Raw genomic sequence first — 115,343 nt, 5'->3', positions numbered from 1 at the left:
GGCATCCCAGTTGGCGGGCCGACGGCAGCCACGGCGACACCGGCCTACTCGCGCTCGACGACCTGGTCTCGCTTGTCCTTGACCACAACCGGCCAGTCAAGCTCTTCATCGAGACCAAGCACCCGGTGCGCTACGGCGCGCTGGTGGAGAGCAAGGTGCTCGCGTTGCTGCATCGCTACGGCATCGCGTCCCCGGCGTCGGCGGATCTTTCCCGCGCGGTGGTGATGTCCTTCTCCGCCGCGGCGGTTTGGCGGATCCGGCGCGCTGCCCCGATGCTGCCGACGGTGCTGCTGGGCGAGACCTCCCGCTATCTGGGCGGCGGCGCGGCCACCACCGTCGGCGCGACCGCGGTTGGCCCCTCGATCGCGACGCTGCGCGAGCACCCCGAGTTGGTCGACCGCGCCGCGGCTCAGGGCCGCGCGTTGTACTGCTGGACTGTCGACCACTACGAGGACGTCCGCTACTGCCGCGACGTCGGGGTGGCGTGGGTCGCGACGAATCACCCCGGCCGCACCAAAGGGTGGCTGCAGGACGGGCTGACCGGCGCGGGTCGCGACTAGCCAGGTTTGGCGGCGTCCAGAACGTCCTGCGGGACAGGCGAATCCGACGTCAACGCGGCGAACAAGCGGCCCGCGGCGTCGCTGTTCCAGACCACGACGGAGCCGGAGTCGCTGCCGGTGAACTCGCCGATCGGCACGGTCGTGGTGGTGATGTCCCCGTGCAACGACCATGCCAGTCGGGCCAGATCCCAGATGTGGGCACCTTGATCGACGGTGAGTGCGCCGTTGACCGCGTGCGCCATGGGATACCAGCGCAGCGGATTGAGCAGCACCGCAGGGCTGGCGGCGCGATGCATCAACGCCTCCATGAACTGTCGCTGGTTGACCATCCGATCCAGGTCGGCCCGCGGGGTGGCGCGGGTGCGGACAAAGCCGAGCGCATTGCGGCCGTTGAGCTTCTGACAACCCGCCGGCAGGTCGATGCCTGCGAGCGGGTCGTTGATCGGTTCGGCCGGGCACATGGTCACGCCGCCGACCGCGTCGACGAGGACGGCGAAACCGGCGAATCCGATCTCGGCGTAGTGATCGAGTCGGATTCCCGTGGCCTGCTCGACGGTCTGCGCCAACAGCGGGGCCCCACCCTCGGAGAACGCGGCGTTGATCTTGTCCTCGCCGTAGCCGGGAATCGGCACGTAGGAATCGCGAGGGATCGACACCATCGTGGTCGGCGCGCTTGACCCGAAGGCCGGCACATGCACGAGCAGGATGGTGTCGGTGCGGCCGTTGCCCAAGTCGTCGCCGGTGGTCAGCTCGGCCTGCTGTTCGGGGGTCAGGCCCTGGCGGCTGTCCGAGCCGACCAGCAGCCAGGTCGTGCCCTTGCCGGTGGCAGGCCGCTCAGGGTAGTCGGCGAGTGCGGGGATGCGATGCAGCGAGGTGTCCATCCACCATCCGCCAGCCACCACCGCGACGACGAATACCAACAGGAATGCGAACAGCATGCGGCCCCAATATCGTTTGCGCCGTGGCCTTTTCGGCTTCGGCGGGGGAGGTGGCTGCTGCGTAACCGGCGGCGGCCGCCGTGGCGGAGGTGGCGGCGGTGGACGACGCGGTGGCGGGTTGGGCCAGGGCTGGGCCGGCGGTGGCGGTGGCGGCCGATAGTTCGGATCTCGACGAATCACTTGTGACGGCTCCCGGCGGGGCGGCCTTGGGTCGCGAGCCGGTGGCGGTGGCCGGTTGTCGTTCACAGCATGAACTTACGACAGCCAGCTCAGGTGGCCCGCCGCCAACGCGTAGCCGACATAGGCGACCGAGTCGATGATTCCGTGCGCGATGATCAGCGGCCACAGCCTGCCGGTGCGTTGCCATACGTAGCCGAAGATCAGGCCCATCACGACGTTGCCGAGCCCCGCGCTGAAGCCCTGGTACAGGTGGTAGGCACCGCGCAGCAGGCTGGATGCCAACAGCGCGGCGACGGGATTGACCCGCATCTGGCGCAGCCGGGTCAGCAGGAACGCGACCACGACGACTTCCTCGGCCCAGCCGTTGGCGAACGCCGTCAGCAGCAACACGGGTATCCGCCACCACGTGTCGTAAAGCTCCGCGGGTTCGACGTGTGCGCTGAGGCCCAGCGCCCGCGCGGCCATGTACAAGCCGAGCCCCGGCAGGCCGATCAACGCCGCCAGGCCGAGGCCGCCGAGCACGTCGGGCCACCAGCAAATCTTGCCCAGTCCAATGGACGCGGGCCCAAAACCGCTGCGCCACAACAGATATACCGCCAGGGCGCCCCATGCGACGAGCTGGAAGGTGACGGCGAGGTTGAGGCCGAGGTCGATGAGGTCAAACGGTGATCGACGCGGGTTGAGTGCCACGCGCCGGCCGGCAAGGCCGAGCAGCACCGCCTCGATCAGCTGCAGAAACGCGGTGTAGGCCGACATCCCGAACGTCACGGCCAACACGACCGCGACCTCGATACGCAGGCCGCGCCGCTGCGGAACGATCAGCTCGTCGGCCGGCTCTATCACCGGAGCTACGGTAGCCGCAGCCGGGCCCTACAGCCGCCGGGCGCGCAGCCCGTTGAGGAACGGGCAGCCCATCAGGATGCGGATCGCTTGGCTGAGGCCGGTGACGTCGTCGACTGGTTTGGCGAAGGGCAGTCGTACGTCGTGATCGCCGTCGTCGCCCTCAACGCGCAGTTGCACGCCGTAGCGGTCGAGCCCGAGCGGGCGCACGCGGCCGCGGCGCAGCGGGGACGGCAGCCTGCTGGCAAGCCGGTCGACGACCTCGCGGTGCGCGGACTCCATGTGCTGCAGCCAGCAGGACTCCATCGCGCAGAACGGGTCGGGCCTGGCGCCAAGCAGTGCGCCGACGCCGATCGCTTCCGCGCCGGTGGAGTCCGCGACCACCACCGACTCGATCTCCAGCCGCATCAGCATGTAGCGGGTGTCCCCGGCGGCATCCGAATTCACTTGAAGCAGAGCAGGATTGGGGTCTTCGGTGGCGATCAAGTCGAGCAGGGCAGCGACTTCGCTGTCGGGGACACCGTGCAGGCGGCCGCGGATCCACACCAGCGAGCGCACCGGTTCGCGCAGCGGCAGCGGGGCGTAGTCGGTCACCTCCAGTACCGCCTGCACACCGGCGCTGCGCGCGGCGACCACCTTCCCGGCGAGAATGCCGTCACCGGGGAGCGTGATCGCGAACGATCCGTCGCCGAGCAGGTGGTGGACCGGCGTGCAGGTGGGATCGAGACCCTCGACGGCCAGCGTCGCGCCGCCGGCGCGCGCGCATGCGCTGCGGACTCGCTCGGCTGTCGTCGGTGCCGCACCTCTCATCGCGTCGCCTTCCATCTAATGAGGTAAGCCTTACTTAACTCGAATGGCCTGCCGGGCGCAAGACCTACCGCCACGGCATCCGGGACGGCCGTGCGACAACGGATAGTGTTGAAATGTGCCGCGCATCGCCTACCTCGGACCCGAAGGAACCTTCACCGAAGCGGCATTGCTCAAGATCTCGGCCAACGGTCTGGTACCCGGACAGGGCTCGCCGGAGGGCATCACACCGGTTCCCACAGACAGCACGCCCGCAGCGCTGGCTGCGGTCCGCTCGGGCGACGCCGATTTCGCCTGCGTGCCGATCGAGAATTCGATCGAGGGCTCGGTGCTGCCGACAATGGACCACCTCGCGACCGGGACGCCGCTGCAGATCTTTGCCGAGCTGACCCTTGATGTGTCGTTCACTATCGTGGTGCGAAAAGACACGCCCGCCACCGAGGTTGTGACCGTTGCGGCGTTTCCGGTGGCCGCCGCGCAGGTGCGAAATTGGCTGTCCGCACATCTGCCGAAAGCCCAAGTGGTGCCTGCCAATTCGAATGCGGCGGCTGCGCAGGATGTCGCCAACGGGCGCGCGGACGCCGGTGTGAGTACGGCGCTGGCCGCCGAACGCCACGGGCTGACGGCGCTGGCCACCGATGTCGTCGACGAACCCAACGCGCGTACCCGGTTCGTGTTGGTGGGCCAACCGGGCAAACCGCCCGCCCGCACCGGATCCGACCGCACCTCGGTGGTGCTGTTTCTAGAGAATGTGCCCGGCGCGCTGGTGTCGGCGCTCACCGAGTTCGCGATCCGCGACATCGACCTCACCCGCATCGAATCCCGGCCGACCCGTAAGGAGTTGGGCACCTACTTCTTCTTCCTCGACTGTGTCGGACACCTCGATGATGAGGCGGTCGCTGAGGCACTCAAGGCGTTGCATCGACGTTGTGCAGACGTGAGATTCCTTGGTTCATGGCCGACGGGCTCGGCCGCTGGTGCGGCCCCGCCGAAACTCGATGAGGCGTCGCGCTGGCTGACGCAGCTGCGGGACGGCAAGCCGTGACCGGTCGGCTCGTCTTGGTCCGACATGGCCAGTCGCTGGGCAACGTCGAGCGTCGCCTCGACACCCGGCCACCGGGTGCCGAGCTGACCGACCTCGGCCGCAATCAGGCCCGAACGTTCGCGCGCGAGCTGCCGCACCCCGCCGCGATGATCGCGCACTCGGTGGCCGTACGGGCCGCGCAGACAGCCGCGGAGATCAGTGCCGAGCTCGGGCTGCCGCCCCACGAATTCGAGGGCATCCACGAGGTACAGGTGGGTCAGCTCGAGGATCGCAAAGACGACGATGCCATCGCCGAGTTCGAGACCGTCTACCAGCGCTGGCACGAGGGCGATCTGGATGTGCCGATGCCCGGCGGTGAGACCGGCAACGAGGTGCTCGACCGCTATGTGCCGGTGCTGACACAGCTGCGGATGCGCTACCTCGACGACGACGCGTGGCACGGTGACATCGTCGTCGTCAGCCACGGCGCGGCCATCCGGCTGGTGTCGGCCGTGCTGGCCGGGGTCGACGGCACCTTCGCCCTCGACCATCACCTGGCGAACGCTGAATCCGTTGTGCTGGCGCCGATTACCGACGGGCGATGGAGCTGTGTGCAGTGGTCGACGCTGACGCCGCCGTTCTATCCCGAGCCGGATGTGCATCCGGTGGAGGATGCGCTGTCCTCAGCCGACCCGATGGGCTGACGCCCGGACGCTGCATGTGCATCCGAGCGCGTCACAGTCGACGCTGAACGCATGCATAACCACGGGGGTGACGCAGCAATCTTCTGTGCATTCCGACCGATACCAGGCGTGATGAATGACGGTGCCATGGCAATGCTCGAGCCCCGCCAGACACTCGCGGCACTCCGTACTCATGGCCCAAGGATGGCACCGAGGGCGGACAAAGCGTGGGTGCCGCGCCTACGCAAGGGCGGGTCTTCTCGCCTAGCCCCAGCCGAGTTCGTGCAGACGCTCGTCGTCGATGCCGAAATGGTGCGCGATCTCGTGGATGACCGTGATCGCGACCTCGTCGACCACCTGGGCTTCGTCGTCGCAGCCCGCGAGCAACGCATCGCGGTAGATGGTGATCGTGTCGGGCAGTGAGCCTGCGTACCACGAATCGCGTTCGGTCAGCGCCACGCCCTGATACAGGCCGAGCAGGTCGGGTTCCTCCGGGTTGCGGTCTTCGACGAGGACAACGACGTTGTCGATCGCCGCGGCGAGTTCTTGGGGAATCAAGTCGAGTGCGTCGGAAACCAGCTCGTCAAACCGTTGCGGGCTCATCCGCACGGCCACGCGACTACTGCCCTGGCGGCGGCAGTAGTACCGGCTGGCCCGGCGGCGGCCCTGGTGGTGCACCCTGCGCAGGCGGGGCGCCCTCGGATGGCGGCGGGGCAGCACCTTCTGGCGGTGGCGGACCGTCCAGTGGTGCGCCGGGAGGCGGTGGTGGCCCATTGAGGAACGTGTTGCCCGGCGGCGGGGCAGGCGCCGGCGTGGACGTTTGAGTCGACGTCGAGGTCGAGCCCGTCGACTGCTGCCCCGGCATGTGCTGGGTCTGCTGACTGGGATCGCTCTGGCTGCCGCTGGACTGCGACGACGAGGACGACGACGAGGAATCGCTCTCGGGCATCTGCGGCTCGATGGCCGGGATCGGCGGAAGGTTGAGCCGGTCAACTGGAATGTCCGGCGGTGCGACCGGTGGCTGACCGTTGATCATCAGCGGGCCCTTGGCGCTGTTCAGCAGTGTCGACCAGCCGCCGTTGCCGAGCGTCGCGCCGATGCTGCACGACACCTGATGGCTGCCCGCCGACCAGCTCGGCAGCGAGATCGTGCTGTAGATCAGGGTCAGCGTGGTGCTGCGCAGCTGAATCGGCGCCAGATAGGCATCGGTCATCCGGGTGCAGGCGTCTCTGATGAAGCCGTCCTGCTCGGGCTCCGGCGGCAGGTCCTGCGGGAACTTCTCGGCGAGGTTGACAGCGCCCGTGACCTCCATGGCATGCGGCGCCGCGCAGTCGACGGGAATGTCGGTCGGCTGGTTGGTGCTCGGGTCGATGCCGAGGCAGGTGCCGGCCGGCCACACCTTCGATTGATCGACGTCGGCGACCTTGCCCTTGAACGCCAACTGCTGATTGTTGGGACCCGGCAGCTGCAGACCGCACAACATGCGTCGCTCACCCGCTTGCCGCCAGGCCTTGTCGCCCGACCACAGCATGCTGACCGTGAAGCGGCTGTTCGGGTCGAAGCGGCTGCCGAGATAGTTCTTGACGGCCGCCGAGCACTGCTCCTGGCTGATCTGCTGGATGCGCGCAGGCGACGGCGGCGCCGCGTCCGGGCCGTACTCACTGCCAGGGAAGGTGCGCATGTCTACCGACTCGGCGACCTCAAAGCGGTGGTCGCCCGTGCAGTCGACGATCTGGGCCGCATCGGGTGTGCGGTCCGGCCAGCTCAGACAGTCGCCCGCCTTCGCGTGGTTGAACGTGTCGTTGCCCTTGGGACCCAGCGAGATCGAGTTGGCGGTAAGGCCGTCGGCGCCGTCCTTGCTGGGCAGCGCGGTGATCAGGCCGGCGATCAGCAGGCCGCCGAGCGCGGTCAACAGCAGCGCCCGGCGCGTTGACGTAGCGTGCAGACTCTGCCACCACGCCACCTGGTCCGGCGACTGTGCGTCCTCGCGTTCGGCGAGTAAAGCGCTGCTTTCCAAGCGCTCGGGTGCCTCCAACATCCGCTCCATTGTGACAGGCGTGTCGGGCGCTGTGACAAGAGTTACAGTTGTAACGTTATGAGGTTGTGCCCCGGCGGGGCCGACGGCTCCGCCGTGCGCCGTCAAAAGTAGGGTTGCGGCCGTGATCGACCTCAAGCTGCTACGCGAAAATCCGGATCTGGTGCGCGCGTCTCAGCGGGCCCGTGGCGAAGACCCGACGCTCGTCGATGCGCTGCGCGAAGCCGACTCCGCTCGCCGCTCGGCGGTGTCGACCGCCGACAACATGCGCGCCGAGCAGAAGTCCCTCAGCAAGCGGGTGGGCAAGGCGTCGCCGGACGAGCGGCCGGCGCTGCTGGAGCAGGCCAAGACTTTCGCCGAGAAGGTCAAGGTAGCCGAGGCCGAGCAGGCTGCGGCCGAAAACGCTTTCACCGCAGCGCATATGGCGATCCCGAACGTGATCATCAACGGTGTACCGGCTGGCGGTGAGGACGACTTCGCGGTGCTCGACACCGTCGGGAAACCACCGGCCATCGAAGCCCCGAAGGACCACCTCGAACTCGGCGAGTCCCTCGGCCTGATCGACATGGAGCGCGGCGCGAAGGTGTCGGGCTCGCGGTTCTACTTTCTGACCGGTGCGGGTGCCTTGTTGCAGCTTGGCCTGTTGCAGCTCGCGGTCCGACTGGCGACGGCCAACGGCTTCACGCTCGTCATCCCACCGGTGCTGGTGCGTCCCGAGGTGATGGCGGGTACCGGCTTCCTGGGAGCGCACGCCGACGAGGTGTACCGCGTCGAAGCCGACGACCTCTATCTGGTCGGCACGTCCGAGGTGCCACTGGCCGGCTATCACGCCAACGAGATTCTCGACCTGTCCGACGGCCCGCTGCGCTACGCCGGCTGGTCGTCGTGCTTTCGCCGTGAGGCGGGCAGCTACGGCAAGGACACCCGGGGCATCATCCGCGTGCACCAGTTCGACAAGGTCGAGGGCTTCGTCTACTGCAAACCGGAGGATGCCGAGGCCGAACACGACCGGCTGCTCGGCTGGCAGCGGCAGATGCTCGCGCAGATCGAGGTGCCATATCGTGTGATCGACGTTGCCGCAGGCGATTTGGGTTCTTCGGCGGCACGCAAATTCGATTGTGAGGCCTGGGTTCCGACGCAGGGCACCTACCGCGAGCTGACTTCGACGTCGAACTGCACCACCTTCCAGGCGCGACGGCTGTCAGTGCGCTACCGCGACGAGAACGGCAAGCCGCAGACCGCCGCGACGCTCAACGGAACCCTCGGCACCACGCGATGGTTGGTGGCGATCCTGGAGAATCATCAACAGCCCGACGGCAGCGTCCGCATCCCCGAGGCGCTGGTGCCGTATGTCGGCGCCGAGGTACTCGAGCCGAAGGGCTAGGTCTTCAGCAGCTCGCCGAGCCGCGCCAGAAACTCCTGTGGGCGTTGCGGAGTGAACGCCGGACTTGGCCGCACTCCCGGCACGTCGAGCGTCACCAGCGTCGACTTGATGGGTCGCCACACATCCAGCGGCATCCAGCGCCGCGGATCTGTGCTGCCCCAGATCCGGAACCGCTCGGTGAACAGTCCGAGGGACTCGGCCTTGTATCCGCGGATCGAGCGCAGCGGGATGATCTTCGATGTGCCCGAGGGAAAGTGATAGCGCCGCAACGTGATTGCTTCCCGATCCAGTTGGATCAGGCCGTCGTCATAGTACTGATGCGGACCGGTCACTTGCGTTCGCTCCGGAGCTCATGACCCTTGCTCGTCAGACAGCGGCCCGTCTCCAGATTCCACTCCCAGCCGTGCAGGTTGCATGTCAGCTTGGCGCCCTCCACCACACCGAACTTAGAAAGGTCGGCCTTCAGATGGGGGCAACGGCGCTGAATCTCCCAGCCGTCCAAGATGATTGACGCGGTGTCATCGTGCGCCTCGGCGAACCAGCCGTCGGCATAGGCGATCCGCTCATCGGTGAGGCACTTGAAGAACGTGTACAGGTACTCGTTATAACCACCAACCCGCCACGCCGAGAACCGCGTGGACAAGAAGATGGTGTTCACCCAGTCCGGCTCGTTGTCCCGCAGCACCGTGCGCACCAACTCAGGGGCGATCGCGAAGCCGTAACGGAACTTCTCGTCCGGAATCGGCTCACGCACCACGCGTTTCGGGAAGTCCAGTACCACGGTCTCGGCCCCGAGCCGCAGCTCGACCGGATAGCCGATGCCGTCGCAGATCTGATCGCTCTGAAGCATGATCGGCTCTAGCACCACCCGCAGCGGCTCCAGCAGGGGTTCACCAGCAGCCGGCGCCCAGCTCGCCTTCTCCGCGGCCAGCACCGGTGCCATCCGCTCCGCGTAGTCCGCGATGTAGGCGGCTTTACCGGTGGTGAAGATGGCTTGCACGTCCTCCTCGGGCAGCGGATGGGTCAACGAATTGAGCTGTGACCCAGTGAAATCCGCTGCCGATCCGGGCATCATCAGTAGGCCGCCGTCGTGGCCGTGCGTGCGCATCTGGTCGAGGAACACCGCCTGGTCGGGGAAGATGTTCGCAGGATCGCCGTGGTCGTCGTTCAGGTCGCGCAGCGCGGGGTCGAGGAAGCACGGCGGACCCGCCGACGGCACCACCCACGTCGCACCGACCTGAGCGATGTACTGACGGCAGCGGTCCATCTGCCGCTGGCGCTTCTGGGTGCCGAACGCTTCCTTCGCACGCGCAGGCATGTTGTAGACCATCGGGTACCAGATCGCGCCGGAGTACTGCAGCATGTGCACGTCGACCTGGCCGAAATCGGCGTGCAGTACGTCGAGGTCGACGGGACGTGCGTCATTCATGTTGAAGCACACCGTTTCTCCGTCGTCGACCACGAGACCGGAGTCACCAATCGGGCCGTCGGCCGGGGCGCGCAGTGCGATGACCATCACGTCTAGATCGCCCTTGGGACCGCTGACGCGGTGCTTGACCGAGTCCGTCGTCTCGAAGAACCGGTGAAAGCCGACCTTTTCGAGTTCGCGTTGCAGGTCGGGCACCGGGAAGTCGGGCAACAACACGACCGCGTCCTTGTTGACGTGCTCGCGCAGATTGCGCGGGTCGAAATGGTCGCGGTGAAGGTGTGAGACGTACAGGTAGTCGACGTCACCGAGGGTGTCCCAGTCCAGCCCACTGTTGTCGGGGAACGGGAACCACGATGCGAAATACGCCGGGTTGACCCAGGGGTCGCACAGGATGCTTCCGGCCTTGGTGTCGATCCGGAAACCGGCATGCCCGACGCTCGTGACCTGCACTAACACCCTTTCTGCTCGATGGGGATACCGCTATGAGCTTAATGGGAGGCGATATCGCCTTCGTCCCACAGCCGCCGGTAGTAGTCGATGCGATCGATGTCCGCTGCGACGCTGTACGCGTCCAGCAGCACCTCTTGGAAGCCGCCGGGGCCCTCGGTCGGGAAGTTCCAATCCAGCGACAGCGTGGCGATGGCCAGGTCGGCCCACCGGTCGGCAACGCCGAGATCGCCTAGGTCGACGTGTCCGCTGAAGGTGCCGTCGTCGGTCATCAGCGTGTTAGGGGAGCAGGCGTCGCCATGACACACCACCAGGCGGTCGGGCGGTGGAGCGTCGTCGGGGACCCAGGATGGCCTGCCGAAGGGGCAGTCCTCGACCGGCAGCGCGTCGTGCAGCCGCCGCAGACCGACACCGATCGCCCGCGCCGCGGTGTGCGGCTCGCCGGCCCAGCGACGGTCCACTGCCGAACGACCCGCGAGCCCCGCGGTGTGCAGCCATCCTGGCCCCGCCGCAAGCACCTCGGGCACCGGCGTATAGCGACTGGCCCAGCGCAGCCGGGGCACTTCCGCGGCGAGCAGATGCGCCTCGGCATCCGGATACACCTTGACGAACTCTCGGCCGCCGTCGATGTCGAAGGTGACGCCGCCCAGTTCGTTCTCCCACACCGCGACGACGGCCCGGCCTGCTGCGATGCGCTCAACAAGTTCCGGAACGGCCATGGGTTCGCTGGGAACAGTCACCCGACTGAGCCTATGGCCGAACTTGCCCCCAACGCTTCGCGTGGGAGGTACCCCCTGACGGCGGGCTTCGCCGCTCGATCGTCGCCCGACTACGCTGCCTGATGTGGAACCGGTATACGGAACAGTGATTCAGCTCGCCCGCCTGGTGTGGCGCGTGCAGGGGCTGAAGTTCACCGTCACCGGCGTCGAGAACCTGCCGCGCACTGGCGGGGCGGTGATCGCCATCAACCACACCAGCTACTTCGACTTCACCTTCGCCGGGCTGCCCGCCTACAAGCAGCACCTCGGCCGCAAGGTTCGGTTCATGGCGAAGAAGGAAGTCTTCGACAGCAAGGTCACTGGCCCGATCATGCGCAGCCTGCGGCACATCGAGGTGGACCGCACCGACGGCGCCGCGTCGTTCGAGCATGCCTGCCGCGCGCTCAAGGACGGCGAACTGGTCGGCGTCTACCCCGAGGCGACGATCAGCCGCAGCTTCGAGATCAAGGAATTCAAGTCCGGAGCCGCCCGCATGGCCGTCGCCTGCGGCGTGCCGATCGTGCCGCATATCGTCTGGGGCGCCCAGCGCATCTGGACCAAGGGACATCCGAAGAAGATGTGGCGCCCGAAGGTGCCGATCACGGTGGCGGTGGGTGAGCCGATCATGCCGACCCTGCCGCCAACGGAACTGACCGCGCTGTTGCATTCGCGGATGCAGCATCTGCTCGAGCGGGTGCAGGACGAATACGGTCCGCATCCCCCCGGCGAGTTCTGGGTGCCGCACCGGCTCGGCGGGGGAGCGCCGACGCTGGCCGAGGCCAACCGGATGGATGCCGAGGAGGCCGCCGAGAAGGCGGCCCGACGCGCGCAGCGGGCCGACCCCACCGGGGCGCCGGGGTAGCGCGTATGGAACCGGTTTTCCGTGCGCTCGAGATTGCCGTCAGCACAGCGACGAAAGTCACCGGGACAAAGATCACCTACCAGGGTCTGGAAAACATCCCGGAACGCGGCGGCGCCGTCATGGCGATCAACCACACGAGCTACCTCGACTGGGCTCCGGCAGCGCTGGCCGCGTATCAGCGGCACCGCCGGATGCGGTTCATGATCAAGGCTGAGATGCAGGACGTGAAGGTCGTCAACTTCCTGATCAAGCACTCCGGCACCATCCCGGTGGACCGCGGCGCGGGCGCAGGCGCGTACTCGGTTGCGGTTGAGCGACTTCGGGCAGGCGAGATCGTCGGGGTGTATCCGGAAGCCACCATCAGCCGCAGCTTCGAATTGAAGGAGTTCAAGACGGGCGCGGCGAGAATGGCCCGCGACGCCGACGTGCCGATCGTTCCGCTGATCGTGTGGGGCGCGCACCGACGGTGGACCAAGGATCACCGAAAAGACTTGAAGCGCAAGAGCAAAATCCCGGTGACCGTCGCAGTTGGTGCGCCCGTGGTTGCCGCCGACACCCTCGACCAGACGAGTGCAGCGATGCGTGAGGCGATGACGGCGCTGCTGCACAAGGTGCAGCTGGACTATCCGCATCCCGAGGGTGCGTATTGGGTGCCCCGCCGGATGGGCGGCACCGCACCGACGCTCGAAGAGGCCAAGGCGCTTGACGAGGCGGAGTTGGCCGAGCGCGCGCGCAAGCGGGCCGAGCGTGCGGCGAAGAGCCACCGGTGACTCCTGACCTGATTGCCTCCGATGTGGACGGCACGCTGCTCGACGACGACGAGAAGGTCACGGCCCGCACCCGAGAGGCCGTATCGGCGGCCGTGGGTGCCGGCGCGACGTTCGTGCTTGCCACCGGCCGCCCTCCGCGATGGGTGCAGCCGGTCGTTGACGCGCTGGGGTTCGCGCCAATGGCAGTGTGTGCCAACGGCGCAGTGATCTACGACCCCTCGGCGGACCGAATCGTTTCGGCCCGAACGCTTTCCGCCGATGTACTTGGCGAGCTGGCCGAGGTCGCCACTCGTGTCATCCCCGGCGCGGGCCTGGCCGTCGAGCGCGTCGGCACCAGTGCCCACGACGCGGCCACCCCGCAATTCGTCAGCTCACCTGGCTACGAGCATGCCTGGCTGAACCCGGACAACACCGAGGTGTCCATCGAGGATCTGCTCAGCGCGCCCGCGGTCAAGCTGCTGATCCGCAAGGCCGGTGCCCGCAGCTCGGATATGGCTGAGGCGCTGGCCAAACATGTTGGGCTGGAAGGTGATTTGACGTACTCCACCAACAACGGCCTGATTGAGGTCGTGCCACTCGGCATCAGCAAGGCCACCGGCGTCGAGGAGCTTGCGCGCCCGCTTGGCATCAGCGCCGAGGGCGTGGTCGCGTTCGGTGACATGCCCAATGACGTGCCGATGCTGTCGTGGGCCGGCCTCGGCGTGGCGATGGGCAATGCTCATCCTGATGCGGTGGCCGCGGCCAACGAGGTCACCGCGCCCAACACCGAAGATGGTGTCGCGCGCGTTCTCGAACGCTGGTGGCACTGAGGCGCGTTAGCGCGATCAGACGCGGTTGCGCGCCGGTGAGAACCGCTCAAGCTGCACGGGCGGCCCTTCCTGCGGTGGTGGCGGTAGTTCGAGCGGAACGCCGTCAATGACCCGGGTTACGGTGCCCTTCTCGCGATCGAGGTTCAGCGTGCCGTGCTGGAAATTCTGCACCACCCACAGTGCCTCCTGAATTTCCCCGCTGGTCGGCAGGCCGAGCGCGCCACGCTCGAAGCCGAGCATGGCCCATGCGTTGTAGATCGACCCCATCAGCGGCTGTGCTCCGCACTGCGGTGACCAGTAAATCGCTCCCTTGTCGAAGGTGACGTAGCGCGCCGAACCGGCACCCGATGCTTCAGGGGCTGTGGGAGCACCGAGCGGGCTGTTCATTCCGCCCATCGACTGCCACCGTGTGTGAATTGCGCTGCCCCGCATGGAATCCGCCAAATCCTGTGCGTTGGCCGGCTTGTCGAACCGGGCGGCGATTTCGCGGATCCGATCCAGAGATCCATAGCCGAGGTTGCCAGGACACTCGGTACTGCCGACGTCGCGATGAGCGAAAATGTTCGGAAAGGTTGAGACAGCGCCCTGCGGGAATCGGGTGTAGGGCCCGCCTGCCGAGGCCAGCGCGACGCTGCCCATGGGGTCGACGCCATCCATGGCCAGTCGCCATCCGAACAGCCGGCCAACCGCTCGCAACTGGATCGGCGTCGGTTCCATCAAATCAAAGTTGCCGATCATGGCGACAGCCCAGGTGTTCTTGTTGAAACCGCCAGTGTGCGAACCCTGGACCGGCCTCGTTATGCCGCCGAATCTGCCCTCGAAGACCTGACCGTACTTGTCGACCAGCGCGTTGTAGGCGATGTCGGACCAGCCCAGTGAGCGGGTGTGATAGGCGTAAATCGACCTGACGATGCCCGGCCCGTCTTCGGGTGCGTATTCGTTGGGCGTTGCTGTGTGGTGCACAATCCCCGCCAGTACCCGGTCGTCGTACACCGGCGCTCCGGACCGCATCGACTCGTCAGCTCCCCAATCGGCGCGGCTGATGATGTTGGGTGTCTGACCGGGCGCATTGAGTGCCGTCAACCACGGCGGTTCGGCCGCCGCTTGCGGCGGCTTGATCAGCGTCGCAGCGCCTGCGCCCAAACCCAGAATGACGGGCGCAGCCGCGACGTACTTCAGCACGTCCCGCCTGGACACGGACCGAGGCGGTCCGCACCCGCTTTGGGATCGGCGGCGGCACGACACGGCCCGATGTTACGTATGTGTCAGTTGTTACCAGTGTTTCGACACGGTAGTTGACTTGACTAAATGCCCGGCATTCCCGGGCTGCGTCCTGCAACGGCACCGCAGAGCCGGTAGGCGTTTCTGCGGTGCCGTCTGGTTGCAGGTCTTACAGGCCGGGAGTGAGGCCCGCTCCCGGGATCTCCGGTGCTGCCGCAGGCACGGCAGCGGCCGCCGCCGGGATAGCCGAGGTGGCCGCCGCGGCCGCATCGGCCGCCGGGGCTCCCGCAGGCTTGACCGCTGACATGATCGCCGGCATCAAAACACCCTTGAGCAGATCGATCGCTTGGCCCGCGCCGAGCTGACTGGCGGCGCTGGACAGGTCGCCGAGCAGCCCGCCGCTACCGCCGGTGGCAGCAGGAGCAGCCGCCAGCGACGGATCTCCGAGCAGTGGGCTGCCCGCAGCGGGATCCAGTCCGATCGGGGCCGAGATCGGCACCTCGCCCGGCGCAGGCAGGGCCCCGGCGTTGGAGATCGGCGAGGCGAGCCCCGGAGCTGCGGCGCCGGCAGCCGGAGTGGTAAGACCCGGCGTCGCCAGCCCGGGAACTTGACCCGTCGGGCTGGTCAGCGCCGGGTTCGTCAGCGCGGGATTGCTCAGCGCGGGATCCGTAAGGGCGGGACCCGTCGCGGTGGCTCCCGGCAGGGTGGCGCTGGGGGCGGTCAGGCTGGGCGTCGTCAGGCCCGGCGTGGTCAGGCCCGGCGTGGTCAGTCCCGGAGTCGTCAGGGCCGGCGAGGTCAGCCCCGGCGTGGTCAGCCCCGGCGTGGTCAAGCCCGGAGTCGTCAGGGCCGGCGAGGTCAGCCCCGGGGTGGTGAGGCCAGGTGTGGTCAACGCCGCAGGTGTGCTCGAGCCCGAGCCGGTCAGCAGACTTGTCGGCATCGGGGGCAGGTTGACCCCGAACTGCGACAGGCCCTGCGACAGCGCCGACATCAGCTCGCTTGGCAGGTCGGTGATCATGGCGGCCTGGACGAACTGGCGGTGCTGCGTGGGCGGCTTGGCGCTGTCGGATAAGTCGGATACGGCGACAACTGCTGCTGGACTCGCGACTGCCAGGGCGGCGACCGCGCTCATGGCTGTTGAAAGCCTGCGTCGACGTCGGTTCGGCACGGAAGTCTCCTCAATATATGGACTACGTCTGGTACGTGCGCTTGGCAACTGCGCCAAGAACTAACGAGATCGACGGTACTGGCGTGACTACTGGGACTAAAGTGGCGATACGGAATTGTGAGCTGATCGCAACCTTCGGACTTCTGTGGATTCGGGGCGCGCCCCCGCCGTCGGATACCCTTGCTGCCGATGACCGCTCATTTTGATCTGTTCGTCGTCGGTTCCGGGTTCTTCGGTCTGACGATTGCCGAGCGCGTGGCGACGCAACTGGACAAGCGTGTGCTAGTCGTGGAGCGCCGCCAGCACATCGGCGGTAATGCGTACTCCGAACCCGAGCCGCAGACCGGTATCGAGGTGCACAAGTACGGCGCACACCTGTTCCACACCTCCAATCAACGGGTGTGGGACTACGTGCGCCAGTTCACCGACTTCACCGGATATCAGCACCGGGTGTTCGCGATGCACAACGGGCAGGCCTACCAGTTCCCGATGGGGCTTGGCCTGGTGTCGCAATTCTTCGGCAAGTACTTCACCCCGGATGAAGCGCGCCAGCTGATCAAGGAGCAGGCCGCGGAGATCCAGACCGCAGACGCTCAGAACCTGGAAGAAAAGGCCATCTCGTTGATCGGCCGCCCGCTGTACGAGGCGTTCGTCAAGGGCTACACCGCCAAGCAGTGGCAGACCGACCCCAAGGAACTGCCCGCGGCCAACATCGCCCGGTTGCCTGTGCGCTACACCTTCGACAACCGCTACTTCAGCGACACCTACGAGGGTCTGCCCGCCGAGGGCTACACCGTATGGCTGAAGAACATGGCCGCCGACGAGCGCATCGAGGTGCGGCTGGACACCGACTGGTTCGATGTCCGCAACCAGCTGCGCGCGGAAAGCCCCGACGCGCCCGTCATCTACACCGGGCCATTGGATCGCTACTTCGACTACGCCGAGGGCCGGTTGGGTTGGCGCACACTCGATTTCGAGGTCGAGGTACTCGACACCGGGGACTTCCAGGGCACCCCGGTGATGAATTACAACGACGCCGACGTGCCCTACACGCGGATCCACGAGTTCCGCCACTTCCACCCCGAGCGGGCCTACCCGACAGACAAGACGGTGATCATGCGGGAGTACTCCCGCTTCGCCGATGACGACGACGAGCCCTATTACCCGATCAACACCGAAGCCGACCGGGCCGTGCTCGGCGCGTACCGTGCGCGTGCCAAGGCCGAGACGGCATCATCGAAGGTGTTGTTCGGCGGCCGACTGGGCACCTACCAGTACCTCGATATGCACATGGCCATCGCCAGTGCGCTGAATATGTACGACAACGTACTGGCGCCGCACCTGCGTGACGGCGCGCCCCTACACGACGATGAAAGCAACAGCGCATGAGTGACATCCCGTCCGGCGCGCTCGACGCCGCGGAATCCAAGGCGGTCAGCCTGATCGCCCGCGTCATCCTGCCGCGCCCGGGTGAGCCACTGGACGTCCGAAAGCTCTACATAGAGGAATCGGAAACCAACGCCAGGCGCGCGCATGCGCCGACGCGCACGACGCTGGAGATCGGGGCGGAGTCCGAGGTTTCGTTCGCGACCTACTTCAACGCCTTGCCTGCGAGCTACTGGCGGCGCTGGTCCGTGCTCGAGTCGGTAGTGCTGCGCGTCGAGTTGACCGGCAGCGCCCGCGTTGACGTCTACCGATCGAAGGCCACCGGAGCCCGCATCACGGTCGGCGGTGCGCCGGTCACCAGTGGCGACTCCGACGGGCCCGCGGTCGTGGAATTCGAGATCGGCCTCGACCCGTTCGAAGACGGCGGCTGGATCTGGTTCGACATCACCACCAATTCCACGGTGACAGTGCACAGCGCGGGTTGGTACGCGCCGGTCCCTGCGCCGGGCCGGGCCAACGTCGCGGTCGGCATCCCGACCTTCAACCGACCGTCCGACTGTGTCAACGCGCTGGCCGCGCTGACCTCGGATCCCTTGGTGGACGAGGTGATTGGCGCCGTGATCGTGTCCGACCAGGGCACAAACAAGGCGGTCGACCATCCTGGCTTCGCGGAGGCCGCCGCACCGCTGGGTAACCGCCTCACCATCCACAACCAGCCCAACCTCGGCGGCTCGGGTGGCTACAGCCGGGTCATGTACGAGGCGCTGAAAAACACTGACTGCGAACAGATCCTGTTCATGGACGACGACATCCGCATCGAGCCCGACTCGATCCTGCGGGCATTGGCGATGAACCGGTTCGCGAAGATCCCGACGTTGGTCGGCGGCCAGATGCTCAACCTGCAGGAGCCGTCGCATCTGCACGTAATGGGCGAGATGGTCGACGCAGAGAACTTCATGTGGACCAACGCGATCAACACCGAATACGACCACAACTTCGCCAAGTATCGACTCAACGATGAAGAGGAATACCGCAGCAGGCTTCTGCATCGCCGCATCGATGTCGACTACAACGGCTGGTGGATGTGCATGATCCCCCGGCAGGTCGCCGAGGAACTCGGCCAGCCGCTGCCGCTCTTCATCAAGTGGGACGACGCCGATTACGGGTTGCGCGCGGGTGAGCACGGCTATCCGACCGTCACGCTTCCCGGTGCGGCGATCTGGCACATGGCGTGGAGCGACAAGGACGACGCAATCGACTGGCAGGCGTACTTCCACTTGCGCAATCGGTTGGTGGTCGCGGCCATGCACTGGGACGGCAATGTCAGTGGTCTGCTGGCAAGCCACCTCAAGGCGACGTTCAAACACCTGCTCTGCCTTGAGTATTCGACTGTCGCGATCCAGAACAAGGCGATGGACGACTTCCTGGCCGGGCCGGAACACATCTTCTCGATCCTGGAATCGGCACTGCCGGATATCCGCAAGATGCGCCAGGACTATCCCGACGCGGTGGTGCTGCCGGGTGCCACAGCTCTGCCGCCCCCGTCGGATAAGCGCTGGCGTAAGAAGGTCACCATCCCGACGAATGCGCTGTCCATCTCGTACCGGCTCGGTCGCGGCGTCATCCATCAGCTCAAGGCGCACGACCCCGAGCACCATCGCCGCCCGCAGGTCAACGTCGCGACACAGGACGCCCGGTGGTTCTCGTTGTGCAGGGTCGACGGCGTCACCGTCACCACCGCCGATGGCCGCGGAGTGGTCTATCGCCAGCGTGACCGCGCGAAAATGTTTGCGCTGCTTCGTGAGTCGCTGCGGCGTCAGTTCCTCCTCGCCCGCAAGTTCAACAAGATGCGCCGGGTCTACCGCGAGGCGCTGCCGGTGCTGTCGAGCAAGCAGAAGTGGGAAACGGTCTTGCTAGAGGCCTCCCCACATGGCTGAACCGGTTCGCGGCGAAGACGCCGCGACGAGCCCGCGGGGCGAGGAAGCCGCGCTGGTGGCCGTGCAGGCGGCGCTGGCCGACCGGCCTGGTGTGCTGGCGGGCGCACGTGCCCTCTCGCATTTCGGCGAACACAGCATCGGCTGGGTGGTGGTGTCCGTGTTGGGCGCGCTGCTGCAGCCGCGACGCCGCAAGGCGTGGCTTGCCGTGGGCGCAGGGGCCTTCATCGCGCATGCGGGCGCGGTGGTGATCAAGCGGGTGGTCAAGCGGGAACGCCCGCACCACCCAGCCGTCGCCGTCAACGTCGGCACGCCGAGCCGGCTGAGTTTTCCGTCTGCACACGCCACCTCCACGACCGCAGCATCCATCCTGCTGGCGCGCACCACGGGTCTGCCCTTGCCTGTGGTGCTGGTGCCGCCGATGGCGTTGTCCCGCTTGGTTCTTGGCGTGCATTACCCGACTGACGTGCTCACTGGTGTCGCGGTCGGGGTGGTCGTCGCGAAGACTGTCGGAGCTGTCGCTGATCGGGTTGGAGGGGATGGATGAGCATCTCGAGGGAAAGCAGTGCAGAGAGCGCCCAGCAGATGAGTGAAGAACCGGCACCGGTCAAGGGTCCGCCCAGCAATGTCGTCACGGGTGTGGTCAAGGCGCTCCGTCCGCGACAGTGGGTGAAGAACCTTCTGGTGCTGCTAGCGCCGGTGGCCGCCCTGGGCTCTGACCTTCACTACGACTACGGCGCCGTTGCGGTCAAGGTCGCGATTGCCTTCGTCGCCTTTTCGCTGGCGGCCTCGGCGGTCTATCTGGTGAACGACGCGCGCGACGTCGAGGCCGATCGTCAGCACCCCACCAAACGCTTCCGTCCGATCGCGGCCGGTGTGGTGCCGGAGTGGCTCGCATACACCCTTGCGGTGGTTATTGGGGTTGGCGCGCTTGCGATTTCACTGCTCGCAACGCCGAATCTGGCCGTGGTGATCGCCATCTATATCGCTATTCAACTGGCCTACTGCTTCGGTCTCAAACATCAGGCCGTCCTCGACATCTGCATCGTTTCGTCAGGCTTTCTGATCCGCGCGATCGCCGGCGGCGTGGCCGCCAGTATTCCGCTGTCGCAATGGTTCCTGCTGGTGATGACATTTGGGTCGCTGTTCATGGCGGCGGGCAAACGCTACGCCGAACTGCAACTCGCCGAGCGGACGGGCGCCAAGATCCGCAAGTCGCTCGAGAGCTACACCGCTTCGTACCTACGTTTTGTGTGGACCCTGTCGGCCACTGCGATGGTGCTGTGTTACAGCTTGTGGGCATTCGAGCGCGACGGTGCAAACGCGTCGTGGTACGCGGTGACCATCATTCCGATCACGATCGCAGTCCTCCGGTACGCCGTTGACGTCGACGGTGGGTTGGCAGGTGAGCCGGAGGAGATCGCGTCGAAGGACCGTGTGCTGCAGCTCCTGCTCCTGGCCTGGATCGGAACCATCGGTGTCGCCGTCTTCCTCGGCTGAACGAAAAAAGACAACTGGGCGGGAGCGCCTTGCCCGGTGGCCGGCGTTTCCCTATGACGTAACGGCTCGAGTCAGCCTCTGGCTCAGCGTCGTCGTGGTCTCAGCGCTATTCGGCTGGGGCGCTTGGGAGCGCCGCTGGATAGCAGACGACGGCCTGATCGTGCTGCGTACAGTGCGAAACCTGTTGGCGGGCAATGGCCCGGTGTTCAATGCGGGTGAGCGTGTCGAGTCAAACACGTCGACGATCTGGACCTACCTGATCACCCTCGGCGGCTGGATCGGCGGCCCGGTACGGCTCGAGTATGTCGCGCTGGTCTTCGCGCTGGCGCTCAGCGTCGCCGGGATGGCGCTGGCGATGCTCGGCGCGGGCAGGCTCGACGCGCCCGGCCTGCGCGGCCGACGAGCGTTGTTGTTACCCGCAGGCGCACTGGTTTACATCGCGGTACCACCCGCCCGCGACTTCGCCACCTCGGGTCTCGAAAACGGTTTGGTGATGGCCTATTTGGGCCTGCTGTGGTGGATGATGGTCTGCTGGTCGCAGGCGTTGCGGGCCTATCCCGTCCAACAACAGCCGCTGCCGCGCCGCGGCGCTCCACCGACGCTGCGTAGAGCCCCGTATGCCCCTGCACCCCTGCCGCCGCCGACCGCCAACGTCGTCAGCCCTTACTTCGATGCGGCACTGGCTTTCGTCGCGGGGTTGAGCGTGCTGGTGCGCCCGGAGTTGGCGCTCATCGGCGGAGTCGCGCTGATCATGATGCTCGTCGCGGCCCGTGGCTGGCGGCGCCGCGTGCTGATCATCGTCGCGGGCGGGCTGCTGCCCGTCGGCTATCAGATCTTCCGGATGGGCTACTACGGTCTGCTGTACCCGAGCACCGCCATCGCCAAAGATGCGTCGGGATCCAAATGGGCGCAAGGCTTTGTCTATCTGGCCAACTTCAATCACCCGTATCTGCTGTGGGCGCCGGCGATCCTGCTTGTCGGCCTCGGTGTGGTCGCACTGGCCACCCGCGGCAGGCCGCGGTGGATCCGCCGAGCCACACCGCCCGGCTACAGCTGGTTGGCCCGCAGGATCCAAAGCCCTTCCGCTGTTGTGGTTTTCATGCTCATCAGCGGACTGTTGCAGGCTCTCTACTGGATCCGGCAGGGCGGCGACTTCATGCACGGCCGGGTGCTGCTGACACCGCTGTTCTGTCTGGTTGCGCCGGTCGCGGTGATCCCGATGGCACTGCCCGACGGCGCCAAAATGCCCCGGGGCGCCCAAATGCCCCGCGGCGCAGCCTATTTGTTCGCAAGTGCGACGGGTGTGCTGTGGCTGGCAGTCGCCGTTTGGTCGCTGTGGGCGGCCAACTCATCCGGCATGGGCTCCGACGCGACGCGTGTCACTTACACCGGCATCGTCGACGAACGCCGGTTCTATTCACAGGCCACCGGCAACCCGCATCCGTTGACTGCCGCTGACTACCTTGACTATCCGCGCATGCGGGCAGTGCTCGTAGCGCTGAACAACACACCCGACGGCGCGCTCCTGCTGCCGTCGGGCAACTATGACCAATGGGATGTAGTGCCCGCGGTTCCGCCGCCGCCCGACATGCCCGCCGATGTGCGGAAGGACTACAAGGGCCCGCACACAGTGTTTTTCACCAATCTCGGGATGCTCGGCATGAACGTCGGGTTGGACGTGCGGGTGCTCGACCAGATCGGGCTGGCAAACCCGTTGGCCGCCCACACGCAACGCCTACTCGATGGCCGTATCGGCCACGACAAGAACCTCTTCCCGGACTGGGCGGTGGCCGATGGCCCGTTCCTGACGATGCCGCCGTTCATCCCGGCCTACCTGGACGAGGACTGGGTGATGCAGGCCAGGGCCGCCCTGAAGTGTCCTGCGACGGACGCCATGCTCACGGCAGTGCGCGGCCCGATGGGTTTGCGGAGGTTTGCGTCGAACCTGCTGCATTCACCGGAATTCACCAGCTACCGAATTAACCGCGTGCCGATGTATGAGCTTGTCCGCTGCGGTCTGGAGATACCGCCGCCGAAACATGCGCCGTACACCGGTATGCCGGCAACCGGGCCATAGTTGCCGGCGATTTGTTAGCTGACAGACTTTTCTGGGAGTTTGGTAACGCCGCAGCCATGTTGACGCGATAGCTATTTCGAGACCGCCGTTCGTACGGCGTGCATACGTGAACGGACGGTAGAAGCAACAGATGCGAAGGCCTTCGGTGGTCAACACTGTGCCTATTCGGCTTCGTCGCCTGCTGGCGATCGCGGCCGCGTTGCTGACTCTTCCGGCGCTGTCGGTCAGCGCCGCGCCGCATGCCGACGCGTTCTCGCGCGAAGGTCTGCCCGTCGAATACCTCGACATCTACTCCACGTCGATGGGCCGCAACATCCGCGTTCAGTTCCAGCCCGCCGTAGCACCGACCACCCCCGCGCCCGCACCGGCGGCTTCGAGCAAGGCCGTGTACCTGCTCGACGGGATGCGTGCGCGTGACGACTACAACGGCTGGGATATCGAAACCCCCGCGTTCGAGTGGTTCTACAACTCCGGCGTTGCCGTGGTGATGCCCGTCGGCGGACAGTCCAGCTTTTACTCCGACTGGTACTCGCCGTCGAGCTTCAACAACCAGGGCTATACCTATAAATGGGAGACGTTTCTCACCAGCGAGCTTCCGCTGTGGCTTGCGAACAACAAGCAAGTCTCCATGACGGGCAACGGCGTTGTCGGACTGTCGATGTCGGGAAGTGCGGCACTCATCTTGTCTGCCTACCACCCGGCGCAGTTCAAATATGCCGCGTCGTTGTCGGGCTTTCTGAATCCGTCGGCGCTGTTGATGCAGCAGGCCATCCGCGTCGCGATGCTCGACGCGGGCAGCTACAACGTCGACAACATGTGGGGCGCGCCTTGGGATTCCGCGTGGAAGCGCAACGACCCGATCAAACAGGTGTCGCGCATCGTCGGCAACGGAACGCGGCTGTGGATCTACTGCGCGCCCGGTGGCAACAGCACCGTCAACCCGGAACCCGATCCGAATCAGCAATTCAACGCTGACAGCCTTGAAGGCATGGCCATCAAGAGCAACAAGGACTTTCAAGAGGCGTACGCCAAGGCCGGCGGAAACAACGCCACCTTTGTGTTTCCGACCGCGGGTAACCACGCGTGGCCGTACTGGGGGCAGCAATTGACGTCATTGAAACCAGACCTGATCGCGACCCTCAACGGCTGAGGCCCAAAGCCGTGCGCAAGTGAGGATCGCAGTGAGGAACCAGCGAAGAGCGGAGCGAGTGGAAGTCGAGGCGACCAGAAAGACCAGGGACAATACACGCTGAATAGAGGGATGACAGCAAGTTGTGGTTGACTGCACGGGCACGGCGCCTCGTGTCTGCTGTGCGGCATTCGACAGATGGGATAGGTAGAAGCATGAAGTTCGTTGGGAAGATGCGCGGCGCCTGGGTGCGTCGGCTCACGATTGCGGCCGTGGCCGCCGCCGTGTTGCCCGGCCTCGTGGGTGTCGTCGGCGGCTCGGCGACTGCGGGGGCTTTCTCTCGTCCGGGTCTGCCGGTCGAGTACCTCATGGTTCCGTCAGCGGGGATGGGACGCGATATCAAGGTTCAGTTCCAGAGCGGTGGTGCCAACTCGCCTGGTGTGTACCTGCTAGACGGCCTTCGTGCCCAGGACGACTTCAACGGCTGGGACATCAACACCGCAGCCTTTGAGTGGTACCTCAACTCGGGCCTGTCGGTGATCATGCCGGTCGGCGGCCAGTCCAGCTTCTACAGCGACTGGTATTCGCCCGCGTGCAGCAAGAAGACCGGCGCCTGCCAGACCTACAAGTGGGAGACGTTCCTGACTCAGGAGCTGCCCGCGTACCTGGCGGCCAACAAGGGTGTCGACTCGAGCCGCAACGCTGCGGTCGGTCTCTCGATGGCCGGGTCGGCGGCGCTGACGCTGGCGATCTACCACCCGAACCAGTTCCAGTACGCGGCCTCGCTGTCCGGCTTCCTGAACCTGTCCGAGGGTTGGTGGCCGATGCTGGTCAACGTCTCGATGGGTGACGCCGGCGGCTACAAGGCCGACGACATGTGGGGCAAGACAGAAGATCCCAACAGCGCGTGGAAGCGCAACGACCCGATGGTCCAGATGGCGACGCTGGTCGCCAACAACACCCGCATCTGGGTCTACTGCGGTAACGGCACCCCGAACGACCTGAGCGCGGGCGTCAGCGCGGGCAACCTGTTCAACGCCAAGTTCCTGGAGGGCTTCACGCTCCGCACGAACAAGACGTTCCAGGAGAACTACCTCGCCGCTGGCGGTAAGAACGGCGTGTTCAACTTCCCGTCCGACGGCGTGCACGACTGGCCGTACTGGGGTCAGCAGCTGCAGCAGATGAAGCCCGACATCCAGCGGGTGCTGGGCGCGACGCCGCAAGCGGCTCCGGCGGCTCAGGCCGCCGCGGCCACGTCCGGCGGCTAACAGCAAGCGACATCACGTCGACGGCGGCGATCCTTTCGGGGGTCGCCGCCGTCGGCCATTTCCGGAGCGGCCTGTGACGTCAATATGGTTCACTACCTCCGGCGGGGACCAAGGCCAATGCGATGCGACGTGAGGTGGGGTTTATGCGTGGGTGGATAAGAGCGCTGTTGACCGTTGTGCTTGCCGCGGGGCTGTGGACCGCCACGGCACCGACCGCCGGCGCCCAAGTCGAGACGCTGATGGTCCCGTCGGCTGCGATGGGGCGCGACATCCCCGTCGCCTTTCAGGCCGGCGGCCCGCACATGGTCGTCCTGCTTGACGCGTTCAACGCCGCACCGGACGTCAGCAACTGGGTGACGGCAGGCAACGCGATGAACACGCTCGCGGGCAAGGGCATCTCGGTGGCCGCGCCTGCCGGCGGCGCGTGGAGCCTGTACACCGACTGGGAGCAGGACGGCTCCATGCAGTGGGAGACGTTCCTGGCCAACGAGTTGCCTGACTGGCTGGCCGCCAACAAGGGCCTGGCCCCCAACGGCCACGGCATCGTCGGCGCGGCCCAAGGCGGCACGGGGGCGATGACGATCGCCACGTTCCATCCCGACCGCTACCGCTTCGCCGGCTCGCTGTCGGGTTTCCTCACCCCGTCCAACACCTACACCAACGGTGCGATCACCGCCGGGCTGGCGCAGTTCGGCGGCGTCGACACCCGCAACATGTGGGGATTGCCACAGCTGGGCCGGTGGAAGTGGCATGACCCCGACGTGCACGTGCAACTGCTGGCAGACAACAACACCCGGCTGTGGGTGATGAGCCCGTCGACGCTGTCATGCAGCGATCCGGCCGCGATGATCGGTTACTGCGATCAGGCCCAGGGCAGCAACCGCACGTTCTACCAGCACTACCGCAACGTCGGTGGGCACAACGGGCACTTCGACTTCCCCGATGGCCCACAACACGACTGGGGCACCTGGTCGGGTCAGCTGGGCGCGATGTCGGGCGAACTCGTCACCACGATCAAGTAGGCGCGAACTCCTCAACCGGTTCGCCTCGCGGCAGCCGGTACGTTGGAGGAGTGCTGCACGCGGAACGACGAGCGACCGGTCTAGCAAAGTGGTCGGCAACATCGTTGTTGGTCGCTTCCTCGGCGGCCCTGCTGACCGGATGCTCCGTCGCCGACGACGTGATGGCCACCGTCGGCATGCCGGTGTCTGAGACCGCGCCCGCACCTGAGCAGCCGGAGAGCGATACGAACGCGATGGTCGTGACGGGCCAGCAGCGTGCCTACCTCGATGCGCTCAACGCCGCGGGAGTCAAGCCGTCGAGCGATCTGATGGCACTGCGAATCGGGTCGTACGTGTGCCAGGCCCGTGCCGCCAAGCAGAGCGATCAGGCGGTGTGGGATGTCGTCGTGCCGCTGGTGCGCGGCGATGTGCGGACCGCACACCTGAGCTCCGCGGTGCCGTCCGCCGATGAGGTCGATACGGCGACGGCTGACTACATTCGGATCGCAACCGACAAACTCTGCTAGCGGGAGAACATGCCAAAGACCAACCGGCGGAAACGCCACCGCATCCTCGCGCTCATTGCAGCCGGGGCGATGGCGCTCGTCGTCGTGCTGATCGTCGCGATCGTGATCGTTGTGCTGCGCAAGCCTGAGACCCCGCAGACCGCGCTGCCGCCGAGTGCGGTACCGCCCACCGGCGCGCCGCCGACGACGAAGAAGCCGCGCCCCGAATTCCAGGACGCGAGTTGCCCCGACGTGATGATGGTGTCCATTCCCGGCACCTGGGAGTCGTCGCCGACCGACGACCCGTTCAACCCGAACCAGTTCCCGAACTCGTTGATGTCGAAGGTGACCAATCCGCTGCGCGGCCAATTCGGCACCGACCGGCTCGAGATCTTCACGGTCCCGTACACCGCGCAGTTCCACAATCCGCTGTCGGCCGACCAACAGATGTCCTACAACGACAGCCGGGCCGAGGGCACCCGCGGCGCCGTCAAGGCGATCACGGATATGAACAACCGCTGCCCGTTGACCAGTTATGTGCTGGCCGGTTTCTCGCAGGGCGCGGTGATCGCCGGCGACCTCGCCAGTGACATCGGCAACGGCCGGGGACCGGTCGACGAGGATCTGGTGCTTGGCGTGACGCTGATCGCCGACGGCCGCCGCCAGAACAACGTGGGGCAGGACATCGGACCCAACCCCGACGGCCAGGGTGCGGAGATCACCCTGCAGGAGGTGCCGACGCTGTCGGCGATGGGCCTGACGATGACGGGCGCGCGGCCGGGCGGCTTCGGCATGCTCAACGACCGCACCAACGAGATCTGCGCGAGGGGCGATCTGATCTGCGCGGCACCGGAATCGGCGTTCAGCATCACCGAGCTGCCGAGGACGCTCCAGGTGCTCACCGGGGGCGGCGGCGCACCGGTGCACGCGCTTTACGCCACGCCCGACTTTTGGAATCTCGACGGTGCGACGTCCACGCAGTGGACACTGGGCTGGGCGAAGAGCGTGATCGATAACGCTCCACACCCAAAACATGGCTGACATGTGACCTGCGGCGATTTGGCGTGCGCCAACAGGTCGCCTAACATTAAGAAAAAAGTAAGAGCGGTGGCCGACAGTCGGCCTAAGCTCGCAGGTCAGAGCCCTTAAGGCGGCGACGTCAACTCGCGGGTACGATCTTCGAGGTTTGGGTTCGCGCGGATTGGCGTTCGGGTCGACGTCTGCGGCGTCCCGCCGGCAAGAGCTGAACTGGCTTCGCAATGAGCGTGGCTTTGACAGGAGAGTGCGATGGCCTTCCATAACCCGTTTCTCAAGGACGGACTGATCAAGTTCCCCGACAACGGAAGCGTGGTCAAGCACGTCGAGAAGTGGGCCAAGGTGCGCGGCGACAAGCTCGCCTACCGGTTCCTCGACTTCTCGGTCGAGCGCGACGGCGTGGCGCGGGACCTGACCTGGGCCGAGTTCGGGGCGCGCAACAAGGCCGTTGCTGCCCGCCTGCAGCAGGTCACCCAGCCAGGTGACCGCGTGGCGATCCTCTGCCCGCAGAACCTGCACTACGTGGTTGCGATGTACGGCACCCTCTACTCGGGCCGTATCGCGGTGCCGCTGTTCGACCCGTCTGAGCCCGGCCACGTCGGCCGCCTGCATGCGGTGCTCGACGACTGCCAGCCGTCGGCGATCCTGACCACCACCGAGTCGGCCGAGGGTGTCCGCAAGTTCTTCCGCAGCAGGCCCGCCAAGGAGCGTCCGCGCGTCATCGCCGTCGACGCGGTGCCGGTCGAGGTCGGTGCGACCTGGCAGCCGGTCGACGTCACGGCCGACACCATCGCCTATCTGCAGTACACCTCCGGTTCGACCCGTATCCCGACCGGTGTGCAGATCACACACCTCAACCTGGCCACCAACATCGTCCAGATCATCGAGGCGCTCGACGGTCAGGAGGGTGACCGCGGGTGCTCGTGGCTGCCGTTCTTCCACGACATGGGCCTGATCACCGCGATGCTGGCCCCGATGATCGGGCACTACTTCACGTTCATGACGCCGGCCGCGTTCGTCCGCAGGCCCAGCCGTTGGCTGCGGGAGATGTCGCGCAAGCCCGATGACACCGGCGGCGTCATCTCGGTGGCGCCGAACTTCGCGTTCGATCACGCGGCGGCCCGCGGACTGCCGAAGGACGACGAGCCGCCGCTGGATCTGTCCGTCGTGAAGTGCATCCTCAACGGCAGCGAGCCCATCTCCGCGGCCACGGTGCACCGATTCAACGAGGCGTTCAGCCCGTACGGCTTCAAGCCGCAGGCCATCAAGCCGTCTTACGGCCTCGCGGAGGCGACGCTGTTCGTGTCCACGACGCCGATGGACGCCGAGCCGAGCATCATCCACGTCGACCGCGATGCGCTGAACACCGGTACGTTCGTCGAGGTGCCCGCGGACTCGCCTAAGGCAGTCGCGCAGGCAGGCGCCGGCAAGATCGGCGTCGCCGAGTGGACCGTGATCGTCGACAACGACACCGCCACCGAACTGCCCGACGGACAGATCGGTGAGGTTTGGATCAGTGGTCAGAACATGGGAACCGGGTACTGGGGTAAGCCCGAGGAAACGGTTGCCACCTTCCAGAACATCCTCAAGTCGCGGACCAACCCGTCGCATGCCGAAGGCGCGACGGACGACGCGACCTGGGTGCGCACCGGAGACCTCGGCGCCTACCACAACGGCGAGCTCTACATCACCGGCCGCACAAAGGATCTGGTGATCATCGACGGCCGCAACCACTATCCGCAGGACCTCGAGTACTCCGCGCAGGAGGCGACGAAAGCGCTGCGAGTTGGGTATGTGGCGGCCTTCTCGGTGCCGGCGAATCAGCTGCCCGACGAGGTGTTCGAGAACGCGCACGCCGGCCTCAAGCGTGATCCGGCCGACACGTCCGAGCAGCTCGTGATCGTCGGCGAACGTGCGCCGGGTGCACACAAGCTGGAGATGGGACCGATCGCCGATGACATCCGAGCCGCGATCGCGGTGCGCCACGGTGTCACCGTTCGCGACGTGCTGCTCACCGCTGCGGGCGCCATTCCCCGTACCTCATCCGGCAAGATCGGCCGGCGCGCCTGCCGTGCGGCGTACCTGGACGGCAGCCTGCGGGCAGGCAAGGTCGCCAACGATTTCCCAGACGAGACGGACTAACTGCTGACCGAACCGAAAAGACCAGCGGACGACGGGCGCGTGGTCAATCAAAGGTGGCCTGAAAATGACTGATTATCACGACAATTCGCAACCCGCCGGCGATGGGATCCAGCTGGCGCCGGGGGATATTGAAGACGCCCCTCAGTCCGAGGTCGCCGCCGAAGCGGCTCCGAGGACCGACATGACGGTCGCCGACATGCGTCAGTGGCTGCGCGACTGGATCGCCAACGCCACCGGCCAGTCGCCGGACGCGATCAACGACGCCACGCCGATGGTCGAGCTCGGCCTGTCGTCACGTGACGCTGTGGCGATGGCCAGCGACATCGAGGACCTCACCGGTGTGACGTTGACTGCCACCGTCGCGTTCCGTCATCCGACTATCGAGTCCTTGGCGACCGTGATCATCGAGGGCGAGCCGGAGATCGAAGACACTGCCGTCGACGAGGATTGGTCCCGCGAGCGCGATGTCGACGACATCGCCATCGTGGGCATCGCCACTCGCTTCCCCGGCGACATGAACACTCCCGACGAGACGTGGCAGGCGCTGCTCGAGGGCCGCGACGCCATCACCGATCTGCCCGAGGGTCGCTGGGAGGAGTTCCTCTCCGAGCCGCGGATCGCCGAACGCGTCGCCAAGGCCCGCACCCGCGGTGGCTACCTGACCGACATCAAGGGTTTCGACGCCGAGTTCTTCACGCTGTCGAAGATGGAGGCCGACAACGTCGATCCGCAGCAGCGGATGGCGCTCGAATTGACCTGGGAGGCTTTGGAAAACGCGCGTATCCCAGCGTCAAGCCTGCGCGGTGAGCGAGTCGGGGTCTACATCGGATCATCGAACACCGACTATCAGTTCCTGGCGGTGTCTGACCCCACGGTCGCACACCCTTACGCGATCACCGGGACCACGAGCTCGATCATCGCTAACCGGGTGTCCTACTTCTACGACTTCCGCGGGCCGTCGATGGCGATCGACACCGCATGCTCCTCGTCGCTGGTAGCTGCACATCAGGGTGTCGCGGCGCTGCGTGCGGGCGAGGCCGACGTGGCGGTCGTCGGCGGCGTGAATGCGTTGATCACGCCGCTGGTGACCATCGGTTTCGACGAGGTCGGCGGAGTGTTGGCGTCGGACGGCCGGATCAAGTCGTTCTCGAAGGACGCCGACGGCTACGCGCGCTCCGAGGGCGGCGGCATGCTGGTGCTCAAGCGCCTGTCCGATGCCCGGCGTGACGGCGACGAGATCCTCGCGGTGATCGCGGGCAGCGCGGTCAACCACGATGGCCGGTCCAACGGCATGCTGGCGCCGAATCCGGACGCGCAGGCCGAGGTGCTGCGCAAGGCGTACAAGGATGCGGGCATCAATCCGCGCGACGTCGACTACATCGAGGCGCACGGCACGGGCACCATCCTCGGTGACCCGATCGAGGCCGATGCGCTGGGCCGCGTCATCGGCAGGGGTCGCGCGCCGGATAAGCCGGCGCTGCTGGGCGCGGTGAAATCGAATGTGGGCCACCTGGAGTCGGCGGCCGGCGCGGCCAGCCTGGCCAAGATGGCGCTGGCGCTGAAGAACGACAAGATTCCGCCGTCGATCAACTACGCCGGGCCGAATCCCTACATCGACTTCGATGCGATTCACATCAAGGTCGCCGACACCGTCACCGACTGGCCGCGCTACAGCGGCCACGCCATCACCGGCGTGTCGGGCTTCGGCTTCGGCGGCGCGAACGCGCACATGGTGCTGCGCGAGGTGTTGCCGTCGGATCTCGTTGAGCCGGAACCCAAGCCGGAAGCCGAGCCCGACAAGGCCGCAGCCGCCGAGGCCGACGCGGTGTACGTCGGGGGCGTGCGGATGGACGAGTACGGCGAGTTCATCAACGATGAGCCTCTTGGGCGAAGAGCAGAAGATGCAGCCGAGGATTCCGAATATTCAGGCCATGTCGCGGTTGCCGGTGACGAGCCCGAACTTCCCGGCCTGACCGACGAGGCGCTGCGTCTGCTCGAGGTTGCCCGCGAAGAGCTGGAAGCTGAAGAACGGCCGACTCCTATTGTCCCCCTTGCTGTTTCGGGATTCCTGACGTCACGCAAGAAGGCCACCGCCGCCGAGCTGGCTGACTGGATCGACAGTCCCGAAGGCCGGGCCTCGTCTCTGGAGTCGATCGGGCGTTCGCTGTCGCGGCGCAACCACGGCCGCTCGCGCGCCGTCGTTCTCGCACACGACCACGACGAGGCCATCAAGGGCCTGCGTGCGCTCGCCGACGGCAAGCAGAACCCCAACGTGTTCACTGCCGACGGGCCAGTCACCAACGGACCCGTGTGGGTGCTCGCCGGCTTCGGCGCACAGCACCGCAAGATGGGCAAGAACCTGTATCTGCGGAACGCGACGTTCGCCGAGTGGATCAACAAGGTCGACGCCCTCATCCAGGATGAACGCGGCTACTCGATCGTCGAGTTGATTCTTGATGACAAGGTCGACTACACAAACGAGACCTGCGAATACCCCATCGAAGTAGTCCAGACGGTGATCTTCGCCCTGCAGATCGCGCTCGGTGAGCTACTCAAGGCGCACGGCGCGAAACCCGCTGCGCTAGTAGGGCAGTCGCTCGGCGAGGCGGCCGCGGCATATTTCGCCGGCGGCCTGTCGCTGGAGGATGCGACCCGGGCCATCTGTGCGCGTGCACACCTCATGGGTGAGGGCGAGGCGATGCTGTTCGGCGAATGGATCCGGTTGATGGCGCTGGTCGAGTATTCGGCCGAGGAAATCGAGACCGTGTTCGCCGACTTCAAGGATCTCGAAGTGTGCGTGTACGCCGCGCCTAACCAGACCGTCATCGGCGGCCCACCCGACCAGGTGGACGCAATCATCGAGCGCTGCGAGCAGGAAGGCAAGTTCGCCCGCAAGATGCAGACCAAGGGCGCCAGCCATACCTCGCAGATGGACCCGCTGCTCGGTGAACTCGCCGCGGAACTCGTTGGTATCGATCCCCATCCGATCACCACGGGCTACTTCTCGACAGTGCACGAGGGCAAATACATCCGGCCCGGCGGCGAGCCGATCCACGATGTGGATTACTGGAAGAAGGGGCTGCGCCACAGCGTCCACTTCACCCAGGGCATCCGCAACGCCGTCGACAACGGCCACACCACCTTCCTCGAGCTGGCGCCGAATCCGGTGGCGCTGATGCAGGTGGGCCTGACCACCGCTGCTGCCGGACTGCACGACGCACAGCTGATCGCGACGCTGGCGCGCAAGCAGGACGAGGTCGACTCGATGACGTCGGCCATGGCGCAGCTATTCGTGCACGGTCACGATCTGGACTTCCGCACGATGTTTGGTCGCGGCGAGTACGCCAACATCCCGCCGACCCGTTTCCGCCGCAAGCCGCACTGGCTGGACGCGAAGTTCACCGGAGACAGCTCGGTGATGATGCCGGGCAACCACGTGGCCACGCCCGACGGTCGCCACGTCTGGGAGTTCGCCCCGAAGGGCGAGCCGGACCTCGGCGCGTTGGTGAAAGCCGCAGCGGCGCAGGTCATTCCGGATGCAAAGCTGACTGCCTTTGAGCAACGTGCGGTGCCGGGTGAGGGCGCGCGGTTGGTGACCACGCTGAACCGCCATCCCGGCGGCGCCACCGTTCAGGTGCACGCCCGCATCGACGAGTCCTTCACGTTGGTGTACGACGCGGTCGTGAGCCTCGGCGGCCAAGCCGCTGCCTTACCGACAGCCGTTGGTGCAGGAGCGGTGGTCACCCAGGCCCTTGTCCAAGCTGACGCGGTGCCCGAGGATGACGCGGCTGCAGAAATCCTGCAGGACAACCTGACCCAGGGAGCCAATCTCGGTGCGGGCTTTGCCAAGTGGTCGCCGGACTCCGGTGAGACCGTGCGCGACCGGCTGGGCACGATCGTCGGTGGTGCGATGGGCTACGAGCCGGAGGACCTGCCGTGGGAGGTGCCGCTGATCGAGCTCGGCCTCGACTCGCTGATGGCGGTGCGGATCAAGAACCGCGTCGAGTACGACTTCGACCTGCCGCCGATTCAGCTGACCGCGGTGCGTGATGCGAACCTCTACGCCGTCGAGAAGCTGATCGAGTACGCGATCGAGCACCGCGACGAGGTCGAGCAGCTGCACGAGCACCAGCAGACGCGTACCCCCGAGGAGATCGCCGCCGAGCAGGCCGCGTTGATGTCAGGCGGCGGCGTGCCCACTGACGCGCCGGCTGAGTCGGTAGCCAGTGAGCCGGAAGCGGTTGCGCCAGTGGATGTCCCGCCACCGCCAACGGATCCGTCAGGTCCTGCTGTGCCGGCCCCGCCGACGAACCCGGCGGGCCCTGACCAGCCGTCGGCCGCGTCGCTGGCCGCGCAGGGCCCACACGCGGAGCTTAGGGGAGTGCTGACGCAGGAGGCCGTCACCGAGGCGCTGGGCGCAGACGTGCCGCCGCGTGAAGCCGCGGAGCGCGTCACCTTCGCGACGTGGGCGATCGTCACCGGCAAGTCACCTGGTGGCATTTTCAACGCGTTGCCCACACTCGACGACGCGACCGCGGAGAAACTGGCACAACGGCTTTCGGAACGCGCCGAAGGAACCATCACCGTCGACGACGTGAAGAACTCGCCGACCATCGAGGCGCTGGCGACAATCGTCCGCGAGTATCTCGAGGCCGGTGAGATCGACGGGTTTGTCCGAACTCTGCGCGCGCCGCAGGAGGGGTCCGACAGCACACCGGTATTCGTCTTCCACCCGGCGGGCGGCTCGACGGTGGTGTACGAACCGCTGTTGAAGCGATTGCCACCGGACACCCCGATGTACGGCTTCGAACGGGTCGAGGGCTCGGTGGAGGAACGCGCAGGGCAGTACATGCCGAAGCTGCTCGAGCTGGGCGGCAATGGGCCGTTCATCTTGGTCGGCTGGTCGCTGGGCGGCGCGCTCGCCTACGCGTGTGCGATCGGGCTGAAGCGCGCAGGCGCCGACGTCCGCTTCGTCGGGCTGATCGACATGGTCCGGCCCGGCGAGGAGATTCCGCAGACCAAGGAAGAGACCCGCGCCCGCTGGGATCGCTACGCGCGGTTCGCGGAGCGGACCTTCAACGTCGAGGTTCCGCCGATCCCGTACGAAGAGCTCGAAGAGCTCGACGACGAGGCGCAGGTCCAGTTCGTTCTCAACGCGATCAAGGACAGCGGCGCGCAGATCCCCGGCGGGGTCATCGAGCACCAGCGGACGTCCTACTTGGACAACCGCCTGCTCGAGACGGTGGAGATCCAGCCGTACGACGGGCACGTCACGCTCTACATGGCCGACCGCTACCACGACGACGCGATCTTCTTCGAGCCGCGTTACGCCATCCGTCAGCCCGACGGCGGCTGGGGTGAATTCGTCTCGGACCTGGAGATCGTGCCGATCGGGGGCGAGCACATCCAGGCCATCGACGAGCCGTACATTGCGAAGGTCGGCGCGCATATGAGCGAGGCAATCAACCGGATCGAGGCTGAGGAGAAGCAGGCCAAGTGACGAACCGAACCACCGCCGCACTGTTGGCCGAACTCCGCGAGAAGCTCGAGCTGGCGAAGGAACCCGGCGGTGAGAAGGCCGTCGCCAAGCGGGAGAAGAGGGGCATCCCCAGTGCCCGCGCCCGCATCCACGCACTCGTCGACCCCGGCAGCTTCCTGGAGATCGGTGCGCTGGCCAAGACGCCCGGTGATCCCAACGCACTGTTCGGCGACGGCGTGGTCACCGGCCACGCCACCATCAACGGCAGGCCGGTCGGGGTGTTCAGCCACGACCAGACGGTGTTCCAGGGTTCGGTCGGCGAGATGTTCGGCCGCAAGGTCGCCAAGCTGATGGAGTGGGTCGCGATGGTCGGCTGCCCGATCATCGGCATCAACGACTCGGCGGGCGCGCGCATCCAGGACGCCGTCACCTCGCTGGCGTGGTATGCCGAGTTGGGCCGTCGCCATGAGATGCTGCGCGGCCTGGTGCCGGAGATTTCTCTGATCTTCGGGAAATGCGCTGGCGGCGCGGTCTATTCGCCGATCCAGACCGACCTGCTGGTTGCGGTGCGCGACCAGGGCTACATGTTCATCACCGGCCCGGACGTCATCAAGGACGTGACCGGCGAAGACGTCACGTTCGACGAACTCGGTGGCGCCGACGTGCAGGCGCAGCGCGGCAACATTCACAAGGTGGTCGAGTCGGAGGCAGAGGCCTATCAGTATGTCCGCGATTACCTGAGTTTCCTGCCCGCCAACCACTTCGACGATCCGCCGATCATCAATCCCGGGCTGGAGCCGGAGCTGACTCCGCACGACTACGAACTCGACTCGATCGTGCCGGACAGCGACAACATGGCCTATGACATGCACGAGGTGCTGCTGCGGATCTTCGACGACGGCGACGTCTTCGAAATCGCCGAGCAGCGCAGCCCGTCCATGATCACCGCATTCGCCAGGGTCGACGGCCATCCGGTCGGCGTGATCGCCAACCAGCCGATGCACATGTCCGGCGCGGTGGGCAACGAGGCATCCGACAAAGCGGCCGGCTTCATCCGGTTCTGCGACTCGTTCAACCTGCCGCTGGTGTTCGTCGTCGACACCCCTGGCGCCATGCCGGGTGTCGAGGAGGAGAAGGGCGGCATCATCAAGCGCGGCGGTCGGTTCTTCAACGCCATCGTCGAAGCCGACGTGCCCAAGGTGACCATCATCGTGCGCAAGGCCTACGGCGGCGGCTACGCAGTCATGGGCTCCAAGCAGTTGTCTGCTGACCTCAACTTCGCGTGGCCCACCGCGCGTATCGCCGTAATCGGCGCCGAGGGTGCCGCACAGCTGCTGGTGAAACGGTTCCCCGATCCGACCGCACCCGAGGTGCAGAAGATCCGCGACGACTTCATCGAGGGCTACAACCTGAACATGGCAACGCCGTGGATCGCTGCCGAGCGCGGCTATATCGATGGGGTGATCCAGCCGCACGAAACCAGGCTGTTGCTGCGCAAGTCGCTGCGATTGCTGCGTGACAAGCAGAACCTGAACAAGGTGCAACGTAAGCACGGCCTGACGCCGCTCTGAGCGGCCGCGACGATCGGCGAGCCCCACCGACTTCCGCCAAGCTGGGAGTCGACCGTCTGTTCCCTCTGAAAAATTTGTGAACTATAGGGAAACACCCGATTCCTCGGAAGCACCCCTTTCCTTAGCGTCAAATACGAGTTAACTGTGAAGACCGGGGGACGGTCCGGGCGGGTGTGAAGCAAACCGCCTCGCCCTGACGTCATTGCCTCCGTCATCAGTTCGACTCGCGAACGCCTATCTATACGCAGTGATCTTGCATGCGTGTGCGCAATCCGGGAGGGACTCATGGCCAAGCGGCCCGCTCAAACAGCAAAGTCGAACCGTTTGACACCCTCGGTAGCTCCGCTACCGAGCATTTTGTCGTTGACTCCGGCCTATCGCTCCCAAGCGGCTCCGCTCATGGACACCCGGGCGCGGAAGACCTTGCGATATGCGAGTTACGTCGGACGCGTCGGTGCGCTGGCGGTCGCACTGGGGGTGGGCGTCGCGGTGACCAATGGTCACGGCGTGGCGTTCGCCACCACAGATGACGGCTCCGCAGGGACCGGTACCTCCGAGTCAGGCTCCACAGAAGCGACATCTGGCACGCCCGACACCGCCAACGGCGCCCCCAGCCAGCCGACGACTGGCGCCACGCTGAGCCCGCCTGCTGCCAACACGAGCCTGCAGGACGCGTCGGTGGGCGACACGAAGCCGACGCCGACCGGAGTGGTCTCCACATCGGCGCCGCCGACGGGTGCGAATGCGCCGACCTCGTCGTACGGCCCCAACGCGTCAAACCAGCCGGTGTCCACGGCCGAACCGGAGCCATCCGATGGGGGCCACCTCAGTCCCGGACTGACGACACCTCCCACCACCAACGCCACAGCCGCGCCGCCTGCCGCGCGGAATTCTGGTTCGTCGGTCCGAGAGGCGACGACCGCCACCGCGCCTTCGCCGGCGCATTCGATCGGCACCAACGCAGGGACAGTCGCGCCAGTAGCGACATCGACCCTCTCGGTGACCGGAGGTGCTCCGCTGACTCCTACAACATTGCGGGCACCGCAATCGATAGGAGCCGTCCACTCGACTGATGGGGTTGAGGCGGTGGAGACGCAGGCTCAGGCTCCTGCAGCGATACCATCGACCACCGGCGCCCACCTCGTGTCGACGTTCGTCTCGAGCGTGCTGGCCCCGTTCGTAGCGCCGGGACCAGCGACGCCAGCCGGATCCCCGCTGCTGTTGGCGGTACTGGCGTGGGCCCGGCGCGAAGTGGAGCGGGCCCTCCCATCTGAATCGCCAACAACCGTAAGCAACCTGACCGCGAGCAGTCAGCCCATCGGCGAAGTACCCGTCACCGAATTGCCACAGTCCCCGTCGTTCGCGAGGATGGCGGCGCTGGTGACGAATACGCCGCCGGCCGCGACGGCCCCGCCAACAGTCGGCGCTCCCGATCCAGTCACCGGTGTGGTAAGCGGAAACCTGAACGTGGCGGACGCGGAGACCTCGCCGTTGATTTACACGGTGAGCGGGACACCCGCCGGGGGTACGGTGACCGTCAATTCCGCCAATGGAATCTACACCTACACGCCGACGCAGGCGGCCCGGCTGCGCGCGGGGCTGACGCCCTCCGCCGATACGGACAGTTTCACAGTGACCGCCAGTGACGGTGAGTTGTCGGTTGCGGTTCCGGTGACGGTGACGATCAGCCCGACGGTCCTCTCGGTCGGCACACCGGTGGCGGGAGGTGACGGCCCGTCGTTCGGCGCCATCAGCCCCGATGGCACGCGCGCTTATGTGGGCAACGTCAATGCGGGCACCATCTCAGTGATCAATACCGCCACCAACGCCGTGGTCGCGACCGTCCCGGTAGGTGCTAGCCCATATGGCGTGACGCTGAACACGGCGGGCACACGCGCGTATGTCGCAAACCTGGGTGCCAACAGCGTTTCGGTGATCAACACGGCCACGAACACGGTGGTGGCGACCGTGCCGGTGGGCAGCCTCCCGTCGGATGTCGCTTTGTCGGCTGATGGCGCGTGGGCCTACGTCACGAATGCAGGCTCGAACACGATCTCGGTGATCAACACCAGCACCAACACGGTTGTCGCCGCTGTCCCCGCGACGGGAACCCCGGCCAGCATTGCGGTCAGTCCGAACGGTGCCACCGCGTACGTGACCAAATTGAACGGATCGGCGGTCACCGCCTATTCGACCACCACCGGGGCGTTGTTGGCGACGATCCCCGTGGGCGCGCAGCCCTTCGGCGTGGCTTTCTCGCCGGACGGTACTCGCGCGTACGTCACCAGTCTGAACCCGGGTCGCGTCACGGTGATCGACACTGCGACCAATACCGTTGTGGGGTCTCCGATCCCAGTCGGTGCCGGGGCTTACGACGTCGCAGTCTCAGGTGACGGCAGTCTGGCGTATGTGACCAGCCAGACCGCCGGCACATTCACCGTCATCGACACCAAGACCAACACCGTCATCGGCACCCCGGTAGCGGTTGGCGGATCCCCGATCGGCGTCGTGGTCTCGCCTGACGGTGCCCACCTGTTGGTCGCGAACCAGGCTTCCGACACGGTTACCCCGATCTGGGTGGTCACCGATGCGCCGCCGACGGTTACCGGACCGCCGACAGTCGTTCTCGGTGATACCGCCATTGGTGCGGTCACCGGTGCGTTGAATGTGACCGACTCAGAACCGTTGTCGTACACCGTAACAGGCACCCCCGCGCGCGGAACGGTCACCGTCAATGCGGCTACGGGCACGTACACCTACGTCCCCACGTCGGCCGCGCGGCTGGCCGCGGGCCAAACTCCCGGAGCCGACAGCGACACCTTCACCGTCACCGTCGGCGATGGCAGCACGACGGTCGCGGTACCCGTGACAGTCCCGGTCAGGCCGGCCGCGCTGAGCGTAACCACCCCAGTCACCGTCGACGGCACACCCGCTTTCGGCGCGGTGTCCCCGGACGGATCACGGGCCTATATAACGAATTTCAACGGCACAGTGTCGGTGATCAACACCGTCACCAACACAGTGATCGCGACGGTCCCGGCCGGAACGACGCCGTTCGGCGTGGCGGTCAACCCCGCAGGCACGCGTGCCTACGTCACCAATCTGAACAGCGCGAACATCACCGTCATCAACACTGCCAACAACTCCGTGCTGGCCACCATCCCCGTAGGGAACGGGCCGGCAGGCGTGGCCGTATCGCCCGACGGCACGCGCGCTTATGTGACGAACTCCTCCAGCGGGACGGTGTCCGTCATCAACGCCACCAACAACATGGTGCTGGGCACGATACCGGTGGGCACCACGCCGGCCAACGTCAGCTTCAACACGGATGGCACCCGTGCGTACGTGACCAATTTGAACAGCAACACCGTCTCGGTGATCAACACCGCCACCAATGCAGTGGTCGCCACAGTCCCTGTGGGTAGCCAGCCGTTCGGAGTCGATGTTTCACCAGACGGTACGCGCGCCTATGTGACGAATTTCAGCGCCGACTCTGTGTCGGTGATCAACACGACGACCAATACTGTTGTGGGCCAGCCTATTCCGGTTGGCGATGCGCCGTACGGCATAGCCGTCAGTCCTGGCGGTCTGGCCTTCGTCACGAACTCGGGCAGCGACAGCGTGTCCGTCATCAACACCGCGACGAACACCGTGGCGATGACGATCCCCGTGGGCGACGGGCCCGTCGGCGTAGCGCTATCCCAGGATGGGACAAAGGCTTACGTCATCAACCAGAATGCTCGCACCGTCACCACAATCTCGTTGAACGCGCTGCCCGACAACGTCGCCCCGGGCGGGCAGGCTTCGGCGGCCGAGCCCGACACCGAGACAGGCACTCTCACGGTCACCATCACCGCAAGTGACCCGGACGGAGACGCCGTCACCATCACGCCACCCAGTCCAACGACTGGAACGCTATTGCCCACCGGCAGTGTCACCACGAATGGCGTGACGACCGCTACATACAGCTACACCCCGAATCAAGACGCGCGAGATGCGGCTGCGGCAACGCAGGGCGTCGACACGGACACGCTGACCTTCACCGTCACCGATGCTGCCGGCGCCAGCACGCCCGTGTCGGTCACGGTCACCATCGCTCCGACCGTTGACAACGGCCTGGTCGGCCAGCCAATTCTGTTGGCAGGAACGCCATCTCAAACACGGATGAGCCCTGACGGCACGCGCGTCTACGAGTACAGCCAGGTGGTCGATCCAGAGACGGGAGTGCGTTCGACGGTCGTCCAGATCATCGACACCACCTCGGGGACGCAGGTGGGCTCCTCGATCACGCGGCCGGGTTACGCGTACAACGGGGACCTGCAATTCAGCGCAGATGGCAAGCGCGCCTACTTGATCACGCGTTCGTACGACAATCAGAGCAGCTCGACGTTCACTGTGGTTGACGTGGCGACCGGCGCAGAGATCGGTACACCTGTCTCCGTCACCGGCAGTGGCTATGGCTTGACGGGGTTCAACGACGACAGAAGCCGTTACTATCTCAGTGGGTATGACAGTGCCTCGGGCACGACCGACTTCGTCATCGTGAACACCGAAACAGGCACCGTCGTCGGCGACCGCCTCGCCATCACGGGCAATGCCTACCCGCAGCTCAATGCTGACAAGTCTCGGGCCGTGTTCACCGGTTACTCGTCGGACTACCGCACGGCGACCGTCACCGTCGTTGACATGGAGACCGCGTCGATCATCGGCGGGCCCACGTCGCTGACCGCCGCAGGTAACTCTGGCTACGTCGATGTGCGAATCACCGACGACGGCAAGCGGGTACTGATGGTCGCACGTCCCGACTATTACCAGTCGTCGCTGCCGAGCGCGTTGCGCATCATCGACGCTGAGACCGGCGCCGTGCTGGCGCAAGACGTGACGGTGGACCATTCGTTCCGCCGCATCGACTTCCCCTCGTACAACGACTACAGCAAGGTCTATCTCATTTCCGATCCCGGAAACGACTACCAGGACTACACCTTCACGGTTCTCGACACGACCACGGGAGACATCGTCGGAGATGTCGTCTCCATGCAGGGTTATTACCAGGAACCAGTGTTCGATGCCGACCACTCGCGGGCATACCTCTCCAGTTACACGTACAGCCAGGAAACTGGCGAAGCCTCGACGCTGACAATTGTCGACACCCACAGCGGACTCGTCGTCGGCGAACCGATTCCCTTCGACACCGAGTTCTACGGGCTGACCCTCAGCGAGGACGGGACTCGCGCACTCATCACGCAGAACCACTACGACTATGTGAACAACCGCACCACGAGCTCACTGACCACGGTCGACACCGAAAACGGTCGTATCGTGGGCCAGCCGGTCGACGTCGACGGTTATTACTCGAACTCGCTGCAGGTCGTCAACGGATACGCCTATCTGCTCGGTGGGACCAGTACCTACTCCAACGATGACTACAGGTACCACTACACGACCGAGATGGCGGTCGTCGACATCCGGACCGGTACCCAGGTCGGGCAGCAGACGTTACTCGACGGGAGCTTGAGAAAACTCGAGTTCGTCGGCGACCGAGGATATCTCACCGCAGTGAGCAACTACGATTACTACAACGCCACCGGTTCGCTTGTGGTTATTGATGCGGAATCCGGAGTGGTGCTTGGTCAGCCGGTGGTCGTCAGCGGCAATCTGCCCTATGCGGACTATGGCCTCGACTTCAACGAAGACGGCAGCCGCTTGTTCTTCCGGGGCTACAACCGCAGCAACGACAACATCTCACTGCGCATCGTCAACACAGAAACCGGTGCGCTGGTGGGCGATTCGCTCCTCGCAGGCCACAGCTTTCAGTATGCGTACGAAAATCAGGAACAATCCCGCATATATCTCGCTGAGCAAAACCAAAGTGGCTCTCCTGCAACCACTTTCACGATCATGAACGTCGAGGACGGTACCGTCCTCGGGCGGCCCGTCCAGCTCGACGGCTACTATCAGTCTCTGCAGCGCGACTACGCCGGATACCGGTCCTACTTCATGACGCACGACGAGAGCCAGACCGTCACACGTGTGGCGGTCATCGATGAAGCGACGGGCCTTCCGGTCAACACTCCGCTGACAATCCAGGGCTACGACCGCTACGGCTACCTGCGATTCAACGACGACGGAAGCCTGGCCGCATATGCGGTCAATAGTTACCAATACGACCCCGTCCAGCAGACCAACGTCTACACCCGAAAGGCCGGCCTCATCGATGCCGAGACGGGCACGTTGATCGGTTCGCCGGTACCCGTCGCCAACTCCGACTACTACTCATCCGACGTGGTGTTCAACTCCGACGACACCCGGGTCCATTTCGTCAGCTACACCCAGATAACCGGATCCTGCGGAAATGGGTGCACCTACTACACCGCCAGGCCGAGCGGGGTGACGACGCTGGACACCCGGACCGGCGCCCTCGTCGGGCCCGCGATCACGCTTGGCGCTCTGAACAACTCCGTGGATTTCAACGACGAGGGCACCCGCGCCTACGTGACCACCAGCGACGAATCCGCCAACACCGTCGCCTTCACCGTGTACAACCTCGATACCGGCGAGGCGGCACCGACCGTCACCATCGATGCCTATCGCGGTCAGCTGAAGGAGACCAAGTGGCTGATCGACGGCAGCCGGGTCGTGCTGGTGGGTGTCTCCTACGATGCCGACGGCGGTCGGACCACCACCATGGCGCTCGTCGACACCGACACCGGGCTGGTGCTCGGCGCACCGGTCGTGCTCGGCGGGGACCCCGGCTACCAATCGCCGAACCTCAGTGCCGACGAATCGCAGATAACCCTGTCGACCTACGACTACACGGCCTCGACCAGCGTCACGCGCTCCGTGGTGATCGACACGCGAACCGGCGCGGTCTTGAACCCACTACCTGAGGGCACACTCAGCTCCGGGACCTTCCAAACACCCAATGGTAAGACCGTAACGGTCTACACCCATGTGGACGACGTGGAGAATCCCGACCGATCGACCATGGAGATGGTCTTCGTGGTCGGCGACGCGGAGCCGATCGTCGTGCACGGCTATTCCTCCGTGTACTCGTACGGATCGAGTCCATTCTCGTACAGCGCCGACGGAAACACGATGTATGTCTTCACCATCGACGGCGAGTATTACTCAGGCAACTACGATCCGGCGTCGATCAGGACCCGCTTCCTGGCCATCGATCTCACCACGGGAACCGCATTGGGTGACGGTCCCGTCGAGGTGGGCGGCATCCCGATCAGCGGGTATAACTACGGCTACGGCGCCCTCGGAAACCTCGTGATGCGCACCAAACAGATCGCCGCGGACGGCTCGGTCTCGACACGGCTGATCTTCCTCGACCGCGAAACCAGCGTATTGACGACCCTCGACGTCGAGGGAGAAGGGTATACCTCGGATTGGTACGGGGATAACTCGCTGCGCGTGCGGTACACGCCGAGTTCGGCGACCAGGGCCATTCAGGTCACTCACATCGACGGCGCAGGCGGGTCTATCACACGGCTCACGATGGTCGACCTCGTAACCGGAGACGTCGTCGGGCAACCGATCGTGCTGGCCGGCACCGAACGCGGATACACGTACAACTACCAGGACGACGGATACTACGAGTTGACCCAGACGACGGCGGCCGACGGCAGTGCCACAACGGCGCTCACTCGCATCGACTGGTCGACCGGGACGGTGAGCGGCGATCCAGTGAACATCGATGGCGCGGTGTACGGCTACACGTTCAACGAAGACCGCACCCAGATGTACGTCACCACCAAGATCACGAACGCCGACGGTTCGTTCTCCTACTTCTTCCACATCGTCCCGGTCGGCGATTCGGTCGCAGCGCAAGTGTGAGGTACTAAGCTGCGCCCATGCCGCTAGCCGAGGGCGAGGTGATCGCGGGGTACACGATCCTGCGATCCCTGGGTGTTGGCGGGATGGGCGAGGTGTATCTGGCCCAGCATCCGCGGCTGCCGCGGCGCGACGCGCTCAAGGTGCTTTCGGCGTCGGTCTGTGCGGAAAGCGAGTACCGGCAACGGTTCAACCGGGAAGCCGATATCGCTGCGACGCTGTGGCATCCGCACATCGTCGAGGTGCACGACCGGGGCGACGTCGACGGGCAGCTGTGGATCTCAATGGACTACGTCGAGGGTACCGATGCGGGACGCCTGCTCGCTGAGTGCTATCCGGACGGCATGCCGCCTCACGAAGTGGTGCGGATCGTCACTGCCGTCGCTGGCGCGCTCGACTATGCCCATCAGAAGGGCCTGCTGCATCGTGACGTGAAGCCTACCAACATTCTGATGACCAACGGCGATGCCGATGGTGCGCGGATCATGTTGGCTGACTTCGGGATTGCCCGCTGGATCGGGGAATCAAGCGCGCTGACCGGAACCAACATGACCGTGGGCACCGTCGCCTACGCCGCACCGGAGCAGCTCAAGGGCGAAGATATCGATGGCCGAGCCGACCAGTATGCGTTGGCCGCCACGGCCTTCCAATTACTCACCGGCACACCGCCATTCCAGCATTCCAACCCCGCTGTGGTGATCAGCCAGCACTTGACCGCCGCTCCGCCGAAGATCGGGACGCGACGGCCGGAGTTGGCTGACCTCGGCCCGGTTTTCGAGAAGGCGCTCGCGAAGTCGCCGCGCGACCGCTATGACAAGTGCATTGACTTCGCCCGTGCGCTGGCGCATCACATCGGCATCAACGAACAGGATCTCAGTCCTGACGCGACGAAGCTCGCAATCGCAGCGACAGGCCCGCGGCATGCCAAACGGGGGGAGACTCAATCACGGCGGCGCCTGCTCACCGGCGCTGCGGCCGCAATTGTCGTGATCGCCATTGGCGCAGTCGGTTTCGTTGTGTTCGACAGGACGCGCGACCACTCGGAAGCGGTGAAGCCGCCGCAGTCGTCAGCGCCCGCCGCGCCGGGCAATGTCACGCTGCCGGTGGTGGTGGTTGGGGCCAAGTGCGCGACGTTGGGCGCAGCAGGCATCACCGAAGGCGGCGCGCCCGCCTACTGCGCGCACCTGCCGACCACCAATGGCACGATCTGGTCGCTGTATCCGGGCGAGATCTCCAGCCCGACCGCCACGGCGGGCCCGAACGACGAGGTGTATCCGTCGGAGACGGAGGCACCGGTGTTGGTGTGCATGGAGCAGACCGGGCAGACGCATCTGGACTGTCACGACGACATTCTGCAGAGCAACGGGACGGTGACCGCGACGCCGCCGTCGTGACGACCTGATACTTGGATTGCGGCCACGGCGAATCGGCCGCAGACCGGCTAGTCGACAGATCTGATCAATGCCCGGCTCTTGGCGACAGTGTCGCTGCCCGCGACAGTCCCCGCGACTTTGTCGCGCAGAGCTGGGCACCTTCAACCATTAGGGGTCGGAGCTTCCTTGCCGGTGCCGGGCCTAGATCTCCGGCAGCTCCAGCCAGTCGTCGATCTTGAACGTGTCCCCGCGGGCGACCACCGTTGCGCCGCCATGGCCCGGATAGTGCGCGGGCACGACGGCAGCACGCCGGCGCGCCGCTTCCGTGAGTACTCTCTTGCGTGTCACGGCCGCGGCCGCGAAGTCCTCATCCCAGACACATGGATCGTTGGGCCGGTGCAGCTGGATAGGGCAGTGCGTCAAGTCGCCGACGAACACGGCCGGCTTGCCTGCGTCCAGCCATACCACCGAGGATCCCGGCGTGTGGCCCGGCGCAGGTCGCAGGCGCACCGACTCGCTCAGTTGATAATCTTCGGACCACAACTGGATCTGTTTCTCCACGGGAGAAATACTGTCCGCGAACACCGTTCGGACATGCTCCCTCAGCGACTGCTCGTCCTCGGTCTGCGGCGCGGCACGCTGGTCGGCGCTGTCGGGATGAAAGTGCCGGTAGTCGGCCTCCGGCATCAGGTAGCGCGCGTTGGGAAACGTCGGTACCCAAGCGTCGCCGTCGCGCTTGGTGTTCCAGCCGACGTGGTCGAAGTGCAGATGGGTGTTGATGACGACGTCGACGTCGCCGGGATCGACACCCGCGCCCTGCAATGACGCCAGGAAGTCGGTGTCCAGGTGGTCCAGCACTGCCATCCGGGGCCGCGTCCGGTCATTGCCGGCGCCGGTGTCGACGACAATGGTGAGTCCGTCGACCTCGAGAACCCAGATCTGTAACGCGATGCGCCAGTGGCCATTAGCCCAGAAAGTCGGCGCGAATTCGTCCGCGAGCTCATTCCACGCCTCGGTTGGGGTCTGAGGGAACACCGTCGCCGGCAGGCTGTCAACCTGCCACTCGACCACGCGGGTCAGCGCCGCGTTGCCGAGTCGAATCCGGTCTGCCACTTAGGGTCCGATGCGGATCTTGCCGGGCTTCCACAGCCCACTATGGGTGGCGGTGCCGAATTGGAGTTGCGCTGGCTCGGCATCCACTATGGTGTCAAACTTGCGCAGCGAGCCCCAATCCCGACCCCAGTCGTTCGACAGGTACGTCGCCATCACGTGCGCGCGCAACAACAGGTCGGTGATGCCGAGCAGGCCGCCGTTGAGGCCGTCCTCCCACGTGTCGGTGTCTTTGCGCTTGGCGTTGTAGTCGGGCGTGATGCGGAACTTCGGAATCTCCGTAACGCCGTTGGCGTGCAGCATCGGCTGCTGGCACGGGAAGGCAAGGCCCACAGCCCAGTCCATGAGCACGGGCTGCTTCGAGCCGACGTACTCCTGCACCGACCGCAGCTCGGGCACCCGCGGCGGGGTGACCGCGATCCAGTCGCCCGGTGTCAGCGAGCGGTCCTCTGCCACCACCCGTACCGCCACGGCGTCGGCGGGAATCTGCTCGCGCGGGAAGCGCAGGTTGCGCCACGACGGGATCGGCCCGAGGTCGTAAGGCACCAGCCTGCCCGCGGGGACGGGTGCGCCATCCGGGCCGGGCCGCGCATATTCCAATTCGACCATCTGGGCGTCGGTCCGCCCGTTGAACACACTGACGCCGCTGATAGTGCCCGCCGCGGTGATGACCACGAGCGGATGTGCGTCGTCGCGCGCAGGTAGCTGATACCACGCCGAGGCGAGCCGGCTCTGCTGCTGGGCCCCCTCGACATACGTGCCCGCCAGCGGAACCCGCGCGGGGTCAAGGCCGAACGGCAGCGGCACAGTGGACCCGTTTATGCCGGGAGCCTTCAGCTTGATTGGCTGATCCCAATCGTAGTCAGTACCCGGCTGTGGCAAGTTCTGCCGAATCGTCTCTGCCACAATCTTTTCCGGCACGCCGTCGGGGACGAAGCCGACAGGCTTGTCGCCGCCCAGCGGCCCCAACGGACCGTAATTGCCGGGCAGCGGCGTCAGGAAGCCATCGTTGGCGTTCGGTTCGACGAGCACATCGTCGGCCAGTCCGCAGCCACCCGTGAAGGAGCGCAGGTTCGCCCATGCATTGGAGTAGGTCGGATACTGCCGCACGATGCCAATGGCCTGCGACGCGACGAAGACCACCACCATGAAGCCTGCTGCGAGCGGAATGGGTGCGGCGGTGAGCGCACGCGCGATGCGGCCCTCGCCGTGGTCACGCGATGCGAAATGCAACCAGGCCGCGTAGATCGCGGTGATCGCAAACAATATGAAGAACAGGAAACTGACTGTGACGCCGGCGATCTTCGGCGTCGCGTTGTTGAACGGCACGCCGTAGCTCGACACGTACCACCAGCCATTGGTGGTGGCGAAGCACAACGCCAGCATGAAGAACACCGCGGCGAGGAACGCCATCCGGTTGCGCGACCATCGCATCACGGCAGGGGACACAAGTACCGTCGCCACCGCCGCCATCGCCGCGCCCACCGCGGCGAACAGGCCGAAGTGGTGCACCCACTTCGTCGGTGTGAACATCAAGAAGAACATGGTGCCGAAAATGATGCCCATCAATCGCCACACCGGCCCGCGCGCCACGCCGGGAACACGCTTGCGCCGCAACATCACGAACATCGCCGTGAACAGCGACAGCGCAGTGAAGAAGAAACCGAACCGCCGCGACAGCGAGCCGTCGACCGTCGGCAGGAACAGGTAGTAGTACCGCAGGTTTTCGGTGTACCACGCCTGGCTGGGTCCGATCGCGGTGCGAATCCTGGTGGCTTCCAACACCGTTGCCAACGTTTGATCCGCGAACACCACCGCCAGTACCACCGTGCCTGCCGCCAGCAGCGGCGCGACCAGCGGCCAGGTGCCGACGATGCGATGACGTTTGACCAGGATTCGCAAAATCGGTCTGCCGCCTGCCAACAGCGCGGCGACCGCGATCAGACCCGTCGGCTGGATGCCCAGTGTGAACGCGGCGGTGAGGATCGCCAGCGCCGCTGGCGTCATGCGGCTGGAGATGATTGCGCGCTCGATCAGCACGTAGGTGATCAGCGCGCCGGTGGCGATCTGGCCTTCGGGACGCAGGCCGTTGTTGAACGGCATCCAGGCCCCCAGCAGCACCAGGCCAGCTGCCCACACCGCCGGCTTGCTCGCCGCGACCGCCGGACCGAGCCGGGGCAGCACCTCACGGGAAAGCAAGAGCCAGCACACGATCCCGCACACCAGGTCGGGCAGTCGGATCCAGATGCTGGCGTCGCTGACGCCGGTCATCACCGCCAGCAGGTTGTAGTACCAACCAAACGGGTCTTCGGGACTGCCGAACCAGCGGAAGTAGTTCGACATGTAGCCGGCGTGCCCGGCGACGCGGGCCATCTGCAAGATGTAGCCGTCGTCCGACGAGTTGGCGCCCATCACGTGCCAAACGACGAAGCCGCCGATCACCACGACGTCGGTCGCTGAGAACGTGCGCCAGCGTTCGGGCAGCCACCGCTGCATCCGCCGGCCATCGAGCCTGTCGAGCCGCCACAGCGCGACCAGGGCCACGATCGTCGAGATGATCGCCAGCAGCATTGCGGCGAGCTTCAAAGTCGTTGGCTTGGTGGAGAACCGGGTGTCGATGACGGCCGACGCGCTCAATCCTGGCGGTGCTGGCCCGGTCATGTCGGTGAAGATGCCGACGATCGACGGTCGCAGGTTCGGGTCGACGAAGCCGGTCCGCTGCTCCTTACCCGTCGTGGGGTCGGTCAGGCCGACGAACGTGGCGAAGGTGCCTGCCTCCGACGACGTGATCTCGATCCGTTGACACTCTGGCGCTGTCACTCGCACTCTTGGCACGCTGGCCACCACCACGTTGCGGTCGGTGATGTCGACGCGGTCCTTGTTGACGTTGACGAACAGCGACTGCAGGGCGGCCTGCTTTCCGTCCTTCGGCGCTGTGCCCAGCACCATGCCGCCAGCGGGCGGCAGCGCGCGGATGACATCGCAGGGCACCGTCACCGTCATGGTCACCGGCACCTGCGAAATGAGCGGCGCCGTAACATTATTGAGCTGAGCACCCTGCGGCCAGTTCAGCGTCGCGGTGGTTTGTACCACCGGCAGCAGCGGTGTGGCGACTGAGAGAATGAAGCCGATCAGGCCCGCGATCGTCGCCGTCCAGCGCGCGACCTTCACGTCGCTCATTGCTCGACTCCGGCTCGGTCCGGTCCTCGCTCCTTCGTCGCTGCGATCCTCACTCGCCTGCGTCTCGCGGCTCATTGCTCGACTCCGGCTCGGTCCGGTCCTCGCTCCTTCGTCGCTGCGATCCTCACTCGCCTGCGTCCCGCGGCTCATGGCAGCGCCCTGATCGGTCCGTTGCGGCTCCACCCGAACACGCGAGCGGCGCCCTGATCGATCACCGCGTTGGGGGCTGCCGACGCCGGAACGACGCGGTTGTAGCGCTCGATCCAACCCCAGTCGCGATACCAGTCGTCGCGCAGATAAGTCGGCACCGTGCTGGTACCGAGCAGCGACTGGATGAACAGGAACGGACCGCCACCCTCGGCAGACTGCCACTGCTTCGACGACACCACCACTTGCTTGAAGTTCGGCAGGATGCGGTACTCCGGAAGTTCGGCAACGCCAAGGTGTTCGGAGAACGGGCGCTGGCAGGGGAAGTTCGCCGCAGTGGCGATGTCCATCAACACAGGGGTGTGCGAGCCGAGCAGCTGTTGTGCGGTCTCCAGGACCGGCACCCGCGGCGGCGTGAACGCGAACCACTGATCGGTGGACAAGTTCGGGTCGTTGGCGACGATGCGCGCGACGTTGGCCTCCGGCGGCGCCCACGCCAGCGGGAAACGCAGGTTGCGCCAAGCCTTCTGGGGGAAGATGTCGATCGGCTGCACCTGACCGAGCGCCTGGTAGCTGCCGTCGGGCCGGTGCACCCCCCACTCGAGTTTCAGCGATTGGCCGTAGTTGAAGGAGCCGTCCTCTTCGTAGTACCAGATCGCGCCCGCGGCGGCGACGGTCACCAGCGGACGATCGGGCGTGCGCGGCGGCAGTTGGTACCACGCCGAAGTGACCTTGGCCGCAACGGTGTTCTCGTTGTAGCTGCCCATCACCGGCGTGCGCTTGGGATCGAGACCGAATGGCAGGAAGGCATTGGATCCGTTGACACCGACGGGCCCGTAGCCGCCGCCGGTACCCGCCGCATACCCGATGCCGATGTTGGGCTCATTCGGCGAGCCGGGGGAGTTCACCGTGCCGGGGTTGGCAGTGACAGGCTCGGCGGGCTCGAGGACGTCACTGACGCCGGTGGGCGTGAACCCGACCGGGCTCTCGCCGCCGAGCGGTCCGTACTGGCCGACGCGCTGCCCCGGAACTGGTTGCAGCAGACCGGCATTCGCGTCGGGTTCGACGAGGACGTCGTCGGCCATCGCGCAGCTAGGATCGGATGCCCTTGACACAAACCCAGTCAAAGCGTTCACGTTCGCCTTGGCCGTCGTGTAGATGGGGTATCGCTGCGCGGCGCCCTTGGCCATGGAGCCGACTTCGAGCACGACCATGATGACCGCCACCACGAGTAGCGGCGTCGATGCCAGTACCCGGTTGCGGCGGGTGTTGGCGACCTCGGTGTGTCCGGTGTAGTCCATCCGGAAGTGCAGCCAGCCGGCAAGCAGGCCGGTCACGATCGCCAACGCCAGGAAGATGCCCGTCACCGGAATCCCAACAATGACCGGCTGCTTGTCGAACCACGGCACCCCGTAGTTGCCGACGTAGAACCAGCCGTTGATACCCGATGTCGCCCAAGCCAATACGAACAACAACGCGGTCACATACAACGCCAGGTTTCGGCGGCTGTGCAGCCCCACACGGGTGAACGCGAATGCCGCCACCCCGCCCAGCGCGCCGGCCAGGCCCGCGAACGCACCGAACTGCACCGCCCATTTCGTCGGCGTGAACGTCAGCAGCAGTAGACCCACCGCCGTCGCGCCGATCAACCGCCACACCGGCCCGCGCGCCATGCCGGGCACACCGCCACGGCGCAACAGCACCGCCAGCATCCCGAACAAACAGACCAAGAGCACCAGCACGGCGAAGCGGCGGGTCAGCGAGGAGTCGGCGCTGTCCTCGACGGTCAGGAAGTAGTAGCGCAGGAAGTCCTGGTACCACGGAATCGTCGGGCCGACTTTGTATTTGATGCGCGCGGATTCCGCGACCGTCGCCAGCGTCTGGTCGCGGAAGACGACGACGAAGATCAGTGCGAGCGAAGCGGCAAGCGGCGCCACCTGCGCCAGCATCCCGTCGATCCCACGTCTGCTGCGGACCACTCCGGCGACCGCCCGCGCCCCGACCAGAAGCGGTGCGAGCGCGATCAGGCCCTGCGGCGCCAGCGTCACGCTGAAGACCGCGACGATGATCGCAACAGCCGCCGGCCACAACCGCCGGGTGGCGATGGTGTTCTCGATCAGCACCCACGCCACGAGCGCGCCGAACGCGATCAGCGGCTCGGGCCGCAGGCCGTTGTTGAACGGCAACCACGCCGCCAGGAACACCGCGCCCGCGGTCCAGACCGCGACCCGGTTGTTGGCCAGCCGCCGGCCGACGCGCGGAAGGACACAGCGACTGATGATCAGCCAAGTCCCGATGGCCGCCGCAGTGGCGGGCAGTCGCATCCACACGCTCGCCGTGCTGATCGCGGCCATGTGAGCGAGCACCGACTGATACCAATCGAACGGCGCCTCGGTCGCGCCGAAGAAGCGGTAGTAGTTGGCGGCGTAGCCGGCGTCGGCGGACACCCGCGCGATGGTCAGGTTGTAGCCGTCGTCGGACGATGTCGCCCCGATCAGGTGCCAGAGCAACAGGGTGCCGACGACGCCGATATCGACGATCCACGTCGACAGGCTGGTCCGCCAGAGGCGCAGCCACCTGACTCGTCGACCGGACCGCCGGTCGAGCACCGCCAGCGCCACGATCGAGGCGATTACGCAGATGACGCCGAGCACCATCACCCCGAGCTTCAACGCCGTCGGCGAGGTAATGAAACGGGTGTCGACGTCGATGCGGGCGGACAACCCCGGCTGAGCCGCCACCTTGAGATCGGTGAACACCCCGGTCACCTGGGGCTTCTTCTCCGCGGCCAGCGTGCCGGTGGCACCGGGGATGCCGATGAAGTCGGCGCCGAGGCCGCCGGGGTTGGACCAGACGTGCAAGGTGCTGCAGGCGCCGGACGCCACCGCGGTCCTCGGCGCCACGGCGGCCACCGAGTCACGAAAAGCGACGACGACCGAGTCGGCGTTGGCCGTCACGAACAGCCCGTTGCGGGTGGCCTGGATGCCGCCAGGCGGGTTGGTGGACAGCACCACGCCGCCCGCTGCGGGCATCGACGCGATGGTCCGGCAGGGTATCGAGACGTCGAGGGCCTGCGGCGCGCCCGAGACCAGCGGCGCGGTGATGTCGGTGACCAGTCCGTCGGGGCCGGGTGCCTGCGGCCAAGCGATGGTCGCGGTGGTCTGCGTGACGGGCAGCAGCGGCACCAGTCCGCACAACACGACGCCCGCCACGCCCGCGATGACAGCGATCAGCCGGGCGATGCGGTGGGCAGGCACGAGGCTCGATGGTAGGCGACGGACCTAATGACGCAGCGGCGCCGGGCTCCAGAGTCCGCTACGAGTTGTCGAACCGAGATCGAGCCGTGCTGGTTCGGCATTGGTGTAGTACGGCGTGAGCTGCTGCAGCGCGCCCCAGTCGCGGAACCAGTCGTCCTTCAGATAGGTCGGCACCGTGGTGGGCCGCAGCAGCAGTTCAGTGATGCCGAGCGGGCCGCCGCCCAGGTTGTCCATCACCGGCGAGTTGGCTTCCGCGCCGAACCGGTCGGGCAGGATGCGCCACTTCGGCACCTCCACGACGCCGTACTGGTGACCGAAGGGACGCTGGCACGGGAACGCCATGCCGACGAGCCAGTCAAGGAGCACCGGGTCCTGCGAGCCGACGACGTCCTGCAGGGTGCGCAGGTGCGGGATGCGTGGCGGTGTCACCGCGATCCAGTGCATCGGGTTGAGGTCGTCGTCGGTGGCGACCAGCCGCACCTGGGTTGCCTCGCGGGGGATCGCGGCCATCGGTGCCCGCAGGTTGCGCCACGCGGGTGCCGAGCCGACGTCGGCGAACCCGACGCCGCCACCGGATTGCCCCCTGGCTGCCTCCTCTTCGGTGGCCCACTGCACCACGACCTCGCCGGGATCGAAGCGCCCGGCAGCCGAGACGACCAGAAGCGGCCCCGCCTGATCGCGGGGCGGCAGCCGATACCACGCCGAGCGCAGCACCGCGGGCTGCTGGGTGCCTGATCGCCAGCTTCCCATCACCGGAGTGCGGGCCGGATCGAGGCTGTACGGCAATCGGGCCCTGGAGCCGTTGACACCCGCGGCGGCGGTGGTGCCCCCTTCTGTGCCAGCCTCGTTGGCGCTCAGCGTGCCGGTTTCGGTGTCGGCGAAGTTCGAGGTGCCAGGCGACTCCATCACCGGGTCGGCAGACACGTCAGCGGGAATACCGTTGGGGCCGAAGCCTTCTGCCGTGACGTCACCAAGCGCCTCGCCGACTGGCGCACCGATCGGTGTCAGCAATCCAGCGTTGGGGTCCTGTTCGACCAGCACGTCGTTGGCAAGCCCGCACGTCTTGCCGGTGAGCGCCTCGAGGTTGGAGCGGCCGTTGCTCCACGCGGGGAACTGTTGCGTCATCCCCAGCGTCAGGGTCAGCACTTCGAAAACCACCAGCAACCAGGTGGCAATTGCCAACGGGCTCTGCACAATTCGTTGCCAGCGGCGTCGGGTTGGCGGGGAATCGTCGCGGCCGGAGAAGTGGAACCATGCAGCCACCAGAAGGGCCAGCACGGAAAGGCCCAGCAGGAACGTGGTGAAGCCGAAATGCCATTCCGGGAACTGATTCGACCACGGCACACCGAAGTTGGAGACGTACCACCAACCGTTCACGGTCGCGAATGACAACGCCATCACGAACAGCACCGTGGCGGCGAACACCGCCCGGTTGCGCCGCGACTTCATCGCCGCTGCCGTGATGGCCACTGCGGCCAATGCGCCAAGCGATCCCGCGAGCCCGGCGAACACGCCGAAGTGGTGAGTCCACTTGGTTGGAGTGAACATCATCGCAAGGAACGAGATGATCGTGATGCCGATGATGCGTCGGCTCGGACCGAGCGCCGTGCCGGGAATCCGCCCCTTGCGCAACGCCATTGCCACCGACACGGCCAGCGCCAGCAACAGGGTGAGCACGCCGAACCGGCGGGCCACGGAACCGTCGGGGCTTGTGGTGAACAACCGCTCGTAGCGGATGTGCTCGTCGAACCAGCTCAGGCTCGGTCCGACGGCGGATTTGAAGGTGCTTGCCTGGACCTCGCCGATCAGCGTCTGGTCGCGGAAGATCAGGATGATCGTCACCGTGCAGGCGGCCAGGATCGGGGCCAGCAGGGCAAGGTAGCCGAACCGCGAAGTATGCCGCGCCACAATCGTTTTCAGCGGACCGATGGCGACGAGCAGGGCGCCGACGGCGGCGATGCCCGTCGGCCCGGAGAACAATGTCAGCGCGCCGATGATGATCGCGATGGCCACTGGCAGCATGCGGTTGGTGGCAACGCCGCGCTCGACGGAGCACCAGGTCAGCAGAATGCCAAGGGCGATAATCGGTTCCGGCCGTAGCCCGTTGTTCAGTGGCAGCCAGAACGCCAGGAACATGCCGGCCGCGGTCCATGCCGCGGCGCGGCTGATCTTCACCGCGTGACCGAGGCGGGGGATCACTTCGCGGCTGATCAGCCACCAACTCGCCAGCGCCATCACCAGAGTCGGCAGCCGCACCCAAGCGCTGTTGGTGCTGACGTGCGCCCACAGCGCCAGCAGGTCGTAGTACCAGCCGAACGGCGCTTCCGGCGTGCCGAACCACCGGTAGTAGTTGGCCATGTAGCCGGCGTGCTCGGACACCCTGGCCATGGTCAGGATGTAGCCGTCGTCAGATGTGTTGGCGCCCACGAAATGCCACCAGACAAGGACCGCGGTCACCAGGCCGTCCAGCGGGGTCACCGACCACCAGCGCGGCGGCAGGAATCGCTTGACCCGCCTGCCGTCGGCGGCGTCGAGCACGTGCAGTGCGCCGAGTGCAAGCAACGTCATCGCGACGCCGATGATCATCGCCAGCATCTTCAGCAGCGTCGGCGAACTGCTGTAGCGGGAGTCGATGGTCGCCGAGAACTTCAGGCCCGGCGGGGCGGGGCCGGCCAAATCGGTGAAGACGCCGACGATCTGCGGGCGGAAGTCGTAGCCGCTTCGTTCGCCACGCAACGGCTTGCCGGGATTATCGGAATCGTGGGCCGTCACGAGGCCGACGAATTCACCGGTGACCTTATCGGCGTGCGCGGTGAAGGTGAGCTGTTGGCAGGCCGGGCTGAGCACCTGGCTCAGCGGGGCACTGACCACCGGGGTGTTGCGGACGATGACGAGCAGATCATTGTTGACCCGCTCGATGAGCAGCCCGCGGTCGACGGCCTTCGGCGCCTGCTTGGGCACCGTCGACAGCAGCACGGTCTTGCCAGGGCCGGTCAGCCCGGCGGCCGCACTGCAGGGCACCGAGATGTTCAGGTCGGTGGCGACATATCCGATCAGCGGCGCGTTGACACTCTGCAACACACCGTTCTGCGGCCAGTTGAGCTGTGCGGTGGTTTGGGTGACCGGAAGCAAGGGGGTCGCGATGGCCAGCGCCGCGCCGAGTAGCCCGGCGATGATCGCAATGAGGCGCGCGACGTGATGGTTGCCCGCATCGGTCACGGGGCTTGATGGTAATTGGCCTGTTTGCGGGCTCGTATCGGTGGCCATTACGGCTTCCTGATCGCCAGCACGAACGGCCCGATGTCGGAGACCGCGAACCGCGGGTCGTCGAAGAGCGCCTTGTCCAGGGTGACGTGATAGCGGCGGACGTTCGGCTGGTTGGGGTAGACATCGGCGGCGAGGCGCAATGTGTAGGTGTCATTGGCGCCGCGGCGCATCAGAAACACCGTCGGCGGCTTCCAGGGCAGCTTGTCCAGCGCGGTGACGAACTGATCGGCGCTGGTGAGCGTGGCCCAGCTTTCAATTGCCTTGGCCCGCTCGTCGAACTGCGCGAGCGGATTGGCGTAGTGCGAGGTCAGTCCCTGGAAACCGTAGTAGGGGTAGTAGGACAGGAAGCTGTAGTCCGCCGTGAGCACGACGGTCTGATTGCGCGGCTGGCCTGTTGTCGCCTGGATCTTGGCGTCGATCTCGCGGTAGTACTGCTCGGCGCCTGGCGGCCGACGGTCGGCGCGGTGGCCGTCGGCGTCGGTGTCGGTGTAGGCGACGACGATGTCGGGCTTGAGCACGTTCGGAATGTCCTGGGTGAACCCGAGTGCGCCCGCCGAGCCGAGAACAACCGCTGCGACGACGACGCGCCTGCCGACTTCTGGCCGGTAGCGGCGAGCGATCGCGAGAGCGGCCTCGACAAATCCGAATGTGCCCGCTGCGGCCAGCAGGACCGTCAGCGTCGGCTGCAACCGGAACGACAGCAGCGTGGTGCGAGCAAGCGTGGTCAGCATCGACAGCAGCGACCACGCGTAGACGGCCAGCACCGCGATCGCCAGCGCGCCAGCGCGTGTCGACGAGCGGACGCGGACCGCCAGCCACAGCGCGCCGACCATGCACAACCCGCCGAGAAGGGTGAACTGCAGCATCGGGAAGGACAGTTCTGCGCCGTCGGCCGGCAGATAATGCTGCGCGGTGCCGGAATCGGCGGGATGACCGTTGAGCGCGGCGATCAGGTACGGGCCCCAGCCGATCAGGCCGATGGCCCCGGCCAAGACAGCGATGACGACGAGCCTTGTCAATGGCTCCAGACGTCGACGGGCGACCGCGAGCGTCAGCCCCATGATCGCAAGCGTGAAGGCGGCGTATCCGAACAGCAGCGTGTAGAACAGCGCCGCGACTCCAAGGAAGATCCCGACGCCGATCACCGCGGCCCACCCCCCACCGCGGGTGGCGCCGCGCAGACCCGACCATGCGAGCACGAACACGGCAGGCAACAGCACCGCGATGATCGCCGAGTAGGGCTCCGCCGGTGAGTACGCCAGCGCCGCCGCAGTGGTGGCGATCGAGACGATCAGCGCGTATTCGAAGCGAATCATGCTGGCCCACAACACAAAAGTCAGCACCACGGCGATCGCGATAGAGGTGATGGCCCACGGCTTGAACATCTCCCATGCGGGCGTGCCCGTCAACGCGGCGAACCGCCCGCCCAGCCAGAACCAGCCCGGCGGATAGAACGGTGGCAGCCCGTAGTAGGTCATGTCGTGCGGGCCCGCGGTGTCGGCGAGGCGGGTCATGTACTCCGTGCGGAACTGCTGATCGACCGAGATCCCGAACAGATAGAGCTTGGTCGCGCCGAGCGGCATCCCCAGTGTGACGACCGCGAACCCGGACAGGAATACCAGGGCACCGACGCGGGCGAGCAACCGTCGTCCGCGACGCCAGACCCACCCACTTGCGAGCAGACCTGCCAGGCAACCGAATTGGCCGACAGTGGTCAGCGCGTGCAACTGGTTCGAGGAGTTGTAGGCGGGCCACTCGACACGCGCTATCGCGACGAGCGAGATCGCCGCAACGACCACCGCCACGACGACCGCCACCGCCATCTGGCCGAGGACGGCCAGCGCACCGCGCATCAGATGGGGAGCTTGCGGAAGATGGGCCGCGGAATGTGTCGCAACACCATCATCACGTACCTGAACGCCCCCGGCGCCCATACCAGTTCCTTGCCCTTGGCCGATGCCGTGACCGCCAACTCGGCTACGTACTCCTTGTCGACGGTGAACGGCGCTTCCTTGGTGCCTGTGGACTTCCAGTGCGCGATGGTCGTGCTGGTGCGCACCTGCCCGGGTCTGATCACCAGCACCCGAACCCCGAACTCGCGCAATGCTTCTCCGAGGCCGAGGTAGAAGCCGTCGAGGCCGGCTTTGGTGGATCCGTAGACGAAGTTGGACCGGCGCACCCGCTCACCGGCGGCGGAGCTCATCGCGATGATCCGGCCGAAGCCCTGCGCCTTCATCTTCTCGCCCACCAGCACACCGACGGAAACCGCCGCGGTGTAGTTGATCTCGGCGATCTGCACGGCCTTGCGCTGGTTTTGCCACAGTTCTTCGGCATCGCCGAGTAGGCCGAACGCCACGATCGCCACATCGATGTCGCCACCGGCTGCGGCCGCGTCGATGACCTTCGGATGGCTCTCGGTGTCGATGCCGTCGAAGTCGATCCAGTCGACGGACTTGGCGCCGGCCTCTTTCATCGCGGCGATGGCCTTGTCCTTGCCCGGGTGGTCGGGCAGGTCCGCCAGCACGATGCGAGCATGCGCGTTGCGCAGATAACGCGCGCAGATGGCCAGCCCGATCTCGGACGTGCCGCCGAGCAGCAGAATGGTCTGGGGGTTGCCTACGGCGTCAAGCACCATTTAGAGCAGCTCCAAGCGTCGGGCCATGTCGGATGCGAAGACGCCGTTCGGGTCGGCCTTGCGGCGCAACGCAATCCACTCGTCAATACGGGGATACATCTTGTGGAACCTGTCGGCGCTGACCCGCGAGTCCTTCGCGGTGTACACCCGGCCGCCGAATTGCATGACGCGGTCGTCGAGTTCGTTGAGGAACTCGTTGACGCCGGCCTTGTTGGGGAAGTCCATCGCGACGTTCCAGCCGGCCATCGGGAAGCTCAGCGGCGCGCGGTTGCCGGGTCCGAACAGTTTGAAGACATTGAGCGCCGAGTAGTGGCCGCGGGTCTGGATCCAGCGGATGATGGCCTTGAACTCGTCGAGCGCGTCGGGCGGCACCAGGAACTGATGCTGCGCGAAACCCGCTGGGCCGTAAGCATTGTTCCACCCGCTGACCAAATCCAGCATGTGGTAGAACTGCGACAGGTTCATGATCTTGCCGCTGTACGTTCCGCCGAGGCGGTAGTACACCTCGCCGATCGCCATGAAGGACAGCTTGTTCATGGCACTGACCGGAAAGACATTGGGCACCGTAAGTAGTTGCGGTGCATCGAATTTCAGCGGATTGCGCGCGAGCTTCGGCGGCAGCTGGTCCAGTGTTGCGAGGCTGCCCCTGCTGACCGCTGCCCTGCCCAGTTTCGGGGGCGGGCTGATCAGGTCGAACCAGGCACTCGAATAGGTGTATTTGTCCTCACTGCCGTCGAGGTGCACGGCCACCGTCTCGTCGAGATCCTTGGTGGCCACGCCGTCGGCGATGAAATAGGCGGTCTCGGTTCGGGTCATTGCGATGCTGGCGCGCACCACGATGCCTGTCAGCCCGTTGCCGCCGACCGTCGCCCAGAACAGCTCGCTGTCGGGGCCCTCGGGCGTGATGGTGTGCACCTCGCCGTCGGCCATCAGCAGGTCCATTGAGTGCACGTGGTTGCCGAAGCTGCCGGCGCTGTGGTGGTTCTTGCCGTGGATGTCGGAGGCGATGGCCCCGCCAACGGTGACCTGCCGGGTGCCGGGCAGCACCGGGACCCACAGGCCGAAAGGAAGCGCCGCCTTCATCAGTTGGTCGAGGCTGACGCCGGCGTCGACGTCGGCCAGGGCTGACTCGGCGCTGATCGAGTGGATCTTGTTCAGCGCAGTCATGTCGATGACAAGGCCACCACCGTTGCACGCCTGGTCGCCGTAAGACCGGCCGAGCCCACGGGCGAGGACGCCGCGGCGCAGGAATGAAGGACTCGACGTGCTGGGATCGGCGGCTTCGCGGACGGCCTTGGCGATCACTTCGACGTCGGGTGTGGCGAGAACCTGAGCGACGGACGGTGCGGTGCGCCCGAAGCCCGTCAGGGCACGCGCGGTCGTCGGGAGGTTCTCAAACATCGTGACGAGGGTACCGCCTGGCGTCTGGGACTCAGCGCAGCCGGAATATGACCGCCCGCTGGACGATGAAGTTGATCACAGTCGCGGTGCCCTGGGCGATCACGAACGCCACCGGCACCGCCCACGTCCGGTAATCGAACAGATGCAGGCAGTAATGGTTGAGGCCGACCTGCACGGCGAACGTGATTCCGTACAGCGTCATGACCGCGATGAACCGGGCCGTGCTGGGTTCGGCCTGGAACGTCCATCGCCGGTTGATCAGGTACGCGGTGATCGTGCCGACGATGAAGCTGAGTGCCTTGGCCAGGTCGACCTGCAGGCCGACCGCCTTGTACAGCAGCACGTAAAGGCCGAAGTCGACGATGGCGGAGAACCCGCCGGTGACGATGAACCGCCACGCCTGGGTTTTCAGCGTCAGGTTCGGCGACATCGGGGGCTCGGCCACCCGGGCAGCTTAGCCAGCCAAGCTGCTGTCCCTCAGCACACCGCACAGTGCCTCGACCGCCGCGGCGAACGCGTGCTCGGCTGGGGCGGCGAAGCCGACGATGATGCCGTCGCGGGTGGGCAGCGTGGCCAGCGGATGGCGCATCCGTGACAGGCCCTGCAGCGCGATACCGGCCTCGCCGGCCCGCCGCAGCACCTCGTGCTCGCTGCCGTCGGGCAGGGTCAGCAGCACGTTGACGCCCGCGGCCAGGCCGCTGATTCCGACATCGAATCCGGTGAGCGCGTCGACGAGAATGTCGCGGCGTCTGCGGTAGCGCACGCGCATCCTTCGGATATGGCGGTCGTACTGACCGCTGGTGATGAAGTCAGCCATTGTGAGCTGGTTGATGGCGTCCACGTAGAACTGTGCCCCGCCCGCGGCTTCGATCACCGGATCGACGAGCTCGTCCGGCAGCGCCATCCAACCGAGCCGAAGTGTCTGCGCCATGCTCTTGCTGGTCGACCCCATGTAGGCGACTCGGTGAGGGCATAGCCCCTGCAGGGCTCCGACGGGTTGGCGGTCGTACCGGAACTCGCCGTCGTAGTCGTCATCGAGTATGTAGCCATCGGTGCGCTGCGCCCATTCGATCACGGCGATGCGCCGCGACGGATGCAGCGGCATGCCTTGGGGGTTGTGATGAGCGGGGGTGAGCAGGACGGCGGGCGCGTCCGCGTCGTCGAGATCGCTTACCACAGCCCCCTTTTCGTCGAGTCCGATCGGAACCGTCGGCACGCCGAGGGCGGCGATCGCGTCGCGGAAGATGTGCAGCCCGTAGGCCTCGACAGCGATCGGGCTGCCGACCGCGCGCGTCAACAACTCGACCGCGTGTCGGACACCGGCGCAGATCACGATCGACTCCGGTGAGGTCCGCACGCCGCGCGCACGGGCGAGGTATTCGGCGAGCGCGTCGCGAAGTTCCGGGCGGCCGCGTGGATCACCCATCCGCAGCGCGTTGGTGGGGGCGTTGGTCAGAGCCCGGCGGGTGGCGGCCACCCATTCGGTGCGCGGGAACTCCGACACATCAGGCGAGCCGGGCATCAGATTGTGCGTCGGCACGACGCGCACGCCGCGGGGTGTTGCGGGCATGCCGGTTCCGCTGACGTTGAGCACCCAGGTGCCCGCGCCCTGCCGCGACGCGAGCCAGCCCTCGGCGACCAGTTCGGAGTAGGCGTCCGCCACGGTGTTGCGGGCCAATCCGAGGTCGGTGGCCAGGCTGCGGGACGGCGGGAGCATGGTGCCGGGCGCCAACCGGCCCGATCGCACGGCGTCGCGAAGCGCGCTGAGCAGCAGGTCTTTCGCTCCGCGGGCGCCGGGGGTGATGGTCTGGCCCAGGTCAAGGTGAAGGTCGCGGCTTCCCGGAGCCGCTTCGGAGGCGACATCGAACCGGCGATTGGCCCATGAATCCATACGAAGATTGAACCATGCAGATGGGTCTTTCGGTTTTAGCGTTGGAGCCATGACAACGACATTGGACAACCTGCCCGCCACCCGGCTGAAGATCTACAAGACGTCGCCGGAGCTGTACGAGGCGATGATGGGGCTGAGCAACGCGGCCGCCAAGGATGTCGAGCCCGAGCTCGGCGAGCTGATCAAGATCCGCGCTTCGCAGATCAACCACTGCGCGTTCTGCCTCGACATGCACACCCGCGACGGGCGCAAGCACGGTGTGAGCGAGCAGAAGCTCGACGTGCTGGCGGCGTGGGAGGAAGCCGGCGATTTGTTCACCGACCGTGAGCGCGCCGCTTTGGCGCTGACCGAGGCGATCACCGAACTTGGCAACGGCCACGTCCCCGACGATGTGTATGCAAGGGCCGCAGCGGTTTTCACCGAACGCGAGCTGAGTCAGGTCATCGCAATGGCGGTCACCATCAATGCATGGAACCGTATCAACGTGACGATCCGCCTCGAGCCGCCGCGCCGTTGATCAGGAGCTGACATGACGACCACTGAAACAACCCGCCGCAATCAACCTCAACCGGGTATCGCCGGAGGTTTACGAGGCGATGGCGACGCTGAGCAATGCGGTGGCGTGACTACGCGCCTGTCGCTGCCCAACCGCTGATCCGGCGTGCGCAGACCCGGCTCCGCAATGCCGCGGAGCCGGGTTCTGGCTATCAAGGCGGATGAGGGCGGCGTCGGTCCGGGTGCGGCAATAGCGCGGCGCCGGCGAACACAGCGCTGCAGCCGAGGAACACGCCGCCCACTGTGTCCGAGAACCAATGGACGCCCAAGTAGATCCGCGTCGCGGCTACGACCGCGGTGACGGCGGCGATCCCCAGCCAGACAAGCACATGCCGCGGCTTTGCGCCGAAGGCAATCGCCACGATTCCAAGGAACGACACCGTCGCAGACACGTGACCGGACGGGAAAGTGTGTGCCAGTGCGACCTGAATCGGCGAGCCAGGGGGCGGGTGGGCCGCCGTGATGATCTGTTTCCCAACAGTGCTGCCGATCCCCACCAAACCCACCGTTGCGGTCACCACGATTCCGGTCCATATCGATCGGCGGGCGACCGCGATGATCAGCGCGGCGGACAGGGTCGCCGGGACAATGAACATCGGCGATCCGATCTGGGTAAGGGTGAGCGCCAGCTTTGTCCTGCGGGGTCCCACATGTGGATGCACGCGCTCGGCGATCTCGCGGTCGAGCCAGAGCGCACCGCCGCCTCCGCGAATGTTGTACGCCACCGCGACGAGTAACGCGAAACAGATCGCCGACGCGGTCAGACACAGCAATGTCCGCAGCCAGAGGGGGAATGGCGGTGGGCGATCACTCACGGCGACAGTTTGCCGTACGTGGCCACCCGGGTGCCCGGTTGAGGTCGAGACTGCAGTCATCGCGAGACCGCCCGAGTCGGCTGCACAACAACTGCAGTTTCGCGACGATTCAGTCGCTCAAGTCGACACGCTAGACCCAATACGGCACACGCGCGCGATACTGGCGCATCGCCAACGCGGCGAACATCCACCCGATCACGGTCAGCGCCACGACAATTACCCAGTGGTGCAGTTGTTGGTCAGCACCCAACAAGGGCGCCCGCACGATGTCCAGGTAGTGCAGCAGCGGGTTGAGTTCGACGATCCTGGCGTAGGAACCCGCACCCTGCTGCTGCAGCGTCGACTCGTTCCAGATGATCGGCGTCATGAAGAACAACAACTGCACAAGGCTGAACAACAGCGGGCTGATATCGCGATAGCGCGTGGCCAGGATGCCGAAACAGATCGACACCCAAACCATATTCAGCACGATCAGGCCCAGCGCCGGGATCACCGCAAGGTCGGTCCATTTCCATGCCTTGGGGAAAATGATCGCGATGACGACGAAGATGATGATGTTGTGTGCGAACAGGATCACCTGGCGCCACACCAACCGGTAGACATGCACGCTCAACGGCGTTGGAAGTTGTTTGATCAGGCCCTCATTGGCGACGAACACCTCTGCGCCCTCGAGTATCGAGGCGTTGATCAGATTCCAGATGATCAGGCCCAGCGTCACGTAGGGCAGATGCTCGGCCAGTGGCAGCTTGAACAGTTTCGAGTACAGCAGGCCCATCGCGATGGCTGTAGCGCCCGTCGCGATCGTGATCCAGAAGGGGCCGAGCACCGAACGCCGGTATCGCTGCTTGATGTCCTGCCAGCCCAGGTGCAACCACAGCTCGCGCTTGCCGAATCCGGCGACGAGATCGCCCCACGCGCGGCTCATCGTGCGCGACTGCGCGGCCGCATCGGTGAAGGTCAAGAGCCAGGCCTTTCGAATCTCTCGCGACGACCCAAGCGCCGCAACCGAATCCACTCCCACAGGGCGGCCGGATCGCGGCGGGACACAAGAAAGTACCAACCAAAGCGAATCCACTCCTGAGGCAGAAGTTTCCGCATGCCGGGCTGCGACATCAGGTAGCCGCGGTTGCGGTAGGTAAAGAACCGCTTCGAGGCGTCGTCCGGGTACTGGGTGTGCATCCGGCCGCCGAGGATCGGTTTGAACTCGTCGCTGCCATGCGGATGCAGATACACCGCGTTCAGGCAGGTGCCGAACGGCAGGCCGGAGCGCACCAGCCGACGATGCATCTCGACTTCATCCCCGCGGACGAACAGCCGAAGGTCGGGGACCCCGACAGCCTCCAGTGTCGACGCGCCAATCAGTGCACCGTTGAACAGTGACGCAATGCCCGGCAGTAGATCCTCTGTGCCCACCTGTAATTCGCTTGCCAAGCGGCGCCACACCAGGCCGCGCCGCAACGGGAACGCCAGTCGCCGCGGATCCGCCATGTCGCACACCATCGGCGACACCTCGGCCAGCCCGTGCTTCAAAGCACACGCCAGCAGTGTGGCGAGCACCTCGGAGTCGGCCGGTCTGCCGTCGTCGTCGGCCAGCCACACCCAGTCCGCGCCCAGGGTCAGCGCGTGCAGCATGCCCAACGCGAAACCGCCTGCGCCACCCAGGTTTCGGCGCGACCCCAGATAGGTCGACGGGATCGGCTGGCCGTCGACGATCTCGCGCACGCGGCGGTCGTCGTCGTTGTCGACCACCACCAGGTGATCGGGTGCTCGGGTCTGAGCTGACACCGCATCAAGTGATTTGGCGAGCTCGTCGGGCCGTCGATGCGTGACGACCACCGCGCAGATCGACTCAGTCATGCGCCTGCTCTCGGGCGTCCTCTTCGAGGACCTCTCGCACGTGCCGGGCCGCGTCTTCGCCTTCGTACGCCCGCACGACATCCTCGATACCGCCGGTCATCTTGATGGTGCCGTGGTCGATCCACATCGCGGTCTTGCACAATCGGGCCAGGAATTCGTTGGAATGGCTTGCGAATACCAGGATTCCGGACCGCTCGACAAGACCCTGCAGCCGCGACTGCGCCTTTTTGAGGAAGTCGGCATCCACCGCGCCGAGGCCCTCGTCAAGCAGCAGGATCTCGGGGTCGATGCTGGTGACCACGCCCATGGCCAACCGCACCCGCATACCGGTGGAGTATGTGCGCAGCGGCATCGACAGGTAGTCGCCGAGTTCGGTGAACTCCGCGATCTCATCGACCTTGGCCATCATCTGCTTTCGCGTCTGGCCGAGGAACAGCCCACGGATGATGATGTTCTCGAACCCAGAGATTTCCGGGTCCATTCCGACGCCGAGGTCGAACACCGGCGCCACCCGGCCCGTCACAGATGCCACGCCGCGGGTCGGTTCGTAGATCCCGGACAGCAGCCTCAGCAGCGTCGACTTGCCTGCGCCGTTGTGCCCGACGAGGCCTACCCGGTCGCCGAGTTCGAGCGACATCGTGATGTCGCGCAACGCCTCGATGACCACGACGTTGGACTCGTTGCGTCCGATCGCGCCGCCTGCCTTACCGAGGAACGCCTTCTTCAGCGACCGCGTCTTGGCGTCGAAGATCGGAAACTCCACCCACGCGTTGTGGGTCTCGATGTGAACCACGGGCTACAGGTACTGACCGGTCCCGCCGCCGCGCTGGCCTGGGATGCTCACGCCGGGTGGCAGCGCGCCCTGGCGCATCTGCTCCAACTGCTGACGGGCCGCCATCTGCTGTGCGAACAGCGCGGTCTGGATGCCGTGGAACAGCCCTTCGAGCCAGCCGACCAGCTGGGCCTGTGCGATGCGCAGTTCGGCGTCGGAGGGGACACCGTCCTCGGTGAACGGCAATGTGAGCCGCTCGAGTTCGTCGCGAAGTTCTGGTGCCAGGCCGTCCTCGAGCTCGCGAATGCTGGTGCGGTGGATGTCGCGCAGCCGGTTGCGGCTGGCGTCGTCCAGCGGTGCTGCGCGCACTTCCTCCAGCAGCTGCTTGATCATCGTGCCGATCCGCATCACCTTCGCAGGCTGCTCGACCAGATCGGTCAACGACTTGCCGTCGGCATCCTCATCGGCCATCGCGCGGGGTTCGCCGCCGATGATTTCGATGTTGTCGTCGTCGGGGTTGGCCGTCATTTTTCCTCTCCGGTCTTCTGCTCTTTGCCGCGCCATTCGTAGATGCGGGCCTCGCCGTTGTCGTAGATCTTCTTCCACGACCGTGACCTATCTAGCGACACTAGTCCGTCGGGCATGACGAACCCGCGGACCACCGGTGTGCTGGTGACTACGTACCGGATGTTCAGCGCCTTGACCGCCTCGGCGACGCGCGGGTCGGTGTCGGCATCATCGGCGTACGCCCAGATGATGAACCGGTGATAGCCCGGGCCCTGCTGAACCGGATAGTCGTAGTGAGTCCACAGCGGATGCAGGTCAGCGACGGCGTACATCCACGCCGTGCCGTCGGTGTTCGCGTCGGCGATCAGGGTGTCGTGGGCCCCTGGCAAAGTGGCCAGATGCGCCCACGCCTGCAGATCCTTGGCGTCCACCATCACCCGGTCGTACTTTTCGCCGAACAGAAATTGGGCCCGCGGTAGATACGCGAGCCCGATGCCGATGCTGACGACCACACAGATGGCGGCCGTCGCCACGTTCCAGGCCCGTGGGCTCCCGCGGTCGATCACCCGGCGCGCTCCCGCGACAACCAACGAAGCCAGCGTGAACACGGCGATGCCGTCCGCCGCGTACAGCAGGATCGTGATCACCCCCGACAGCCGCCGCGGATCGCTGTAAAACAGGTCGGCGAATTTTCCGATGACGGGGCCGACGGGCCCAAGACCGAACGGCGCCGACGAGTGCACGATCGCCACGACCAACAGCCACCACACCGCCAGCGGCCACCACACCCGACGCGCGATCAACACGATCGCTCCGACGGCCGCCAGGATGATCAGCACCCACTGGATCGGGAAGTCATTGAGGTGACGGGTGTGCTGCACGACCGCGTCGAACAGCCCCTTCTTTTTGCCCTCGTGGGTGACGAACGCGTGCCCGACGATGATCTCCGCCTGCTGAAGCACGCCAAGGAATTGCGGCAGCAGCAGCCCAACTGTCGGGGCGGCGATCAGCACCAGGTTGACGAAGTCGGCCACGCGGCCGCGAACGGGATGCCACAGCGCGTCGAACAGCCACCAGGCGACCACGAACAGAACCGCCACCACGCCGCCGGTGATATGCACGGAGAACACACCGAGCAGCGCCAGCACCGCCAGCGGTATGCGGTCGCGGTGTCGCAGCGCCGATATCACCAACACCACCGTCGGGACGGCGATCCCGTAGGCGACCAGGTTGGCCATCGATGCCACGTCGAACTCGATGTAGGGCAATGCCGTGAACGACGCGGACAGTGCGGCCGCGGCGGCGGCGGCGCCCGCCGTGCGCCACTGGTCGGTGCGGGTGCGCAGCATCAGCCACGTCAGCGCCGCGGCGCTGGCCGGAAACAACCAGATCGAGGCGGCCAGTGAGCTCAGCGTGTAGGCGGTCGTCGGCGCGGCTCCACTGATCTGACTGAACACCGCCGCAAGGGCGTGAAATGTCGACGGGTAGTAGAGCGCTTCGTGGGTTTCGACGTTGCGCAGCTCGCCCATGTGGGTCGGCGAGGCCTGGCCGGTGTCGACGATGAAGCGAATCGTGTTGGCGTGCCACACCGAATCCCAGTTACTCGGAATCGACTGCCAGTTCGGCATCCCCCGAACCGCGGCCAACCCGATCAGCAGGGCGCCCACCAGCACACCTGCCGCCACCACTAGTGCGGGCCCGTAAGCGACCGCCCGAGCCTCCGCGTCGACGTCGCGAACGCGGCCGAGCAGCATCCGCAAACACCACGCAATTCCTGTGACGATCGCCAGAGCAAACAATGCCGTCCATGCGTTCCACGGGATACCAAGTGCGCCAAACGGAACGATGGCCAACCCCACTACGCCGTAGGTCAGTGCAGGACCGACCGTGACTGCGGTCGGCCAAGTTAGCCGGCCAACACGTGCGACTACTGCCCCGGGGATCACCAGCAACAACAGTGCAACTAGCACTCCGAACCCCAAGCTCACTGCACTAGTATGGCTGCCCAGGTGACTCGGTCCGGGCTCGGCATGGGCAGCGACAGGGCACGGCCGGGCATCCGCCAAAATTGTGTCGGGTTGTGGGATTCGCAGACGCTCTAAGGTGGGCTGGCATGGCATACGACGTCGCCCGGGTGCGCGGTCTGCACCCGTCATTGGGCGATGGTTGGGTGCATTTCGACGCCCAGAACGGCATGCTGCTGCCCGACACGGTCGGCCGTGCAGTGTCCACCGCATTCCGTGGTTCGATGCCGACGCCCGTGGGGCCGCATCCTGCCGCGCAACGCAGCGCAGCGGTGCTGGAGGCTGCGCGCCAGGCGGTGGCCGATCTGGTGGGCGCGGACCCGCGGGGCGTGGTTCTCGGCTCCGACCGCGCGGTGCTGCTGACATCGCTGGCCGATGCGTCGTCGTCTCGGGTCGGTCTTGGCTACGAGGTGGTGGTGACCCGCCTCGACGACGAGGCGAACATCGCACCGTGGTTGCGCGCGGCGAATCGCTATGGCGCCAAAGTGAAGTGGGCCGAAGTCGACATCGAAACCGGTGAACTGCCGACCTGGCAGTGGGAGGGTCTGATCTCGCGGTCGACCCGGCTGGTCGCGATTTCGTCCGCGTCCTCGACGCTGGGCACGGTGACAGATCTGCGGGCGGTGACGAAGTTGGTGCATGACGGCGGCGGGTTGGTCGTCGTCGATCACTCTGCGGCAGCGCCCTACCGGCTGATCGACATTGACGAGATCGACGCCGACGTGGTGGCGGTGAACGCAGTGGCATGGGGTGGCCCGCCGATCGGTGCGCTGGTGTTCCGCGAGCCCTCGCTCATCGACTCGTTCAGCTCGGTTTCGCTTAACCCGTATGCCACCGGTCCCGCGCGACTCGAGGTGGGCACGCACCAATTCGGCTTGCTCGCAGGCGTTGTCGCCAGCATCGAGTATCTGGCGGGTCTGGATGAGTCGGCGCGCGGCTCGCGGCGCGAACGACTTTCGCTCTCAATGCAATCCGCGTCGACGTACATGAACCGGGTGTTCGACTACCTGCTGGCCTCGCTTCGGTCCCTGTCCACGGTGATGGTGATCGGACGGCCCGAGACGCATATTCCGGTGCTGAGCTTCGCGGTGAATGAGGTGCCTGCAGAACGTGTGGTGCAACGGCTGGCCGACAACGGCATCCTTGCCGTCTCTAATGTCAGCTCGCGCGTGCTAGATGTCATCGGCGTCAACGACGTTGGCGGTGCCGTCACCGTCGGTTTGGCGCACTACACGACGACCGCGGAGGTCGATCAGTTGGTGCGCGCGCTCGCGTCGCTTGGCTGACATCGCCACCCTGGTTGCCGGGCGCTAATCACCAACGCGCAGAAGGATTTTCCCCGAAACCTCACCCGAGGCCAACAGCTCATGCGCAGCCTTGGCCTGATCGATCGGGAATTCGGCGCCGATGATCGGCCGCACCTGACCGTTGGCGATCATCGGCCAGACGTTGGCGCTCACCTGCTCGACGATCTCAGTCTTGCTGCCGGGCCCAGTAACCGGGCGAGACCGCAAGCCCGTGGCGATGACGCCGGCTCGCTTGCCGAGCAGCTTGCCGATGTTGAGTTCGGCCGTCACACCGCCCTGCATCCCGATGATCACCAACCGCCCACCCGTGGCCAGTGCATCGACATTGCGGTCGAGGTACTTGGCACCCATGATGTCGAGAATCACGTTCGCGCCGCCTTCGCCGCGGATCCGCTCGACAAAGTCTTCGTCGCGGTAGTTGATGGTGATTTCGGCGCCAAGCTCGGTGCACAGGTCGAGTTTGTTCTGCGCCCCCGCCGTCACGGCCACCCTGGCCCCGAGCGCGCGCGCCACCTGGATGCCATGTGTGCCGATGCCGCTGCTGCCGCCGTGGATCAGCAGCAGTTGACCGCCGGCCAAATCCGCCGTCATGATCAGGTTGGACCAGACGGTGCAGGCCACTTCGGGTAACGCGGCGGCGTGCTGTAGCGGCACACCTTCGGGCACCGGCATCACCTGGCCGGCCGGAGCGGCGACAAATTCCGCGTAGCCCCCGCCTGCCAGCAAAGCACAGACTTGTTGCCCGACGGCCCATTGGGTGACTTCGTCACCGACCGCTGCGACTGTCCCGGACACCTCGAGTCCGATGATCTGGCTGGCCCCGGGAGGCGGTGGATAGTTCCCGGCCGCCTGCAGTAGGTCAGCTCGGTTGACACCCGCAGCACTTACTTCGATGAGGATTTCGCCGACCTCAGGCGCGATGTCCGGGACTTCTTGCCAGGTGAGCTGATCGGCTGCTTCCGCCACGATCGCACGCATTGGGGTAACGCTACTATGCGCGGAATGCGGTATGCATTCCGTCCCGCAGCAATGCTTGCCTGTTTTACTATAGCGAAATGGAGGGGATGATCGCCGGGCGTACTGCTAGTGAGATGCCTGGGTTAGACATCGCTGAACAGAGGTCGTGGCAAAACTTCCTCGACTCAGCGTTGAGGATGTACGCGACCCTGAACCGGTCGCTGGTAGACGCGCACCATCTGACGCTCAATGACGTGCGCCTGCTTGACATGTTGGACAAGTCCGCGACTGGCTCGGCGCGCATGGGGGATCTCGCCGACGGCCTGATGTCATTGCCGAGCCGGGTAACCCGGCAGATTCGGCGCTTGGAACTGCAGGGCCTAGTACGCCGCGGTGCCAGCCCTGATGACGGCCGAGGCGTCCTCGCCACCATCACCGAGGACGGGCGCGCCGCGGTGACCGAGGCGATGCTCACCTACGGCCAGGGGGTGCGTGCACATTTCCTCGGCAGATTGTCTCGCCCGCAGATCGCTGCGATGGGCGAGAACTGCCGGCGGATCAATGTCGCACTGAAGGCAGGTGCGCCGCCGGCCAAACTCGGCCGCGTCTAGCCCATATCAAGGCTCGACCACCACCACCCCGTAATCTTGTCGGCGGTGGCGTGGCAGAGCGGCCTAATGCACTCGCCTTGAAAGCGAGAGACGGCTAAAACCGTCCGGGGGTTCAAATCCCTCCGCCACCGCCCTACCCGAATTGACGCTTGCGGAAATACAACGAGCAAAACGCCGGGCGCGGTGAATTCCGCGGACGGAAATTGTCGGTGCCGCTATCACGAATTTCGGCGGCGGGGCACCGCTGCAGTTCGTGCTGACGTATCGGCCCTCCGATACCGCGTAGTCACCGGACAGCCTGCGCGAGTGCCTCCACGCCGGCGACGATCTGCGACTCGGTGGGAGGTTTGCATAGCCCAGCGTCAAACCCGGCGGTGCGGAGCCGGATTCGGCATAGCAGGGCGCCAGCGGCTCGACCTTGACTCGCATTCGCGCCGCGCGGCAGGCTGCCAACGCGCCGACGGCAGCCGCGTCTCGGGCGCCAATCGTCCGGTGCGGATCGCGTCGCGCAGACCGTTGGTGAGCTGGCGATGCAGAGGTTCTGGCGCCGCACGGTCGAGTTCGACCAGCAGCTCCGGACCAGAATTGGTACCCGAAATCGCCATCAAAGTGGAGCCTATCGTGAGGCCATTGAGGAACTAGCGTGACGATATGACGACGACACCCATGCGTACGAGCACCCGCTATGTCGAGGTGATTCTGATCGTGTTCGGGGCGTACTCGGTGGCCCTCGGGCTCTTCATGTTCTTCGCGCCAGGGACGTTCTTCGAAACGCTCGGAAGCTTCGGCGTCCGCAACGACCACTACATCCTCGACAATGCTTCGTTCGAGTTTCCGCTTGGTCTGATGATGCTGGCCGCGTGGCGATGGCCGTCGTGGCGAGTGCCCGCGCTGGCGTTCGCCACTGTGCACTGGGGCCTGCACGCCGTCAGCCACATCATCGACCCGCATCACGCAGCAGGAGAGTCGGTCGGCTGGCTGGAGGCCGCAGGGCTGGTGGTGACCACCGTCTTCCTTGCAATTGCGTTGCGCGCCAGCATCGCCGGACAGAAGAGCCGATGAGGATATTGGTAGCAGGCGCCACCAGCGTGCCGGGACTTCCGCTCCTGCGCGAGCTGAATGCCCGCGGCCACGACGTCGTCGGGCTGACCCGGCAGTCGTCGAAGACACCGCAGATCGAACAGGCAGGCGCCAAACCGGTGGTCGCCGACGTCTTCGATGCCGACCAGATCAGCGCTACGGTCGCCGACATCCAGCCCGAGGTCGTGGTCAGCCTGTTGACCACGCTGCCGAAGCGGGGACCCATGCGGCTCAAGGACTTCGAGCCAGCGCGAGCACTGTGGGGGCGCGGGGCGCCGAACCTGGTGGCGGCAGCTCAACGTGCCGGCGTGCGTCGAATCGTCGCGGAGTCGGTGATCTTCGCCTATGGATACCCGTCGGATGGGCCGGCACGGATGGACGAGTCCGACCCGTATCCCGGACCGCCGCCGCCCGGCGGTGAAGCCATGCTCAAGGCGCTGCGTGACATGGAGCAGACGGTGCTCACGTCAGGCGAGCACACGGACACCGAGGGAATCGTGTTGCGCTACGGCGCTTTCTACGGCCCGGGTGTCCCGCACGACGAGCTGTTCACCCGGCTGGTGAAGTGGTGGGCACTGCCCGCCGTGACCGGCAACGGCATCGTCTCATGGATTCACATCGACGACGTCGCCAAGGCCACGGCCGACGCGGTTGACAAGGGTCGCGGCGGCCAGATCTACAACATCGTCGACGACCGACCGCAATCGTTCGGCGACTACATCCGCGAGCTCGCCGCGGCACTGCACCGGCCCAAGCCGTTGCCGATACCGCGGCGGCTGTTCGGGCTCGTTGCTCCTTACGGGGCAATCGCGTTCGGCGATACCTGGTTGCCGTTGTCCAACGCGAAGGCCAAGGCGGAACTGGGCTGGACGCCGATATCTCGCTGAACCCACGCGCGAACGTTCGGCCCAACTGCCACGCGTAACCCCCCGCCCGCGAAGCGATCCGAGACACCGCGGGCGTTCACGTTGGCGAACTGGCCGCTTCCTCGAAGTGTTTTCGCAAGTAGACGGGCGGATAACTATTCGCCGGTGAAGTTCGGCGGCCGCTTTTTGAACGTCGCGGTCAGCCCCTCGGTCAGATCCTTCGACGGCAGAAACGCGGCGTTCCACGCCGCCACATATCGCAGGCTCTCCGAAACGCGGGCGATGCGCTGCTGATCGAGTACGTCCTTGATGCCGTTGACGACCAGCGGCGGGTTGGCTGCGATTTCGGCGGCCGTCTCGCTCGCGGCGGCCAGCGACGCGTCGGCGTCGGCGTAGACGTCGTTGACGAGACCGATCTTCTCGGCACGCGCCGCGTCAATGTCCTTGCCCGTCAACGCCAATTCGCGCAGATGCCCGTCGTTCAGAATCAGCGGGAGTCGGGCGAGGCTTCCCATGTCGGCCACGATCGCCAACTTGACCTCGCGCACCGAGAACTTCGCATCCGCACTGGCGTAGCGGATGTCGACCGCGGAGATCAGGTCGACCCCGCCCCCGATGCACCAGCCGTGTACCGACGCGATGGTCGGGGTGCGGCAGTCGGCGACGGCGTTCATCGCCTTTTGCATCCGCAGAATCATGGCGTGAAAGTCGGCCCGCGGTTTGGCCGATGCGCCCCCGCCGAGCACCCCGGCCAACGAGCCGCCCATCGCGGGCAGGTCCAGGCCGTAGCTGAAGTTACTGCCCGAGCCCGTCAGCACGATCGCGCGAACGTCGGGGTCGGCATCGAGCTTGGCGAACACCTCGGGCATTTCCGCCCAGAACGCCGGGCCCATCGCATTGCCCTTGCCGGGACCGACCAGCGTCACCTGCGCGACGTGGTCCTCGATGTCGACGGTGACGGATTCATAAGCATCGCCCATGTGCCAGAAGGCTAGCCAGTCAGCGAGGCGGCCGCCCCATCAGCACCTCGCTGACGGTGGCCTGCGGCAGGAACTGGCAGGCAGCTTCGACGAGCATCTGGCCGACGGACTCGCCGTTGGGGCCCAGCGGGTTGTTCTCCTGTTTGAGGATTTCGCGGATCACGGCCAGCCGGGTGGCCTCGTCGAGTTTGTTGAACTCGCCGCAGCTCATGGTCAGTGCATTGGGCGGCGCGGGCACCACGGGAACATCGGTGTTCTTTGGGAAACCGGGGAACGGAATGTTTGGGATCGGGATGCCGGGCAGCCCGGGCATCGTCGTGCTCGGCGACCGGGTGGACGTGAGCGGCGGCCCCGGCTGGGTCGTCATCGCGACGGTGCCGGGTGTGGAGCGCTCGCAGCCGACGGTCAGGCCCGCGAGGATCAGAGCGGTTCCGGCGACCACCAAAACGTGCGTCCTCATCTCGTGAACGATAAGCGCTGCCGGGTCGTAGCGTGAGGGCATGCCCAACGACTTGCGTCCTGGACCTGATTCACCACCGACAGACGAACTGGAAAGCGCCGAAGCGACGCTGGCTGTGCTGGTGCACGTGTTGCACGGCATCGCCAAAGACGACGAGTCCAAACAGACGCCCTGCCGAAAGTTCGACGTCGCTGCACTGACCGATCACCTGATGAACTCGATCACCACGATCGGAGGGATGGCCGGTGCCCAGTTTCCCGAGCGCGACAAATCCGACTCGGTCGAGCGGCAGGTTGTACTGGCTGCAAGACCGGCGGTGGACGCCTGGCACAGACACGGCCTGGAGGGAAACGTACCGTTCCGGTCTGGGGAGGCGCCCGCCAAGATGATGGCAGGCATCCTGAGCCTCGAATTCCTGGTCCACGCTTGGGATTACGCGAAGGCGACCGGGCGGGAGGTGACGGCGCCCGATTCGCTGTCCGACTACGTGTTGGGTCTGGCCAAGACGATCATCACGCCAAGCGGCCGCACTGACGTCGGATTCGACGATCCGATCGATGTAGCCGCGGATGCGGGCGCCTTGGACCGGCTGATCGCGTACACGGGCCGGAAGCCGCGTTAGCGGTTCCAGCCAGTGGCGACTGCGAGGAACGCGTCGTTCTCGGGCGGCGCGGCGACCGTGACGCGCACGCCGTCCTCGCCGTAGGGGCGGACGATCACGCGGTTGTTCGCGGAGTCGTTGGCGAACTCCTGAGCGCGGCCGGGCAGTGGCAGCCAGAGGAAGTTGGCCTGCGACGGCGGCACGGTGTATCCGGCATCGCGCAAAGCGGCGGTGACACGGACGCGTTCGGCGATGACGGCATCAGTGCGGGCCAGTAGTTCGTCCGCCGCGTCGAGTGACGCGATGGCCGCGGCCTGCGAGATGCTGGTCGCGGTGAACGGCACGTAGACCTTGCTCAGGGCGGCGATGATGTCCGGATCGGCCACCGCGTAGCCGATCCGGAGCCCGGCCAACCCGTAGGCCTTCGAAAATGTCCGCAGCACAACGACATTGCTGTGCTTGCGGACTAGCCCAAAGCTGTCGGGCACCAGGCCGTCGCGGATGTATTCGACGTAGGCCTCATCGAGGGCGATCACGATGTGCGGTGGCACGGCCTCAACGAACCGGGCCAGCGCGTCGGGGTCGACGACCGTGCTGGTCGGGTTGTTCGGATTGCACACGAAGATCAGCCGGGTGCGATCGGTGATCGCGGCAAGCATCGCGTCGAGGTCGAAGGTGTAATCGGTCAGCGGCACCTGCACGGGCGTCGCGCCCGCAGTGCGGACCTGCAGCGGGTAGATCTCGAAGCTGCGCCAGCCGAACAGCACCTCGTCGCCGACGGTCGAGGTGATCTGGATCAGCTGCTGGCACAGGCTGACCGACCCGCAACCCACCGAGAAATATTCAGGAGCGAACGCCCCTCCGTCTATATGCTTGGCCAGCCGTTCCTTCAGCTCCACGTACCCGTTATCCGGGTACCGGTTGATGGTGTCGGCGGCCTTCACGATGGCGGCCCGCACGCTCGGCAGGGGCCCGTACACGGTCTCGTTGCTGGCGATCTTGATCGCGCCCGGCACGGTCTTGCCAGGGGTGTAGGCGGGCAGATCGGCCAGTTCGGGTCGTAGGCGGGCGGTCACCTGACCAGTTTATGGGTCGCTCACCTGCGCTTTGCCTTCGCCTGTTACCCCTGTGTACGCTGTCGGATCGGCGGTAATCGTCGGGAGGCGTGCCAGAGCGGCCGAATGGGGCTCACTGCTAATGAGTTGTCGCCCTCAAAGGCGACCGGAGGTTCAAATCCTCTCGCCTCCGCTGCGGCTGACTCGTCGGCCACAACTGAATAAGACAGGCGCCCGTAGCTCAACGGATAGAGCATCTGACTACGGATCAGAAGGTTGGGGGTTCGAATCCCTTCGGGCGCGCTCACCCGCTTTGCGATTCTCCGTCGATTCGTCGGCCGAGTTCGGCACGCGATCGGATGCCGAGCTTGCGGTAGATCCGGGACATATTGGCCTCCACCGTTTTCACGCTGACGAACAATTCGGCGGCAATGTCGCGGTTCGTGATGCCCGTCGCCGCCAACTCAGCGACCCGTCGCTCCGTCGGCGTGAGCTCCGGTCCCTTGCCGGGGCTGACGTTGGTGCGTTCCAGCTCGGCGCGTGCGCGCGCCACCCACAGCGGGTTGCCCAACCGTTCGAATGTCTCCAGCGCTTCGGTCAGGGTGGCTGCGGCGGTCTGCTTCTTTCGTTGTCGACGCTGCAGCTGGCCCAGCAGCAGCTGGGTTCGAGCGCGTTCGAGGGGGATCGGCAATCGCTCGTGCTCGGCCATCGCCTGCTCGGCCATGCTGACTGCCGCTGTGACATCGCCCCGCGCCGCCAGCAGCATGCTGCGACACCGCGCACCCACCGCCAGCATCCATGCCCGGTCGAACCGGCGGCCGTTGGTTTCCAGCGCTTCGATGAACGGGATCGCGTCGTCGAGCCTGCCCGTCGTCACCAACGCCTCGATTGCGTCGGGCAGGTAGGCAGACGTATTGACCTCGGTGCCGGGAATGGCATCGAAATTCGCCAGCAGCGGTTGCGAAACCTCAAGCGCCTGTTCGTAATTGCCCAGGGACACCTCCAGTGCCGTCAACATCGCGGCAACGAAGCCGATCATCGGGGATTGGCTTCGCAGTCCCGCTTCCAACGCCGAGTACAAGTCAGCCCTGGCCTCGGCCTCGCGACCGGTGGCCACCGCGATGGCGCCGCGGATAGCGAGACCGGTGCTTCGTCTGAAGCTCTCCCCGCCGACCCGCTCCGTGCGCTCTAGGGTGTCCGCTGCGTCGCGTTCCGCATCTCGGTAGTTCCCACGCAAGAGATTCAGCAGCGTGGAATTCAATGACACGAAAAGCATCTCGGTGTCAGCGCCGCGTTCGAGATGTCGACTGCGAACGGCCTCCATCTGCGCCGCCGCTTCCTCGAGTCGACCCGTCCAGGTCAGCACGACGGCGTTCACTGCACTCGCACGGCATGAAATCGCGACCTCGGTGTTGAAGTCCTCCAGTTCGAGTGCGCGCTGCATGCTTGGCTCGTCAAATCCAAGGCCGGCCATGAAACTCACGAACACCCAATTGGCTAGGGCCGAACTGACCAGCACGGGAATCTTGGTCTGCTCCGCCTCGGCGCGCGCTTGCCGCGCGTTTTTAAGCGCTTCGTCAAGCCGCGCCATCCGGGCCTGGGCGAATGACAGCATCAGCCGGACCTGCGCGAGCATGACGAGGTTGTCCCTGGAGTCCTCGATTGCCAGCTTCAAGTCCTTGACCGCCGGCCGGTAGCGATCGGAGTTGAGATAGATGGTCGAGCGCACCAAGCGTGCCTCTGCGCGTTCGGGTCCTGCCGGCATCTGCTCGATCAACGGGTCGAGCACCGCTTCAGCATGTTTGGTGTCGCCGCCCCTGACGTTGTGCTCGGCCACCCGCAGGCGCCGTGCCGGCGTATCACCGCCCAGCATGATGGCAAGTTCGAGAAGCTCCGCTGCTGCCGACGGCGCGCCCCGGTGTCGGGCAGCCTTGGCGGCGATGTCGAGGGCCTCGAGAGTGCGAGGGTCGTGGCTGGACGTGGCCAAGGCCAGATGTCGCGCGTGAAGTTCCGGATGGGTCACCACGTCGGCCAGTGCGCGATGAACGCGGCGGCGACGAGCCGGTGCGGCGTCGGTGTAAACGCCTCGCGCCAACAGCGGGTGGGTGAACCGGACGCGGTTGCCTTCGACCACCACGATGCCGTGGTCTTCGGGTTCTTCAAGCAGTTCCACCACTCGCTCGGTGGTCGTCTCCGTCGCTCGGGCAAGGACATCCACCGTCGGATCCGACACGCTCGCCGCGACAAGCAGCGCGTTGCGGGTTTCGTCGGTAAGGCGCCCGATACGCCCCTGCACCAAATCGGCCAGTGTCCGGGGCAGAGCTTTGGCGTCAGTGTGACGGCCGCCCATCTCGCGCGCTAATTCCAGGGCGTAGAAAGGATTTCCACCGGACACCTCGGCGATGCGCACCATGGTGGGACGCGGGAAGGTCTGGCCGAGGCGTTCGGAAATCAATGCTTGCATCGCGCTCAGACTCAGTGGACCGAGCTGGATGCGAGCCAGTCGGCTGGGATCGCCCAGCTGCAGCCACGACGCGCTGGTACCGGCGTCTGATTGCGTCCGTTCCGTTACCAGCACGCCGACTCGTCCGCGAAACCGCTTCGCCGCGTACGAGAACACCGCTCGGCTCGACGAGTCCAGCCACTGCACATCGTCAACGGCAACCAGCACGGGCCTGTCTCTCGCGAGCAGGTCCACGACCTCCACGAGGGCCGCCGCAGTGACGCGATGATTGGTTTCCGGACCCGCACCGCCTGCCCGTAACAACACCCGGTCGAGCGCGAGGCGTTGAAGGTCGGGCAGGGCGTCGAACACCGCTGTGTCGACGTCACCTACGAGGTCAGCCACCGCCGCGTACGCCATCACCGACTCCGCTTGGCCGACACGCGCCGACAGCACCTGGAATCCTTGCTCGCGCGCTTGCGCTAATCCGTCGAGCCACAGCGTCGTCTTACCGATGCCGGCTTCCCCGGCGATGATCTGACCCGACGGCTGCACAGCGGCTGAACCGAGGAAATCCGACACCGCCCGGGACTCCGCCGGACGCCTCACCACGGCGACCCCATGGGGCTAATCATCGCAGCCAGCAAACTCAAATTGGCCCAGATAAGCAGAAGTGCCGAATTTTGCGACGTCAACAGCTACTCAGCTGCTGCGCCAACTCAGTTTCGGGCCAACAACCCCTCGGCCGGATCATGTTCCCCGACAGGGGAATACAGCTGCCATTCGGCCGGAATGCCCTTCAGCACATGGGAGCCACGGTCTTCGAACGTGATGCCGGAGCCGTTGACGAGGTCCTTGACGGTCCGGGAAACAAGAACCTCTCGACGTTTGGCTAACGCGGCGATCCGTGCCCCGATGTGTACGGCGATGCCGCCGATATCGTCGCCGCGTACCTCACATTCGCCGGTGTGCAGACCGCTGCGGATCTCGACGCCGATTTCCGGCATGCGCTCAGCGAGCGTGGTGGCGCACCGGACAGCTCGGGTTGGTCCGTCGAAGGTCGCCAGGAACCCGTCGCCGGTGTGCTTGACCTCGCGGCCCTGGAAGCGGCCGATCTGCTCGCGGGTTAGGTCATCGTGTCGCCCGAGCAGTTCGCGCCAGCCGCGGTCACCGAGTTCGGCTGCGCGGCGCGTCGAATCGACGATGTCGGTGAACAGCACGGTGGCCAGCACTCGGTCTGGCGGTTGCGCGTGACGGTGGCCCGTAAGAAACTGCTCGACCTCACCGGTGATCGACTTGATATCCCCGACGGCCGCCCAGTGGTCGACCCCTTCGAGTTCGACAAGCCGCGCCGTCGGAATTTTCTCGGCGATCTCCCGCGCGAATTCCACCGGGATCGCCTCGTCGGTGCGATGCAGAACCAGCGTAGGCACCGAAACACTGTGCAGGATGTCCTGGACTTTGGCCTTGGTGAGCACCGCCTCAAACGTCAGCCGAGCCATCTTCGGGCTCATGGCAGCCCGTTCCAGTGCGCCGCAGCCGGTCCGCTGCATCGTGCTGTGCCTGAGGCTGGGCGCCGCCCAGTCCAACGTCAGTCCCTCGCCCCAACAGTCGAGCGACGCCTCAACCCGGTCCATCAGCTCGATCCATTTCGCCCGGCCCGGTGAGCCGTCGTCGTCGCGCGATCCGTTTGCGTATGTGCCGAAGAGAATCAGCGACAGCACCCGGCCCGGATACGTAGCGGCGAACATCACGCTGATGGGCCCACCCTCGGAGTATCCGAACAGGGCGGCGCGATCGCTGCCCGCAGCGTCCAGTACCGCACGCAGGTCATCGGCGCGGCTCTCGAGGGTTGGCACGCCATCGACGGGATCAGAAAGACCAGTGCCGCGTTTGTCATAGAGGATCACGCGGGCAAACGATGCAAGTTCTCCGACAAACTTCGCCCAGCTGGGATCCGCCCACATCAGATCTACGTGGGAGAGCCAGCCCGGGACGATTACCAGATCCATCGGACCGTCGCCGACCACCTGATAGGCGATGTCTCCCCCCGGGCCCTTCGCGTAATGCGTCTGAGGCGCGTGAGCCATCGGGCTCAGTATCGCACTGGGCAGGCTTATAAGGACGCTTCTCGCGATTGCAGCAACCGTGTAACCATCGGTGCTATCTCTTGGCATGACGTCGACTCAGTTGAGGCCCGAATGAACCCGGACCGCACCCCGGCCGTAGTGACGTAAGTGATCCGCAGCGAGCGTGAGGAGCGCCGTCCTCAACCCGTTACCGGACTGCAATCGGTGACGGGGGCGGCGTACGCGGATTGGGACGCGGTGTATCGCGACAACGTCACCTGGGTCTACCGGCTGATGTACGGCAAAGTCGGCAACCAACCGGACGCCGAAGACCTGACTGCGGAAGTGTTCATGACGGCGCTGCGCCCGCTGCGAGTCTCCGCGACCGTACCTGAGGTACGCAAGTATCTTCGGATGACGGCCCGCACGGCGCTCGCGTCCTACTGGGGCGATCGGATGGGCCGCCAGGTGACCGTCATCGAGGACGACGTGCCTGAGCCCATCGAGCCGGAGTTGGTCGCAAGCGATGCGCCTGACAAGGTGCGCCAGCTGTTGCAGCGGCTGCCGGACAACTACCGTCGCATCCTGGAACTGCGTTTCTTGCAAGCCTTTTCGGTGCGTGAGGCCGCCAGTCAGATGGGGGTGACCGTGGCGAACGCGAAGGTGTTGCAGCACCGCGCGCTGCGGATGGCGGCACAATCGGGTGAGGAGGCCACGACGTGAGCAACCGCACCGTACGCCGTTTCGTCGAGGGGCTGCTGAAAGGGCAACGCACGGAGCCCGCGCGCCCCGACGATTTCGAGGCCGAGCAGATGAAGACCGCCATCGAGTTGCGGGCGGCGCGGTTGGGCAGCGATGCCCCCCGCGAGGAGTTCGTCACCGACCTACATCGCAGGCTCGCAGCCGAAATGTCCGAAGGCCAGCCAGCCGTCTCACATCCGCGATGGGCGCCACGCCGACGCGAGGTGGTCATCGGCGGCTCCATCGCTGCCGCTTCAACCGCAGCCGGGTTGGTGGTCGGCCGTAATCTGCTCGCGCCCACAGTGACCCAGCAGGCAACGCCGGTCCAGGGGGAGCTCGAACCCAACGCGGGAACATGGCGCGCCGTCGGTGCGAGCGCCGACCTCCCTGATGGCGGGGCCCTTGCGTTCGACCTCGGCTCGGTCAACGGATTCGTGCATCGCAGCGACGCCAAGCTGGAGGCGGTGTCCGGGGTCTGCACGCATCAGGGCTGCAAGCTGTGGCTGGACGCGCCGGAGAGCCGGTTGCGTTGCCCCTGCCACTCGACATCGTTTTCGTTGGAGGGCACCAATGTCACGCACCAGCTGCCCGTCGCTCCACCGCCGCTGCCGAGGTTTCGGGTGCGCGAAATCAACGGTGTAATCGAGGTTTTCGCGCCGACGAAATCCGCGTAGCCGCTTCGCGAGGATTCACCGCCAGAATGGCGGCCACGGTCTCGCCGAGGCCGAGCAGTCGGCAACCGTGCCCCACCAGGCAGCGAGGCACGTAGCCCGACCATCGCTCGGTCGTCTCGTCGCGCTCGATCTCGAGTTGTCGGCGGCAGGGCCAGGCGCTAGTAGCGGTGACGGCGGTGCTCCTGGTGAAAGCGCCAGTATCCGATGAACCAGATCACCAGCACTACCAGGGCCGCAGCTGCGAGGACATCCATAGTGACTCACCTGTTGCCATTATGCGCCGCTAGATTAGGGCCGTGCGACTGCTGCTGATCGCCGATACCCATATTCCCAAGCGAGCTCGTGACCTGCCCCGTCAGGTCTGGGACGAGGTGGCAGTCGCCGACGTGGTGCTGCACGCCGGCGATTGGGTGGAACCGTCGTTGCTCGACGCGCTGGAAGCCAAGGCCAAGCGTCTGGTCGGTTGCTGGGGAAACAACGACGGTGCAGAGTTGCGGCGTCGCCTGCCCGAACGTGCCGACTCGACGCTTGGCGGGCTCCGCTTCACCGTGGTGCACGAGACCGGAGCGGCGACCGGCCGCGAAGCTCGGATGGCCGACGCGTACCCCGACACCGACGTGTTGGTCTTCGGCCACAGCCACATTCCGTGGGACACCACGGCCAAGACGGGTCTGCGCCTGCTCAACCCCGGCTCGCCGACCGACCGGCGCAGGCAACCGTTCTGCACGTACATGACCGCAACAGTGGACAACGCCGCGTTGTCAGATGTCGTGCTACACAACCTGGATCGCCATGCGTGACCGCAAAGCCCGAGTAGCCGACGTGCACGAGATCGCCGCTGCGATGCCGTACGCCACCCGTATCGAGGGGCCCAAGGGCAACGCCATCTATCAGGTGGGCGGCAAATCGTTCGTGTTCTTTCGCACGCCGCAGCCCGATGCCGAGGACCCCGAGACCGGCGAACGGTACGCCGATGTGATCATGATCTGGGTGGAGTCCGAGAGCGACAAGCTCGCGCTCATCCAGGATCCCGACTCGCCGTTCTTCACCACCGATCGGTTCGACGGGCATTTATCGGTTCTGGTGCGCGCCAAGGACTTACGCTTGATCAGTAAAAGCGAGTTGACCGAGCTGATCCAGGACGCATGGTTGTCGCGGGCGTCCAAGCGCCGCGCCGAGAGATGGCTTGCCGAGCAGGAAAGTTAGCTCAGCTGGCGTCGACAGCGCAGATCAGGCCGATATGGCGCTAGGCAGGTGGCGCCGCGGCATGGTTTGCGCCGCCGAATCGGAAACCGCCGGGCGGCGGAAAATAGGTGTGCCACTGCGGCATGTTGCCGTCGTCAGGGAATTGCGGCGTCTCGTCTGCACCCCACAGTAGGTAGGGCTGAAACTGCGGCATCATCGTGGTGACGACGGGCTCGACCGTCTCGTCGCTTACGAAGACTGACTTGCCGGACGGATCGTGTCCGGTGACTACGCGGCGCACACTCATTCGGTCAGTCAACCACCCGTCGCCAGACTCGCGTGGCAATGTCAGCGTCATGGAACAGAAGCCCCCGACGGCGGTGATCGAGTCGGCGCACGCCGAACACCTGACCAATCTCCCGTTCGACAACACCCAGGATCTGGAGGACGCCGATCGGGGCTTTCTCGGCGCCCTCGAACCATGCGTCGTCAAGGCCGCCGACGGAAGAGTGGTGTGGGACAACGATATCTACGCCTTCCTAGACGGCGAGGCGCCGACATCGGTGCATGCCAGCCTCTGGCGGCAGAGCCAACTGTGCGCAAGGCAAGGCCTCTACGAGGTGGTCGAAGGCATCTATCAGGTTCGCGGTCTTGACCTGTCCAACATCAGCTTCATCGAGGGAGACACCGGTGTCATAGTCATCGATCCGCTCGTCTGCACTGAGACGGCGGCGGCCGCGCTGGATCTGTACCGCGCCCATCGAGGTGATCGGCCGGTCGTCGCCGTCATCTACACCCACAGTCACGTCGACCATTTCGGCGGTGTCCTTGGCGTGACGACACAGGCCGACGTCGACGCGGGCAAGGTCGCGATCATCGCGCCCGAGCATTTCACCGAGCACGCCGTTCAGGAGAACGTCTACGCGGGAACGGCGATGGCGCGACGCGCTGCATATATGTATGGAGCGGTGCTGGAGCGCGGCCCCCAGGGGCAGGTGGGTTGCGGTTTGGGGCAGACTCCTTCGCTTGGTGAAGTCGCGCTGATCGTGCCGACCATCGACATCCGCGAGACCGGAGAGCGGCACACCTTCGACGGCGTCGACATCGAGTTCCAGATGGCGCCAGGGACCGAAGCGCCCGCCGAAATGCACTTCTACTTCCCGAAATTCCGGGCCCTGTGCATGGCCGAGAACGCGACCCACAACTTGCACAACCTGCTGACCCTGCGCGGCGCGCTGGTCCGTGATCCGCATGGTTGGGCCGGCTACCTCACCGAGGCAATCGATACGTTCGCCGACCGCGCCGACGTCGTCTTCGCCTCACACCATTGGCCGACGTGGGGTAAGGAGCGGATCGTCGAATTCCTTTCTCTGCAACGGGATCTGTACGCATATCTGCACGACCAGACACTGCGGCAGCTGAATCAGGGCTTCACCGGAATCGAGATCGCCGAGACTTTCCAGATGCCGCCTGCGCTGGAGCGGGCGTGGCACACCCGCGGGTACTACGGTTCGGTCAGCCACAACGTCAAGGCGGTGTATCAGCGCTACATGGGTTGGTTCGACGGCAACCCCGCCCGATTGTGGGCCCACCCGCCAGAAGCGATCGGACCGCGTTACGTCGAGGCCATGGGAGGCCTCGACCGTGTCGTCGAAATCGCCCGTGCGGCCTTCGATGGCGGCGACTTCCGCTGGGCTGCAACCCTGCTCGACCACGCGATCTTCACCGACAAGGATCACCGGGGCGCCCGCGACCTCTACGCCGACACGTTCGAGCAGCTCGCCTACGGCGCAGAGAACGCGGTATGGCGCAACTTCTTCCTGTCGGGGATGACCGAGCTGCGCGACGGAAATTTCGGCACGCCGACGCAGACCGCGTCACCGTCGATGGTGATGCAACTGACGCCCGAGCAGCTGTTCGACACGTTCGCGATCAACCTCAATGGGCCGCGGGCATGGGATCTCGACGTCGCCGTCGACATCACGTTCCTGGATACCGCGACCAACTACCGGTTGACGGTGCGCAACGGGGTGCTGGTCCACCGCAGAGTGGCCGCCGATGAATCGACCGCACAGGCGAGCATCAAGTTCGCAAACAAGTTGCGGCTCTTGACATTTGTTGCAGGCGACGCGGATTCACCGGGGCTGGAGGTGACCGGTGATACCAACGCAATGCCGTCGGTGCTCGCAGTGGTTGACCGGCCGAACCCCAGCTTCAACATCGTCGAGCCGTAGCGATTTCGGCGCGCTTACGCTCGCTGAGCGACTGTTGCCGCGCCGAAATCGCTAGGGAATGCCGCCGTCGACGCGGATGATCGAACCGCTGGTGTAGCTCGACGCATCGGAGGCCAAAAACAAAGCAGCACCGATGATTTCGGGCGGATTGCCCAGCCGCTTGAGCGCGAAGTGCTGGGCACCCTTCGTCGTCGCCGGAATGTCCCAGGCCTTGCTGATATCGGTCAGGAACGGCCCGGGCATCAACGTGTTGACCCGCACGGTCGGGCCGAACGCCAGCGCGAGCCCTTCGGTCAGCGCGTTCAGTCCCGCCTTGGCCGCTGAGTACGGCAGCTGCTCGGGCCGGGGCCGTCGCGACCCGCTGGAGCTGACATTGATGATCGACCCGCCGCCGTCGGCCACCATTCGCTCGCCGACAAGGGCCGACAATCGGAATGGGCCCTTCAGGTTGAGGTTGATGACGGAGTCGAACAGCTTCTCGGTGACCGTGCTCAGTGACTCGTACAGCGGCGACATGCCAGCGTTGTTGATGAGGACGTCGACCTTGCCAAACCGTTCGTAGGCGGCGGCCACCAACCCGTCGATCTCGTCCCAATGTCCGACATGCACCTGGTACGGCAGCGCGGCACGACCGGTCGCGGCCTCGATCTCCTTGACGGTCTCGACGCACGTCTCGTACTTGCGGCTGGCGATGATCACGTCGGCGCCGCAGTGCGCCGCGGCGAACGCCATCTCCCGGCCGAGGCCCCGGCTGCCGCCGGTGACCAGCACAACCCGGTCAGTGAGATCGAAGAGGTGGTCGGCGTATCCCCGGGAAGTCACAGCAATATGGTGACACGGTGCAATTGCTTCTCATCAGGCATGCGCTGCCGCTTCGCAGCGAACCCGGACAGGGCTCTGACCCCGATTTGTCCGAAGAGGGCATCGAGCAGGCCAAGCGGCTGCCTGATGCGCTGGCGCGCTTCCCGATCACCCGGCTGGTAAGCAGCCCGCAGGTCCGGTCCATCCAGACCGCGCAACCCGTCGCCGACGCGCTGCGGCTGACAATAGAGGTCGACGACCGGCTCGCCGAATACGACCGCGACATGGCGGACTACATCCCGATCGAGCAGATCGCCGCCGAATTTCCTGAGGAGCTGGCCCGGTTGTCGCAGGGGCATCTGCCCAGCAGCGTCGACGAGACCGCGTTCCTTGATCGGATCAACGCCGGGATCCGGGCGATCGCGGAAGCCGGCGATCACGAGGACACCGTCGCAGTGTTCACCCACGGCGGCGTGATCAACGGACTGGTGCACACCATCATGGGCACCGAGAAGATCCTGTGCGTCAACGTCGACTACGCCGGGATCACCCGGCTGCTGTTGTCCCGCGAAGGCAATCTGTACGTCGCGTCCCTCAATGGCACCGAGCACGTATGGGACCTCTTGCCGCGAAACCAGCGATGGTAGACAAGTTCCGTGACTACCTCGCTCGACGGGCTGGACCTCGACGCCCTTGATCGCCATCTGCAGTCCATCGGCATCGCCCGCAGCGGGGAGCTCCGTGCCGAGCTGATCGCCGGCGGCCGGTCCAATCTGACGTTCCAGGTTTCCGATGACGCACACAAGTGGGTGCTGCGCCGGCCGCCACTTTCCGGTCTGACGCCGTCGGCGCACGACATGGCGCGCGAGTACAAGGTGGTGGCCGCTCTGGCCGACACCCCGGTGCCGGTCGCGCGCGCTGTCACGATGCGCGACGACGACTCCGTGCTCGGCGCGCCGTTCCAGATGGTGGAGTACGTGGCAGGGCGCGTCGTGCGGTACGACGACGAGCTCGAGGAGCTCGGTGACAAGGCCGTCATCAGCGACTGCGTCGACGCGCTGATCCGGGTGCTCGCCGATCTGCACGCCGTCGACCCAGAAGCTGTCGGGCTCGGCGATTTCGGTAAACCCACTGGCTATCTCGAGCGGCAGGTACGTCGCTGGGGCGGGCAGTGGGAATTGGTGCGGCGCGACAACGATCCATGTGATGCCGACGTCAAGCGGCTGCATTCGGCTCTGGCAGAAGCGATTCCACCGCAGAGCCGCAGCTCGATCGTGCACGGCGACTACCGGATCGACAACACGATTCTCGATGCGCAGGACGCGACCAAGGTCGTCGCAGTGCTGGACTGGGAGATGTCGACGCTCGGCGATCCGCTCAGCGACGCTGCGCTGATGTGCGTGTACCGCCACTCGATGTTCAACATGATCCACTCCGCGTCGGCGTGGGCGTCACCGCTCATGCCTGAGGTCGACGAGCTTGCGGACCGCTATTCGCTGGCGGCCGAACAGCCGCTGGACAACTGGGACTTCTACATGGCGCTCGGCTACTTCAAGGTGGCAATCATCGCCGCGGGCATCGCATTCCGCGCGCGCATGGGCGGCGGAGTTGCCGACGACGCCGATGCGGTCGACAAGGCGGTGGCGCCGCTGGTCGCTGAAGGCCTACGCGTCCTCGGCTAGAACCCGGCCTTCAGATTTTTCTTCGCCGCACGGCGCAGCTGGACGATGCGTGCTGTCCCGGCCGCCACGGTCAGCAGACCGCCGCACACCGCGGCGAGCAGAATCGCCACGCCGACCGGTAGGTTCCACTCCCAGACGAACAAGTGGATGGTCGTCGAATCGGTGTTCTGCATGATGAACACCAGCAACAGGATCAGGATCACGAACCCGACGATCAGCGCTGACCACAGCGCCGCCGCACGAGTGAACTTGACGGCCGACTCTGGCGATACGAGATACTCACCGGGGGTGGCCGTCGGGTCGGGCGGCGTCCCCTTCGAGGAGGCCTGCGGCGGCTCGATAGGCCCCGGGGGAACGGCGCCGCGGGGGGGATCGGGCGAGGCAGACGGATCGCTGGTCATACTGCCATCTTTGCCCGTTCCAGCATCGAAAGAAACCACATCGGTGATCACGCTGACCTAAAGGGCGGCGTTTCGGCGCACATCTCGATAGTGTCCCGGGGAAGCCAATGCGCCGAGAGGACGTTCGGTATGTCGAGCACGCGTACATCGATTCTGGCGGTCATTGCGGCGGTGCTTGCGCTGGTGATCGCCGGGTGCGGCAGCTCCAATCCGCTCGGCGGCGGGGAGGTATCCGGAGATCTCAAGTCGATCAAGGTCGGTTCGGCCGACTTCACCGAGTCGAAGATCATTGCCGAGCTCTACGCCCAGGCGTTGGAGGCCAACGGCTTCACCGTCCGCCGTCAGTTCGGCATCGGCAGCCGCGAAACGTATATCCCTGCGGTGCAAGACCATTCCATCGACCTGATCCCGGAGTACACCGGCAACCTCCTTCAGTACTTCGACAAGCAGGCGACGGCGACGACGTCTGATGCCGTGCTGCTGGCTCTGCTCAAAGCGCTTCCCGGCGACCTGTCGATCTTGTATCCGTCGCCGGCGGAGGACAAGGACACCCTGGCGGTTGCCGAGGCGACCGCGCAGAAGTGGAATCTCAAAACCATCGCCGACCTCGCCGCGCATTCACCCGAGGTGAAAGTCGGCGCGCCATCGGAATTTCAGACCCGCGTGACCGGCCTCGTCGGTCTCAAGGACAAATACGGTCTGGACATCGCGCCTGCCAACTTCATCGCGATCAGTGACGGCGGCGGACCCGCGACCGTGCAAGCCCTGACGAGCGGAGCCATCACCGCGGCCAACGTCTTCAGCACCTCACCGGCGATCGAGCAGAGTCACCTTGTGGTTCTCGAGGATCCGAAGAATGTGTTCCTCGCGGCGAACGTGGTGCCACTGGTGGCGTCGCAGAAGATGTCCGCTGAGCTCAAGACGGTACTGGACGCCGTCAGCGCAAAACTGACCACGGAGGGTCTGATTCAGCTCAACACGGCGGTGGAAGGCAACAAGGGCATCGACCCCGACAAGGCGGCGCAAAAGTGGATCAAGGACAACGGCTTCGACAAGCCCCTGCAGAAATAGACGAATGATCACATTCGAGAACGTCACGAAGAAATATCCCGATGGCACTGTCGCGGTTGACAACCTGACACTCGAGGTCCCGGAGGGCACGCTGACGGTTTTCGTCGGTCCGTCCGGCTGCGGCAAGACCACCTCGATGCGGATGATCAACCGGATGATCGATCCGACCTCCGGCACACTCACCGTGGACGGGAAAGACGTCACCAAAGTCGACCCGGTGAAGCTGAGGCTGGGCATCGGATATGTCATCCAGAGCGCAGGGTTGATGCCGCATCTGCGGGTGGTCGACAACGTCGCCACCGTGCCTCTCCTGCGAGGCGAATCACGGCGCAGCGCACGCAAATCCGCGCTGGACGTGATGGCGCGCGTCGGTCTGGACCCGAAGCTCGGCAGTCGATACCCGGCGCAACTGTCGGGCGGTCAGCAGCAGCGCGTCGGTGTGGCTCGCGCGTTGGCGGCCGATCCGCCGATCCTGTTGATGGACGAACCATTCAGTGCGGTCGACCCGGTGGTGCGCGAAGAGTTGCAGACCGAGATCCTGCGGCTGCAAAGCGAATTACGCAAGACGATCGTGTTCGTCACCCACGACATCGACGAGGCGGTCAAGCTGGGTGACAAGGTCGCGGTCTTCGGACGCGGTGGCGCGCTATTGCAGTACGCAGACCCGGCTTTTGTGTTGTCCAACCCCGCCAACGAGCTGGTTTCGGGATTCGTCGGAGCCGACCGCGGTTATCGAGGTTTGCAGTTCTTCCATGCGACGGGGCTGCCTCTGCACGAGATCAAAACGGTGACCGATGGCGAGGTCGACGCTCTGGCCTTACAGCCCGGCGAATGGTCCCTGGTCGTCAAGGCAGACGGAACACCACTCGCGTGGATCAATGCCGACGGTGTTGCGGTCCACCGCAAGGGCTCCTCGCTGTATGACAGCACCGTCGGCGGCGGATCCTTCTTCAAGCCGGATGGCACGTTGCGACAAGCTCTCGACGCCGCGCTGTCCTCACCGACCGGGTTGGGCGTGGCGGTCGATGAGCGCGGCCACTTGATCGGTGGGGTGCGCGCCGACGATGTGCTCAAGGCGCTGAATGAACAGCGCCGCGTTCCGGAGCTGGGGTAGCGGATGCGCTATCTGCTCACTCACCTCGACGACCTCTGGACGCTGACGCTGATCCACCTACGGTTGTCACTGGTTCCGATCGTCCTGGGGCTGATCATTGCTGTGCCGCTCGGCGCGCTGGTCCAGCGGACCACCGCGTTGCGACGGCTGACGACGGTGACTGCGAGCATCATCTTCACGATCCCGTCGCTGGCGCTGTTCGTCGTGCTGCCGCTGATCATTCCCACCCGCATCCTCGACGAGGCGAATGTCATTGTGGCGCTTACGCTTTACACCGTCGCGCTGTTGGTCCGCGCGGTGCCCGAAGCGCTGGACGCGGTGTCACCTGCGGTGCTCGACGCCGCCACCGCCGTCGGCTACAAACCAGTCTCCCGGATGCTGAAAGTGGAGCTGCCCCTTGCTGTTCCAGTGCTCATAGCGAGTCTGCGCGTGGTTGCCGTCACGAACATCTCCATGGTGTCGGTCGGATCGGTGATCGGAATCGGTGGCTTGGGCACCTGGTTCACCGAGGGCTATCAGGCCAACAAGAGTGACCAGATCATTGCGGGCATCATTGCGATCTTCGTGCTCGCCATCGTCATCGATTCCCTGATCATGCTCGCTGGGAAGGCGATGACGCCCTGGACGAGGGCGACCAAGGCCCCCCGAGCAGCCCGCGCAGGAGCAACCGCCGGAGCGACCGCATGAACTTCTTGCAGCAAGCACTTTCGTACATCTTCACCGCAGCCAACTGGGGTGGTGCCGCCGGCCTGACGGCGCGCATTCTCGAGCACCTGCAATACACCGTCGTCGCCGTCGTCTTCTCGGCCATCATCGCTGCGCCACTGGGCATGATCATCGGGCACACCGGCCGCGGCACCTTCCTCGTCGTGACCGGGGTCAACGCGCTTCGCGCACTGCCTACGCTCGGTGTGCTGTTGCTGGGTGTGCTGCTGTGGGGCCTCGGGCTGGTGCCGCCGACCGTGGCGCTGATGTTGCTGGGCATCCCGCCGCTATTGGCCGGAACCTACTCGGGCATCGCCAATGTGGACCGCGCCGTCGTAGACGCCGCGCGTTCGATGGGCATGACCGAGACGCGGGTGCTGCTGCGCGTGGAAGTACCCAACGCGATGCCGCTGATCCTCGGCGGGTTGCGCACGGCGACACTGCAGATCGTCGCCACCGCGACCGTCGCGGCCTACGCGAGCCTGGGCGGCCTGGGTCGCTATCTGATCGACGGCATCAAGGTGCGGCAGTTCTATCTCGCATTGGTCGGCGCGTTGATGGTCACGGCCCTGGCGTTGATCCTCGACGCGGCGCTGGCTTTCGCCGTGTGGGCGTCGGTTCCCGGCACCGGCCGGCTGCGTCAGATGCCGCAGCCGTTGCTCGGCGATGAGGTCGTCCTCGAGTCGCGAGCACCCGCGCAAAGCACTTCAATACGGCGCTACGAACGAGGCGATCCTTCGCCTACGGTAGAGGGGTGAGTGAAGGTCGCTCTGAAGACAAGGACGGCGCCTGGCCGCGAATCTTGACCTGGCGCGCGCATGATGTACCGCGGATGGAGTCCGTGCGGGTTCAGCTGTCCGGCAACCGCATGAAGGCATACGGCAGGATCGTCGCGGCCGCGACGCCGTCGCACCCAGCCTTCTCGGCTTCCTATGATCTGGTCACCGATGAGGCGGGCGCCACGAAACGCCTGTCGCTGACCGTCACGCTTGCCGAGCGCGAGCGGCAGCTGTCGATCGCCCGCGACGAAGAGAACATGTGGCTGGTTCAGCATCACACCGGCGAGTCCAGACGTGCCGCCTATGAAGGCGCGCTCGACGTCGATCTGATCTTCAGCCCGTTTTTCAACGCGCTGCCGATCCGGCGCACCGGGCTCTATCAGCGCAGCGAGTCGGTGACGTTGCCTGTGGTCTACGTGCGTTTGCCCGAGCTGTCGGTGGACCCGGCGGTCATCAGCTACAGCAGCGCGCCCGACGGGATCAAGCTGCATTCACCGGTGGCAGAGACCACGATCCGGGTCGACGACGAGGGCTTCATCCTCGACTACCCAGGGTTGGCAGCGCGGATCTGATCACCCCGCCCGCACGGCCTGCGGCGGCGAGTTCATTGCGCCAGTTCTCCGCCCCGATGACGATTGTGACGATCTCGGGTCGGCCGAAGCTGTCGTAGCGGGTTCGTGCGGCGTTACCGCCCTCGACCAGGTCGGTCAGCGGGCTTTTCGCTGCGAGTGCGTCGCGCGCCTGGCCGAGCAGGGAAAGCGTGCGCTCCAGTACGGGCAGCAGTTGGTCGGCATTGGCCTCGCACATGGCACGGACCAGATCCGGGGCGGTGGCGGCCACCCGCGTGCCGTCGCGGAAGCTGCCAGCGGCCAGCGCGAACGCCAGCGGCACCTCGCCCGCGGTGATGGCGAGCGCCTCGGCGAGCAGGTGCGGCAGGTGCGAGATGGTGGCGGCGGCGGCATCGTGCTCGTCCGACCGGGCCGGGACGACGACGGCGCCGCAGTCCAGGGCGAGGTTCATCACCATCGTCCAGATGTCGGCGTCGACGTGGTCGTCGACGGCGATCACCCACGGCGCGCCGACGAAGAGCAGGGGGCTGCCCGCGACCCAGCCCGATTGTGCTGTCCCGGTCATCGGATGGCCGCCGACGAAACGGTCAAGCAGGCCAAAGGACCGGACTTCGTCAAGGACGCAGCCCTTCACGCTGGTCACGTCGGTCAATGGGCATTCCGGCGCGGCGTCGCGGATGCGTGCCAACATCTGCGGCAGCGCCGGCACCGGTACGGCGAGCACGATCAAGGCTTTGCTGTCGGCGGCGCGGGTCAGCGCCTCGTCGAGGTCCTCGGTGGCGTCGAAGCCGTCGAATTTCGCGGCTTGTACGCCGTCGATCGAGCGGTTGTAGCCGAACACCTCGCGTCCCGCCGCAGCCGCGGCGCGCATCACGGAGCCCCCGATAAGTCCAAGACCCACCACGCAAATGGGTGTGTTTGTCACCCTTCCAGGTTGGCATATCGCCGGTATCGCCCGACGTCAGGCTTGGTGTCCATTGCTGGTCAAGGCTGGACCGCCGGACTACCGTTAGCCCCCATGGGAGCACAGAGTGCGCCGGCGCAGGGCCACGCCGCGGACATGCCCGACGGCTTCGGCGTAGCCGTCGTGCGCGAGGACGGCAAGTGGCGTTGCTCAGCGATGCGCAAGGCCGCTCTGAACAGCCTGACGGCAGCGGAAACGGAGTTACGCGAAATGCGTAGTGCGGGAGCGGTTTTCGGGCTGCTAGACGTTGACGACGAGTTTTTCGTGATCGTGCGGCCCGCGCCCGCGGGAACTCGGCTGCTGCTGTCGGATGCGACCGCCGCACTTGACTATGACATCGCCGCCGAGGTGCTCGAGAAGCTGGACAACGACATCTCCCCTGAGGAGCTGGAGGAAGCCGACCCGTTCGAGGAGGGCGATCTCGGAGTACTCGCCGACATCGGCCTGCCCGAAGCGGTGCTCGGCGTCATCCTCGACGAATCCGACCTGTACGCCGACGAGCAGCTCGGCCGGATCGCACGGGAAATGGGCTTCGCCGACGAGCTGTCGGCGGTGCTCGACCGTTTGGGTCGGTGAAGACCGACGAAGACCTGATCCGGGTTGCGCTCGAGGTCGCGTATGCGGCGGGGCCTCGTGACGTGCCGATCGGGGCGGTGATTGTCGCCGCGGACGGCACCGAATTGGCGCGGGCAGCCAACATGCGCGAGGAGTTGGGTGATCCGACCGCGCACGCGGAGATCCTGGCGCTGCGGGCCGCGGCTTCGGCGTTGGCCGACGGCTGGCGGTTGGACGGGGCCACGCTGGCGGTGACGGTTGAGCCGTGCACGATGTGCGCCGGCGCATTGGTGATGGCGCGGGTGTCTCGGCTGGTGTTCGGCGCATGGGAACCGAAGACCGGCGCGGTCGGGTCGCTGTGGGACGTGGTGCGCGATCGTCGGCTTACACATCGACCAGAAGTCCGCGGGGGAGTGTTGGCCGACGCGTGCGCCGCGCCGCTCGAGGCGTTCTTCGCGAAGCAGCGATTGGATTAGTGCTGCGGTGGGCCGGTAAGCTGCCACGCGGTGGCGTGTCCGAGCGGCCTAAGGAGCACGCCTCGAAAGCGTGTGACGGGTAACCCCCGTCCGAGGGTTCAAATCCCTCCGCCACCGCCATTACTGTAGATCTGTTATCGCAGGTCAGCGGTATTTTAGTGTTTGCTAACGCGCGTCCTCCGGCCCCCGTGGCCACATTTTGGCCACACTTTCGCGTGAGTACCGGCTATGCAGAGTGACCGCTACGGCGTCCAAATCGTCGTCGAACAGATCCGCATAGGTGTCGAGCGTGACCTTTGCCGATGTGTGCCCGAGCATCCGCTGCAACGCCAGGACATTCACGCCGGCCGACACAGCCAGCGACGCACAGGTATGGCGCAGATCGTGGGGCGTGATCGTCTGGATCTCGGCTCTCCTGACCGCAGCGGCGAACCACCCGCCCGAGGACTTCGGCCGAGGCAAGTAGCCGCCATCCGGCCCGGGGAACACCAGGTCGCCAAGAGCCTTGCCGCCGCATTGGACCGACAGCTCATCGAGCACGAATCCTGGGACCGGCACCGAGCGAGCCTTGCGGCCCTTGGTCGGACCTACCGCGTGGCTGACACCAAGCTGCACGGCGTTCTGGTTCACGTTGAGCCGACGACGCAGGAATTCCACGTCGCGTATTCGGAGTCCCACCGCTTCTCCCCACCGGATGCCGGTATAGGCCAACACAAGCACTAGGGTTCGGTGCTGGCTGGATTCGTTGGCGAGCCGGTACACGTCATCTGCCGACAGGTAGACGCGTCGCTTGCCAGTCTTGCGCGGAAGGTTCTCTACGCCCTTAGCAGGGTTCGCTGAGAGCCGTTTAGATTTCACGGCGTCGGCCAGAATGCCCGATAACACCCCGTGTGCCCGCAGCACTGTCGTCGCGCCGGCACCCTCGGCTCCCATGCTGGCGATCCACGCCTCAATGCTCAACAGGTCGACATCGGCGACCGCGACCTTTCTCCACCGCGGGGAAACGTGGACACGCCAAGCAGACTCGAGCATCCGGTAGTGGGACGGTGCGGTGTGTTGCTTTTTACGGGTCAGCCACTCAGGGCCCAGTTCGGCCACTGTAATCCGGCCCAGTGACGGCGCGATGTAATCGCCCGTCATCTTGTTGACTTCTACCGAGTTTGCCCACCGCTGCGCATCGATCTTGCGTTTGAAGCCGCGCTTCTGCGTCGACCTGTTGTCGGGTGTGCGGTAGCGAACGCGGTAAAGCGTTGCACCACCGTTGGTTTCGTACCGCTCAACCGTCGCCATCGTTGATTACCTGTTGCAGGTCGGCCTTCAGTTGGCGTGAAATCTGGCCCCGGCGTTGAGCGTTGGCGTCTGGTCCGGCCCGATGGTCGCGTTCGGCCGTGAAAGTGCGGCGCCACAACGCTGCCATGGCTGTCGCACCGAGTACCTCGCTAACGCCAATGTTCTTGCACATCCGCGCGTCGGATTCGCTGAAATCCCGGAGCACAGCCGAGCGGAGACCTTGCGTTATCGCACGGAGTCGCTTGGGCCAGTGAACCGTTGAGATCTCCATCGGCATTGTCGCTAGATTCTCTTGCAAGAACGAGGTCTCGTCCGACGCCGCTACCAGCTCGGCGCCGAGACTTCCGCCAGATAGGGCAGCATGTAGTGCTGACTTGTCGAGGCTCAGCTTGTCGTTGATTTGGACTCGCCCGTTGCCGGCGACCAGCTCGGCGAGCGATACCGGGCGTCCGATCGCATCACCTAGCGCCGCTGCGGCTGCAATGAGGGTCGGCAGGCTCGGCGCAGTCCTACCTGCCTCAAAATCACCGACGCGGCCCGATGTCCAAGGCAAACCATAGCGCTGCGCGACCCGCGCCAGCTGTTCGAGCGTCACCTTGGCGTCTAGCCGAAGGACCTTCGCGCTTTCGCCTATCACTTCCGCCACTTTTGTCACAGAATCTGCCACCAGTTCACTCTACGTGATTGTCAGTGAATTGACTAGCAAGTATGCGAGTTGACACGACGCCTCTGATGTGGTGGGCTAGTGGTGTCGCTAGAAATGAGGCGAAGTGAAACTGAGAGGACGCGCTGAAATGGCAATACAAGACCTGACGGACACCGAGTTGTCGAGGCTGTTCGTTGACACCGGCATCGACTTGTCGACACTCCCCGCCATCGCGACGTCGCGCGAGTTGGCGCCCGTAATGGCGACCACCGAAGCCGCGCTCGCCCAGGACAGGTATCGGCGCGGCGGCATTCCCTATGTGAAATTCGGCAGGCGTGTGCGTTATCTGCGCGCCGATGTGGCTCGTTACCTGGCCGCGAACCGCAGCGACAACCCGCCGGGGGCCGCCTCGAGATCGAAGTAACCCGGCCGGATCGGACCGGGTCATCCCAAAAACCAACAAGGTGCTCGGCTTCCTATACCCACGCCACCCCCAACCCGAAAGGACCCCATGACTTCTTACGACCCGGATTTCGCGAACACAACGATGCACATCGGCAGCCGAGGAGACCCCGGCGCCCATTCCCACAGACCAACGCCGGAATGCCCGCGTGAAAGGAACAGGAAAAATGTCCGTAGCACCCAATGATTGCGTCGCCGCTGCCCGTGAATTCATCCGTGGCGAAGGTGGTTGCGTTGTCGGCATCTGGCCGTTGCTCGACGAGCTGATCGATAACTGCGGCGACCGGTTCCGCGTGTCACCGGACGGGTACAAGGTGCTGGATCTGATCGAGACGCTGTGGGCCGACCCGCATGTCGATCAGGTGCCCCACGGATCGATCGATTTCGCCTGGAGCGAGGAAGGCTTGGTCGATCAGGTCCCTGTCACCGGATTGAAGGCAATGCTGCTGGGCCGCTTTCAAATCACGTCAGCGACCGAAGGGGAGACATAGTCATGGCGAACCGACCCGCGGTGAATCCAAACGTTCACGACATCGCCGACCAAGCGAAACACGGTTACGCCACAGGCACGAAACTGCTCGCTGAAACGCAGTACCGGCTCGGTGAACTAGCAGGCACCGGTCGGCTCGACCTCGACGAGTCGATAAGCATGCAGACGCAGCTCTTCTACATCTGGGGGGCCCTGTATGCCGGCACACTATGCGCGGTGCGTGACGAGGACGCCGACGACTGCACCTGGGATGAGGCCGACAACACGTACAGCGACGGTCGCCACGTCAGAATCCAGATTCGGATCGAGCCCGAGGCGGCCTCGGACTTCACCTGGGAGCACAACCGCTTCGTGCTGGGCGACGGTGCCGTCGCCGAACACCCGCTCGGGACGATCTGCTACATCGCGCCCATCAATCCCCACGACGATCAACCCGTCGACTTGGGCGATGAAGCGGACTCCGCTGACAGCGATGGAGAGCACGAAATCTAGTGACTGCAATGATGTCCCCTCATCCCAGAGGTTGCTATCAGCCGTTCAGGGTGGATGGTAAGAAGGTCCATCGCCGCGTCCACCGAGGCCGTGCACGTACGCATCGATCGCCAGCGGATCGACGGCGTGCCGGTGCGCTGGCATGAGCACCCACGCCGCCCGGGCTCCATTGGCGCTGATCTCGTTGCGCTCGGCCAAGGTGCGTAAGATGCGCGCCCCAACTCACCCAGCTGAAGAAGCGACCCGGCGCCGACGCCGAGGAGCTGCCCGGCGAGCCAGAGCAGTGAGCGCTTCGTCTCCCCGCGATCCTCTTCCCCGCAGTTGTCCTCGTCCCCCAAGAATTTCGCGTAGCCAATGTGTTTCGGCGCCCCTCGTCACAAAACGGGTGAGGGCGAGAGAGTCTCGCTCGGGGAAGGGACAGAGATGAACCCAACCATCTTGGTCAGCAAGCGTGGCGTGCAAGAGCAGTACGGGATCCCGATCAACACCCAGGAGGACCTGTACCGCAAGGGTCTATTCGCGCCGCAGCTCAAGGTTGGCGGCAAAATTTATTACCGCAGAAGCGATCTCGAGGCCTGGTTCGATGCCCAAACCGTGGGTGGCGACGGCACCGCATGACGAAGACAAAAAGGAGCCGCCTCCCGCGAGGAGGCGGCCCACGAAAACTGCGACGACCAACACCACCGCCAGAATGCCGACTCGGGGCACGCCAGCGCCAGCGAGCAGACGGGCGCTTTGAAAACCCCATCATCCGGTTCGAACATCTCGGCGAGTACTACGACGATGTACTGGTCAGCCTGGAACCCGACAAGCGCGCGGTGATCGCAATCAGGGCGTTACCGCCCGCGGCTCGACACTGGGACGCGACCTCAAAGGTGTGGCGCATCCACCCCGGCCGCGCCGAACAACTTGCGGCTACCCTATGGCGCCTCGGCTACTCCGTTCGCGGCGCGTGGTGATTCACGGTGATGACGAATGGGGCTCCCGGTAGGGTAGCCGAGCGCAACTCCCGCAACACATTTGGGGACATCACCTTTGATGACCAGGACACGGGACAGCAGCGACATCAGGACAGTGAGGATCGCATCTACGCCCGGGGCGCCCGGCTGCACAGGGAGGCGGGGTGGCGTGCACCATTGCCGATTCCGCCGGGTGCAAAATATCCGCCGCCCAAGGGCTACACGGGACATCATGGACACTGGCCCAGTGACGAGCAGATCGCCACATGGGCACGGGAAGAACACGGCCTGAGTAACCTCGCACTCCGAGTGAACTACGGGCTCATCGGTATTGATGTCGATGCCTACGACGCCAAGACTGGGGGCCTGACGCTCAAGGAAGCCGAATATCGGTGGGGTCCGCTGCCTGCTACGTATCGCTCGTCGTCGCGCGTCGATGATGAAGTCAGCGGCATTCGGGTTTTTCGGGTGCCGGTGGGCGTGTTCTTTCGGAGCGTGATTGAGTTCAAGGATCTGGGGCGGGGGGACATCGAGGTCATCCAACCCCATCACCGCTACGTCACTGCCTGGCCGTCCATCCATCCGAAGAACGCACAGCGGTACCGCTGGTTGGGCCCAGACGGCACGCTGCTGCCTGAAGGCGAGGTGCCTCGCGTAGAGCACCTCTCCGAGCTGCCCGAGGCGTGGGTGACTGCGTTGGCCAAAGACTCGGTTCGCGAAGAGGTCTTCGACGGATCGGCTCCCAACCGACCCAAGGCGAACGATGCGGTGGTCGACGAGCAGGTCTACCACCAGCTCATGGAGCTGACGGACAACGGCGTGCCGGACGAGGTGGTCGGTGCGAGGCTGCAGAAAGCCCTGCTGGAGCTGACTGGCGGAGCAGGCAGCCGCTACGACCACACCCGTGACGACGTCGCCGCGCTGATGCGGATGCACCACTCGGGCCGTGTCGGGGTACCGAGCGCGTTGTCCACATTGTTCACCGCCTACGTGCTGGAGGTAACCGATACCCGGCCTCGCAAGGTGGCCGAGGCGGAGTTCTGGCGGTTCACTGAGGGTGCGGCCCTGCTCATCGCGGCGACCTCCCCTAGTGACCCGTGGCAGACGATGGGGACAGCCAGCTCAGGTAACGGAGAAGGCATTGGAGGTCATCCCGATACTGGAGAGGACGGGCCATCATGGTGTCCGGTCGACCTCACAGACCTGCTCAATGGCGTCCGTGAGCCATTGCTGCCAAGCTTGTTTGAGCGATCCGACGGGCAGTGCCTCCTCTATCCCGGCTTGGTGCACAGCTTTCATGGTGAGTCTGAATCGGGGAAGTCGTTGGTCATCCAGGTTGAATGTGTACGCCGGATCAATAGCGGTCAGAAGGTGCTCTACCTCGATTTCGAGTCGGATGCGGTGTCCGTCGTCGACCGTCTTCTGGAGTTCGGCGCTGATCCTGCCGCCGTTGCCGACCACTTCCGCTATGTGCAGCCAGAGGTCCGACCGGACTCCGTGGCGGAACGGCGGGCATGGGACGAGGTGCTCTCCGGCACTTACGCACTGGCCGTCATTGACGGGGTGACGGACGCGCTCGGCATCTTCGGCTGTTCGACGAAGGACAATGATGACGTTTCCCGTTGGCTTAGGGCGGTGCCGAAGCTGATCGCCGCCAGAACCGGTGCCGCCGTGGTGCTCATTGACCACGTAACTAAGGACGCTGGCACCAGGGGGCGCTTCGCCATCGGGGGCCAGGCCAAGATGGCCGGGCTGAGCGGCGCTGCGTACACCGTGGAGGTTGCCCTCCCGTTGGGCAAGGACATGCGCGGTGAGGTGGTGCTGCGGGTGGGCAAGGACCGCCCCGGATGCGTGAGGGTGCACTGCGGCCCTTTCCGGAAGTCCGACCGCACCCAGGAGGCGGCCCGGATCATCATCGACTCGACGGTCGCCCCGCCGACAGTGACTGTCGGCGCCCCGGGTATTCGAAGCGACGAAAACTCCTGCGGCCCAGCTGTCTTTCGTCCGACGAACCTGATGCAGCGCGCAAGCGAGGCGATCGAGCAGCACCCCGCGGAGCTGACGAAGACCAAGGTGGCGGAGGCGGCCGGCGGGAATAAGCAGGCGATGCTGGCGGGCATCGACATTCTCCGGAGCGAGGGTTACGTGGAAACCGCGAAGGGCCGATCTGGATACGACGTGTACACCTCACTCAAGCCATACCGCGAGACGGACGACGAGCGGTCGGATCGGTATGCCCACTCCGGGAACGCCTTACGCACAGACTGAGTGGTTCTTGGTTCCCCGGTTCCTATACCGGGGAACCCGGGAACCAGCTCCAACAGGTTCTGGGGAACCAGAGGGAACTACTGGGAACCACCACTTGGATTTCGAAAAAACGGAAGCCCACAGCGCGCATCGTTCGTCCGACCTGCCCATCGGACGGGCGGTTCCAACAGGTTCCCGGGAACCAGAAGGAACCACCGGGAAGTACTGGTATTCAGAGACATTCATGCCGGAGTTAGTAGGAATCAAAATTCAAGAAAAATTGAGTAAGGGACAGATACGAACTCCGGCAAGGTATCCAAGCACGGGGAGGATCGTGGACTCAGAGCGGTGGGCTGGGGTTTCGTGTCGCATGGCTGTGCAGAACGTACAAAATGTCAAGAGCAGTTCAAAACCTAGTAAGACTTAGTGCAAGCCGAGAGCAGTTTCCCGGCAACGTAGTACGACGCCATCAACCAAACCCTAAGGGTTTCCGTCCACCCAGCACCTGCCCTTGCTCGTCGTCATCAAGACCTCTTTGACGTCCGCCGGGTCGACGGTGCGAAAGTTGAAGTCCTTCTCAGCTACGCTTTCCCACTTATCCGTCGCTGCTCGGCGGCGGTTCTGGTCATGACTGCTGCTCCAGCATCCATTCCGTCCTCCAATCGTGTTGTTTCCGTTGGTGTGTCTGAATACTTCATCTGGCCCTTTTCTCTTGCTCGGCAAGCCACTCCCGTACGACCGACATTTTCCAGACGCGGCGCCTGCCGAGCTTGAAGCTGGCCGGACCCTCGCCGATGTTGGCCCAGTAGCGCCATGTACTGGCCTTGGTTCCGGTCAGTGCCTCAAGGTCCTTGGCACCCATGATCTCTCTATCCACCTGATCTAACTTCGTGCTATCCCCCTGATCGACCTTCGTGCAATCCCCCACATCTACCGCGGGGCGCTTAGCCCGAATTGCATTGGTGTCCTGGTCGATTGCGCTTCGCAAGTCTTCCTCATCATTATCGGACATAGAGTTGTTCTCCGAGTCTCGTTGTGTCGCTGAGTAAATCGTCTGCGTTCACCTCAGCTCACTATAGAACGCTACGGCGTGCTGCCGCCCCCGGTGACGATTCCGGGTTGCGTAGGTCGGTTGGCCGACACGTCCGGCTGGGGCTGCCTGACGTTGGGACACGACGTGCCGCTCCGGATGCCCGCCTAGCCGCTCGGGTCCGGCTGGCGGCCCGGAGTCCATCGCCGATGAAATGTGCCCGTGCCTAGTCGAGCCTCGTAGGATGGAGGTGCTTCATGAGATGTCGTCGCCAAGCTCCGACTGGACGGCACGCCAACCCCACGCTCATTGGGTGGCTCGGATGAACGAAGCGGCCTGGCACCGGCCGGTGCGGGCAAGAGCGCCTCCGGTGCGGAGGCCCGACTGAGGGGCGGGCGAATGAACGGGAACTCGAACTCCAACGATGACAAGGGCGCGGGCCAGATCGCCATGACAGACGACTTGTTCGGGTGGCCTGGTGACGGCGTGCACTGGGCGTGGCAGCGGTGTGGCCGCTGCGAATACCGGAAGGTCCGGGTGCACTCGACCAACCCCGACCACCTGGTTCGCCGCGCGGCGTCGCCGACGAATGTCTCGCCCGTGCAGATCGCCGACCGGTACGCGGCCGGGCGCAGGCATGGCTGAGCTGGACTTGGTCAGGCTGCGTGAGTTGGCGGCCGAACTCGGCTACTGGCCTGCCTCCACCGACGAGGAGCACGTCGCCCGTCTGCGTGCCCAGGACGCCCGCTATGACGAGCAGGTGGCCCAGGACCCCGACGGCGCCAAGTGGCAGAAAATGATGGGTGTCCCCAGTTATCGGAGAAATCAAAGGACACAGTCATGAGCGCCGAGCGTGGATGGATCGGTGAGCCACAACCAGAGAGACAGTGGCATAACTCCCACTACTCACGGGAGGCCGACAGGATTGCCGTCCGCGATCGCGGGACGGTCCCAATCACCGATGACGAAGCGCATGACTGACCACTGCGATGGCGTGGAGGACTGGGCTGCGCACCATCGTGGCCAGGGACACGATCCCGACGCTGCGCCGACGACGGGGAACTCGGCACAGTGGGACTGCGACTGCGGCGGTATCAACCGCATCCTCACCGTCGAGCAGATCGCAAAGAAGTTCGCGCACTCGAAGGACCGTCCCCAGTCGCTCAACCCCGACTTCCCGGTCCCTAATACGCCGCCGAGCAAGCCGCCCTGCGGATAGCGGTCCAGTATGCGGCGGGGAGATCTCGGCCCATGGTGAGGCACGCGATTGACGTGTTCCCCTTGGAGGGAGGTTCGATCCGCCATGACGACGACAATCGCCCCGTCAATGTGCACGCCCGGCCCGGCAGCTTCTGCTCAACCAGAAGGGTCGTAGCGCCGCCTCCTGACGAAATCGTCGAGGTCTTCCGACTGGACAAACGAGCGCCGACCGATCTTGACGAGCGACAGTTCCCCGTCCTTGACCAACGCGTAGAACGTGGTGGGGCTGATGCCGCCCAGCTGATGTCGGACTTCCTTAACCGGCAAGAGGTGCCGCATATGTTTCTTGTTGCACCATGGGCATAGGAGAAAATCGTCCTGGGGTATCTCGGGTAGTTCACCCGCGCGTGACGGCGCCGGAGTTGGGCGCTCCTGTTCGAGAGCTGCTGCGCGGACGGCCTCGTTGACGACGTCGCGGATGGCTTGGGCGAGCCGGTCGGCGGCGTCGCTCATCGCTGGGCGGTTCGGCGCTTGCGCTTGACGCCAGCCGCCTCCAGGGTCTGGTAGATCGCTCCAGCGACATGGCGTCCCCAATCCTGGGGCCGACGGAGGTTCTCGCCGCACGCGCATTCGACGGGGTAGCGCACCAGGCCGTGCTGCTGGATGACGTCGGCCATGGCGCCCTCGGCGGCGACCGCGGCCCAGTCGATATCTTTCGCCGTGCTCCTGAATATCAGTGAGATCCGGTTGATCTGATCCTGGCTGAGCGGCGGGGCCTTTGCGACCAGCTCTTTGACTTGGTCGGCGTGGCGGTAGCGCCCGCAAATGGCACACCACTCGCTGCCGCGGGGAAATCGGTGGTCGCAGTTGGGGTTTCCTTCGTCAACCATGCGAATCATCCTTTCGGGTCATCGTTTGCGCCGAGGCCGGTCGACATCCTGGACAAACTCCGTGCATTCACATGACCAGCACTTAAACCTGGGGTTGGGCGGGTCGACGCCGGGTCCGTAAGTGGTCCTCATCCCGTGAGCGCCATCGCCGTGCCCGCACTTGCAGAACAGTGTCTGTCGCCTCGGCTTGCGCTCAATGGCGTTCTTGACACTGGCCGACTCCTCAACCCCTTTAACCGCGATTGACCGATCCGGGACGTGCGGGCCCTCGCGTTTGCGGGGTTTAGCGGACGGATCGTTCCAGTGAAAGCTGATGGGCCGCATAAGCTTTTCGTCGATCTCATCGAGGTCGACGCGCAGCATTCGATGGCTACGGCCTATGGAATAGCCCGTTAACTCTCCGTCGGCAATGAGCCGACGCACGGTGCGGTCACTGATCTTCAGGTATTCAGCGGCCTCGGCGATGCTGATGTACCGGCGGCTCACCGCTTGCGCCGCCGCGTCTGTGCCGATTTCAATGCCATCCGCTGCATGTGAGCCTTCATCGCCCAGTCGACACGCTTGGCGCGCTCCTGCGGAGTGAGCTCGCCGTCCGGATCGACCTCCCGCTCAAGCTTCGCGTAGAAGCCCTCGCGCGCTGGCCTGGTGGCCATGTAGCGGTCTTCGGTGTTGGCCCACCGGGTATACGCACCGATTCGGCCGCGCAGGCTGCGCTCCGATGCACTCGGCCCCGCGTCACGGGCTCGCCTCTCCAGCTCCGCGCGACGGGCACAGTCCCAGTGGGCATCCCAGATGTTCCCGTCCTCGTCGACGTGCGCCACCCCCTGGGCCACTTTCCTTCCGCAGTGGCGGCAGTGCGCCTCCGGGCGCCAGGCGTCGTGGGTCATTACGTTCCCCAATAACTCACACGGCCGAGTTCCAATAGGGACTCGCGATCAACGCGGATGCTCCTCTCGCCGACACGGCGAGCCTTGAGCTTGCCGTGGGCGATCATCCTCCGGATCGTCTTCGGATCCAGCTGGTAGTACTCGGCCGCCTGCTTGATGGTCACCCATCGCGGCAGTTCATGATCGCTCACCTTGACCGTCCCCTCGCGGAGCGTCTCCTCAGAAGTTCAGTTTGTCGCGGTCGTATGGGCAGTACGCCAAGACGGAGTCGACCACCAGATCAGCTGTCTGCTGGTGTGTTAGCCACTGGTGAAACGTCTGGGACATTCGGTCGAGCACATCCGGCACATACCCCCCACCGCTCGGGCCGAGATCGATGGTGTGGCAGATGCTGTGACCCTCCTGGACCAGTGGGTGCGGGAACTCTCGGATCCCGTCATTAGCCAGTTTCTGTAGGAAAACTTCGTCATCCGTATCCGCACTCGCCGTCGCTGCCAGGATCAGGGAGAAAGAGACTGAGGCGACTGCAGGGATGCTCGCCCTCATGACAACTTGCTCGCGTTCTGCTCACAGAAGTCGGCCACGGCGAACCCGACGAGCGCATTGATTTGTAGCTGGCTGAGGTTCGACCAGTTGCGCTTGATACCCGCATCCACGACATCGTGGCTGTGGTCATTGAGGGCAAGGCAGATGCCATGGCCCAGCCCAACCTCATCTCGGCCGTTGGTCATCCCGAGCGTCTGCGGCAGGATGCCCTGTCCGGCAAGCTGCTCCAGGTACTGGGCCTCAGCCTGGGTGAAGATCCCAGTGTCTGCTCGTGCGGCCGGTGCCAGGATGAGGGGTGCGGTCAGGGCCACTAGGACGGTGACGAGTTTCGTCCGTTTACCTAGGTGCTTGGGGACGTCGATCACTTGATCCCCAACTTGTCGTCGCAGTCGAGCAGGGCGAGCGTGAGTGGCGGATCCCCACCTGCGTTGTGAATCATCTGAGCCTGTGGGTCGGTCCGTACCTTGATCTCCCACTCCTGCTGATCGGCTGTGATGCATCGCTGCAGCTTTTGGTCTTGCGAGTTGTACCAAAACGTCCAACATGTGACACCGATGACGATCATCACACCGGTGATCATTGCTGCCTTCAGGTTCATCCTTCGTTGTCTCCCAACGCTACTGGCAATCGTGTGAACCGAGACCAGCCACTTCTGTCAGCCAGCTAAGATCCTTGCAATCGTAAGGATCATTACGCATGGGCACAATACGCATGCGTACAGCGCACTCTGGCCGTTCTCGCCTGGGCCGTATGTGGTTGGGCATCATGCCGGACGACCGATCCAAGCCCGCTTTGAACGACACCACTCGCGTCTTCGGCGAACGCGTACGCGATCGTCGACTGGCACTTGGCCTCAGTCAGGAAGCCGCCGCGGTCCGGTGCGGCATTCATTGGACCCAGCTCGGCAAGGTGGAGCGAGGACAGCGAAGCTTGCGGCTGGAGACAATCGTCAAGATTGCCGAAGGCTTGGACGTCGATGCAGGGAAGCTGGTCAGTAAGCTCCCCCTACCGCCAGGCTAAGCCGGTTCGATCGAGTACATACGTTCACTGCGGCCAACTTCACACCCGGCGAGAAGGGGGAACAACCGCGGCCTCCTGAGATCGTTACTTTTCAAGTGTGGCGCGCCTACGACGAAGGCCGCTACTGTCCTCTAAAGTGCCGAGGCAACGGCGGCTGAGAACCTCTTGGCTGCAGGAGGAGTGCCGTGAGCTATCCGGAAGGGCCTGCTGACCTAGTGATACGTGCGATGAGAACGCTCGGCGCTTGTCAGTTCCGGCCGGTACATTTACCGGACGGGGGCAAATGCCACCAACGGCCGCTGAGGGCTCGTCATGTGATGGGTGCCGGCCAAATTGCGAAGGGATCGTAATGACGAGGTTCGTGAGTCTCTCAGCTGATTCAAGCACTGCACTCATCCTCGATGATTCCGGTCAGTCGCAGGGTGTCGATGAGGCGCTCAATAGCCTTGGAATACAGCATGTTGTGTATCGAAAGCCCGGATACATCGACGGTGCGCCCTGCCTTATTCGCGAGTCGCGTGGCCACGTCGAGAAGTTTCTTGGCAGGGAACAAATTGCCGCGTTCTTGAGCCGTATGGCCACTAGTTCCGAATGATCCGTGCGTCCCGTGCACAGAACGAATATCGCCTTGTCGTTGTTACGGGAACAAGTGGGCTTGGTTTAGACAACGCAGGTCGGCGGCTCGCAGAGAGCCTCGGAAGCGACTGGTCGCATTTCGCGTTCGAGAGCTATCTCCTCGCGGCGGAATCAGATGTGCTCGGGCTCGATACCACGAACAACAAAACTCTGATTGAATTTCTTCTCGGTAGTGAACCACTATTAGAAGCAGTGTGGTCCAGGGCTTTCCAGACAGTCGACTCCATCCTTGTGGATTCTCTCAAGCAAAAAAACGTCGTACTTACCATGCATACATCGTGGTGGGCGCCCGGGAGTACGACTATCACGCCATGCGTCAACTACAAGCTTGTCGCGAACGCACGCTGGGTGCCAGACGTGGTCGTCAACCTCATTGACGACATCTATGACATTTACTATCGCCTGAGCGGTGTCGGACAGATTTTCTACCCATACGATGCCCTCGCACTTTCCGATGAAATTCGGACATTGCAAAGGCTGCTTGACTGGCGCCTAGTGGAGTTCCGTAGTACGAAGGCTCTAGCCACGGCTGTATCAGGGGATACGCGCTGTCCCGTCTATCTTGTGTCTGTCAAACACCCATTGGCCACCCTAGTGAAGTTGATTGAGGGCGATCACCGTTGTGTTTATCTCTCACACCCAATCAGTGAGGTGCGGCGCAAAGGAGTAGCGCCGGAGGATGCGACATTAAACGCCGTACAACGAGTCTCGTCGTTGTTACGTCGCGAGTTTGTACTCTTCGAACCCACGACGATCGACGAGTATCGTTTCAGGATCGAAGATGAGGCAGACGACGATGTGCCGGCGAGCCCGAGTCGTGCGAGCCTGACAAGGAGGTGGCCAGCTCTCCTGGACCTGGATGGCTCAGATGAGCAATGCGTTACACCCACTCCCGAGGCCTTTCGAATGTTGTCAATCGAGACCGGTGTCGAGGGGGTTCGAAACGTATCCCTTGTAAAGGAATTGGTTCGTAAGATTGACGAGCAGATTAATTGGCGCGACCGCCAGTTGGTGATTCAATCTGAGTCGCTCGCCGTCATCACACCCTTCTCGAAACTAGACGGCACTGTATCGGGCGGTGTACGCGAGGAGGTAGATTTGCACGCTAAGCTATGTGGGTACAAAGAATTGCCTAGTGTTGTGGCTGTTCAGGGACGATTCAGTGGCGTGATCTATCATCCTAAAGATGATGAGCGCAATCGCGGGCTTAAAGCAATTGCTGCGGTTCTTATCGATAATCTTGAACGGATCCCACCTGCAGGGAGCACCCTGGTGCTCGATGATGTTCTAAGCACTGCTGAGATGCTGGCAGAGACCCTCGCATTTGCGACAGTCACCGACTTGAAAAGGTACGCAGACTCCAATGACCTCACGAGTCAGACGGTTACAGCCCTAGAAGACATCTGTGGGATCCGCGTAAGAGTGCCGAACAGCATGCCGAGGCCAGATGCGCAGAATCTGAGTTACCCGAAGTGGTTGGGGATCCAACAGGTTAACGAGCGAAAATTCAGTAGGAAGTTGGTTCAAGCCTTCTTGGGCTACGGAGACGAATTTAACCTCCAGTACGAACTGGAGCGGCGAACGCCTTGGGCCGAGGAAAACGAGGAGCACTTTCAGGTCATCCAGGACCCGATGCAGCCGGACGAACTGGCAAATGCGTTGACTGAGACGCTCATCGGCATAGCTGGCAGCACCTAGTCAGTCCATATGGGTGACTAGCCAACCCCGTGGACACTTTCTTCCTTGGGTTGGACTTGTCCTCCATCGAAGAAACCCGAGTTACTAATCCTGCGAACTTCATTTACTGATTGTGTGTGTCTCGAAAACGATCCTCGCTTTCGAAATGGCCAAAGACATCTGCCGACATACGATGCTGAGGGTTTTGGAGGCAACCGGGGAACGGGGTGTCGTGAACGGAGCGAGGCCAGGCGCAATTGTTCCGCCGCAGTGAGGGGACGCGATTGATGGACGACGTTCGTGGCAAGCAGCCACACGACTACTTCGACAGCGCGCCCAACTGGACCGACACGCTGCCCGACTACCGAAGGCTGGCCCGCGAGATCGGACAAGAGATCGCCGCCACCAGGCCGCCGAATGTCCTGACGCACAATGGTCGCGCGTTCTGGAAGCTCACCGAGGCCGACAGTGGAAAACTGGCCTGGCTCGCATTCACCCGGCCTGATGCGCGGTCGGCACTCGCCCGGCGCAAAGTCTGGACTCTCATCCCGCACCTGCAGGAATTCATGGCGAACTGGTTCGTGAGCGTCGACCACGAGCTCACCGCTCAGAACCAGTGGATACACACAAACATCGACGTTTATGAGGCACGCGAACTGGCACTACTGGTGCCGCAGCCGAACGTCGAGGACATCAAGCGGATCACCCGGCCCGAAGCGGTGCTGACCCTCGACGACATCGACCGGCACAAAGTGACGACCGTGCTGGGCAAGGGAACTGCACAAGCGATGAGGACTCGACGATGACTCACCCGAACAAACAGGGATTCTGGGAGTGGGCGTACGGCGACCTGCTGTCTAACACCACCCGCGGCGTGCTGGCCGAGTACATCGTGGCTACAGCACTCGGCATTCACGACACGAAGCGCGTGGAATGGGACCGGTACGACCTTGTCATCGGTGATATCGGTGTCGAGGTGAAGTCGGCTGCCTACGTGCAGACGTGGAAGCAAACCCAGCTATCAAAGATCGTGTTCGGCATCCGCCCCGCAACGGGCTGGGACGCCCGCACCGATACCTTTGCGGAGAGTGCGGGGCGAAGCGCCGACGTGTACGTCTTCTGTCTGCTCGAAACTACGGACCCTGGTGCCATCAACCCGCTCGACGTCGCACAATGGACCTTCTATGTGCTGCCCACCAACAAACTCCCGGAGCAGAACACGATTCGGCTCGCGCCGCTGATAGCCAAACTCGGTCCGCGTAAGTGTGCCTACGACGAACTCAAGTCCGCCATTCACGGGGCAGCAGCGGAGAATCGCGGCGCCGAAAAGCGTCGTCCGCCGTCGCATCGACGCCCATAGAGACGGGGTCCCGCCGTTGCGGGCGCGGCGTGACTCGGCCGGAAGGCGCAAAATGCCGCTATCCCCGTGTCTCGAAAACGATCGCTTGTTGAGACTGAGATATCGCTTCTGTCGGGACGAACGCTTCCAGGCTCAACGACTCGATCAGGTGTCTTGAAAACCTGTCTCACAACCTCTAGTATCGAAACCCGGAGTTCGACGGGATTATGAGACACGGGAGTAGCAGTTGGCAGTCATCGGATACGCACGGGTTTCGACGACCGATCAAAACCCCCAGCTTCAGCTGGACGCGCTTGAGCAAGCCGGAGCGACGCGAATTTTCACCGACCATGGCGCGAGCGGCTCGACCGCGTCCCGACCCCATCTCGATGCCTGCCTCGACCACCTCCGCGAAGGTGACGTGCTCACCGTATGGAAGCTGGACCGGCTCGGACGCAACACCCAACACGTTCTCGCCGTCGTCGAGCAACTCACCTCTCGCGGGATCGGGTTCCGCAGCCTCACCGAAGGTCTGCACACCGAGGGACCGATGGGTACGGCGATGTTGACGATCATGGCGGCCTTCGCCCAACTCGAACGCGACACCATGATCGAGCGGACCCGCGCCGGGCTGGCCGCTGCCGCCGCCAACGGACGTAAGGGCGGGCGCCCACGCAAGGTCGACGACGCCGATGCCGCCAAGGCCCGTCAGCTTCGGGAGAAGGGCATCGCGGCTGCTGACATCGCAAAGATGCTGGGGGTCTCCCGCGCCACCGTGTACCGCTACCTCGCCGACGATGCGGCGGCGTGAGCGCCGGTCTGGAGTCTTAATCCGGTTCCGCCGGAGAAGGTGAGGTCCTGACGGTGCCATACACCAACATCGACAACCACGGCCGAGGACACCGAGGCCGGGGGCGTTCAGGGCTGTGCACTCACCCAGTCCAAGACTCCTGAGCCAAGGGCGCACCGTTTAGTTGATCGCGGCGCGCGCGCCAGTCGGGCAAGTACTTGTCCATCAACGCAACAAAGTGCTCGTTGTGGGTGCGTTCGTGGAAGTGGGCGAGTTCGTGGACGACGAGGTATTCGAGGCACAGCGGGTTCTTCTTGGCCAGTTCCGGGTTGACCCAGATGGTGCGTGAGGCCGTCTGGCAGGTGCCCCACTTGGTCTTCATCCGGCGCACGACTACCTTCTCGACGTCCACACCGATGATCGGCAGCCACTTGTCCAGCAGCAGCGCCACTGCCGCTTTGAGCTGCCGCCGGTACCACCGATCGAGAATGCCGCTGCGCGCGTCGATGTCGGAGCCGGCTGGTGCTGTCAGCCAGAGGGTTCTGCCCTGCATCGACACGTTCGAGCGCCCCACGCGCGAGGCGTCGAGGCGGTAGCGCTCACCCCACACGTAGTGCGTCTCACCGGACACCATCTTGCGCTCAGTCTGCCGCTGGGCGTCCAGTAGGCGCCGGCGCTGCTTCTTGATCCACGGCAGCCGCTCCACGACCGCGAGGCGTATCGCGTCCTCGCTGAGGCGCTCCGGTGCGGCCACCCGCACGCGCCCCATCGGTGGGTAGACCGAGATGTGCAGGTTCTTGATGTCCTTGTAGACGACATCCACCCCAAGACCGCCCACGGTGAGGTAGGCATTAGCGAAACTCATCGTGCTCCTTGAGCAAGCTGATGAGCGCCGAAAGCCGGTCGGAGTCGACGTCTTCGGGCAGCACCTTGCGCAGCGCGTGAGACAGTTCGCGTTGCTTGAACTTGTTGCCGGTCCAGTCGTGGCTCTTCTCGCCTTGAATCGTGTCGTAGACAACCTGGACATTCACGCCGTCGGACCAGCCGAAGTCAACCAGTGCGCGCTGGGCGACGGTGGTGACCCAGCCCGGGTATTTGGTATCCGACTCCTTGGTGCCGATTTTGGCGGCCAGCGCCATCACCTCAGCCAGATACTGCTTGTAGTCGATTGCGTCCTGGCGGCGTTGTTCGATGAGAGCGTCGAGTAGCTCGCTCATCTTGTCGTAGTACTTGGGGTTCATCGCGTGCTCGTCGATGATCGTCTTGCGCACGTTGTTGACGATTGTCTCGGCGGCGGCCTGCGAATTGTTGCGGATTCCTGGCGGCATTGTGCCGAGGGCATTTTTACCGTGTTCGGCGATCAGCTCCACCAGGCCCTTGTTGAAGGTGGCGACGTTCTCGACGGGATCGGCCTGAATGTAGGTGTCGAGCAGCGCGCGCATGCCAGCCTCGAACTGCTTCAGGTCGATGTTTTCGCCGGCGCCGAGTTCGACTTCGTCGCGCGCGGCAACGTAGCGAGCCAATTCCTCCTTGATGGCGTCGGCCTCCGCAAGTGAGTAGCCGGCGCGGTCCATGTCGTTGGCGATCCCGGCGTAGGCGCGGGCGAGAGACGCAACTGCCTTGTAGAACGCGATACGCTTTGATTCGTTGGCCTTGATCTGGCCGGCGTCACCGGGGACGTCCGACACGAAGTAGTGCTGGTATTCCAACGTGCCCTTGGGCGCCTTGACCGGCTCGACCAAGGCGCGGATCTTCTCCAGCGCGTCGTCGAGGTCTTCGCGGGCCTTTCCGATGCGGTCTTCGAGGAGCCCCTCGATGTCCTTCTTCTCATACCCTTCGAATGCTTCGGTGGTGTAGTCGGTGTAGGCCGCGTGCAGTGACTTGAACAGATCGCGGTAGTCGACGATGTACCCGTAGGTCTTGTCGTCGCCGTCGAGCCGGTTCACCCGGCAAATGGCTTGAAACAGGCCGTGATCGCGCATCTTCTTGTCGACGTAGAGGTACGTCGCGCTCGGGGCGTCGAAGCCGGTCAGCAGTTTGTCCACGACGATCAGCAACCGCATTTGGCCGGGCTCTTCGATGAAACGGCGCTTGACGTCCTTCTCAAACTCCTCGATCCGCAGCACGGCCTTGTCGGCGGGTTCGTCGAAGTAGTCGGCCAGCATCTGACGGTAAATCTCATACTGGCGCAACTTCTCGGTCGCGCCCTCGCCGGAATCCTCCTTGGCGACGTCGCCAGGATTGGGTACGTAGCTGGTGACGATGGCGCACTTGCCCGTGAAGCCGGCAGCCACGAACATCTCGTAGAACTTGCACGCCTGGTAGATGCTGTCGCCGACGAGCATGGCGTTACCGCGCCCGCTTACCAGACGTGGTTCGCGCGCAAAGTCCAGCAGTACGTCCTGCACGATCATCTCGGCGCGGGACTTGGCAGACACCACCTTCTGCATGGTGCCCCACCGCTTCTTGAGCCGGGCCTTGCTGAGGTCGGTCAGTCCCTTCGTCTTGGTCTCGAACCATTCGTCGACCTTGGCGCCACCCTTGAGCTCCTGGTCGATGTCGCGCGCTTCGTAGCGCAGATCGAGCACCACACCGTCGCGCACGGCCTCGTCGAACTTGTAGGTGTGGATGAAGCTACCGAAGGTTTCGATGCTGGTCGCCGCGTCAGCCTTGAGCAGTGGTGTGCCGGTGAAGCCGATGAACATCGCCCCCGGCAGCAGCGCCTTCATGGCGCGGTGCATCGCACCCGACTGGGTGCGGTGCGCCTCGTCGACAAAGACGAAAAGATTGCC

The 115,343-nt window shown here is 65.0% G+C and carries 105 protein-coding genes, 4 tRNA genes, 2 pseudogenes and 1 riboswitch (2 of these 112 only partly in view); of the genes and pseudogenes, 59 read left to right on the top strand and 52 right to left on the bottom strand.

The window, feature by feature from the left end; all coding sequences use genetic code 11:
• Positions 1-560, top strand: the 3' portion of a protein-coding gene (locus tag MYCSM_RS30010) for a glycerophosphodiester phosphodiesterase (RefSeq protein ID WP_015309944.1). Its footprint begins 265 nt before the window's first position; the window shows 560 of its 825 coding nt (coding positions 266-825); its start codon lies off the left edge, out of view; it ends in the stop codon at positions 558-560.
• Here the strand turns inward: MYCSM_RS30010 and MYCSM_RS30005 are convergent.
• From MYCSM_RS30005 to MYCSM_RS29995, 3 genes are read right to left on the bottom strand one after another with little or no spacing between them, the layout of a single operon-like run.
• A complete protein-coding gene (locus MYCSM_RS30005; protein ID WP_198344980.1) occupies positions 557-1,744 on the bottom strand; it encodes an LCP family protein in 1,188 nt (395 codons plus the stop codon). The two genes, MYCSM_RS30010 and MYCSM_RS30005, sit on opposite strands and share 4 nt — an antisense overlap.
• A gap of 9 nt (positions 1,745-1,753) precedes the next feature.
• Positions 1,754-2,521 (bottom strand): CPBP family intramembrane glutamic endopeptidase, encoded by a 768-nt coding sequence (locus MYCSM_RS30000; protein WP_015309942.1) that lies wholly within the window; start codon positions 2,519-2,521, stop codon positions 1,754-1,756.
• A 27-nt stretch (positions 2,522-2,548) separates the two neighbouring features.
• A complete protein-coding gene (locus MYCSM_RS29995; RefSeq protein ID WP_015309941.1) occupies positions 2,549-3,328 on the bottom strand; it encodes a DUF2470 domain-containing protein in 780 nt (259 codons plus the stop codon).
• 115 nt (positions 3,329-3,443) lie between these two features.
• Between MYCSM_RS29995 and pheA the strand changes: the two genes are divergently transcribed.
• Positions 3,444-4,370 (top strand): prephenate dehydratase, encoded by a 927-nt coding sequence (gene pheA / locus MYCSM_RS29990; RefSeq protein ID WP_015309940.1) that lies wholly within the window; start codon positions 3,444-3,446, stop codon positions 4,368-4,370.
• Positions 4,367-5,053 (top strand): histidine phosphatase family protein, encoded by a 687-nt coding sequence (locus MYCSM_RS29985; protein ID WP_015309939.1) that lies wholly within the window; start codon positions 4,367-4,369, stop codon positions 5,051-5,053. The genes pheA and MYCSM_RS29985 overlap by 4 nt, the downstream gene beginning before the upstream one ends.
• On the opposite strand, the gene MYCSM_RS39170 is transcribed toward MYCSM_RS29985, so the two are convergent.
• The 3 genes from MYCSM_RS39170 to MYCSM_RS29975 form a co-directional block, all read right to left on the bottom strand.
• Positions 5,033-5,227: a hypothetical protein gene (locus MYCSM_RS39170; RefSeq protein WP_015309938.1), complete on the bottom strand. Its 195-nt coding sequence runs from the start codon at positions 5,225-5,227 to the stop codon at positions 5,033-5,035. The two genes, MYCSM_RS29985 and MYCSM_RS39170, sit on opposite strands and share 21 nt — an antisense overlap.
• A gap of 69 nt (positions 5,228-5,296) precedes the next feature.
• Positions 5,297-5,647, bottom strand: coding sequence for a metallopeptidase family protein (locus MYCSM_RS29980; protein WP_041312853.1), 351 nt, complete (start codon positions 5,645-5,647; stop codon positions 5,297-5,299).
• A gap of 4 nt (positions 5,648-5,651) precedes the next feature.
• A complete protein-coding gene (locus MYCSM_RS29975; protein ID WP_015309936.1) occupies positions 5,652-7,079 on the bottom strand; it encodes a septum formation family protein in 1,428 nt (475 codons plus the stop codon).
• A gap of 112 nt (positions 7,080-7,191) precedes the next feature.
• On the opposite strand from MYCSM_RS29975, the gene serS reads away from it, so the two are divergent.
• Positions 7,192-8,451 carry a serine--tRNA ligase gene (gene serS / locus MYCSM_RS29970; protein WP_015309935.1) on the top strand — a complete coding sequence of 420 codons (1,260 nt, stop codon included), beginning with the start codon at positions 7,192-7,194 and terminating at the stop codon, positions 8,449-8,451.
• Here the strand turns inward: serS and MYCSM_RS29965 are convergent.
• Genes MYCSM_RS29965 through MYCSM_RS29955 form a run of 3 tightly spaced genes read right to left on the bottom strand, consistent with a single transcriptional unit; the run spans position 8,448 to position 11,067 of the window.
• The gene (locus MYCSM_RS29965; RefSeq protein WP_015309934.1) at positions 8,448-8,783 is read right to left on the bottom strand and encodes a hypothetical protein; all 336 of its coding nucleotides are present in this window, start codon (positions 8,781-8,783) and stop codon (positions 8,448-8,450) included. The genes serS and MYCSM_RS29965 overlap by 4 nt on opposite strands.
• Positions 8,780-10,330 (bottom strand): Rieske 2Fe-2S domain-containing protein, encoded by a 1,551-nt coding sequence (locus tag MYCSM_RS29960; protein WP_015309933.1) that lies wholly within the window; start codon positions 10,328-10,330, stop codon positions 8,780-8,782. Before MYCSM_RS29960 ends, MYCSM_RS29965 begins: the two co-directional genes overlap by 4 nt.
• Positions 10,331-10,368: 38 nt before the next feature.
• A complete protein-coding gene (locus MYCSM_RS29955; protein ID WP_041312851.1) occupies positions 10,369-11,067 on the bottom strand; it encodes an aminoglycoside phosphotransferase APH(3') in 699 nt (232 codons plus the stop codon).
• Positions 11,068-11,170: 103 nt separating this feature from the next.
• On the opposite strand from MYCSM_RS29955, the gene MYCSM_RS29950 reads away from it, so the two are divergent.
• From MYCSM_RS29950 to MYCSM_RS29940, 3 genes are read left to right on the top strand one after another with little or no spacing between them, the layout of a single operon-like run.
• Positions 11,171-11,947 carry a lysophospholipid acyltransferase family protein gene (locus MYCSM_RS29950; RefSeq protein ID WP_015309931.1) on the top strand — a complete coding sequence of 259 codons (777 nt, stop codon included), beginning with the start codon at positions 11,171-11,173 and terminating at the stop codon, positions 11,945-11,947.
• Positions 11,948-11,952: 5 nt separating this feature from the next.
• The gene (locus MYCSM_RS29945; RefSeq protein ID WP_015309930.1) at positions 11,953-12,717 is read left to right on the top strand and encodes a lysophospholipid acyltransferase family protein; all 765 of its coding nucleotides are present in this window, start codon (positions 11,953-11,955) and stop codon (positions 12,715-12,717) included.
• On the top strand, positions 12,714-13,526 hold the full coding sequence (locus MYCSM_RS29940; protein WP_015309929.1) for a Cof-type HAD-IIB family hydrolase: 813 nt from the start codon (positions 12,714-12,716) through the stop codon (positions 13,524-13,526). The genes MYCSM_RS29945 and MYCSM_RS29940 overlap by 4 nt, the downstream gene beginning before the upstream one ends.
• Before the next feature lie 15 nt (positions 13,527-13,541).
• Here MYCSM_RS29940 and MYCSM_RS29935 read toward each other — a convergent pair.
• Positions 13,542-14,654, bottom strand: a pseudogene (locus MYCSM_RS29935) (N-acetylmuramoyl-L-alanine amidase); the annotation flags it as partial.
• A 262-nt stretch (positions 14,655-14,916) separates the two neighbouring features.
• A complete protein-coding gene (locus MYCSM_RS29930) occupies positions 14,917-15,912 on the bottom strand; it encodes a GLTT repeat protein (protein ID WP_015309927.1) in 996 nt (331 codons plus the stop codon).
• 180 nt (positions 15,913-16,092) lie between these two features.
• Here MYCSM_RS29930 and glf point away from each other — a divergent pair, with 180 nt between their 5' ends.
• The 13 genes from glf (at position 16,093) to MYCSM_RS29865 (ending at position 36,940) form a co-directional block, all read left to right on the top strand.
• Positions 16,093-17,301, top strand: coding sequence for a UDP-galactopyranose mutase (glf, locus tag MYCSM_RS29925; RefSeq protein ID WP_085976587.1), 1,209 nt, complete (start codon positions 16,093-16,095; stop codon positions 17,299-17,301).
• A complete protein-coding gene (locus MYCSM_RS29920) occupies positions 17,298-19,235 on the top strand; it encodes a glycosyltransferase (protein WP_015309925.1) in 1,938 nt (645 codons plus the stop codon). The genes glf and MYCSM_RS29920 overlap by 4 nt, the downstream gene beginning before the upstream one ends.
• The gene (locus MYCSM_RS29915) at positions 19,228-19,779 is read left to right on the top strand and encodes a phosphatase PAP2 family protein (RefSeq protein WP_015309924.1); all 552 of its coding nucleotides are present in this window, start codon (positions 19,228-19,230) and stop codon (positions 19,777-19,779) included. Before MYCSM_RS29920 ends, MYCSM_RS29915 begins: the two co-directional genes overlap by 8 nt.
• 38 nt (positions 19,780-19,817) lie before the next feature.
• Positions 19,818-20,732, top strand: coding sequence for a decaprenyl-phosphate phosphoribosyltransferase (locus MYCSM_RS29910; protein ID WP_041315286.1), 915 nt, complete (start codon positions 19,818-19,820; stop codon positions 20,730-20,732).
• Positions 20,710-22,809 carry a flagellar motor control protein ZomB gene (gene zomB, locus MYCSM_RS29905; protein ID WP_015309922.1) on the top strand — a complete coding sequence of 700 codons (2,100 nt, stop codon included), beginning with the start codon at positions 20,710-20,712 and terminating at the stop codon, positions 22,807-22,809. The genes MYCSM_RS29910 and zomB overlap by 23 nt, the downstream gene beginning before the upstream one ends.
• Positions 22,810-22,939: 130 nt before the next feature.
• A complete protein-coding gene (locus tag MYCSM_RS29900; RefSeq protein WP_015309921.1) occupies positions 22,940-23,959 on the top strand; it encodes an esterase family protein in 1,020 nt (339 codons plus the stop codon).
• A 194-nt stretch (positions 23,960-24,153) separates the two neighbouring features.
• A complete protein-coding gene (locus MYCSM_RS29895; protein WP_015309920.1) occupies positions 24,154-25,206 on the top strand; it encodes an esterase family protein in 1,053 nt (350 codons plus the stop codon).
• A 143-nt stretch (positions 25,207-25,349) separates the two neighbouring features.
• Positions 25,350-26,228: an alpha/beta hydrolase-fold protein gene (locus MYCSM_RS29890; protein WP_015309919.1), complete on the top strand. Its 879-nt coding sequence runs from the start codon at positions 25,350-25,352 to the stop codon at positions 26,226-26,228.
• 50 nt (positions 26,229-26,278) lie between these two features.
• Positions 26,279-26,734, top strand: a complete 456-nt coding sequence (locus tag MYCSM_RS29885) for a DUF732 domain-containing protein (RefSeq protein ID WP_015309918.1) — start codon at positions 26,279-26,281, stop codon at positions 26,732-26,734.
• Positions 26,735-26,743: 9 nt separating this feature from the next.
• The gene (culp6, locus tag MYCSM_RS29880; protein WP_015309917.1) at positions 26,744-27,754 is read left to right on the top strand and encodes a carboxylesterase Culp6; all 1,011 of its coding nucleotides are present in this window, start codon (positions 26,744-26,746) and stop codon (positions 27,752-27,754) included.
• A gap of 246 nt (positions 27,755-28,000) precedes the next feature.
• Complete coding sequence (fadD32, locus tag MYCSM_RS29875) at positions 28,001-29,890, top strand: long-chain-fatty-acid--AMP ligase FadD32 (RefSeq protein WP_015309916.1); 1,890 nt, start codon at positions 28,001-28,003, stop codon at positions 29,888-29,890.
• Between the two features lie 127 nt (positions 29,891-30,017).
• On the top strand, positions 30,018-35,390 hold the full coding sequence (gene pks13, locus MYCSM_RS29870; RefSeq protein WP_442928549.1) for a polyketide synthase Pks13: 5,373 nt from the start codon (positions 30,018-30,020) through the stop codon (positions 35,388-35,390).
• The gene (locus tag MYCSM_RS29865; protein ID WP_015309914.1) at positions 35,387-36,940 is read left to right on the top strand and encodes an acyl-CoA carboxylase subunit beta; all 1,554 of its coding nucleotides are present in this window, start codon (positions 35,387-35,389) and stop codon (positions 36,938-36,940) included. The genes pks13 and MYCSM_RS29865 overlap by 4 nt, the downstream gene beginning before the upstream one ends.
• Positions 36,941-37,440: 500 nt before the next feature.
• Here MYCSM_RS29865 and MYCSM_RS37915 read toward each other — a convergent pair whose 3' ends face one another.
• Entirely contained in the window at positions 37,441-37,896 is a 456-nt protein-coding gene (locus tag MYCSM_RS37915) for a hypothetical protein (protein ID WP_041312849.1), read from the bottom strand.
• Between the two features lie 130 nt (positions 37,897-38,026).
• Between MYCSM_RS37915 and MYCSM_RS29855 the strand changes: the two genes are divergently transcribed.
• Positions 38,027-44,782, top strand: coding sequence for an Ig-like domain-containing protein (locus MYCSM_RS29855; protein ID WP_041312848.1), 6,756 nt, complete (start codon positions 38,027-38,029; stop codon positions 44,780-44,782).
• Positions 44,783-44,799: 17 nt separating this feature from the next.
• Positions 44,800-46,173 carry a serine/threonine-protein kinase gene (locus MYCSM_RS29850; RefSeq protein ID WP_015309912.1) on the top strand — a complete coding sequence of 458 codons (1,374 nt, stop codon included), beginning with the start codon at positions 44,800-44,802 and terminating at the stop codon, positions 46,171-46,173.
• A 180-nt stretch (positions 46,174-46,353) separates the two neighbouring features.
• Here MYCSM_RS29850 and MYCSM_RS29845 read toward each other — a convergent pair whose 3' ends face one another.
• From MYCSM_RS29845 to pdxR, 9 genes are all read right to left on the bottom strand, one after another.
• Positions 46,354-47,265, bottom strand: coding sequence for an MBL fold metallo-hydrolase (locus MYCSM_RS29845; RefSeq protein ID WP_015309911.1), 912 nt, complete (start codon positions 47,263-47,265; stop codon positions 46,354-46,356).
• Positions 47,266-50,442: an arabinosyltransferase domain-containing protein gene (locus tag MYCSM_RS29840; protein ID WP_015309910.1), complete on the bottom strand. Its 3,177-nt coding sequence runs from the start codon at positions 50,440-50,442 to the stop codon at positions 47,266-47,268.
• Positions 50,443-50,588: 146 nt separating this feature from the next.
• Positions 50,589-53,846, bottom strand: coding sequence for an arabinosyltransferase domain-containing protein (locus MYCSM_RS29835; RefSeq protein ID WP_015309909.1), 3,258 nt, complete (start codon positions 53,844-53,846; stop codon positions 50,589-50,591).
• Between the two features lie 24 nt (positions 53,847-53,870).
• The gene (locus MYCSM_RS29830; RefSeq protein ID WP_015309908.1) at positions 53,871-57,113 is read right to left on the bottom strand and encodes an arabinosyltransferase domain-containing protein; all 3,243 of its coding nucleotides are present in this window, start codon (positions 57,111-57,113) and stop codon (positions 53,871-53,873) included.
• The gene (locus tag MYCSM_RS29825) at positions 57,113-58,966 is read right to left on the bottom strand and encodes a galactan 5-O-arabinofuranosyltransferase (RefSeq protein WP_015309907.1); all 1,854 of its coding nucleotides are present in this window, start codon (positions 58,964-58,966) and stop codon (positions 57,113-57,115) included. The genes MYCSM_RS29830 and MYCSM_RS29825 overlap by 1 nt, the downstream gene beginning before the upstream one ends.
• Positions 58,966-59,748 (bottom strand): decaprenylphospho-beta-D-erythro-pentofuranosid-2-ulose 2-reductase, encoded by a 783-nt coding sequence (locus tag MYCSM_RS29820; protein WP_015309906.1) that lies wholly within the window; start codon positions 59,746-59,748, stop codon positions 58,966-58,968. Before MYCSM_RS29820 ends, MYCSM_RS29825 begins: the two co-directional genes overlap by 1 nt.
• Positions 59,749-61,149, bottom strand: coding sequence for an FAD-binding oxidoreductase (locus MYCSM_RS29815; RefSeq protein WP_015309905.1), 1,401 nt, complete (start codon positions 61,147-61,149; stop codon positions 59,749-59,751).
• A gap of 31 nt (positions 61,150-61,180) precedes the next feature.
• On the bottom strand, positions 61,181-61,579 hold the full coding sequence (locus tag MYCSM_RS29810; protein ID WP_015309904.1) for a GtrA family protein: 399 nt from the start codon (positions 61,577-61,579) through the stop codon (positions 61,181-61,183).
• Between the two features lie 24 nt (positions 61,580-61,603).
• Positions 61,604-63,040: a MocR-like pyridoxine biosynthesis transcription factor PdxR gene (pdxR, locus tag MYCSM_RS29805; protein ID WP_015309903.1), complete on the bottom strand. Its 1,437-nt coding sequence runs from the start codon at positions 63,038-63,040 to the stop codon at positions 61,604-61,606.
• A gap of 49 nt (positions 63,041-63,089) precedes the next feature.
• Here pdxR and MYCSM_RS29800 point away from each other — a divergent pair, with 49 nt between their 5' ends.
• Positions 63,090-63,557: a carboxymuconolactone decarboxylase family protein gene (locus tag MYCSM_RS29800; protein ID WP_015309902.1), complete on the top strand. Its 468-nt coding sequence runs from the start codon at positions 63,090-63,092 to the stop codon at positions 63,555-63,557.
• 190 nt (positions 63,558-63,747) lie between these two features.
• On the opposite strand, the gene MYCSM_RS35410 is transcribed toward MYCSM_RS29800, so the two are convergent.
• The 6 genes from MYCSM_RS35410 to MYCSM_RS29770 all read right to left on the bottom strand — a co-directional run bounded on the left by MYCSM_RS35410 (position 63,748) and on the right by MYCSM_RS29770 (position 69,534).
• A complete protein-coding gene (locus MYCSM_RS35410; RefSeq protein WP_157681421.1) occupies positions 63,748-64,410 on the bottom strand; it encodes a phosphatase PAP2 family protein in 663 nt (220 codons plus the stop codon).
• 130 nt (positions 64,411-64,540) lie between these two features.
• The gene (wzm, locus tag MYCSM_RS29790) at positions 64,541-65,371 is read right to left on the bottom strand and encodes a galactan export ABC transporter permease subunit Wzm/RfbD (protein WP_015309900.1); all 831 of its coding nucleotides are present in this window, start codon (positions 65,369-65,371) and stop codon (positions 64,541-64,543) included.
• Positions 65,368-66,267, bottom strand: coding sequence for a galactofuranosyltransferase GlfT1 (glfT1, locus tag MYCSM_RS29785; RefSeq protein WP_015309899.1), 900 nt, complete (start codon positions 66,265-66,267; stop codon positions 65,368-65,370). Before glfT1 ends, wzm begins: the two co-directional genes overlap by 4 nt.
• Complete coding sequence (wzt, locus tag MYCSM_RS29780) at positions 66,260-67,060, bottom strand: galactan export ABC transporter ATP-binding subunit Wzt/RfbE (protein WP_015309898.1); 801 nt, start codon at positions 67,058-67,060, stop codon at positions 66,260-66,262. The genes glfT1 and wzt overlap by 8 nt, the downstream gene beginning before the upstream one ends.
• Positions 67,061-67,063: 3 nt before the next feature.
• Positions 67,064-67,567 carry a bacterial proteasome activator family protein gene (locus MYCSM_RS29775; RefSeq protein WP_015309897.1) on the bottom strand — a complete coding sequence of 168 codons (504 nt, stop codon included), beginning with the start codon at positions 67,565-67,567 and terminating at the stop codon, positions 67,064-67,066.
• Positions 67,564-69,534 (bottom strand): DUF6541 family protein, encoded by a 1,971-nt coding sequence (locus MYCSM_RS29770; protein ID WP_015309896.1) that lies wholly within the window; start codon positions 69,532-69,534, stop codon positions 67,564-67,566. The genes MYCSM_RS29775 and MYCSM_RS29770 overlap by 4 nt, the downstream gene beginning before the upstream one ends.
• 125 nt (positions 69,535-69,659) lie before the next feature.
• On the opposite strand from MYCSM_RS29770, the gene MYCSM_RS29765 reads away from it, so the two are divergent.
• Entirely contained in the window at positions 69,660-70,856 is a 1,197-nt protein-coding gene (locus tag MYCSM_RS29765; RefSeq protein ID WP_015309895.1) for a cysteine desulfurase-like protein, read from the top strand.
• Between the two features lie 24 nt (positions 70,857-70,880).
• On the opposite strand, the gene MYCSM_RS29760 is transcribed toward MYCSM_RS29765, so the two are convergent.
• Positions 70,881-71,855, bottom strand: a complete 975-nt coding sequence (locus MYCSM_RS29760) for an NAD(P)H-quinone oxidoreductase (protein WP_015309894.1) — start codon at positions 71,853-71,855, stop codon at positions 70,881-70,883.
• A gap of 77 nt (positions 71,856-71,932) precedes the next feature.
• Here MYCSM_RS29760 and MYCSM_RS29755 point away from each other — a divergent pair, with 77 nt between their 5' ends.
• Positions 71,933-72,445 (top strand): MarR family winged helix-turn-helix transcriptional regulator, encoded by a 513-nt coding sequence (locus tag MYCSM_RS29755; RefSeq protein ID WP_015309893.1) that lies wholly within the window; start codon positions 71,933-71,935, stop codon positions 72,443-72,445.
• A gap of 44 nt (positions 72,446-72,489) precedes the next feature.
• A tRNA-Ser gene (locus MYCSM_RS29750) sits at positions 72,490-72,576 on the top strand.
• A 231-nt stretch (positions 72,577-72,807) separates the two neighbouring features.
• Here the strand turns inward: MYCSM_RS29750 and MYCSM_RS38535 are convergent.
• On the bottom strand, positions 72,808-73,050 hold the full coding sequence (locus tag MYCSM_RS38535) for a hypothetical protein (protein ID WP_041312844.1): 243 nt from the start codon (positions 73,048-73,050) through the stop codon (positions 72,808-72,810).
• A 46-nt stretch (positions 73,051-73,096) separates the two neighbouring features.
• Here MYCSM_RS38535 and MYCSM_RS29740 point away from each other — a divergent pair, with 46 nt between their 5' ends.
• Positions 73,097-73,507, top strand: coding sequence for a hypothetical protein (locus MYCSM_RS29740; RefSeq protein ID WP_015309892.1), 411 nt, complete (start codon positions 73,097-73,099; stop codon positions 73,505-73,507).
• Positions 73,504-74,412 (top strand): NAD-dependent epimerase/dehydratase family protein, encoded by a 909-nt coding sequence (locus tag MYCSM_RS29735; RefSeq protein ID WP_015309891.1) that lies wholly within the window; start codon positions 73,504-73,506, stop codon positions 74,410-74,412. Before MYCSM_RS29740 ends, MYCSM_RS29735 begins: the two co-directional genes overlap by 4 nt.
• Before the next feature lie 134 nt (positions 74,413-74,546).
• Here MYCSM_RS29735 and MYCSM_RS29730 read toward each other — a convergent pair whose 3' ends face one another.
• Positions 74,547-75,371: a crotonase/enoyl-CoA hydratase family protein gene (locus tag MYCSM_RS29730; RefSeq protein WP_015309890.1), complete on the bottom strand. Its 825-nt coding sequence runs from the start codon at positions 75,369-75,371 to the stop codon at positions 74,547-74,549.
• A 19-nt stretch (positions 75,372-75,390) separates the two neighbouring features.
• Complete coding sequence (locus tag MYCSM_RS29725) at positions 75,391-75,831, bottom strand: hypothetical protein (RefSeq protein ID WP_015309889.1); 441 nt, start codon at positions 75,829-75,831, stop codon at positions 75,391-75,393.
• A 40-nt stretch (positions 75,832-75,871) separates the two neighbouring features.
• Between MYCSM_RS29725 and MYCSM_RS29720 the strand changes: the two genes are divergently transcribed.
• Entirely contained in the window at positions 75,872-76,453 is a 582-nt protein-coding gene (locus MYCSM_RS29720) for a TIGR03086 family metal-binding protein (RefSeq protein ID WP_015309888.1), read from the top strand.
• On the opposite strand, the gene MYCSM_RS29715 is transcribed toward MYCSM_RS29720, so the two are convergent.
• Positions 76,450-77,508, bottom strand: a complete 1,059-nt coding sequence (locus MYCSM_RS29715; RefSeq protein ID WP_015309887.1) for a pyridoxal phosphate-dependent aminotransferase — start codon at positions 77,506-77,508, stop codon at positions 76,450-76,452. The two genes, MYCSM_RS29720 and MYCSM_RS29715, sit on opposite strands and share 4 nt — an antisense overlap.
• 83 nt (positions 77,509-77,591) lie before the next feature.
• Between MYCSM_RS29715 and MYCSM_RS29710 the strand changes: the two genes are divergently transcribed.
• Both MYCSM_RS29710 and MYCSM_RS29705 read left to right on the top strand, forming a co-directional pair.
• Positions 77,592-77,680 (top strand) — tRNA-Ser (locus tag MYCSM_RS29710).
• Positions 77,681-77,717: 37 nt separating this feature from the next.
• A tRNA-Arg gene (locus MYCSM_RS29705) sits at positions 77,718-77,790 on the top strand.
• A gap of 1 nt (position 77,791) precedes the next feature.
• Here MYCSM_RS29705 and MYCSM_RS29700 read toward each other — a convergent pair.
• Both MYCSM_RS29700 and MYCSM_RS29695 read right to left on the bottom strand, forming a co-directional pair.
• A complete protein-coding gene (locus MYCSM_RS29700; RefSeq protein ID WP_083906364.1) occupies positions 77,792-80,542 on the bottom strand; it encodes a helix-turn-helix transcriptional regulator in 2,751 nt (916 codons plus the stop codon).
• Positions 80,543-80,649: 107 nt separating this feature from the next.
• Positions 80,650-82,020 carry an adenylate/guanylate cyclase domain-containing protein gene (locus tag MYCSM_RS29695; RefSeq protein ID WP_015309885.1) on the bottom strand — a complete coding sequence of 457 codons (1,371 nt, stop codon included), beginning with the start codon at positions 82,018-82,020 and terminating at the stop codon, positions 80,650-80,652.
• Positions 82,021-82,170: 150 nt separating this feature from the next.
• Between MYCSM_RS29695 and MYCSM_RS29690 the strand changes: the two genes are divergently transcribed.
• The 4 genes from MYCSM_RS29690 (at position 82,171) to MYCSM_RS29675 (ending at position 84,620) form a co-directional block, all read left to right on the top strand.
• Complete coding sequence (locus tag MYCSM_RS29690) at positions 82,171-82,722, top strand: RNA polymerase sigma factor (protein WP_051073961.1); 552 nt, start codon at positions 82,171-82,173, stop codon at positions 82,720-82,722.
• Complete coding sequence (locus tag MYCSM_RS29685; RefSeq protein ID WP_015309883.1) at positions 82,719-83,414, top strand: Rieske (2Fe-2S) protein; 696 nt, start codon at positions 82,719-82,721, stop codon at positions 83,412-83,414. The genes MYCSM_RS29690 and MYCSM_RS29685 overlap by 4 nt, the downstream gene beginning before the upstream one ends.
• Positions 83,415-83,710: 296 nt before the next feature.
• On the top strand, positions 83,711-84,214 hold the full coding sequence (locus tag MYCSM_RS29680) for a metallophosphoesterase family protein (RefSeq protein WP_015309881.1): 504 nt from the start codon (positions 83,711-83,713) through the stop codon (positions 84,212-84,214).
• Positions 84,207-84,620 carry an MmcQ/YjbR family DNA-binding protein gene (locus MYCSM_RS29675; RefSeq protein WP_015309880.1) on the top strand — a complete coding sequence of 138 codons (414 nt, stop codon included), beginning with the start codon at positions 84,207-84,209 and terminating at the stop codon, positions 84,618-84,620. Before MYCSM_RS29680 ends, MYCSM_RS29675 begins: the two co-directional genes overlap by 8 nt.
• Positions 84,621-84,660: 40 nt before the next feature.
• Here the strand turns inward: MYCSM_RS29675 and MYCSM_RS29670 are convergent, their stop codons facing one another.
• Positions 84,661-84,906: a hypothetical protein gene (locus MYCSM_RS29670; RefSeq protein WP_015309879.1), complete on the bottom strand. Its 246-nt coding sequence runs from the start codon at positions 84,904-84,906 to the stop codon at positions 84,661-84,663.
• 49 nt (positions 84,907-84,955) lie between these two features.
• On the opposite strand from MYCSM_RS29670, the gene MYCSM_RS29665 reads away from it, so the two are divergent.
• Positions 84,956-86,833: an alkyl/aryl-sulfatase gene (locus tag MYCSM_RS29665; RefSeq protein WP_015309878.1), complete on the top strand. Its 1,878-nt coding sequence runs from the start codon at positions 84,956-84,958 to the stop codon at positions 86,831-86,833.
• Between the two features lie 51 nt (positions 86,834-86,884).
• Here MYCSM_RS29665 and MYCSM_RS29660 read toward each other — a convergent pair whose 3' ends face one another.
• On the bottom strand, positions 86,885-87,655 hold the full coding sequence (locus MYCSM_RS29660) for an SDR family NAD(P)-dependent oxidoreductase (protein ID WP_015309877.1): 771 nt from the start codon (positions 87,653-87,655) through the stop codon (positions 86,885-86,887).
• A 17-nt stretch (positions 87,656-87,672) separates the two neighbouring features.
• Between MYCSM_RS29660 and MYCSM_RS29655 the strand changes: the two genes are divergently transcribed.
• Both MYCSM_RS29655 and MYCSM_RS29650 read left to right on the top strand, forming a co-directional pair.
• Complete coding sequence (locus tag MYCSM_RS29655; protein ID WP_015309876.1) at positions 87,673-88,281, top strand: histidine phosphatase family protein; 609 nt, start codon at positions 87,673-87,675, stop codon at positions 88,279-88,281.
• Positions 88,282-88,290: 9 nt separating this feature from the next.
• On the top strand, positions 88,291-89,316 hold the full coding sequence (locus MYCSM_RS29650; RefSeq protein ID WP_015309875.1) for a phosphotransferase family protein: 1,026 nt from the start codon (positions 88,291-88,293) through the stop codon (positions 89,314-89,316).
• Here MYCSM_RS29650 and MYCSM_RS29645 read toward each other — a convergent pair.
• On the bottom strand, positions 89,313-89,717 hold the full coding sequence (locus MYCSM_RS29645; RefSeq protein WP_041315270.1) for a LapA family protein: 405 nt from the start codon (positions 89,715-89,717) through the stop codon (positions 89,313-89,315). The genes MYCSM_RS29650 and MYCSM_RS29645 overlap by 4 nt on opposite strands.
• Positions 89,718-89,846: 129 nt before the next feature.
• Between MYCSM_RS29645 and MYCSM_RS29640 the strand changes: the two genes are divergently transcribed.
• The 5 genes from MYCSM_RS29640 to MYCSM_RS29620 are packed head-to-tail and all read left to right on the top strand — an operon-like array spanning position 89,847 to position 93,958.
• Positions 89,847-90,788: an ABC transporter substrate-binding protein gene (locus MYCSM_RS29640; RefSeq protein WP_015309873.1), complete on the top strand. Its 942-nt coding sequence runs from the start codon at positions 89,847-89,849 to the stop codon at positions 90,786-90,788.
• Positions 90,789-90,792: 4 nt separating this feature from the next.
• Entirely contained in the window at positions 90,793-91,902 is a 1,110-nt protein-coding gene (locus tag MYCSM_RS29635) for an ABC transporter ATP-binding protein (RefSeq protein WP_015309872.1), read from the top strand.
• A 3-nt stretch (positions 91,903-91,905) separates the two neighbouring features.
• Positions 91,906-92,589 (top strand): ABC transporter permease, encoded by a 684-nt coding sequence (locus MYCSM_RS29630; protein ID WP_015309871.1) that lies wholly within the window; start codon positions 91,906-91,908, stop codon positions 92,587-92,589.
• Positions 92,586-93,365, top strand: coding sequence for an ABC transporter permease (locus MYCSM_RS29625; protein ID WP_015309870.1), 780 nt, complete (start codon positions 92,586-92,588; stop codon positions 93,363-93,365). The genes MYCSM_RS29630 and MYCSM_RS29625 overlap by 4 nt, the downstream gene beginning before the upstream one ends.
• Positions 93,362-93,958, top strand: a complete 597-nt coding sequence (locus MYCSM_RS29620) for a putative glycolipid-binding domain-containing protein (protein WP_015309869.1) — start codon at positions 93,362-93,364, stop codon at positions 93,956-93,958. Before MYCSM_RS29625 ends, MYCSM_RS29620 begins: the two co-directional genes overlap by 4 nt.
• Here the strand turns inward: MYCSM_RS29620 and MYCSM_RS29615 are convergent.
• Complete coding sequence (locus tag MYCSM_RS29615; protein WP_015309868.1) at positions 93,921-94,880, bottom strand: prephenate dehydrogenase; 960 nt, start codon at positions 94,878-94,880, stop codon at positions 93,921-93,923. The two genes, MYCSM_RS29620 and MYCSM_RS29615, sit on opposite strands and share 38 nt — an antisense overlap.
• Before the next feature lie 93 nt (positions 94,881-94,973).
• On the opposite strand from MYCSM_RS29615, the gene MYCSM_RS29610 reads away from it, so the two are divergent.
• The 3 genes from MYCSM_RS29610 to MYCSM_RS29600 all read left to right on the top strand — a co-directional run bounded on the left by MYCSM_RS29610 (position 94,974) and on the right by MYCSM_RS29600 (position 96,070).
• Positions 94,974-95,495: a tRNA adenosine deaminase-associated protein gene (locus MYCSM_RS29610; protein WP_015309867.1), complete on the top strand. Its 522-nt coding sequence runs from the start codon at positions 94,974-94,976 to the stop codon at positions 95,493-95,495.
• Positions 95,492-95,950: a nucleoside deaminase gene (locus MYCSM_RS29605; protein WP_015309866.1), complete on the top strand. Its 459-nt coding sequence runs from the start codon at positions 95,492-95,494 to the stop codon at positions 95,948-95,950. Before MYCSM_RS29610 ends, MYCSM_RS29605 begins: the two co-directional genes overlap by 4 nt.
• Positions 95,951-95,979: 29 nt before the next feature.
• Positions 95,980-96,070, top strand: a tRNA-Ser gene (locus MYCSM_RS29600).
• Between the two features lie 45 nt (positions 96,071-96,115).
• Here the strand turns inward: MYCSM_RS29600 and MYCSM_RS29595 are convergent.
• Positions 96,116-97,240, bottom strand: a complete 1,125-nt coding sequence (locus tag MYCSM_RS29595; protein WP_015309865.1) for a tyrosine-type recombinase/integrase — start codon at positions 97,238-97,240, stop codon at positions 96,116-96,118.
• Entirely contained in the window at positions 97,227-97,907 is a 681-nt protein-coding gene (locus MYCSM_RS29590; protein WP_015309864.1) for a hypothetical protein, read from the bottom strand. Before MYCSM_RS29590 ends, MYCSM_RS29595 begins: the two co-directional genes overlap by 14 nt.
• A gap of 127 nt (positions 97,908-98,034) precedes the next feature.
• On the opposite strand from MYCSM_RS29590, the gene MYCSM_RS38940 reads away from it, so the two are divergent.
• The 5 genes from MYCSM_RS38940 to MYCSM_RS35405 all read left to right on the top strand — a co-directional run bounded on the left by MYCSM_RS38940 (position 98,035) and on the right by MYCSM_RS35405 (position 102,557).
• A complete protein-coding gene (locus MYCSM_RS38940) occupies positions 98,035-98,310 on the top strand; it encodes a helix-turn-helix domain-containing protein (RefSeq protein WP_015309863.1) in 276 nt (91 codons plus the stop codon).
• A gap of 205 nt (positions 98,311-98,515) precedes the next feature.
• Positions 98,516-98,839: a hypothetical protein gene (locus MYCSM_RS29580; RefSeq protein WP_015309862.1), complete on the top strand. Its 324-nt coding sequence runs from the start codon at positions 98,516-98,518 to the stop codon at positions 98,837-98,839.
• A gap of 2 nt (positions 98,840-98,841) precedes the next feature.
• Complete coding sequence (locus MYCSM_RS29575) at positions 98,842-99,330, top strand: hypothetical protein (protein WP_015309861.1); 489 nt, start codon at positions 98,842-98,844, stop codon at positions 99,328-99,330.
• A 423-nt stretch (positions 99,331-99,753) separates the two neighbouring features.
• A complete protein-coding gene (locus tag MYCSM_RS29570; RefSeq protein ID WP_041312839.1) occupies positions 99,754-99,948 on the top strand; it encodes a helix-turn-helix domain-containing protein in 195 nt (64 codons plus the stop codon).
• Positions 99,949-100,298: 350 nt separating this feature from the next.
• Positions 100,299-102,557, top strand: coding sequence for a bifunctional DNA primase/polymerase (locus MYCSM_RS35405; protein ID WP_015309859.1), 2,259 nt, complete (start codon positions 100,299-100,301; stop codon positions 102,555-102,557).
• 673 nt (positions 102,558-103,230) lie between these two features.
• Here MYCSM_RS35405 and MYCSM_RS38935 read toward each other — a convergent pair.
• Complete coding sequence (locus MYCSM_RS38935) at positions 103,231-103,548, bottom strand: helix-turn-helix transcriptional regulator (protein WP_015309858.1); 318 nt, start codon at positions 103,546-103,548, stop codon at positions 103,231-103,233.
• A gap of 271 nt (positions 103,549-103,819) precedes the next feature.
• Positions 103,820-103,934, top strand: a riboswitch (SAM riboswitch).
• A 31-nt stretch (positions 103,935-103,965) separates the two neighbouring features.
• On the opposite strand from MYCSM_RS38935, the gene MYCSM_RS29550 reads away from it, so the two are divergent.
• The 3 genes from MYCSM_RS29550 (at position 103,966) to MYCSM_RS29540 (ending at position 104,785) form a co-directional block, all read left to right on the top strand.
• Positions 103,966-104,211: a hypothetical protein gene (locus tag MYCSM_RS29550; protein ID WP_015309857.1), complete on the top strand. Its 246-nt coding sequence runs from the start codon at positions 103,966-103,968 to the stop codon at positions 104,209-104,211.
• Positions 104,204-104,410, top strand: coding sequence for a hypothetical protein (locus tag MYCSM_RS29545; RefSeq protein WP_015309856.1), 207 nt, complete (start codon positions 104,204-104,206; stop codon positions 104,408-104,410). Before MYCSM_RS29550 ends, MYCSM_RS29545 begins: the two co-directional genes overlap by 8 nt.
• A 129-nt stretch (positions 104,411-104,539) precedes the next feature.
• Positions 104,540-104,785, top strand: a complete 246-nt coding sequence (locus MYCSM_RS29540; protein ID WP_157681420.1) for a hypothetical protein — start codon at positions 104,540-104,542, stop codon at positions 104,783-104,785.
• Between the two features lie 137 nt (positions 104,786-104,922).
• On the opposite strand, the gene MYCSM_RS38530 is transcribed toward MYCSM_RS29540, so the two are convergent.
• From MYCSM_RS38530 to MYCSM_RS37405, 8 genes and pseudogenes are all read right to left on the bottom strand, one after another.
• Positions 104,923-105,279 carry a helix-turn-helix domain-containing protein gene (locus MYCSM_RS38530; protein ID WP_015309853.1) on the bottom strand — a complete coding sequence of 119 codons (357 nt, stop codon included), beginning with the start codon at positions 105,277-105,279 and terminating at the stop codon, positions 104,923-104,925.
• Positions 105,276-105,656, bottom strand: coding sequence for a hypothetical protein (locus tag MYCSM_RS37410; protein ID WP_015309852.1), 381 nt, complete (start codon positions 105,654-105,656; stop codon positions 105,276-105,278). Before MYCSM_RS37410 ends, MYCSM_RS38530 begins: the two co-directional genes overlap by 4 nt.
• A 333-nt stretch (positions 105,657-105,989) precedes the next feature.
• Positions 105,990-106,142, bottom strand: a pseudogene (locus MYCSM_RS38525) (helix-turn-helix domain-containing protein); the annotation flags it as partial.
• Positions 106,139-106,543, bottom strand: coding sequence for a hypothetical protein (locus MYCSM_RS36340; protein ID WP_015309850.1), 405 nt, complete (start codon positions 106,541-106,543; stop codon positions 106,139-106,141). The gene MYCSM_RS36340 and the pseudogene MYCSM_RS38525, both read right to left, overlap by 4 nt.
• Positions 106,543-106,734 carry a helix-turn-helix domain-containing protein gene (locus MYCSM_RS29515; RefSeq protein WP_015309849.1) on the bottom strand — a complete coding sequence of 64 codons (192 nt, stop codon included), beginning with the start codon at positions 106,732-106,734 and terminating at the stop codon, positions 106,543-106,545. The genes MYCSM_RS36340 and MYCSM_RS29515 overlap by 1 nt, the downstream gene beginning before the upstream one ends.
• Positions 106,735-106,762: 28 nt before the next feature.
• Positions 106,763-107,089 carry a DUF732 domain-containing protein gene (locus MYCSM_RS29510; RefSeq protein ID WP_015309848.1) on the bottom strand — a complete coding sequence of 109 codons (327 nt, stop codon included), beginning with the start codon at positions 107,087-107,089 and terminating at the stop codon, positions 106,763-106,765.
• The gene (locus MYCSM_RS29505) at positions 107,086-107,454 is read right to left on the bottom strand and encodes a DUF732 domain-containing protein (protein WP_015309847.1); all 369 of its coding nucleotides are present in this window, start codon (positions 107,452-107,454) and stop codon (positions 107,086-107,088) included. Before MYCSM_RS29505 ends, MYCSM_RS29510 begins: the two co-directional genes overlap by 4 nt.
• Positions 107,451-107,687 carry a hypothetical protein gene (locus MYCSM_RS37405; protein WP_015309846.1) on the bottom strand — a complete coding sequence of 79 codons (237 nt, stop codon included), beginning with the start codon at positions 107,685-107,687 and terminating at the stop codon, positions 107,451-107,453. The genes MYCSM_RS29505 and MYCSM_RS37405 overlap by 4 nt, the downstream gene beginning before the upstream one ends.
• Positions 107,688-107,854: 167 nt before the next feature.
• Between MYCSM_RS37405 and MYCSM_RS29495 the strand changes: the two genes are divergently transcribed.
• Entirely contained in the window at positions 107,855-108,109 is a 255-nt protein-coding gene (locus MYCSM_RS29495; RefSeq protein WP_041315251.1) for a helix-turn-helix domain-containing protein, read from the top strand.
• Positions 108,110-108,488: 379 nt separating this feature from the next.
• Here MYCSM_RS29495 and MYCSM_RS37400 read toward each other — a convergent pair whose 3' ends face one another.
• Positions 108,489-108,635 (bottom strand): hypothetical protein, encoded by a 147-nt coding sequence (locus MYCSM_RS37400; protein ID WP_157681419.1) that lies wholly within the window; start codon positions 108,633-108,635, stop codon positions 108,489-108,491.
• Positions 108,636-108,700: 65 nt separating this feature from the next.
• On the opposite strand from MYCSM_RS37400, the gene MYCSM_RS29490 reads away from it, so the two are divergent.
• From MYCSM_RS29490 to MYCSM_RS29475, 4 genes are all read left to right on the top strand, one after another.
• On the top strand, positions 108,701-110,443 hold the full coding sequence (locus MYCSM_RS29490; protein WP_015309843.1) for a hypothetical protein: 1,743 nt from the start codon (positions 108,701-108,703) through the stop codon (positions 110,441-110,443).
• Between the two features lie 266 nt (positions 110,444-110,709).
• On the top strand, positions 110,710-111,228 hold the full coding sequence (locus MYCSM_RS29485) for a hypothetical protein (protein ID WP_015309842.1): 519 nt from the start codon (positions 110,710-110,712) through the stop codon (positions 111,226-111,228).
• Positions 111,225-111,782, top strand: coding sequence for a hypothetical protein (locus tag MYCSM_RS29480; RefSeq protein ID WP_015309841.1), 558 nt, complete (start codon positions 111,225-111,227; stop codon positions 111,780-111,782). The genes MYCSM_RS29485 and MYCSM_RS29480 overlap by 4 nt, the downstream gene beginning before the upstream one ends.
• Before the next feature lie 226 nt (positions 111,783-112,008).
• Positions 112,009-112,572, top strand: coding sequence for a recombinase family protein (locus MYCSM_RS29475; protein WP_015309840.1), 564 nt, complete (start codon positions 112,009-112,011; stop codon positions 112,570-112,572).
• 121 nt (positions 112,573-112,693) lie between these two features.
• Here MYCSM_RS29475 and MYCSM_RS29470 read toward each other — a convergent pair whose 3' ends face one another.
• Entirely contained in the window at positions 112,694-113,416 is a 723-nt protein-coding gene (locus tag MYCSM_RS29470) for a M48 family metallopeptidase (protein WP_015309839.1), read from the bottom strand.
• Positions 113,403-115,343, bottom strand: partial view of a type I restriction endonuclease subunit R gene (locus tag MYCSM_RS29465; RefSeq protein ID WP_015309838.1) — the 3' portion only. Its footprint extends 1,149 nt past the window's final position; the window shows 1,941 of its 3,090 coding nt (coding positions 1,150-3,090); the start codon falls outside the window, past its right edge — the gene reads right to left on this strand; its stop codon occupies positions 113,403-113,405. The genes MYCSM_RS29470 and MYCSM_RS29465 overlap by 14 nt, the downstream gene beginning before the upstream one ends.

This window comes from Mycobacterium sp. JS623 (genome assembly GCF_000328565.1).
GTDB lineage: Bacteria > Actinomycetota > Actinomycetes > Mycobacteriales > Mycobacteriaceae > Mycobacterium.
The sequence above is the reverse complement of the archived record's forward strand: the minus strand, read 5'-3'. Positions and strand labels throughout refer to the sequence as shown.

What these genes read in the sequence shown, in the direction of transcription:
- MYCSM_RS29740 (WP_015309892.1), top strand. Translation starts at nt 73,097, where the DNA reads ATGACGACGACACCCATGCGTACGAGCACCCGCTATGTCGAGGTGATT.
- MYCSM_RS29675 (WP_015309880.1), top strand. Translation starts at nt 84,207, where the DNA reads ATGCGTGACCGCAAAGCCCGAGTAGCCGACGTGCACGAGATCGCCGCT.
- MYCSM_RS38530 (WP_015309853.1), bottom strand. Translation starts at nt 105,279, where the DNA reads ATGAGCGACGCCGCCGACCGGCTCGCCCAAGCCATCCGCGACGTCGTC.
- MYCSM_RS29730 (WP_015309890.1), bottom strand. Translation starts at nt 75,371, where the DNA reads ATGGGCGATGCTTATGAATCCGTCACCGTCGACATCGAGGACCACGTC.
- MYCSM_RS29550 (WP_015309857.1), top strand. Translation starts at nt 103,966, where the DNA reads ATGAACGGGAACTCGAACTCCAACGATGACAAGGGCGCGGGCCAGATC.
- MYCSM_RS29825 (WP_015309907.1), bottom strand. Translation starts at nt 58,966, where the DNA reads ATGCGCGGTGCGCTGGCCGTCCTCGGCCAGATGGCGGTGGCGGTCGTC.
- MYCSM_RS29545 (WP_015309856.1), top strand. Translation starts at nt 104,204, where the DNA reads ATGGCTGAGCTGGACTTGGTCAGGCTGCGTGAGTTGGCGGCCGAACTC.
- MYCSM_RS29975 (WP_015309936.1), bottom strand. Translation starts at nt 7,079, where the DNA reads ATGGAGCGGATGTTGGAGGCACCCGAGCGCTTGGAAAGCAGCGCTTTA.
- MYCSM_RS29820 (WP_015309906.1), bottom strand. Translation starts at nt 59,748, where the DNA reads ATGGTGCTTGACGCCGTAGGCAACCCCCAGACCATTCTGCTGCTCGGC.
- MYCSM_RS29915 (WP_015309924.1), top strand. Translation starts at nt 19,228, where the DNA reads ATGGCTGAACCGGTTCGCGGCGAAGACGCCGCGACGAGCCCGCGGGGC.
- MYCSM_RS29665 (WP_015309878.1), top strand. Translation starts at nt 84,956, where the DNA reads ATGGAACAGAAGCCCCCGACGGCGGTGATCGAGTCGGCGCACGCCGAA.
- MYCSM_RS29540 (WP_157681420.1), top strand. Translation starts at nt 104,540, where the DNA reads ATGACTGACCACTGCGATGGCGTGGAGGACTGGGCTGCGCACCATCGT.
- MYCSM_RS29900 (WP_015309921.1), top strand. Translation starts at nt 22,940, where the DNA reads ATGCGAAGGCCTTCGGTGGTCAACACTGTGCCTATTCGGCTTCGTCGC.
- MYCSM_RS29635 (WP_015309872.1), top strand. Translation starts at nt 90,793, where the DNA reads ATGATCACATTCGAGAACGTCACGAAGAAATATCCCGATGGCACTGTC.
- MYCSM_RS29575 (WP_015309861.1), top strand. Translation starts at nt 98,842, where the DNA reads ATGGCGAACCGACCCGCGGTGAATCCAAACGTTCACGACATCGCCGAC.
- MYCSM_RS29580 (WP_015309862.1), top strand. Translation starts at nt 98,516, where the DNA reads ATGTCCGTAGCACCCAATGATTGCGTCGCCGCTGCCCGTGAATTCATC.
- MYCSM_RS29570 (WP_041312839.1), top strand. Translation starts at nt 99,754, where the DNA reads ATGAACCCAACCATCTTGGTCAGCAAGCGTGGCGTGCAAGAGCAGTAC.
- MYCSM_RS29720 (WP_015309888.1), top strand. Translation starts at nt 75,872, where the DNA reads ATGCCCAACGACTTGCGTCCTGGACCTGATTCACCACCGACAGACGAA.
- MYCSM_RS29830 (WP_015309908.1), bottom strand. Translation starts at nt 57,113, where the DNA reads ATGGCCACCGATACGAGCCCGCAAACAGGCCAATTACCATCAAGCCCC.
- MYCSM_RS29670 (WP_015309879.1), bottom strand. Translation starts at nt 84,906, where the DNA reads ATGAGTGTGCGCCGCGTAGTCACCGGACACGATCCGTCCGGCAAGTCA.
- MYCSM_RS35405 (WP_015309859.1), top strand. Translation starts at nt 100,299, where the DNA reads ATGACGAATGGGGCTCCCGGTAGGGTAGCCGAGCGCAACTCCCGCAAC.
- MYCSM_RS29695 (WP_015309885.1), bottom strand. Translation starts at nt 82,020, where the DNA reads ATGGCTCACGCGCCTCAGACGCATTACGCGAAGGGCCCGGGGGGAGAC.
- MYCSM_RS29810 (WP_015309904.1), bottom strand. Translation starts at nt 61,579, where the DNA reads ATGTCGCCGAACCTGACGCTGAAAACCCAGGCGTGGCGGTTCATCGTC.
- fadD32 (WP_015309916.1), top strand. Translation starts at nt 28,001, where the DNA reads ATGGCCTTCCATAACCCGTTTCTCAAGGACGGACTGATCAAGTTCCCC.
- MYCSM_RS29760 (WP_015309894.1), bottom strand. Translation starts at nt 71,855, where the DNA reads ATGCGTGCGATCGTGGCGGAAGCAGCCGATCAGCTCACCTGGCAAGAA.
- MYCSM_RS36340 (WP_015309850.1), bottom strand. Translation starts at nt 106,543, where the DNA reads ATGACCCACGACGCCTGGCGCCCGGAGGCGCACTGCCGCCACTGCGGA.
- MYCSM_RS29850 (WP_015309912.1), top strand. Translation starts at nt 44,800, where the DNA reads ATGCCGCTAGCCGAGGGCGAGGTGATCGCGGGGTACACGATCCTGCGA.
- MYCSM_RS29645 (WP_041315270.1), bottom strand. Translation starts at nt 89,717, where the DNA reads ATGACCAGCGATCCGTCTGCCTCGCCCGATCCCCCCCGCGGCGCCGTT.
- MYCSM_RS29920 (WP_015309925.1), top strand. Translation starts at nt 17,298, where the DNA reads ATGAGTGACATCCCGTCCGGCGCGCTCGACGCCGCGGAATCCAAGGCG.
- MYCSM_RS38935 (WP_015309858.1), bottom strand. Translation starts at nt 103,548, where the DNA reads ATGTCCGATAATGATGAGGAAGACTTGCGAAGCGCAATCGACCAGGAC.
- MYCSM_RS29630 (WP_015309871.1), top strand. Translation starts at nt 91,906, where the DNA reads ATGCGCTATCTGCTCACTCACCTCGACGACCTCTGGACGCTGACGCTG.
- MYCSM_RS29480 (WP_015309841.1), top strand. Translation starts at nt 111,225, where the DNA reads ATGACTCACCCGAACAAACAGGGATTCTGGGAGTGGGCGTACGGCGAC.
- MYCSM_RS38940 (WP_015309863.1), top strand. Translation starts at nt 98,035, where the DNA reads ATGGCAATACAAGACCTGACGGACACCGAGTTGTCGAGGCTGTTCGTT.
- MYCSM_RS29755 (WP_015309893.1), top strand. Translation starts at nt 71,933, where the DNA reads ATGGAGGGGATGATCGCCGGGCGTACTGCTAGTGAGATGCCTGGGTTA.
- MYCSM_RS29945 (WP_015309930.1), top strand. Translation starts at nt 11,953, where the DNA reads ATGGAACCGGTTTTCCGTGCGCTCGAGATTGCCGTCAGCACAGCGACG.
- MYCSM_RS29840 (WP_015309910.1), bottom strand. Translation starts at nt 50,442, where the DNA reads ATGAGCGACGTGAAGGTCGCGCGCTGGACGGCGACGATCGCGGGCCTG.
- MYCSM_RS29890 (WP_015309919.1), top strand. Translation starts at nt 25,350, where the DNA reads ATGCGTGGGTGGATAAGAGCGCTGTTGACCGTTGTGCTTGCCGCGGGG.
- MYCSM_RS38535 (WP_041312844.1), bottom strand. Translation starts at nt 73,050, where the DNA reads ATGGCGATTTCGGGTACCAATTCTGGTCCGGAGCTGCTGGTCGAACTC.
- MYCSM_RS29610 (WP_015309867.1), top strand. Translation starts at nt 94,974, where the DNA reads ATGGGAGCACAGAGTGCGCCGGCGCAGGGCCACGCCGCGGACATGCCC.
- MYCSM_RS29800 (WP_015309902.1), top strand. Translation starts at nt 63,090, where the DNA reads ATGACAACGACATTGGACAACCTGCCCGCCACCCGGCTGAAGATCTAC.
- MYCSM_RS29725 (WP_015309889.1), bottom strand. Translation starts at nt 75,831, where the DNA reads ATGAGGACGCACGTTTTGGTGGTCGCCGGAACCGCTCTGATCCTCGCG.
- MYCSM_RS29910 (WP_041315286.1), top strand. Translation starts at nt 19,818, where the DNA reads ATGAGTGAAGAACCGGCACCGGTCAAGGGTCCGCCCAGCAATGTCGTC.
- MYCSM_RS29765 (WP_015309895.1), top strand. Translation starts at nt 69,660, where the DNA reads ATGGCATACGACGTCGCCCGGGTGCGCGGTCTGCACCCGTCATTGGGC.
- culp6 (WP_015309917.1), top strand. Translation starts at nt 26,744, where the DNA reads ATGCCAAAGACCAACCGGCGGAAACGCCACCGCATCCTCGCGCTCATT.
- MYCSM_RS29595 (WP_015309865.1), bottom strand. Translation starts at nt 97,240, where the DNA reads ATGGCGACGGTTGAGCGGTACGAAACCAACGGTGGTGCAACGCTTTAC.
- MYCSM_RS37410 (WP_015309852.1), bottom strand. Translation starts at nt 105,656, where the DNA reads ATGGTTGACGAAGGAAACCCCAACTGCGACCACCGATTTCCCCGCGGC.
- MYCSM_RS29625 (WP_015309870.1), top strand. Translation starts at nt 92,586, where the DNA reads ATGAACTTCTTGCAGCAAGCACTTTCGTACATCTTCACCGCAGCCAAC.
- MYCSM_RS29735 (WP_015309891.1), top strand. Translation starts at nt 73,504, where the DNA reads ATGAGGATATTGGTAGCAGGCGCCACCAGCGTGCCGGGACTTCCGCTC.
- pdxR (WP_015309903.1), bottom strand. Translation starts at nt 63,040, where the DNA reads ATGGATTCATGGGCCAATCGCCGGTTCGATGTCGCCTCCGAAGCGGCT.
- MYCSM_RS39170 (WP_015309938.1), bottom strand. Translation starts at nt 5,227, where the DNA reads ATGAGTACGGAGTGCCGCGAGTGTCTGGCGGGGCTCGAGCATTGCCAT.
- MYCSM_RS37405 (WP_015309846.1), bottom strand. Translation starts at nt 107,687, where the DNA reads ATGAACCTGAAGGCAGCAATGATCACCGGTGTGATGATCGTCATCGGT.
- MYCSM_RS29895 (WP_015309920.1), top strand. Translation starts at nt 24,154, where the DNA reads ATGAAGTTCGTTGGGAAGATGCGCGGCGCCTGGGTGCGTCGGCTCACG.
- MYCSM_RS29510 (WP_015309848.1), bottom strand. Translation starts at nt 107,089, where the DNA reads ATGAGGGCGAGCATCCCTGCAGTCGCCTCAGTCTCTTTCTCCCTGATC.
- MYCSM_RS29495 (WP_041315251.1), top strand. Translation starts at nt 107,855, where the DNA reads ATGCCGGACGACCGATCCAAGCCCGCTTTGAACGACACCACTCGCGTC.
- MYCSM_RS29490 (WP_015309843.1), top strand. Translation starts at nt 108,701, where the DNA reads ATGATCCGTGCGTCCCGTGCACAGAACGAATATCGCCTTGTCGTTGTT.
- MYCSM_RS29485 (WP_015309842.1), top strand. Translation starts at nt 110,710, where the DNA reads ATGGACGACGTTCGTGGCAAGCAGCCACACGACTACTTCGACAGCGCG.
- glfT1 (WP_015309899.1), bottom strand. Translation starts at nt 66,267, where the DNA reads ATGACTGAGTCGATCTGCGCGGTGGTCGTCACGCATCGACGGCCCGAC.
- MYCSM_RS29470 (WP_015309839.1), bottom strand. Translation starts at nt 113,416, where the DNA reads ATGAGTTTCGCTAATGCCTACCTCACCGTGGGCGGTCTTGGGGTGGAT.
- MYCSM_RS29995 (WP_015309941.1), bottom strand. Translation starts at nt 3,328, where the DNA reads ATGAGAGGTGCGGCACCGACGACAGCCGAGCGAGTCCGCAGCGCATGC.
- MYCSM_RS29640 (WP_015309873.1), top strand. Translation starts at nt 89,847, where the DNA reads ATGTCGAGCACGCGTACATCGATTCTGGCGGTCATTGCGGCGGTGCTT.
- MYCSM_RS29775 (WP_015309897.1), bottom strand. Translation starts at nt 67,567, where the DNA reads ATGACGGCCAACCCCGACGACGACAACATCGAAATCATCGGCGGCGAA.
- MYCSM_RS29815 (WP_015309905.1), bottom strand. Translation starts at nt 61,149, where the DNA reads ATGTTTGAGAACCTCCCGACGACCGCGCGTGCCCTGACGGGCTTCGGG.